Annotated in this window: 80 protein-coding genes, 1 tRNA gene and 4 pseudogenes; 41 read left to right on the plus strand and 44 right to left on the minus strand. The window is 45.4% G+C overall.

Features of this window, described 5'->3' with window-relative positions:
• Positions 1–60: 60 nt before the first annotated feature.
• On the minus strand, positions 61–1254 hold the full coding sequence (locus QUA90_RS13635; protein WP_333445997.1) for a protein kinase domain-containing protein: 1194 nt from the start codon (positions 1252–1254) through the stop codon (positions 61–63).
• 601 nt (positions 1255–1855) lie between these two features.
• Between QUA90_RS13635 and QUA90_RS13640 the strand changes: the two genes are divergently transcribed.
• The 4 genes from QUA90_RS13640 to QUA90_RS13655 all read left to right on the plus strand — a co-directional run bounded on the left by QUA90_RS13640 (position 1856) and on the right by QUA90_RS13655 (position 7828).
• Positions 1856–1928: transfer RNA gene (locus tag QUA90_RS13640), tRNA-His, on the plus strand.
• Between the two features lie 182 nt (positions 1929–2110).
• Entirely contained in the window at positions 2111–6415 is a 4305-nt protein-coding gene (locus tag QUA90_RS13645) for an AAA domain-containing protein (RefSeq protein WP_333445999.1), read from the plus strand.
• Positions 6393–7274 carry a hypothetical protein gene (locus QUA90_RS13650; RefSeq protein WP_333446001.1) on the plus strand — a complete coding sequence of 294 codons (882 nt, stop codon included), beginning with the start codon at positions 6393–6395 and terminating at the stop codon, positions 7272–7274. The genes QUA90_RS13645 and QUA90_RS13650 overlap by 23 nt, the downstream gene beginning before the upstream one ends.
• A gap of 218 nt (positions 7275–7492) precedes the next feature.
• Entirely contained in the window at positions 7493–7828 is a 336-nt protein-coding gene (locus QUA90_RS13655) for a XisI protein (protein WP_333323374.1), read from the plus strand.
• Positions 7829–8086: 258 nt separating this feature from the next.
• Here QUA90_RS13655 and QUA90_RS13660 read toward each other — a convergent pair whose 3' ends face one another.
• The 4 genes and pseudogenes from QUA90_RS13660 to QUA90_RS13675 all read right to left on the minus strand — a co-directional run bounded on the left by QUA90_RS13660 (position 8087) and on the right by QUA90_RS13675 (position 12194).
• Positions 8087–9385: an IS4 family transposase gene (locus QUA90_RS13660; protein ID WP_333446086.1), complete on the minus strand. Its 1299-nt coding sequence runs from the start codon at positions 9383–9385 to the stop codon at positions 8087–8089.
• 141 nt (positions 9386–9526) lie between these two features.
• Positions 9527–9733, minus strand: a pseudogene (locus QUA90_RS13665) (S-layer homology domain-containing protein); the annotation flags it as partial.
• Between the two features lie 285 nt (positions 9734–10018).
• The gene (locus QUA90_RS13670) at positions 10019–10768 is read right to left on the minus strand and encodes a DUF3747 domain-containing protein (protein ID WP_333446003.1); all 750 of its coding nucleotides are present in this window, start codon (positions 10766–10768) and stop codon (positions 10019–10021) included.
• A gap of 433 nt (positions 10769–11201) precedes the next feature.
• The gene (locus tag QUA90_RS13675; protein WP_333084536.1) at positions 11202–12194 is read right to left on the minus strand and encodes a ribose-phosphate pyrophosphokinase; all 993 of its coding nucleotides are present in this window, start codon (positions 12192–12194) and stop codon (positions 11202–11204) included.
• 608 nt (positions 12195–12802) lie between these two features.
• Between QUA90_RS13675 and QUA90_RS13680 the strand changes: the two genes are divergently transcribed.
• The 4 genes from QUA90_RS13680 (at position 12803) to QUA90_RS13695 (ending at position 17740) form a co-directional block, all read left to right on the plus strand.
• Positions 12803–13261, plus strand: a complete 459-nt coding sequence (locus tag QUA90_RS13680; protein WP_333282125.1) for a GatB/YqeY domain-containing protein — start codon at positions 12803–12805, stop codon at positions 13259–13261.
• 438 nt (positions 13262–13699) lie between these two features.
• Positions 13700–15400 carry a serine/threonine-protein kinase gene (locus QUA90_RS13685; protein ID WP_333446005.1) on the plus strand — a complete coding sequence of 567 codons (1701 nt, stop codon included), beginning with the start codon at positions 13700–13702 and terminating at the stop codon, positions 15398–15400.
• 60 nt (positions 15401–15460) lie between these two features.
• Positions 15461–16168 carry a dethiobiotin synthase gene (gene bioD, locus QUA90_RS13690; RefSeq protein ID WP_333323382.1) on the plus strand — a complete coding sequence of 236 codons (708 nt, stop codon included), beginning with the start codon at positions 15461–15463 and terminating at the stop codon, positions 16166–16168.
• Positions 16169–16525: 357 nt separating this feature from the next.
• Positions 16526–17740, plus strand: a complete 1215-nt coding sequence (locus QUA90_RS13695; RefSeq protein WP_333446007.1) for a M20 family metallopeptidase — start codon at positions 16526–16528, stop codon at positions 17738–17740.
• A gap of 231 nt (positions 17741–17971) precedes the next feature.
• Here QUA90_RS13695 and QUA90_RS13700 read toward each other — a convergent pair whose 3' ends face one another.
• The 3 genes from QUA90_RS13700 to QUA90_RS13710 all read right to left on the minus strand — a co-directional run bounded on the left by QUA90_RS13700 (position 17972) and on the right by QUA90_RS13710 (position 20912).
• Positions 17972–18952, minus strand: coding sequence for an aldo/keto reductase (locus QUA90_RS13700; protein ID WP_333446009.1), 981 nt, complete (start codon positions 18950–18952; stop codon positions 17972–17974).
• Positions 18953–19290: 338 nt separating this feature from the next.
• Positions 19291–20691, minus strand: a complete 1401-nt coding sequence (locus QUA90_RS13705) for a glycoside hydrolase family 10 protein (RefSeq protein WP_333446011.1) — start codon at positions 20689–20691, stop codon at positions 19291–19293.
• Positions 20682–20912, minus strand: coding sequence for a hypothetical protein (locus QUA90_RS13710; RefSeq protein WP_333446013.1), 231 nt, complete (start codon positions 20910–20912; stop codon positions 20682–20684). The genes QUA90_RS13705 and QUA90_RS13710 overlap by 10 nt, the downstream gene beginning before the upstream one ends.
• Before the next feature lie 8 nt (positions 20913–20920).
• Between QUA90_RS13710 and QUA90_RS13715 the strand changes: the two genes are divergently transcribed.
• The 3 genes from QUA90_RS13715 to QUA90_RS13725 all read left to right on the plus strand — a co-directional run bounded on the left by QUA90_RS13715 (position 20921) and on the right by QUA90_RS13725 (position 23903).
• Entirely contained in the window at positions 20921–22168 is a 1248-nt protein-coding gene (locus tag QUA90_RS13715) for an FAD-dependent oxidoreductase (protein ID WP_333446015.1), read from the plus strand.
• A gap of 126 nt (positions 22169–22294) precedes the next feature.
• Positions 22295–22954, plus strand: a complete 660-nt coding sequence (locus QUA90_RS13720; RefSeq protein WP_333446017.1) for a DUF2834 domain-containing protein — start codon at positions 22295–22297, stop codon at positions 22952–22954.
• Positions 22955–23150: 196 nt separating this feature from the next.
• Positions 23151–23903 (plus strand): gamma-glutamyl-gamma-aminobutyrate hydrolase family protein, encoded by a 753-nt coding sequence (locus QUA90_RS13725; RefSeq protein ID WP_333446019.1) that lies wholly within the window; start codon positions 23151–23153, stop codon positions 23901–23903.
• Between the two features lie 4 nt (positions 23904–23907).
• Here QUA90_RS13725 and QUA90_RS13730 read toward each other — a convergent pair whose 3' ends face one another.
• From QUA90_RS13730 to QUA90_RS13765, 8 genes and pseudogenes are all read right to left on the minus strand, one after another.
• Complete coding sequence (locus QUA90_RS13730; RefSeq protein WP_333084521.1) at positions 23908–24096, minus strand: CPXCG motif-containing cysteine-rich protein; 189 nt, start codon at positions 24094–24096, stop codon at positions 23908–23910.
• Positions 24080–24541: an SRPBCC family protein gene (locus QUA90_RS13735; RefSeq protein ID WP_333446021.1), complete on the minus strand. Its 462-nt coding sequence runs from the start codon at positions 24539–24541 to the stop codon at positions 24080–24082. Before QUA90_RS13735 ends, QUA90_RS13730 begins: the two co-directional genes overlap by 17 nt.
• 13 nt (positions 24542–24554) lie before the next feature.
• A complete protein-coding gene (locus QUA90_RS13740) occupies positions 24555–24914 on the minus strand; it encodes a transcriptional regulator (protein ID WP_333446024.1) in 360 nt (119 codons plus the stop codon).
• Positions 24915–24918: 4 nt separating this feature from the next.
• Positions 24919–25248: pseudogene (locus tag QUA90_RS13745) on the minus strand (type II toxin-antitoxin system RelE/ParE family toxin).
• 37 nt (positions 25249–25285) lie between these two features.
• Positions 25286–25396 (minus strand): annotated as a pseudogene (locus tag QUA90_RS13750) (SRPBCC family protein); the annotation flags it as partial.
• Positions 25397–25510: 114 nt separating this feature from the next.
• Entirely contained in the window at positions 25511–27148 is a 1638-nt protein-coding gene (locus QUA90_RS13755; RefSeq protein ID WP_333446025.1) for a radical SAM protein, read from the minus strand.
• A 380-nt stretch (positions 27149–27528) separates the two neighbouring features.
• Positions 27529–28044 (minus strand): signal peptidase II, encoded by a 516-nt coding sequence (lspA, locus tag QUA90_RS13760; RefSeq protein WP_333215517.1) that lies wholly within the window; start codon positions 28042–28044, stop codon positions 27529–27531.
• Between the two features lie 215 nt (positions 28045–28259).
• Positions 28260–28838 carry a biotin transporter BioY gene (locus QUA90_RS13765; RefSeq protein WP_333446027.1) on the minus strand — a complete coding sequence of 193 codons (579 nt, stop codon included), beginning with the start codon at positions 28836–28838 and terminating at the stop codon, positions 28260–28262.
• Positions 28839–29297: 459 nt separating this feature from the next.
• Here QUA90_RS13765 and pstS point away from each other — a divergent pair, with 459 nt between their 5' ends.
• The 4 genes from pstS (at position 29298) to pstB (ending at position 33656) form a co-directional block, all read left to right on the plus strand.
• On the plus strand, positions 29298–30485 hold the full coding sequence (gene pstS / locus QUA90_RS13770; protein WP_333446028.1) for a phosphate ABC transporter substrate-binding protein PstS: 1188 nt from the start codon (positions 29298–29300) through the stop codon (positions 30483–30485).
• 345 nt (positions 30486–30830) lie between these two features.
• Positions 30831–31787, plus strand: coding sequence for a phosphate ABC transporter permease subunit PstC (pstC, locus tag QUA90_RS13775; protein ID WP_333390109.1), 957 nt, complete (start codon positions 30831–30833; stop codon positions 31785–31787).
• Positions 31788–31821: 34 nt separating this feature from the next.
• The gene (pstA, locus tag QUA90_RS13780; protein WP_333084509.1) at positions 31822–32715 is read left to right on the plus strand and encodes a phosphate ABC transporter permease PstA; all 894 of its coding nucleotides are present in this window, start codon (positions 31822–31824) and stop codon (positions 32713–32715) included.
• A gap of 140 nt (positions 32716–32855) precedes the next feature.
• Positions 32856–33656, plus strand: coding sequence for a phosphate ABC transporter ATP-binding protein PstB (gene pstB / locus QUA90_RS13785; RefSeq protein WP_333084508.1), 801 nt, complete (start codon positions 32856–32858; stop codon positions 33654–33656).
• 231 nt (positions 33657–33887) lie between these two features.
• Here pstB and QUA90_RS30440 read toward each other — a convergent pair whose 3' ends face one another.
• Entirely contained in the window at positions 33888–34151 is a 264-nt protein-coding gene (locus QUA90_RS30440; protein WP_445242851.1) for an NblA/ycf18 family protein, read from the minus strand.
• 135 nt (positions 34152–34286) lie between these two features.
• Between QUA90_RS30440 and QUA90_RS13795 the strand changes: the two genes are divergently transcribed.
• The 4 genes from QUA90_RS13795 to QUA90_RS13810 all read left to right on the plus strand — a co-directional run bounded on the left by QUA90_RS13795 (position 34287) and on the right by QUA90_RS13810 (position 40455).
• Positions 34287–34883 carry a phycobiliprotein lyase gene (locus QUA90_RS13795; RefSeq protein ID WP_333446030.1) on the plus strand — a complete coding sequence of 199 codons (597 nt, stop codon included), beginning with the start codon at positions 34287–34289 and terminating at the stop codon, positions 34881–34883.
• A gap of 265 nt (positions 34884–35148) precedes the next feature.
• The gene (locus QUA90_RS13800; RefSeq protein WP_333446032.1) at positions 35149–35907 is read left to right on the plus strand and encodes a phycobilisome rod-core linker polypeptide; all 759 of its coding nucleotides are present in this window, start codon (positions 35149–35151) and stop codon (positions 35905–35907) included.
• A gap of 140 nt (positions 35908–36047) precedes the next feature.
• Positions 36048–36914 carry an NERD domain-containing protein gene (locus QUA90_RS13805; protein ID WP_333446034.1) on the plus strand — a complete coding sequence of 289 codons (867 nt, stop codon included), beginning with the start codon at positions 36048–36050 and terminating at the stop codon, positions 36912–36914.
• Between the two features lie 163 nt (positions 36915–37077).
• Positions 37078–40455: an AAA domain-containing protein gene (locus tag QUA90_RS13810; protein WP_333446036.1), complete on the plus strand. Its 3378-nt coding sequence runs from the start codon at positions 37078–37080 to the stop codon at positions 40453–40455.
• A 157-nt stretch (positions 40456–40612) separates the two neighbouring features.
• On the opposite strand, the gene QUA90_RS13815 is transcribed toward QUA90_RS13810, so the two are convergent.
• The 6 genes from QUA90_RS13815 to QUA90_RS13840 all read right to left on the minus strand — a co-directional run bounded on the left by QUA90_RS13815 (position 40613) and on the right by QUA90_RS13840 (position 45995).
• Entirely contained in the window at positions 40613–41743 is a 1131-nt protein-coding gene (locus tag QUA90_RS13815) for a formylglycine-generating enzyme family protein (RefSeq protein ID WP_333446038.1), read from the minus strand.
• Entirely contained in the window at positions 41733–42221 is a 489-nt protein-coding gene (locus QUA90_RS13820; RefSeq protein ID WP_333446040.1) for a hypothetical protein, read from the minus strand. Before QUA90_RS13820 ends, QUA90_RS13815 begins: the two co-directional genes overlap by 11 nt.
• 209 nt (positions 42222–42430) lie before the next feature.
• Entirely contained in the window at positions 42431–43396 is a 966-nt protein-coding gene (locus QUA90_RS13825; protein ID WP_333446042.1) for an RluA family pseudouridine synthase, read from the minus strand.
• Between the two features lie 195 nt (positions 43397–43591).
• Positions 43592–45043, minus strand: a complete 1452-nt coding sequence (locus QUA90_RS13830) for a RecQ family ATP-dependent DNA helicase (protein ID WP_333446044.1) — start codon at positions 45041–45043, stop codon at positions 43592–43594.
• 37 nt (positions 45044–45080) lie between these two features.
• Entirely contained in the window at positions 45081–45392 is a 312-nt protein-coding gene (locus QUA90_RS13835) for a DUF4087 domain-containing protein (protein WP_333446046.1), read from the minus strand.
• Positions 45393–45611: 219 nt separating this feature from the next.
• Positions 45612–45995: a hypothetical protein gene (locus QUA90_RS13840; protein WP_333083635.1), complete on the minus strand. Its 384-nt coding sequence runs from the start codon at positions 45993–45995 to the stop codon at positions 45612–45614.
• 31 nt (positions 45996–46026) lie between these two features.
• Between QUA90_RS13840 and QUA90_RS13845 the strand changes: the two genes are divergently transcribed.
• A complete protein-coding gene (locus QUA90_RS13845) occupies positions 46027–46206 on the plus strand; it encodes a hypothetical protein (protein WP_333446048.1) in 180 nt (59 codons plus the stop codon).
• A 266-nt stretch (positions 46207–46472) separates the two neighbouring features.
• The gene (locus QUA90_RS13850; protein ID WP_333083646.1) at positions 46473–47027 is read left to right on the plus strand and encodes a M23 family metallopeptidase; all 555 of its coding nucleotides are present in this window, start codon (positions 46473–46475) and stop codon (positions 47025–47027) included.
• A gap of 271 nt (positions 47028–47298) precedes the next feature.
• Here QUA90_RS13850 and ftsH read toward each other — a convergent pair whose 3' ends face one another.
• The gene (gene ftsH / locus QUA90_RS13855; protein WP_333083632.1) at positions 47299–49233 is read right to left on the minus strand and encodes an ATP-dependent zinc metalloprotease FtsH; all 1935 of its coding nucleotides are present in this window, start codon (positions 49231–49233) and stop codon (positions 47299–47301) included.
• A gap of 510 nt (positions 49234–49743) precedes the next feature.
• On the opposite strand from ftsH, the gene QUA90_RS13860 reads away from it, so the two are divergent.
• Positions 49744–50289, plus strand: coding sequence for an NADPH-dependent FMN reductase (locus tag QUA90_RS13860; protein ID WP_333323481.1), 546 nt, complete (start codon positions 49744–49746; stop codon positions 50287–50289).
• Between the two features lie 159 nt (positions 50290–50448).
• On the opposite strand, the gene QUA90_RS13865 is transcribed toward QUA90_RS13860, so the two are convergent.
• Positions 50449–50679 (minus strand): hypothetical protein, encoded by a 231-nt coding sequence (locus tag QUA90_RS13865; protein ID WP_333083630.1) that lies wholly within the window; start codon positions 50677–50679, stop codon positions 50449–50451.
• A 132-nt stretch (positions 50680–50811) separates the two neighbouring features.
• Here QUA90_RS13865 and psb32 point away from each other — a divergent pair, with 132 nt between their 5' ends.
• Positions 50812–51534, plus strand: a complete 723-nt coding sequence (gene psb32, locus QUA90_RS13870; protein WP_333083628.1) for a photosystem II repair protein Psb32 — start codon at positions 50812–50814, stop codon at positions 51532–51534.
• Between the two features lie 59 nt (positions 51535–51593).
• On the opposite strand, the gene QUA90_RS13875 is transcribed toward psb32, so the two are convergent.
• A complete protein-coding gene (locus QUA90_RS13875; RefSeq protein WP_333323420.1) occupies positions 51594–51977 on the minus strand; it encodes a DUF4346 domain-containing protein in 384 nt (127 codons plus the stop codon).
• Between the two features lie 332 nt (positions 51978–52309).
• Here QUA90_RS13875 and dcm point away from each other — a divergent pair, with 332 nt between their 5' ends.
• Complete coding sequence (dcm, locus tag QUA90_RS13880; RefSeq protein WP_333446050.1) at positions 52310–53362, plus strand: DNA (cytosine-5-)-methyltransferase; 1053 nt, start codon at positions 52310–52312, stop codon at positions 53360–53362.
• Positions 53363–53450: 88 nt separating this feature from the next.
• Positions 53451–53891: a DUF29 family protein gene (locus QUA90_RS13885; RefSeq protein WP_333323424.1), complete on the plus strand. Its 441-nt coding sequence runs from the start codon at positions 53451–53453 to the stop codon at positions 53889–53891.
• A 118-nt stretch (positions 53892–54009) separates the two neighbouring features.
• On the opposite strand, the gene QUA90_RS13890 is transcribed toward QUA90_RS13885, so the two are convergent.
• The 3 genes and pseudogenes from QUA90_RS13890 to QUA90_RS13900 all read right to left on the minus strand — a co-directional run bounded on the left by QUA90_RS13890 (position 54010) and on the right by QUA90_RS13900 (position 56816).
• Complete coding sequence (locus tag QUA90_RS13890) at positions 54010–55818, minus strand: aspartate kinase (RefSeq protein ID WP_333446052.1); 1809 nt, start codon at positions 55816–55818, stop codon at positions 54010–54012.
• A 29-nt stretch (positions 55819–55847) separates the two neighbouring features.
• Positions 55848–55979 (minus strand): hypothetical protein, encoded by a 132-nt coding sequence (locus tag QUA90_RS13895; RefSeq protein ID WP_333323428.1) that lies wholly within the window; start codon positions 55977–55979, stop codon positions 55848–55850.
• Between the two features lie 57 nt (positions 55980–56036).
• Positions 56037–56816 (minus strand): annotated as a pseudogene (locus tag QUA90_RS13900) (Uma2 family endonuclease).
• 111 nt (positions 56817–56927) lie between these two features.
• On the opposite strand from QUA90_RS13900, the gene QUA90_RS13905 reads away from it, so the two are divergent.
• Positions 56928–57587, plus strand: coding sequence for an HAD family hydrolase (locus QUA90_RS13905; protein ID WP_333446054.1), 660 nt, complete (start codon positions 56928–56930; stop codon positions 57585–57587).
• A gap of 406 nt (positions 57588–57993) precedes the next feature.
• Entirely contained in the window at positions 57994–61338 is a 3345-nt protein-coding gene (locus QUA90_RS13910; protein ID WP_333323432.1) for a PAS domain S-box protein, read from the plus strand.
• A 287-nt stretch (positions 61339–61625) separates the two neighbouring features.
• On the opposite strand, the gene QUA90_RS13915 is transcribed toward QUA90_RS13910, so the two are convergent.
• Positions 61626–63983, minus strand: a complete 2358-nt coding sequence (locus QUA90_RS13915) for an iron uptake porin (protein WP_333323434.1) — start codon at positions 63981–63983, stop codon at positions 61626–61628.
• 171 nt (positions 63984–64154) lie between these two features.
• Between QUA90_RS13915 and QUA90_RS13920 the strand changes: the two genes are divergently transcribed.
• Entirely contained in the window at positions 64155–64886 is a 732-nt protein-coding gene (locus tag QUA90_RS13920; RefSeq protein ID WP_333446056.1) for a sucrose-phosphate phosphatase, read from the plus strand.
• A gap of 430 nt (positions 64887–65316) precedes the next feature.
• Positions 65317–65670: a DUF6464 family protein gene (locus QUA90_RS13925; RefSeq protein WP_333323437.1), complete on the plus strand. Its 354-nt coding sequence runs from the start codon at positions 65317–65319 to the stop codon at positions 65668–65670.
• An 82-nt stretch (positions 65671–65752) separates the two neighbouring features.
• Here QUA90_RS13925 and QUA90_RS13930 read toward each other — a convergent pair whose 3' ends face one another.
• The 6 genes from QUA90_RS13930 to QUA90_RS13955 form a co-directional block, all read right to left on the minus strand.
• Entirely contained in the window at positions 65753–66103 is a 351-nt protein-coding gene (locus QUA90_RS13930) for a late competence development ComFB family protein (protein WP_333446058.1), read from the minus strand.
• Positions 66104–66177: 74 nt separating this feature from the next.
• Positions 66178–66486 carry a DUF1830 domain-containing protein gene (locus QUA90_RS13935; RefSeq protein ID WP_333323441.1) on the minus strand — a complete coding sequence of 103 codons (309 nt, stop codon included), beginning with the start codon at positions 66484–66486 and terminating at the stop codon, positions 66178–66180.
• Between the two features lie 1066 nt (positions 66487–67552).
• Positions 67553–67939: a response regulator gene (locus QUA90_RS13940; protein ID WP_333446060.1), complete on the minus strand. Its 387-nt coding sequence runs from the start codon at positions 67937–67939 to the stop codon at positions 67553–67555.
• Positions 67940–68214: 275 nt separating this feature from the next.
• Positions 68215–71685 carry a PAS domain S-box protein gene (locus QUA90_RS13945; protein ID WP_333446062.1) on the minus strand — a complete coding sequence of 1157 codons (3471 nt, stop codon included), beginning with the start codon at positions 71683–71685 and terminating at the stop codon, positions 68215–68217.
• A gap of 263 nt (positions 71686–71948) precedes the next feature.
• On the minus strand, positions 71949–73871 hold the full coding sequence (locus QUA90_RS13950; RefSeq protein ID WP_333323447.1) for a response regulator: 1923 nt from the start codon (positions 73869–73871) through the stop codon (positions 71949–71951).
• A 202-nt stretch (positions 73872–74073) separates the two neighbouring features.
• Positions 74074–75360: a chemotaxis protein gene (locus tag QUA90_RS13955; protein ID WP_333389208.1), complete on the minus strand. Its 1287-nt coding sequence runs from the start codon at positions 75358–75360 to the stop codon at positions 74074–74076.
• Positions 75361–75609: 249 nt separating this feature from the next.
• Between QUA90_RS13955 and QUA90_RS13960 the strand changes: the two genes are divergently transcribed.
• Together QUA90_RS13960 and QUA90_RS13965 are read left to right on the plus strand one after the other, a co-directional pair.
• A complete protein-coding gene (locus QUA90_RS13960; protein ID WP_333446064.1) occupies positions 75610–78159 on the plus strand; it encodes an ATP-binding protein in 2550 nt (849 codons plus the stop codon).
• A gap of 146 nt (positions 78160–78305) precedes the next feature.
• Positions 78306–79001 (plus strand): N-acetylmannosamine-6-phosphate 2-epimerase, encoded by a 696-nt coding sequence (locus tag QUA90_RS13965; protein WP_333446066.1) that lies wholly within the window; start codon positions 78306–78308, stop codon positions 78999–79001.
• A gap of 280 nt (positions 79002–79281) precedes the next feature.
• Here the strand turns inward: QUA90_RS13965 and QUA90_RS13970 are convergent, their stop codons facing one another.
• The gene (locus tag QUA90_RS13970) at positions 79282–79641 is read right to left on the minus strand and encodes a phage holin family protein (protein WP_333052282.1); all 360 of its coding nucleotides are present in this window, start codon (positions 79639–79641) and stop codon (positions 79282–79284) included.
• Between the two features lie 224 nt (positions 79642–79865).
• On the opposite strand from QUA90_RS13970, the gene mrdA reads away from it, so the two are divergent.
• The gene (gene mrdA / locus QUA90_RS13975; RefSeq protein ID WP_333446068.1) at positions 79866–81680 is read left to right on the plus strand and encodes a penicillin-binding protein 2; all 1815 of its coding nucleotides are present in this window, start codon (positions 79866–79868) and stop codon (positions 81678–81680) included.
• Between the two features lie 96 nt (positions 81681–81776).
• Here mrdA and QUA90_RS13980 read toward each other — a convergent pair whose 3' ends face one another.
• Together QUA90_RS13980 and QUA90_RS13985 are read right to left on the minus strand one after the other, a co-directional pair.
• Positions 81777–82538, minus strand: coding sequence for a Uma2 family endonuclease (locus QUA90_RS13980; protein ID WP_333389212.1), 762 nt, complete (start codon positions 82536–82538; stop codon positions 81777–81779).
• 183 nt (positions 82539–82721) lie between these two features.
• The gene (locus QUA90_RS13985; protein ID WP_333323459.1) at positions 82722–83753 is read right to left on the minus strand and encodes a hypothetical protein; all 1032 of its coding nucleotides are present in this window, start codon (positions 83751–83753) and stop codon (positions 82722–82724) included.
• Positions 83754–83856: 103 nt separating this feature from the next.
• Between QUA90_RS13985 and QUA90_RS13990 the strand changes: the two genes are divergently transcribed.
• Positions 83857–84792 (plus strand): metallophosphoesterase, encoded by a 936-nt coding sequence (locus tag QUA90_RS13990; protein ID WP_333446070.1) that lies wholly within the window; start codon positions 83857–83859, stop codon positions 84790–84792.
• Positions 84793–84819: 27 nt separating this feature from the next.
• Positions 84820–85302 carry a PD-(D/E)XK nuclease superfamily protein gene (locus tag QUA90_RS13995; RefSeq protein WP_333446072.1) on the plus strand — a complete coding sequence of 161 codons (483 nt, stop codon included), beginning with the start codon at positions 84820–84822 and terminating at the stop codon, positions 85300–85302.
• Between the two features lie 88 nt (positions 85303–85390).
• Here QUA90_RS13995 and QUA90_RS14000 read toward each other — a convergent pair whose 3' ends face one another.
• Complete coding sequence (locus QUA90_RS14000; RefSeq protein WP_333446074.1) at positions 85391–86266, minus strand: DNA adenine methylase; 876 nt, start codon at positions 86264–86266, stop codon at positions 85391–85393.
• 274 nt (positions 86267–86540) lie between these two features.
• Between QUA90_RS14000 and QUA90_RS14005 the strand changes: the two genes are divergently transcribed.
• From QUA90_RS14005 to QUA90_RS14020, 4 genes are all read left to right on the plus strand, one after another.
• Complete coding sequence (locus QUA90_RS14005) at positions 86541–86744, plus strand: DUF751 family protein (RefSeq protein ID WP_333083642.1); 204 nt, start codon at positions 86541–86543, stop codon at positions 86742–86744.
• An 89-nt stretch (positions 86745–86833) separates the two neighbouring features.
• Positions 86834–87004 carry a hypothetical protein gene (locus QUA90_RS14010; RefSeq protein WP_333446076.1) on the plus strand — a complete coding sequence of 57 codons (171 nt, stop codon included), beginning with the start codon at positions 86834–86836 and terminating at the stop codon, positions 87002–87004.
• Positions 87005–87087: 83 nt separating this feature from the next.
• A complete protein-coding gene (locus tag QUA90_RS14015; RefSeq protein WP_333083597.1) occupies positions 87088–87480 on the plus strand; it encodes a PadR family transcriptional regulator in 393 nt (130 codons plus the stop codon).
• A gap of 319 nt (positions 87481–87799) precedes the next feature.
• Positions 87800–88333, plus strand: coding sequence for a cofactor assembly of complex C subunit B (locus QUA90_RS14020; protein WP_333083596.1), 534 nt, complete (start codon positions 87800–87802; stop codon positions 88331–88333).
• 364 nt (positions 88334–88697) lie between these two features.
• Here the strand turns inward: QUA90_RS14020 and QUA90_RS14025 are convergent, their stop codons facing one another.
• Positions 88698–89021: a DUF3155 domain-containing protein gene (locus QUA90_RS14025; RefSeq protein WP_006635576.1), complete on the minus strand. Its 324-nt coding sequence runs from the start codon at positions 89019–89021 to the stop codon at positions 88698–88700.
• A 106-nt stretch (positions 89022–89127) separates the two neighbouring features.
• Complete coding sequence (locus QUA90_RS14030) at positions 89128–89295, minus strand: hypothetical protein (RefSeq protein WP_333323467.1); 168 nt, start codon at positions 89293–89295, stop codon at positions 89128–89130.
• Between the two features lie 121 nt (positions 89296–89416).
• Between QUA90_RS14030 and QUA90_RS14035 the strand changes: the two genes are divergently transcribed.
• The 3 genes from QUA90_RS14035 (at position 89417) to QUA90_RS30445 (ending at position 91982) form a co-directional block, all read left to right on the plus strand.
• The gene (locus QUA90_RS14035) at positions 89417–90802 is read left to right on the plus strand and encodes a GAF domain-containing sensor histidine kinase (protein WP_333446078.1); all 1386 of its coding nucleotides are present in this window, start codon (positions 89417–89419) and stop codon (positions 90800–90802) included.
• 28 nt (positions 90803–90830) lie between these two features.
• Positions 90831–91523 (plus strand): hypothetical protein, encoded by a 693-nt coding sequence (locus QUA90_RS14040; protein WP_333446080.1) that lies wholly within the window; start codon positions 90831–90833, stop codon positions 91521–91523.
• A 354-nt stretch (positions 91524–91877) separates the two neighbouring features.
• On the plus strand, positions 91878–91982 hold the full coding sequence (locus tag QUA90_RS30445) for a transposase (RefSeq protein WP_445242835.1): 105 nt from the start codon (positions 91878–91880) through the stop codon (positions 91980–91982).
• Positions 91983–92252: 270 nt separating this feature from the next.
• On the opposite strand, the gene QUA90_RS14050 is transcribed toward QUA90_RS30445, so the two are convergent.
• Positions 92253–93785: an ATP-binding protein gene (locus QUA90_RS14050; RefSeq protein WP_333446082.1), complete on the minus strand. Its 1533-nt coding sequence runs from the start codon at positions 93783–93785 to the stop codon at positions 92253–92255.
• A gap of 170 nt (positions 93786–93955) precedes the next feature.
• Positions 93956–94912: GAF domain-containing sensor histidine kinase (locus tag QUA90_RS14055; protein WP_333446084.1), on the minus strand; the 957-nt coding region annotated here is incomplete at its 5' end.

Consider the following 94912-nt stretch of genomic DNA (forward strand, 5'->3'; position numbering starts at 1 on the left):
GATTTTTAAACTACGACTCATAAACGCACCATAAAAGCTATCTCTCTATTATATGCAACTTCACATAAAATTGGTATGACACATCAGACCCCAAGTTTCGCGATCGGCTTCTTTCCACTTTTTGTTAGACAAAAAATCTCGCAATTTGGTATAATCAACTCCCCGTACCGAAATTAGGGTTGGCTCGATAATTGAAGTATTTAAAGTAACAGATAAGGAAAAATTTTCTGCCGAATTGGGGACGGCATTGGTCGGTGAAATTGAAGAATCAGGAGTTTGTAGCGCGCTGATATCGGTTGAGTTGTCGCTATTATTAAGAGTAGGAGCGATCATCGGCTGTTCGGGCGAAAGCAAATTTTGATGGCGAATATCTAAAGCTGCTTGGATATCGTCCAAAACTTCCGTAGCACAACAGTACCGCTGAGTAAGACGAGTTTGCAGCAATTTATCTAAAATTTCGCCTAACTCGTCGCTAATACTCGTGGCTTTAGGAAGAAACTCGCGCCACCACCAGCGCTCGTGGTTGCAGTCGTACATATCCAAGGGAGGAACTTGCGTCATTAGGCGAATGCAAGTAACACCTAAACTGTAAAGGTCGCTAGCAGGAAATACTTTGCCACGCATTTGTTCGGGAGCTACATAATCTTGACTGCCGATGAGCGTTGCTGAACGGAGTATGGCTGAATCTGTCAGCAGTTTAGCAATGCCGAAATCGATCAATACGAGTTTGTTGTCCGATTGGCGGCGGATAATATTTTCGGGTTTGATGTCGCGGTGAATGACGCGCTTGTCGTGGATAAATTGCAGCACGGGCAATAAGTCTTGCAGCAGTTGCCAAATTTGATTTTCATCGTAGACACTCTGGTCTAATTCTTGTTTAAGAGTCGATCCCTCTATAAACTCTTGAACTAAATAAATATGACCTTCTTGTTCAAATCCCGCTAATAATGTGGGGATTTGCGGGTGTTTTCCGAGCTCGTCTAAACGGAGGCCTTCTTGCCGAAATAATTCAACGGCTTTGTTGAAAATTTCGGGGTCACGGTCGTAAAAATAAAATTGCTTGACTGCACAGCGGGGTAGAGATGGGATGTCTTGATCAATTGCTAGGAAAGTTTTACCAAATCCGCCTCTACCTAAAAGTTCAATCGGGCGATATCGCTGTCTCAGCAACAGGTTAAAGCCGCAGTTTAAGCAAAATTTTGCGGTGTTGGAGTTTTGAGGATTTTGACATTCAGGGTTGACACAGTAGCTCATATTGATTTTAGATTTTATATTGCGGACAAGACTTTTTTTTAAACGAACCGCGAAGACGCGAAGCTGCGCGAAGGAAGAGGGAAGAGAGAAGAGAGAATAGGGATGGTTGATAACTGTCCCGCTTCTGGCGTTGTATTTTTCGGGCGGGCGGGACACCCCACAAGCATTTCATCTGAGATGTTGCACCATTCTCAATCAGGCTTTTAGGGGCGGGCTAGAAGAGTCCACCCTAAAATAAATTCCTTTTTTGTGGAAAAGGCATCTTGCTTGTTCTTAAAAATGGTGCCAGAGGTGAGTTTTATCAAACTGGAGTGTAAAATTTAGATGCACCTGGGCTGATAAGGCTATTTTAATGCGCTGGATCGAATCGGGACGCTGCCAAAGCTGCCGAACCCAGGCCGCACTACTGCTGGGAGTGAGATTATTGCCGATCGCTCACCCTGATCCCACAGAGCGAAAATTGTGCTAAACTCTTACTGTGCTTGGAATTTGAGGCACAATCGATCTGTCTGGTTCAGGGACGCTCAGAAATATTTCAAAATATTTTTGCCTTACCCCTAGACTTGTGCTGAGATCTGATGCTATAGTTAAAACTGATACGGCGAGCGTAGCCAAGTGGTTAAGGCAGTGGTTTGTGGTACCACCATTCGTGGGTTCAAGTCCCATCGTTCGCCCTTTTGATTCTCAACTGTTTAATTCGATCGCCCGTCACCTTTACGGTAGTTGGCGATGGTCGTAGGGTGTGCAATGCACACCTTAATTTTTATTGGGATGTAGCGGTTCTGTCGGCACAAGTTCCAATGTGCTAATCTTAAATTTAATCTAAAATCTAAAATCTAAAATCTAAAATCAAAATATGCCATCTTTAGTAACAGAAGATTGGGGATATAAATTTAGTGGCGATCGCACAATTAATAAGTTTATTCGGGATATAGAAGGAGAAGCGGCTTTAGGGAAATATTGCGATTGGGAATGCAGAGAACGTGCGGAAATTCTGATGTCGGAGATAGCTGGCAAATCCCACAATCTTTTCTACGTGCGTCGCCAAAAGGTAAATGAGAGATTTTCTGAAGAAGAAATCTGGGAATTGCTCCTTGCTACGGATGGAGATGATTTTGAATTACCTCAATTGTTGCAAAAAGCCGATCGCACTTTGCGGTTGTTAGCAACTGTACGCTGTGAAGACGGAATCGGCGGTTTAAAACTGCTGGATGCTGGTTTGGTGGCGGTTCCCAGAGGGAGGAAAGATGGGTATGCTTTGCCGGTTCAGTTGCGACTTTTGGCTAACAGTAGATCGCCAATTCCTGGAAAGTCGATCGCCCGCGTGCAACAAATGCCGTTTTGGGACGACAGACACATACCAACTACGGAACAACTAAAAGTTTGGCATACTTTTTTAAATGTGGAAAAACGCATCGCGGAAGCGCGTCAATTTTGCGTGCCTTTTCGCGGTCATAATTACGGTTCAGGCTTTAAAATCGTCACTTTTGAAATTGATCGTAATTCCGCAACTCTAGATGGCTACGATGAAAATTCCTTAGAAGTGGGCGACTTTCGCGAAAGGCTGAAAAAAGCCAGAAATGAAGAAATTATTCTGTTTGATTCGCCGCCCGGAAGCAGAAGCAGCCGCGATGGCGAGACATTGGGTAGCATCGCTGAAATTGACTTTGAACATGGTAAATTACGCATTAAGTTAGATGTTGATTTAGGCGATCGCATGGCGGGCAGCAGATATCAAATGCCCAAACAAGGATTCTTGTATTTTGAAGCGGCGGGCGATATCAGTCAGATCGAACGCAAGAAAAAAGCTTTAAAAATGCTGACAGATGGTCGCGCTCAAAATCCATATTTGACTGAGTTTTTATTCGACTCTTCTCAGGCGAGAATGCCCGAAAAACTGATTAAATTGGATCGCGAAAACTTATTAAATCGCAATGCTAATGAGGATCAACTTGCAGCCGTAGAAACCGTGCTGTCGGCGCGGGATTTAATTTTGATTCAAGGCCCGCCGGGAACGGGCAAAACGACTGTGATTGCGGAGATTTGCTATCAAATTGCCCGTCAGGGTGGCAAAACGCTCATTGCTTCGCAAGCAAATTTAGCTGTAGACAATGCTTTGAGTCGGTTAGTTCACAATCCGGCGATTCGGGCTTTGCGGAAGGGAAAAGCTCATAAGGTGCAGGAAGAAGGGCAGCCGTTTTTAGAGGAAAATGCGATCGGCACTTGGCTGCAAAATACGGCGACTGACTGCGAACAAAAGCTCTCGCAGCGCCTGACTAATGTCAAATCTTTGCGGCAGTTGGTGGCAGAATCAGAGCGATTTACCGCCTACTGTGCGGCAGAGAGAGATTTTTTTAATGAACTCAAACATCTGCACGACAGTAAAGCCAATATTGAGGAAAAGTGCAACCAGCAAGCAGCAGATTATGAACTAATTTTAACCGAAAAAAGCGATATTGAATCTCTAGTTAGTGGGCTAGGAAATTTGCTGGATGCGCCGAATGTCAACTGGGAATCTCCAGAAGTTGCCGAGTTTATGCCCCGACTAAAACCATATTCGGAAGGCAATGTTTTAGTAGAAAACTTTATGGCAAATGTTCGCATTGCCGCCAGCTATGCTACTCAAATAGGCTTCGATCGCCCTGCTTGCGGCGCGTTTGGGATTGCGGTTTGGCTGCAGGAAAATGTAGCAGCGCAAATATCGGAATTTAAGACAGCATTCGATCGCGCTGATGATATTTGTCACGCTATGTCGGCGGTTGCAGAGTCGTTGCGGGTGTCGCGGCAGATGTCTGAGGCTGTGAATCAACTCGAATTGGGCGATCGGCAAAATCAGACACATCGCCACAATCTCGAACAGAAAATCAAGAATTTGGAACTGCGAAAAGCGGAAATTGCAGCCGTTGTTGTCGCCGTTGCACAGTGGATTGAGACGGCAGATACGGGGCTCTATGAAGTCGTGAAAACTTGCTGGGAAACGGGCGCAATGCTGACGGATGATATGGTAGAATTGCCCGCAGGATTGCTGAAAATTGCCCGATCGCTCAAATTGCCGATCGTGCCACCTAAATGCAAAATCAATTTGCCCGATTTGGATCGGTTGCAAAAGGCGGTAGCCCACGAAGAAAGCGCAGGTTTTAAGGACATACAAGGGCAACAGTTCCGGTTTAGCGAGTTTTTGCATCTAAATTTGAGTCAAACGCCGATCGTGCTCTCTGCGGGCGATCGTACACAGTGGCAGCAACTAGCCAAAGACTTCGCCAGCTACTCCCAAGTCAGCCAAAGTCAGCGCAAATTTATCATCGAAAAAGCTCGCACTTTCTTAGGTAGCATTCAACAATTTTATAGTGAATCCTTGCAGCCAAACAATATCCAGGCTACCTTCGATCGCCTAGTCAAAGAATTGCTGCACAGTATCCTCGCAAATGCCCGTCAGTGCGTGGTTCCCCTGAAAACCGAAACCGAACAGCAGCTTATCAAACAGCAACAATTATTAGATAAAATCGGTCAAACCTTAAACCAGCAGCAAATATCCGCCGCTAAACTTCAGGTAGAAACAGCGCAGCAAGAGGCAAACTTAAAAATTAGCGAAGTTACTAATTTGTTGCAAGCAATTGTCCAACAGCCAAATGTACCTGAAAAGTTGCGGATTTTAACCGAACAATATCTCGCCCAAAAATCCAACATCTGGGAGCAACCGCAGCAGTTGGTCAAGCAAGTTGAGGTTTGGAAAGCCAGCACGATTCAGCTTGAAAAATCAATTGCTGACCTCGATCCTTTTGGGGTTTTAGAGACAATCAAAAACACTCTTGACGAGCATTTATCCCCGCTGCAAATTGCGGCTGCAACTTCGCAGCAGCAACTCGCCGAACTTCAAACAGAATTGAGCGAAATTACCGCTCAACTGCAACAGCAGCAACCGACAGCAGCATTACTTGTTGAAAGAAATTGGTGGGAGTCAGCATGGCAAACTATCCCGACTCAATATCAGCCAGAAGTTCCGAATACAGGATTATTCACCGTAGCTTTTTTAAACAAAATTAAGCGTTTATTCAAAACTTGGGAACGGAAATTAGAACAAGAAGAAACAGCCTTAAATCGTTCTCAAAGCTTTGTGACAGATTGGATTCAAAAACTCCGCAATCCATCAGAAAAAGACCGCAACGATTTAAAGCAAATTTATATTGACAATGCCAACGTTATCGGCATTACTTGCGTGCAGGCTGCTAGCTTCGATTTTACTAAAAACTTTCCCAGCTTTGATGCAGTCATCATTGACGAAGTTAGCAAATGCACTCCCCCAGAGTTATTAATTCCCGCTTTGAAAGGCAGAAAGTTAGTATTAGTGGGCGATCACAGGCAATTGCCGCCGATGTTTAATCAAAGTACGATCGACGATATTGCCGAAGACATCGGCTGTACCGGAGACGAACTTAGCTTTATCAAAGAATCGCTGTTCAAAGTTTTGTTTGAAAATGCCAGCGACAGCATCAAAAAAATGCTGACAACTCAGTATCGAATGCACCCACAAATCATGGGCGCAATCAATCAGTTTTACCAGCAAAAACTCAACTGTGGCATTCAGGAAGCTGACACCAAACGCGCCCACAACCTCGCAGGTAGAATCATTCAAGAAAATAATCACATTCTGTGGGTGAAAACGCCCATCGGACAAGGATTTGAAGAGGAAAAACAGGGTACTTCGCGGTTGAATGTCAAGGAGATTGATGCGATCGAGCGTTTGTGCGAACAAATGGACACAGCTTGGCAGCCCAAAGTTGCCGACGGCGAACCACCGAAAGAAATCGGAATTATCACTTTTTATGCTGCTCAATTAAATGCAATTAAAGACAGAATTGAAGGCGAAAGATTCCCTGCTTTGAGCATCCGCACTGGTACGGTTGACATATTTCAAGGCATGGAAAGACCTGTAATTATTGTCAGCACAGTGTGCAATAATGTTAGGGGCGATATTGGATTTGCGAAGGAACCGGAACGGGTGAATGTGGCATTTTCCCGCGCTCAAGAATTGCTGGTAGTTGTCGGGTGCCACGATTTATTTACCCAACAAACAGGTACAGTGGGAAAAATGTATCAGGAAGTTTCAAAAACGGTGCGTCATTGCGGAGGTTTTGTAGATGTTTCTAGCGTCCTCAACTAAACTAATAGACTCGAATTTAAGTTCCTTAGCCGAACAGATTGAGCAACAAAATCCGGGTTTGTCAGTGTTGGCGGCGCGTCAATTTCGCTTCGCAATCCGCCAAACTCCGCTGGAGGTGGCGATTAGTGAACCGCGCGAGTTTAATGTGTTGGAAGAGTTCATTTTGCGGGCGGGCGTTGAGTTTGAACCTGCGCCAACTTTGAAGGAATTGGCGGATTTGCTGGGGTTGGACGAGATTTTTGTGAAGACTACGGCGGCGACTCTGGTTAGTTTGGAAAGCTTGGAGGTGGCTGAAAATGGAAAAATTGCGATCGCCCCGCAGGGCAGAGATTTTTTCGATAAAGGTGCGGTTAGTCGATCGCAAATTCAATCAATTTACGCCATTTCCGATCCGCTGAATCAAACTCTTACCTTTAAATTTGATCCTTTAGCGACGGAATCAGTCAACTTGCCAGATTTAGCAGATTTAGTATCGCTCGATCATAAAATTACTGACCTTGCGAATTTAAGTCTAGCAGAAATCCAGCCGTTAATTCAAGATTCCGGCTTAGGAATTCACGTCCCAGAAAACGGCAAAATTGTCTCGGCTTGCGATGTCGTCGGCGACGATTTAGATATTTGGCAAACAGTTTCGATTTTTGTGTTGCTAGATGCGATCGAAAATAAAACCACTATTCAAGCCAGACAGGGAAAACAAATATTAGAAACAGCTTCAAACTTGCTAAACGAACTTGAATCGCAACAAAAACTTTTCTTGAACGACTTGTGTAAAGTAACCCCAGACATCGCACAGCAAGCATCAGAGACAATCCCCGTCCAGAAAACTCCTAAAAAGCCATCTAAGAAGAAACCCAAGTAAACGATATGATAAGCACTACACTCCTGATTACGAACTGGTTTGTATTGAAGACTTTAGTCCAAATTAACTGATATCTTGCACCCTTCTCAATTACTTGTTTAGGAACGGGCAAGATGCCCGTTCCACAAAAGTTGATTTTATTGTGAAACGGGCATCTTGCCCGTTATTGACAAGAGTACAACATATAAGTATTAACCAACAAATGAGGTAATTGTACAATGGACAAACTAGCTCAATATCGTCAATACGTTCAAATATTAATCACCCGTTATGCCGAAGAAGATGTTTCTGATCATGAAGTCGAAGTGCAACTAATTTTAGACACAGAGCGAGATCATTATCAGTGGATGAATGTCGGCTGGGAACACTTAACCCGGATTTATCAAACCTTCATTCACATTGACATCAAAGATGGAAAAATCTGGCTCCAACAAAATTTGACCGAGGAAAATCCTGCGGAGGAATTAGTTGCAATGGGAGTACCGAGAGAGGATATTATTTTGGGATTGCAACCGCCATACAAACGGCCATATACTGATTATGGTGTAGCGTAAAATGTCAAGCTAAAAAAAACAAAATACTCAGATAGCCGACTTCGCAAAAGTTGTCGGGTATCTACTTTTTACTACTGAGCCTTAACGCATTTCAGCATTCGCAAAGTAGCGGCCTCCGCGTAATTGGGTTTTGCTGAATCATTCGGAGAAAACCGATCGCCAATTTCGTTAATAGCGGCAGCAACAGAACAATCAGAAAACATTTGAGTAAAAATAGAAGCAACCCATTGGTGACAAGTTAAGGCTGTAAGTCTTTTGTCAAGAGGCTTTCGGAGAGTTCTTAAAAAAGAATTGGTCAGACCCTCGTTGCTTTTCAGGAAAAGGGGCAATAATTAACTTAACATTCGGTTTTCGCTGCTGTTTAATAATGCCTAAATCTCGATTTTGGGGGTCAGCAAAATACTTGATTGGATCTGTTGCTTTACCTTTATGATGAGCCCTAGTAAAATGATAAAGACCGCGATAAATCATTTCTAAAGAAATCTGCTCAAAAGGTAGAGCTAGTTCATCAGCTACCGCATCACCTAAATCTACTAAAACTGCATAAAATAACCAAGTTGCCCAAATCTGTAATTTAATCCCATTGATTGAACCCGTCCATAAATAGCTGAAATCTAACAGCCTTTTTACAATATTAAAAGCTTCTTCAATCCGCCAACGTCTTCGATACAAATCTGCTACTACATAAGGGGGTAATTTTTCTGGCTCTAGCACACTTGTTAAATAAGAATGCCAGGTTTTTTCTGAACGAACTTCAATCAAACGTAAGGTAATAAACGGAGTTTTCTTTGTTCCAGACCCCAAACGTATCTTACGGTCTCGCAGTCCATAACTATCGGTAAATACTTCCTCTACTTTGATGGCGGCTCCTTTCTTTATTCGGGTAATAAAGTTAACCTTTTGCTCAATTAATTTTAACCAGAAATTAAAATGATAAAAGCCTCTGTCTAATAGTAATAACGTATTTTCGCTGACTAAATTGAGGATATTCTCTTCAAGTTTTACATCAGATTCTTTCGCATTTTCGGTAAACCAAATTTCGACTGGCAATCTAGTTACTAGATCAATTACTGTACTTATTTTTCGCGCCAATTGTCCTATTTTAGCTGACTCTAAGTTTGATAATTTCCGAAACAATGCCTCTAATATTGAACTATCTATAATCCAAATCTGCTCAAATCTTGTTAATGTAAACTGAATACTTTCTGGTAAGGTTCGTTGATTTCTCCTCTGCCAATTTGTTCTTAAACGCGGTAATAAATCCTTAAATACTTGTTCAAACAGCTCAGCAGGAAAGGTCAAAAATCTTTGTGAGAGTGCTTGTTGGCTGACTTTAGTGGGATTACACCACAGAAAGCCGTCTCTCGTTAACATTCGGGTCAGCTCTCTTACCCCTGCCACATCTCGCCATAGTAAGGTTAAGACCGCAGCCATCATCAATGGCAAGTTGAGAATTCGGTCTCGAAGTTTTAGCTGACGGTAGGAATTTTCCTGATTGAGCATGGCTGGTGTCAGTAATGCTTCTAGTTGCTGGGCAATTACTTCATCCTCTATCAGTGGTCGTTGTTTCTTTTTCGCGTGGTCCCGATTGGTAGTTCTGGTCTTGGTCATGGCTGGTCATAATTGCTCAACTACTTGCCTATTCTGAGTTTCATCTATTTTTTAACCAATGTAAATACCCCCTTGACAATTTACCCATCACCTTAACTTGTCACTAATGGAAGCAACCCAATAATTCTGAGTGTATGAAAAAGTTTTAGACGGTTTTTTAGCAACTAAATCCCGGTTCATTCCCCGGGCAGAGAAACCAAATTCCGCCGCTCGACAGAGCATCGCCATCAATTCAGCGCGAGTGACGGACTGCGTAGGTTTAAAAGTTCCATCTTGATAGTAGCTAACTATCTTGTTTTTTCGCGCAAATAGAACTTTTCAGGCACTCCAGCGGAAAATATCAACATCGCTATAGGGACGGATAGAAACATTGCTAGGAAATGTGATATAGCATCTTGTACTCCTTTCCAGGATTCCAATACTAAAGATACCAATTGCTCTCTGGTAACAGCAAGTTGCAGTCGAAAGGTATTATTTTGAGAAAACCGGGATACAAACCCAAAGCCCACAGCTTCTTTAATTTCGGAAGCGTAGATATCATCGGTAGCTATCTCCGAGTTGTAGAAAAGCCAGTATTGCCTACGGTATTGGTATTTCCTGCGGTATTGGCTGCGGTATTGGTATTTCCTGCGGTATTGGCTGCGGTGATGGCTGCGGTATTGGCTGCGGTATTGGCTGCGGTATTGGTATTGGTATTGGCTGGGGTATTGCTTCGGTATTGCCTCCGGTATTGCCTCCGGTATTGCCTCCGGTATTGCCTCCGGTATTGCCAATTTCTTCCGGTGCGGATTGATTGGTAGTGAAATAAAAGTGACCTAATGTGCGGCCTTGATAAGCTCTTTTACTCAATCGCCAAGCAGGATCGAGAGTGATTTTCATGAAGTCGTTAACATCGCCGTTTGTGCGACCGATAATCACCGATTTACCTTGGTAATCTACCGGAGTTCCCATTAGAAGAACATTGCCATCAACAATTTCCAAGCTTAGGGTGTATTTTAATGCTAAATCTGTGCCTGCCATGCGAATTGAAAAGCCGTTGCTGTCTGTTGCGCGACCACAAATACCGGTGAAATCAAAACTAACTAATAAGGGATCGACTTTCACGGGATTAGAACCACTTTCGCTCCAGCATTTTCGCGTGTCAGAGACTTGTTCTAGAATTAGCAATTGGTAGCCGCCGAAAGGGCGGGGTTGGGCGATGACAATTACTCGGTCTTGGTTAATGTCGGTTTCGTCAAAAGTAAATGCTTTAGCCGAACCGATCGCCCCAAGTGTTAAAATTGCTGAACCTGCCAGTGCGGCCACTGTTCGTACAAGTGAATGTTTCATGATTTTTCCCTATTGGCTCCTTATGGTGATGAGACTTATCTAGAATATAAAAAAGTCGCCCTCTTCCAACAACAAGATAGAATTTTACCATCTCTTGTTCCGGTGGTACCAAGTGCGATCGATCGCAGATCGTCACATTGGTTCGTAGTGAAAACTCAACTCCGAGCGAATTTTATGAGGACTTGAGTCCTCCCTACAAAGTTATAAGCGTTATTTTACCGAGGAACTTGATAAGCTGTTCGACCTCTAAATTGTATTTTCCGGGCGGGCGCGACGCCCACTCCACAAGAATTTGATGGGACTTGAGAGTAAAAGTTAGATGAGACTGGGCTGATTACTTGCGGGAAACGATCGCACTCTTCACAAAAAAAACGGTGCGTTACACTCTGGTTAACGCACCCTAAAACAAACATTCAAAAACTGTCTTTGCCCTCTAGCGGAACATACTGCTAACAGAACTATCTTCGTGAATCCGCCAAATAGTTTCTCCGAGCAAATTGGCTACCGAAAGCACCGTCAACTGCTGAAAACGGTTCTCTTCAGGCACAGGAATTGTATTCGTAACAATTACCTCTTCCAAAACCCCGCTAGACAAACGCTCGATCGCCGGAGGCGAAAACACCGCATGAGTAGCACAAGCATAAACCTGCCTCGCACCCTCGCGGCGCAACAATCGGGCGCCCTCAGAAATCGTGCCCGCAGTATCGATCATGTCGTCTACCAACACAGCAGTTTTGCCCCTGACATCACCGATAAGGTTCATCACTTCTGCCACGTTGTGAGCTTGGCGGCGCTTGTCAATAATTGCCAGGGGAGCATCACCAAGCTTTTTGGCAAAAGCTCTCGCCCTAGCGACTCCGCCAACATCCGGCGAAACCACAACAATATCCGTCAATTGCTTGCTCGCCAGATAATCTAAAAGCACCGGCGAACCGTAAACGTGATCGAAAGGAATGTCAAAATAACCTTGAATCTGAGCTGAGTGCAAATCCATCGCCAAAATGCGACCGGCCCCAGCTTCCGTAATCAAATTAGCCACTAATTTTGCAGTAATCGACTCTCTTCCGGCCGTTTTGCGGTCAGCCCTAGCATATCCGTAATAGGGGATGACGGCAGTAATTTGTCTGGCCGAAGCGCGGCGACAAGCATCGATCATAATTAACAATTCCATGAGGCGATCGTTTACCGGACAGCAAGTTGGCTGAATCAAGTAAACATCGCAACCCCGAATCGATTCTTGAATTTGAACGTAGAGTTCCCCATCAGCAAACCGCTTGCGAACCATCGGCCCCAAATCGATCCCCAGATAGCGAGCCACCTCTTGGGCGAGGGGAACATTAGCAGAACCGGAGAACAGCCGCAGACGGTCATGAGCGGAAACCGGCGGCTCGGGAAGCGGAAGCGGTAAAGTAGCAGAACGGATCACAGCAGGCCTCTTGCAGGACGTTTATTCCATCGCTATCTTACCATCTGAAACTAGAAATATTCAGCCAATTTTTTAAGAGATTTAACATTCGGGGCGGCCACAAGTGTGAAGTTAGGCGAATTGAATAGGACTTGCAGAAATATGTCCGAGAAATCGGGTTTCTACCCCACATTCGGCTCCCTTAACGGTCACAATCGGTTTTTACTTATTTTTATCCACCAATAAAACTATGAATTATACTTGAATACCGTACATTAACGGATTAAAAACTTTTTAAAGGCATAATTTATTACTGTAAAGATAGAGTTTTCTGCGTAATTATGCTGTGTGACACCCCCAGGGTGTGGAATCTGTGTTCTAGCGAACTCTGTACTGGCAGAAGTACGATCGCACTTGTGTCCCTGCGTCTAAAAATTCTGGCGTGAGTCAATTTGGGGCTGAGGCTGCAAGTGCAGCCACCCCAAATTCAGTCGAAAGCCCAAGGCATCCGGGTTCAATGCGATAAAAAAGCCACCAACAGGCAATAAACTGGAAAAATACTGTAAAAAAAGTTAAGAATCGGAGCATACTCCAGATTTTTGATATCGGGCAAAGCAAGGTAGAAATCGATGAGCTTAAGAGAACGCATTGACGAAGAAATCAAAGCAGCCATGAAGTCCAAGGACAAAGTTCGCTTGGAAACAGTTCGCGGCATCAAGAAATTTATTCTCGAAAAAGAAGTCAGCCTTCGTCCCTCCGGCCAAGAGACGCTGACAGAAGCTCAAGAAATGGAAATTTTGATGCAAATAGCCAAACAGCGCCGGGATTCGATCGAACAATACCGCAAAGGTGGCCGCGAAGATTTAGTGGCACAAGAGGAGGCGGAGTTAGCAATTGTTGAAGAGTATTTGCCACCCCAGATGTCAGACGAAGAGGTGAGTCAAGTCGTTGACGAAGTGATTGCTTCGGTTGGCGCTACTTCTGCAAAAGATATGGGCAAGGTGATGGGCAAGGCAATGCAGCAGCTTAAGGGCAAAGCAGACGGTAACAGAATTCAAGACATGGTGAAAGCAAAGCTTAGTCAGTAGTCAGTAGTCAGTAGTCAGTAGTCAGTAGTCAGTAGTCAGTTGGCATTAGACAGTTGGCATTAGACAGTTGGCATTAGACATCTCCGATAAATCATCTCAAGCTTTATAGAGATGTATGGCTTAGGTCGAGGGGCGACAATTTATTAGAGCTAAGGTCAAAAAACCCGGTTTCTACGAAAAATCGTGCATTTCTCCCTTGAGATATTGACGCAGAAACCGGGTTTTTGATCGGATCTGCGGGTTGCAACCTGTGTATTTTCGTGAAAAAACCCGGTTTGTGACCATCCGGGCGTCCAAGAATGTCAAAAAAATGTAAAATACTAACTTTGGTCGGGACTGGGGACTACAGATAGTGAAGTATGCTCAAGAGCATTAAAGACCTAGCATTACTAAGTCTGTGAGCGATCGTCTATTTTTTAACAGTTTCTACTTAAACTTATGCAGCCACCTATTGCTATTGGAACTCTCCTACAAAACCGCTACCGCTTGGTGAATATTTTAGGTCAAGGAGGATTTGGCCGGACTTATTTAGTAGAAGATTTGGGACGGTTTCAAGAACGCTGCGCCCTGAAGGAATTGATTCCGGTGCAAAGCGGGCCATACGTTTTGGAAAAATCGAAGGAATTGTTTCAAAGAGAGGCGGCAATACTTTACCAAATTGGGCACCCACAAATTCCCCAGTTTCGGGCAATATTTGAAGAGAACCAGCGTTTGTTTTTAGTGCAGGATTACGTGGAAGGAATGACTTACCGCGAACTAATGCTCGATCGAACTTCAAAGGGTCGCAGCTTCACTGAAGCCGAAGTCTTGGTATTTATCCGGCAAATGCTGCCGGTACTCGCTCACATCCACGCCCGCGGCATCATCCACCGCGACATCTCCCCAGAAAATATAATTCGGCGCGAAAACGACCAAATGCCTGTGCTGATTGACTTTGGAGTGGTGAAGGAACTCGCCACCAAAGTCCAGTCTCCCGAAGGAACAGCCCACGCGACAACTGTCGGTAAAATCGGCTACGCGCCGATGGAACAGTTGCAAAGCGGGCGGGCAACAGCCAGCAGCGACCTCTACGCTTTAGCCGTAACGGCGATCGTCCTGCTGACAGGCAAAGAACCGCAGGAATTGCTCGATCAAACAACGCTGCAGTGGAATTGGCAGCAGCAAGTGCAAGTGAGCACGGGTTTGGCTTTGGTGCTGAATCGGATGTTGAGCCGGTCTCCGGGCGATCGATATCAATCTGTCAGCGAAGTCGCCCAAGCACTCGACGGCCAAACTAATCCTAAACCTAGCCAGCCCCCTGTACCGCCCGCGCCGCCAGCAGTGGTGCCGACAAACCCTTCGCTAATAGCAACGGTGGCCGTGGGCAGGCCGCCAGAGCCCGCCGCCCAGAGTTCCCACCCGCAAAAAAACCAGCCAGACCCGTTAATTGAGCCTGCTGCCGACAATTTTTGGGACAATCCCATTGCTGCGATCGGACTGCTGGCGGGCTTAGTAATCTTGACGGGCTTTGGTTCCTGGGCTTTAGTCGGCTCATTTCTCAACAATTCGCGCCCCAAACCCACTCCGACAGCGCCAGCACTCATAAATCCGACGCCGACACTAACTCCGGTACCAAACCCGCTACCTTTGCCAACCCCAAGCCCAGAACCTTTGCCAACCCCAAGCCCAGAACCTTTGCCGGAACCCAGCCCAGAACCTTTGCCGGAACCCAGCCCAGAACCTTTGCCAGAACAAAGCCCAGAACCTTTACCGGAACCGAACCCAGAACCTTTGCCGGAACCGAACCCAGAACCTTTGCCGGAACCAAGCCCAGAACCAAGCCCAGCGCCAACTCCGACACCAAAACCGACGCCAGCGCCGGCTCCAGCGCCCAAACCGACCCCCAAACCGGCGCCCGCACCAACTCCCGCACCCAAACCAACTCCCGCGCCGTCCCCAACACCCGCACCAACACCCGCACCAACACCCGCACCGTCGCCGGAACCGGCCCCAACACCCGCACCGTCGCCGCAACCGGCTCCAACTCCCGCACCAACACCGGAACCGGCCCCAACACCCGTACCGTCGCCGCAACCGGACCCGGAACCCGCGCCGTCACCGGAACCAGCACCAACACCCGCACCATCGCCAGAACTCTAAACTTCTGGCAAAATTCCCCTAGACTGAGGTTGATGCCAATTACTTGTTAGCTATTTGCCAATGAACTCGCTGCTAATTACTGGAACTGATACCGACGCGGGCAAAACTGTTTTGACCAGCGCTCTGGCTGCTTATTGGCAAATGTATTTTCCCGATCGTAGTTTGGGAATTATGAAACTCATGCAAACGGGAACGGGCGATCGCGAACTCTACACCCGTTTGTTTTCCCTCGACCAATCCCCCGAAGAACTCAATCCGGTGCACTTTGATGCGCCTCTAGCACCGCCAATTGCTGCGGAACGGGAGGGGAGACGTATCGAACTCGAAAAGGTCTGGACGGCGTGGCAAAGCCTCTCTGAGCGCAAGGATTTTGTGTTGGTGGAAGCTTTGGGAGGGCTGGGATCGCCTGTAACGCGGGAACTGACTGTGGCAGATCTTGCCAGGGATTGGCGGCTGAGGGGGGTTTTGGTAGTACCTGTGAGGTTGGGGGCGATCGGGCAAGCTGTGGCGAATGTGGCTCTCGCCAGACACACTGGTTTTAAGCTGAGAGGAATTGTGCTCAATTGCGTTAAAGCTTATTCCGAACAAGAAATTGCCGATTTAGCGCCCCCTGATTTGATCCAGTCCCTGACTCAAATACCTGTGTTGGGTATTTTGCCGCATTTAGATGACCCGACTGACCTTGCTAAATTAGCTAAAGTTGCTTCAGATTTAGATTTAGAGCAGTTACTGCCAGGGGTTAATTTAGTTGCTCAGACTTCTAAATAACCCTATTCTAAACACCTCTAAGCTGTTGTGCATTTAAATAGGGTGTGAGGATTTGGTGAAAGGGAACAGGAAACGGGAAACGGGGAACAGACAATATGTAATTTAAATGCTCGACAGCTTATTTCTCATTCTTCTCTTCCTCTGCGTAGTCTGCGGCCTCTGTGGTTCATTTAAAAAAAATCTCCTGCACAACTGGGATAGGATTGAAGAAGATTTTATTTTAACCGCAGAGAGCGCAGAGAGCGCAGAGAAAGAGAAAAGAGAGTTTCACAAATTATTCATGGTTGCTATAATTAGTGATTACCATTTATCAATTGATTAAATCTAAAACCTCATCAAAAAAAAGGAGAATAAAACATGGTTTCTACTTTACCGAATTTAACGTCTGTCGATTTATCTCAATTGCGGCTGGAGATTAGAAATTTGCAGCCTCAGCTAGTCGAATGGCGTCGCCTTTTGCACCAAAAGCCGGAGTTGAGTTTTGATGAAAATTTAACGGCGCAGTTTGTATCGCAAAAGTTGCAGGAATGGGGAATAGATCATGAAACTAATATTGCTAAAACTGGTATTGTCGCAACTATAGACAGTGGCAAACCGGGGCGGGTTTTGGCAATTCGGGCGGATATGGATGCTTTGCCGATTCAAGAGGAAAATGAGGTGGATTATCGATCGCAGCATGATGGAATTATGCACGCTTGCGGTCACGACGGCCACACTGCGATCGCCCTTGGTACTGTTTGTTATCTCGCCAAGCACAAACACAGCTTTTCGGGTAAAGTAAAATTTATCTTTCAGCCCGCCGAAGAAGGGCCGGGGGGCGCAAAACCGATGATTGAAGCGGGAGTTTTGAAGAATCCTGATGTTGATGCGATCGTCGGCTTGCATTTGTGGAACAATCTGCCTTTAGGCACTGTAGGCGTCCGCAGTGGCGCGCTGATGGCTGCTGTCGAAGTTTTTGACTGCACGATTTTTGGCAAAGGTGGACACGGCGCAATGCCACATCAGACTGTGGACTCGATCGTAGTTACAGCCCAAATTGTCAGCGCTTTGCAGGCAATCGTCGCGCGGAACATTGACCCGATCGACTCAGCGGTAGTAACTGTCGGCAACTTCCACGCAGGCCACACCCACAACGTCATTGCCGATACCGCTCAAATCGGTGGCACGGTGCGCTATTTCAACCCTGCATATCAAGGTTATTTTGCCAAGCGAATCGAGCAATTAATTGCCGGAATTTGTCAGAGTCACGGGGCAAATTACCAATTAGATTATTGTTCGCTTTATCCGCCAGTTATTAATGATTCGAGAATAGCTGAATTGGTGCGCGGCGTTGCAGAATCAGTTGTCGAAACTCCTGCAGGAATCGTTCCCGAATGTCAAACAATGGGCGGCGAGGATATGTCGTTCTTTTTGCAAGAAGTGCCAGGTTGCTATTTCTTTTTGGGTTCAGCAAATCCCGAGAAAAACTTGGCTTACCCGCACCATCACCCGCGCTTTGATTTTGATGAAACTGCGTTGGGGATGGGTGTAGAAATGTTTGTGCGGTGTGTCGAAAATTTTTGTGCGATCTAAATCAGGCTTTCAGGGGCGGGCTAGAAGCCTACCCCACAATAAAATTTAGTTTTTGTGCAACAAGCAAATTCAGGTCTTGTGGAACAGGCATCTTGCCTGTTCATGAGAATGGTACGGGCGGGCTAGGAGCAACGGCCCACAAGAAAATTTAGTTTTTGTGGAACAAGTAAATTCAGGTCTTGTGGAACAGGCATCTTGCCTGTTCATGAGAATGGTACAACATCTCAGATATTACCGAGTTTGAAAGATATTCTGCACCATTTTTTTATCTACACTTGCCGCCGCCTTATCCAACTCGGCAATCTCCCCGGAGTCTAACTCCCAGCCCAAAGCACCAATATTATCCCTCGCCTGTGTCGCAGATTTCGCCCCCGGAATCGGAATAGTTTCTTTGCAGATACACCAGTTAATTGCTACCTGCGAAACACTCTTGTTTCTGAAGGCCGCTATTTCTCGCAAACACTCCGAAAGCGATCGCATTCCCGGAAGTAGCTGCTTGCACGCCAAACCTCGGATACCTTTAGGAAGAGAGCCGTTTTCGGAATATTTACCCGTCAGCAACCCCAAGGCTAGAGGACTGTAAGCAATCAATTTTATCCCCAATTCATCGCAAACATCTTTCAACCCTAGTTCTGTCACCGGATAGGTAGAAAGTAGCGAATATTGCACTTGTAAAGTAACAATAGGAATTTGGCGATCGCTAAATCTTTGATGCACCCATTTCAGCCGTTTCGGCCCGTAATTAGACAAGCCCACTCCCTTGACCAATCCTTGATCGTAAAGGTCAGCCAAACCGTCTAAAAGAGCCCCCTCTTGCCAAGGAGCGTAATTAGCTGTAGACCAGTGCATTTGCACCAAATCTACATTTTTTCCGAGGCGCGCAGCAGAGGCTTTGCAAGCCGATATCATTGAGTGTCGCGTCAGTCTCCAAGGATAAGCAGCCAGTTTTGTCGCAATACAAATACTCTCTTTATTTGCACCTTGATATTGTTGAGAAAACTGCCCCAAAAGCTGTTCGCTTCGTCCGTTTAATTTCCCTGTTCCGTAAGAGTCGCCGGTATCGAATAAAGTGACACCGCTGCTGACGCAAAGATTGAACGCGGCTTGCAATTCCTCGTCCATACTTTCATTGTAGCCCCAGAGGAATCTGTTGCCCCACGCCCAAGTGCCGCAGCCCATTTTTGGCAGTAAAATTTTTTGCTTTGTTTGCATTTTTATTGATGGTAGTTGTTGGTAATACGGATATTTTATAGGAACATAACTCGGTATCCCCTAGCCCCCAGTAGAGCTGTTTCATTCTGCCACGGGTCGCCAGGGACTCAAGTCCCTGTCTAATAGCATAAGTCGGTTAAAACCGACTAAAATAGTAATCTCTATTTTGAAAATTAGAGTTACACATATATTCTGCGCTAACTCTCTACAAAAACAGCTTTAATAGAATTGCTACAGTCGTCTTTAGACGACTTCAGCTATGAGACAGGGGTTTAAACCCCTGTCGGACTGTCCGACTAATGGCGCACCCTACAAAATTACCAATGACTGATGACTCTTTAAATCTTGTACGTGGTTGGTGAGGGTGAAGGTGTGCTGTTTTTGGTAGGTTGCTCTGGCTTAGCTTTCGGGTCTGGTTTTGGTGGTGGCGGCGGAGGGAAAGTAGCCGCGCGTCTGGGTATTTGTAGCGCTGTTCGGAATGCAGAAGACGGGAAGAAAGCACTAAATTGAGACAGTCGATGGGCGAGGGGTTCTGGTGCATATTCCCACAAGCTTTCGTAGTAGAAGAAAGCGACGCCTAATCCGTATTCTTGGACTGCTTGCACCTGAGATTTAATTTGCTGAATCGGTACTGGGTTATTTCTCAAACCTGTCATAATCCCAACTCCGGTGGGAATTTTTTGCTGTGCTTCTTGCATCTCGGGACGGTTAATCTTGCCTACAAATGATTCTAAATTGGGACGGTAGACTTGCACGATTAGCTCGTCGGCAATATCCAAACGCACCCAAGTCAGCCAATCTTGGAGGTGATGTTTGTAAGCAAACTCGTAGTAATTAGGAGAAATTGAGAAAATTGCATGGGGTTTGACTGCTTTGACGGCTTGATTTAGCTGCGACATAAAAGCGGTAATTTTATTGGCTCGCCACTGCACCCATGCTGGATTTTGAAAATCTTTGGGCGGCGCTTTTTTGGTTTCTTTGGTATACAAAGCAATTGTGTAGTCATCGTATCCAAATTCAGACGGCAAACTCATGTGATCGTCAAATTGAATGCCGTCGGCGTTATATTGAGTGGTGATTTCTAGTACGAGTTGGGTAATGAATTGCTGGACTTCTGGATGAAAGGGGTTGAGCCAAACTACTTCGCCACCTGCACCGATTGATGTTTGGCTGCCGTCCTGTTTTTGTGTCAGCCAATCGGGATGATTTAATGCTAATTCGGATGTAGGAGGAGCCATGAAACCAAACTCAAACCAAGGAATTACTAGCAGGCCTTGGCGGTGAGCTTGAGCGATTAAATCTCCGATCATATCCTGTCCCTCTAACCCTCTGTAAACAAAGGGTTGAATATCTCTTTGCTGCGCTACATTGCTGGGATACATTGCATAGCCAGAATTCCAGACAACGGGATAGATTGTGTTAAAATTTAACCGTTTTAGTTTGCTGACAGCATCTCCTAGTTTGCGACGATCTCTGAGGATGTCTTTGTCGTTTGTCGTCATCCAAACGCCGCGAATTTCCTGGCGGGGTTGCTGGGCGATCGCCGGAATTAAGTTGTTCGTCAGCAATACTACAATGAATGACAGGGCAAACAGAAGCGGGAAAAGAGTTTTAATCGATCGCTGCCAACTGCGCGGAATGATGCGTAATGTCATAGTTTTGAATGGTGAGTTAGCTATTGAAACACACCCCGGCATAATTTGGTGATAAAATTTGCTCGCTCTACAGTCTACAGCCATTGGCGCTGAATGTGGAATCGGTTAAGCGAAATGGGTGGATTGATGTGCTCCCATCGCAACTGAGCTAAGTATAATCTCTGAGACAGAGGGTAAGTGACAGCATTCTCTCTAACTGCTGGGAAATCATTAATTACGCACTGCCAGCTATCCTTACCGGACTTTGCGGCCCAAGGAGTGGGAGTGCTGTAAAATATTGGTGCTGGAACATTTCGATCGAACATCTGTAATTGTGAAAGATTTAGTCTTAATTGGTGGCGGTCACAGTCATGCTATCGTATTAAAAATGTTCGGTATCAAACCGCTGCCGGGAGTGCGTTTGACTTTGATTAGCGACGTGCTGCACGCGCCTTATTCCGGGATGCTTCCGGGGCACGTTGCCGGGTTTTACGATTATGATCAATGTCACATCGATTTGCGATCGCTCGCTGAATTTGCCGGGTGTCAAATAGTGGTCGATCGGGCGATCGCGATCGACCTTAACAAAAATTTAGTTATTTGTCAAACTTGTCCTCCCGTTAATTTTGATGTGCTTTCGGTGGATATCGGCAGCACTCCTGCGACTTTATCTGTACCGGGTGCCGCTGAATATGCAATTGCAGCTAAACCCGTACCGGAGTTTTTAGCTAGCTGGAATCAGTTAATTTCCGAAATGCCAAATCATCCCCAAAAACCGCTGCGGATAGCGATTGTAGGTGGCGGTGCAGGCGGCGTAGAATTAGCATTAAATATGCAATCTCGATTGGGGAAGGAAGAGGGAAGAAGGAAGAGGGAAGAAGGAAGAGGGAAGAAGGAAGAGGGAAGAAGAAAGAGGGAAGAAAATTTAGAAAATTTATCATCAGAAATTCATTTGTTTCACAGTGGTGCTGAATTGATGCAGGGACACAATCAGCGGGTGCGTCGCCGCCTTCAAGAAATTCTCATCAGTCGCGGCATTCAATTGCATTTAAAGGAAAAAGTCTGTGCTGTAAAAAAGATTGAGAGGGAAACCACTCTTCAATTCCCTACCGATTACCAAATTTCCTGTAAATCAGGTTTAGAATTAGAGTGCGATCGCATTTTTTGGGTGACACAAGCATCCGCCGCCGATTGGATCAGGGAATCGGGTTTAGCAGCCGACTCAAACGGCTTTATGCAAGTCAACGATTGCCTGCAATCAGTCTCTCACTCCAACGTATTTGCGGCTGGAGATATCGCAGCGATGGTTAATTATCCCCGTCCCAAAGCAGGCGTGTTTGCCGTACGTCAGGGCAAACCGCTGTTTGAAAACTTGCAGCAGTTTTTATTGGAAAAACCGCTGAAACCCTTTGCGCCGCAAGAACAATACTTAGGCTTAATTGGTACTGGGAATAAAAGGGCTATCGCCTCTCGCGGATCTTTCATGTGGGAATCGGCGCTGCTGTGGTACTGGAAAGATTGGATCGATCGCCAATTTATGCAAAAATTTAGCAATCTGCCCAAAACCCGCAATACCAAATAGCAATACATTCAGATATTCTCCTCTCTTCCTCTGCGTCCTCTGCGTCCTCTGCGGTAAATAAAAAAAGTCTTATTCAAAAACCCTTTAAGCTTGCTATAGTAATATCAGAAGTCAGAAAAAATAACTATGTTCAGAAAAATTGGATTTTGGCTGATTTGGATTGCATTTAGCACCTACGCCTTTGTATTTGCACCACCCGACAGCCCAGAAACCATAACACTAATTACCAATCTTTCCACAGGCAAAATAGCAGACATCAACCCTTTAATTGTAGCTTTGTTCAACATCATGGGAGTCTGGCCGCTCATCTACAGTTGCGTCTTATTTGCTGACGGCAGGGGCCAGAAAATACCTGCATGGTTATTTGCCACTTTATCCTTTGGCGTCGGCGCCTTTGCCTTGCTGCCTTATTTAGCCCTGCGCGAACCGAATCCAGAATTTTCCGGTCATAAAAATATCTTTTTAAAGATATTAGACTCCCGTTTTACTGGAATTTTATTAACATTAGCTGCTGTTGGTTTAGTTGCCTTTGGCTTGACAAAAGGCGATTGGTCTGATTTTATTGCACAGTGGCAAACCAGCCGTTTTATCCACGTAATGAGTTTAGATTTTTGTATACTTTGCCTACTATTTCCTGCCTTATTAGGAGACGATAGGGCGCGCCGAGGAATGCAGAGTTCTATAGCATTTTGGGCAGTAACATTAGTACCGCTGTTCGGGCCGCTGGCTTATCTGTGTACGCGCAAACCGCTGCCGGAAACTAATACTAAAACTGTTACAAATTAGACAGCATTGCAGGGAATTTTCAGTTTAATGTAAGAATCAATCACAAGTAATCAGACAAGAAACAGGCCAGATGCCTGTTTCACAATAAATAAGTTTTATGGTGGGCTGTTGCTCCTAGCCCGCCCATGAAACACTGATTACAAATAGTGCCAAATCTGAGTATTAATGTAAAAAAATATCTCCCAGTTTCTAGCAAATGAAAAAATTTCCTATTGTTGGCATCACAACATACAACCGCTGTCCAGCAGGTGAATATCGCTTAAATGGAACTTATATTGATGCAGTTCAGGCGGCTGGTGGCATTCCGATTTTACTGCCGCCCAATCAATTAGATCCGGCTAGTATTTTTGATGCAGTAGATGGTTTGATTTTGTCCGGGGGCGGAGATATCAACCCAGAACTTTATGGCGGTTATGTCGATCACACAGTTTACTCAGTTAATGCAGAACGCGACAATTTTGAATTAAGCTTAGCAAAGCTAGCTTTGAAGGCTGACATACCTGTGTTGGGGATTTGCCGGGGAATGCAAATGTTGAACGTAGCCAGCGGCGGCAGTTTGGTGATTCACGTACCGGATGCTTACGGAGACGAGGTTAATCACGGATCGGGAATTCCGCCACGTGCGATCGAGCATACCATTGAAATTGAGCCAACCAGTCGGCTAGCAAAAATTATGGGGAAAACTTCAACAACCGTTGTTTCCTGGCATCATCAAGCAGTGAGGAAGGTAACATCCGATTGGCAAATAGTAGCGAATGCACCTGACACTTTGGTAGAAGCAATGGAACACTGCTATCACCCTTGGATGATAGCAATTCAATGGCACCCCGAAATGTCCCCCAACTGTTCATTCAACTCTCGAATTTTTCAGGCTTTCGTAGAAGCAGCAGCTTCAAGATTTATGAATTCTACCAAATCAGAATCAAAGGCAATTCCTACATTTTTATAGTCACTTATTCTTGATAGTCAGTATCTATTTCAATATCCAGGGTATCTTCATCTATTCTGACATACAGAACATTGGGGCGACAGCAAACCTGACAATCTTCGATATAAGATTGCTCCATACCACCGCTGATATCAATAAAAGTTGTACTCGGTTCGCCGCAGAAAGCACAGTAATATTCAGCCGTTGTTTGCATCTTTCTCGCACTCCCTTTTTGTGACTTCGTGGCGGTAGCAAAACATATCTGTTAACCGCATTTCCACCCACCAACCTAACAACAAATCGACAATCGGGCCGCCCGGTATCGAAAATGCGATCGCATCTGTCAATCTAGTCTTACCATTTTCTGAGGTAAACTCGTGTCGATGAGTCCAACGTGCCATCGGCCCCTCAGTTTGTTCATCAACAAACAAGCGATATTGTTCGCACTCAGTGTGAGTCGCCACCCATTTTACAGGAATCGGCCCCAATAACAGGCGAAATTCTGATACTGCACCCACATCGAGTCCCCCTTCGCGGCGAATGATTTTCACCGGTTGCCAAGGCGGAGTCAAAAGTTGCAGAATATCCGGCCTTTCGTGAAAGTTCCAGACTGTTTCAACAGTGGCATTAATCAGTGACGAATATTTAAAATTGGGCATTTTTTGAATTTTGCTAAACACTTAATTGTGCGGGAATTTCAGCATTTGCAGTATTATCCTCTGTATCATTACAAACAGCAACAGTTAGTTTCAATCCCAAAGCATTCAGCCAAGTTCCCAGATTGTAAATTGTATCGCTTCCTTGCTGGGACAGTAATTCATCCAGTTTTTTTAAGTACAATTCATATTCTTCAGGAGTCATTTTTGGTTGACCTAGAGCTTCTGCTACATTGCTGAGAGCAAGTCTGAGTAATGCTTCGTCAGGTTCTTCGCCTTCATCTAATTCAAAATGAGTTTCGAGATAGACTGCGACATAACTGGGGCTTTTTAGCCGTGCCATCAAAAAGTCATGATACGGTAAACTTTTAGGCATTTTTTTAACTCCTATAATCTGTCCAGTATTCTATTGCTTGGCGAATGTCTCGGTCTTGAGTGCTTTTATCTCCTCCGCACAGAAGAAGTATAATTGTTGTTCCTACTTGCCCAAAATAGATTCGGAAACCAGGGCCATAGTCTATCCTTAATTCAAAGACTCCATTTCCAACTGATTGACAATCTCCCAAATTCCCCAAAATAACTCGGTTAAGTCTTTTATCAATAATTGTTGAAATTTTGCTATCTCGGAGCGAATCCTACCAGTTATCAAACGGCACTTGCCCGTCTGAGGCAACATAACGCTGAATTTCCCTGGGTTGGACTTCTGCCATAATTGTATTATAGTATGTCGCTCCTCATCTTATCTTAAACCGATTGCCAAGGCGGAGTCAAAAGTTGCAGAATATCCCGCCTTTCGTGAAAGTTCCAGACTGTTTCAACGGTGGCATTAATCAGCGACGAACATTTAAAATTGGGCATTGTATCGTTGAGCTAGACAGTTAAGTGCGATCGCGTTTCAGCATTTGCAGTATTATCCTCTGTATCAGTACACACAGCAACAGCTAGTTTCAATCTTTTGCATCCGGCTATTTCCTAAGTCGTCAACTGCAAATCCTTCGTCTTAAAAAGACTCCTCGCCTCAGCCAAATGCTTCTTCAAAGTCGTCTCCGGTAGCGGCCCTTTTAAATGACTCCAAGGCAAAACCTGATCCAATTCCCACTCTTGAAAAACATAAAAATCCATCTCAGGCAACTCTCCCCGCAACTCCTTAAAAGCCCGCCGATAACTGCCCAAAGTATCGCCGTAATGTCGCACTAATTCCAACAGCCGAGACAACCGCCGATCGCCCTTTGACAACAAACCCTGAATCACAGACCAGTTATAGCTTTCCGGTCTAAATTCTAAACCTAACTTCCGCAATTCTTTATCTAAAAACTTCAGCCTCTTCTCTGCATCTTTATTCACTCCAAACCACTGAAAAGGAGTGTGAGATTTCGGGACAAAAGTGCTGCATCCCAGAGTCAACCGCAAACCGGGAGCGGCTTTTCTAATCGCCCGCATCATCTCCACCGTTTCCTCTAAATCCTCCATCTCTTCACCGGGAATTCCCGCCATCCCGTAAAGTTTAATTCCCTTTAATCCGCCAGCCTTAGCATTGATGGCAGCTTGGATAATTTCGTCATTTGTGAGTTTTTTGTTGACGATGTTGCGGAGGCGATCGCTCCCGCTTTCCACCGCAATTGTCACAGATTTGCTGTCTCTGTTTGTCAATATTTCTGCTAGCTTAACTGTCACCGTATTTGTCCTTACCGAAGAAAGACTCAGCCGCACGCCGTCGTATTTCGGATGATTCAAATGATCCAGCAACGCTTCAAATTCCGGGTGCTGAGTGACCGAAGCACCCAACAAACCCAAACGATTAGTCACAGCTAAACCGCGATCGATCGCCGGAATTAACGAATCCTCCAAACTCGCAGTTCTAAACGGCAAAGTCAGATAACTTGCCAAACAAAAACGGCACATTTCTGGACAACTCCGAACCACTTCCACCATGTAAATATTTTCCCAAGCCGCTTTTTCTGTCACTACAGTGGAAGCAGATAAAGTATTGCCGCGATAAGTCTGTTTTTCAACCATACTGGGAATTCCCGAATCGACAGGCTGAATCGATTTAATACCCTCAGTCGCATCGAGATAAGTTACTTCGTACAAACTGGGGACGTAAACTCCCGGAACTTGGGCTAAATGCCGCAATTTAGTTAATCTGTCGGCGGTACGGACTTCTTTACAAGCATCAATAAAATTGTCTATGAGGTGTTCGCCATCTCCCAGCAAAATCACATCAAAAAAATCGGCGAAAGGTTCGGGATTAGCCGTAAAAACCGGTCCACCGCCGAATACTATCGGATGATTATCAGTTCGTTTTGACGCCCAAATCGGAATTTCTAGAGATTCCAATAAATTGAGAATATTTACATAGTCTAGTTCCCAAGAAAGCGAAAATCCCAGTAACTCAGGATGTCGGGGAAGTGGTTCGCGAATATCAGTAAATAAACGACCCACTTCAATATCCGATCGCACAGCCAAAGTTGCCCACACTATCTGATAGCCGAGACTGGTAATACCCACCGTGTACTCGTTGGGAAAAGCGAAAATAGTCGGGATAGCATCAGCATCGGGGGTTGCTGGGGCAAATAGTAAGCGTTCTTGAGCAAAGGGATTAGGAGTCATCCGATTTTAGATTTTAGATTGGGGAATTTAGATTTTAGATTGGGGAATTTAGATTTTAGATTTTAGATTTGGGAATTTATCCCACGGATAAATCCGGGGCTTTGTAACCAAAGTGTTTTGAATCGCGATCGAGTTTAGCCTTAGCAGTAAAAAATATAATTATAGCTCATAAATGACCCTAACTTTAAGTTGACGCCTATACCTTCTGACAACAGACAACGGACAAATTACCGAAAGCAATTGGTGGCGAGGCCGCCGGATTCATCAGTGGATAAGCAAAAAAAAGCTCCGCACCCGATAAACCTGAGAACGGTACAGCAGGTGCGTGGGTTAATCTAAAATCTAAAATCTAAAATTGATTGACTTCTTAAAAGTTACTCTTAAATAGAATCGCGATCGTCCTGAGTTCTCGGAGTAGTCGGAGTAGGCGGTGCACTGTGAAAAGTTGCAATCAGCAAACAGATAATCCCAGCATTAATAAACACATCAGCTAGATTAAAGACCGGGAACCGAATCAGCCGAAAATCGATAAAATCTACAACATGGCCAGAAACAAATCGATCGATCCCGTTCCCCAGTGCTCCACCCAAAATCAAACCGTAGCCAGCTTGTTCCCAGCGGTTAATTCGCGGCCCGAACCAAGCCAGCACTATCAATCCCACACTAACGCCCAAAGACAGCCAGCGCAACCAAATCGCCCCGCCATTGCTGAACAGACTAAAAGCCGCACCGGTATTAACAACATAAGTGAAGTGAAACACTCCGGGTAACAGCGGCTGTGTCTGCGGAGGAACCGTCAAGTCAAAATTTTGTACCACCCAAAACTTAGTCAGGTGGTCTAAAACTAAACTGATAGCAGCAGCAATCCAGAACAAGGGATTTCTTTTAAAACGCATGGATTAAGCAATAGAAAATGGGGCATCGGGCATGGGATAATTTACTCAAATTTCGCTGGTTATTGTCAGCAGAATGCAGTGCAGCAAAGCAATCCCAGCCGCAGCGAGATGACTCTCCCGTTGGGCAATGATAGTATAACCTTATTTGACACAACTACCAATCCCCGATTACCGATTACCAATTCCCAATTCCCAATTCCCAATTCCCCAATTAATTAATAAAACATCAAGCGGCGTAAAGTAAATGACAGCACTGCGATCGCACAAACTACCGCCAATTGTCCCGGCAGGGGATAAACCGAATATTTAAGAATCTCATCAAATAAAGGTGTTTTTTTTGCCGGAGGTAGCCAGTAAGTAAAAATTAGATAAATTAAGCCGATCGCGTGAACAGTGAACAAACCACACAAACAGCTAAAAGCCATAGATTCCAGCCGCGAAGCTACCTTAAAAGCCACCCAGCCGCACACCCAAGCACCAGGCACAAAACCCAGCAAATACCCAAAACTCGCTTCTTTGAGATAGCCGAGGCCACCGCCTTGAGAAAAAACTGGCCACAAAGTTAATCCTAATGCCAAATAGGCAATTTGCGAGAGAGCCGCAGCATTTTTCCCCCCCATGCAGCCTACTAGCAATACGGCTCCAATTTGATAGGTAACACCTAAAGAGTACGCCTGAAGTCCTCGATCGTCCCACAACCCGATCGGAATTGTGACAGATGCAGGCAAAAAAGTGCCTCCTATCGTCAGGAGCAAACCAATAACAGCCCAGATTAATTCAATAGGAGCAGGCATTATAGCAGAAGGAAGAAGGAAGACCGAAGTTGCAATCGACCGTTTATTTTTGTGCACTTAAGAACGTCCTAAGCGTCAGGGCGGTTGCTATATCATCAAACAGCATTCGTCAGAATGTATTTGTCAGATGCAAGCTTCCATGCCCGCAGCTTTTAAATTCTTAATACTAGCACTACTCTCAAAATAACCACCATTGTATGGTTTTCTGGCTCTCAAGCCTCGATCTTGTGATAATTTAATGGGGAATTTTTCAGGATCGGGCGATCGACTGCTGGTTTCCGTAGATATTTCTCTGCCATATATCTTATAAGTTCACAATTGTCAAGCTCATAAATAACATTAATAATATTAATTAATATTAAATTGCGATTAAGTGTAAAGATTCTTAACCTAACCTTTACTTTTGCGCGCTATGCTGATACGGGACACCCATATAACGATCGCAGATTTTTTATACCTATGCTTTTTCGTCTCAACTTGATTAATTCAAACCGTCTGACTACTGCAATTTCCGCTATGGCGATCGCCCTCAGTGTAGCAGCTTGCGGCGGTGGCAGCACAACCACAAGCAGCAGCCCCAGCCCCGGCGACACCGCAGCATCCCCCGGCGCATCCCCCGTTGCAGCCACCGGCACAGCAGCAAACACCAAACTCGCCCTAGCCTCAGACGTAGCCCTGACGGGTGCCGGCGCGACATTCCCCGCCCCTCTGTACCAGCGTTGGTTTCAAGATTTCAACACAACCAACCCCAAATTACAGATCAATTATCAGTCAGTGGGCAGCGGCGCCGGAGTCGAACAGTTTACCAAAGGTACGGTAGACTTTGGAGCCAGCGACACCGCCATGAGTGACGAGGAAATTGCGAAGGTGTCAGCGGACAAAGGCGTGCTCTTGCTGCCGATGTCAGCTGGTAGCATCGTGCTCGGCTACAACCTGCCTGACGTACCCGAACTGAAGTTGCCAAGAGACGTTTACACAGATATCTTCTTGGGGAATATCACCAAGTGGAACGACCCCAAAATTGCTGCTGCTAACCCGGGCGCTAAACTGCCAGACCAAAATATCACAGTTGTACACCGTTCTGACGGCAGTGGTACGACAGGAGTGTTCACGAAACACCTCAGCGCCATCAGTCCAGAATGGAAAGAAAAAGTAGGGGAAGGCAAGACAGTAGAGTGGCCTTCTCCCGGTAAGATTGGTGGCAAGGGGAATGAAGGTGTCACGGCTTCTATTCAACAAACCGTTGGCGCTATAGGCTACATTGAGTACGGCTACGCCAAGAACAACAATGTCCAGTTTGCTGCCCTGGAAAATAAAGCCGGCAATTTTGTAGTGTACACCGACGCAGCGGGGGCAAAAACCCTTGAATCAGTGGTACTACCGGAGAATCTCCGGGCGTTCATTTCCGATCCGGAAGGGGCAGAAGCCTATCCTATTGTTAGCTACACTTGGATGCTCGTACCCAAAACAGTTGCTGACCCCAACAAAGCTAAAGCCATCGAGGCCATGATTGAATACGGCTTGAATGAAGGTCAAAAGGTCAGCCCTGAACTGGGCTACGTTCCTCTGCCCCAAAACGTTAAAGAAAAAGTAGCCGCGGCCGCTGACGGCATCAGCGCAGACTACAAGATTGAGGTTGCCAAATAGTAACTGTTGACTGTTGACTGTTGTCCGTTGTCAGAGGGAACAAAAGCCCTTCGGCATTGCGCGTGCGGGTAAAAATCAGCAAGAACGAAGAGAGATATTTCTGTGGGGCGGGTTTTACCAGAAATATTTGTTAAAAAGTCAGGGGATTAATCAATCCGCCCCACTTATATGTAACAATCGGTGCATCTGTGTAGGGGTGGGTTTGACCAGAAATACTTGTTGAAAAGTTAGGGGATTTATAAACCCGCCCCTCTTTGATTTTATTTATGGTCTTTCTTTCTGCTTCCTTCTAGCTTTTTCCGAAACAGGCTATTTTCGGCTACTATATATTTGGTTTTTTTTTCTATGATTTCAGATAATCACAGCGCTCAATCAGAGAGCCGAGCGCGCTCTGGGGCAGAAAAATCCTTGGACGAAGGCTTTATCTGGCTCACGCGGATTTTGGGCATAGGAGTTGGTGTAATTTTGCTGCTAATCGCGCTCACCGTTGCTTACAGGGCTTTACCTGCGATTCAACAGTACGGTTTGGGATTTCTATTTAGCAGTAGCTGGAATCCGGTTAAAGAAGAGTACGGTGCGCTGCCGATGATTTACGGGACGATCGTCAGTTCGGCGATCGCGCTCCTAATTGCAGTACCATTAGGAGTAGGGACTGCCATCTTCTTAAGTGAAGATTTTTTGCCACTGCCAGTGCGGACAGCTTTAGTTTTTTTAGTAGAACTTTTAGCCGCCATTCCCAGCGTAGTCTACGGTTTGTGGGGAATTGCTGTATTGATTCCCCTGATTACCACTCTCGGCAAGTTTCTCAACGGCACTTTCGGATGGCTGCCGATTTTTAGCACCCCGCCAGTCGGCCCGGGAATGTTACCAGCCGGAGTAATTTTGGGAATCATGACTTTGCCCATTATTACTGCTATCTCCCGCGACTCTTTGGCAAGTCTCCCCCCCGACTTGCGGCAAGCATCTCTAGGTTTAGGAGCTACTCGCTGGACAACAATTTTTAGAGTGCTCGTACCGGCGGCTTTTTCCGGCATTGTCGGCGGAATTATGCTCGGGCTCGGTCGCGCCATGGGAGAAACAATGGCTGCAACTCTGTTAATTGGCAATTCCAATCAGTTAAGTCTTTCTGTGCTAGCTCCGGCAAATACTATTGCTTCTCTGATGGCAAATCAGTTTGCGGAAGCCTCTGGGTTGCAAGTATCAGCTCTGATGTACACTGGGCTAATTCTGTTTATTATGACACTGATTGTTAATATTTTGGCAGAGTGGATTGTTTCTCAAGTAAGAGCGAAGTACAACTAGAAGTTTGCCGCCATTTCCTACATAGTTTTAGTTTATGTCAAATAGCGTCTCCGATGAGAATTCTTTGGAATCGAAAACAAGCAGTTTAAAGAAGGTTAAAAACAGCCCACAAGCGCTGTTTAGTCTGGGGATGACTGTACTCGCTGGAGCTAGTCTGGCCATTACTCTGCTGCCTTTGTTTGCAGTTCTTTCCTATGTCACCGTACAAGGTTTCAATCGCCTGAATTTAGACTTGTTTACCAAGCTGCCACCGCCGCCCGGACTATCGGGAGGGGGTATTGCTAATGCAATTCTCGGTACATTGATGACGGTGGGGATTGCTTCTTTAATTGCTGTTCCTTTTGGTGTATTGGCCGCCGTTTATTTGTCGGAATTCAGCAGTGGTCAAGTAGCTCGCTGGGTACGCTTTGCTACTAATGTCCTCAGCGGCGTTCCTTCGATTATTGCCGGGGTATTTGCCTACGGTTTGTTCGTGGTAAATATGGGAGGTTTTTCGGCAATTGCAGGCGGGGCGGCGTTGGCTGTGCTGATGTTGCCGACGATTGTGCGGACTACTGACGAAGCTCTACAAATCGTCCCGCAAGATATTAGATGGGCGTCGGTTGGTGTGGGTGCTTCTAATTATCAGACGGTGTTACAGGTGGTTTTGCCTGCGGCAATTCCGGCTATTTTAACGGGTGTGACACTGGCAATTGCTCGCGCTGCTGGAGAAACTGCTCCTTTGATTTTTACGGCGCTCAATTCGCCTTTTTGGCCGGCAGGATTTGATAAGCCAACTCCGAGTCTTTCGGTTTTGGTGTACAACTTTGCAACGGTTCCTTTTAAGGCACAGAAAGAATTGGCTTGGGCGGCATCGTTGATTTTGGTGATTATGGTTTTGCTGACGAGTATTCTTTCTCGCTGGGCTACTCGCCAAAAAGTTTATTGAAGTCATTATTTATTAGTTATTAGTTATTAGTTAGTAGTTATTAGTTAGTCGCTGGGTCAGGCTAATAACCAATAATTAACAATCAATAACCAATAATATTTTCGGCTTAATTTGTAAAATTTGAGAGGATAGTTACCTGTATGATGATGGATTTAGACCACCAAACGGAAACAGTTTTACGGACAGAAAATATCAATATTTTTTACGGCGCTTTTCACGCGGTTAAAAATGTTTCAATGGAGATTCCTAAAAATCGCATTACTGCCTTGATTGGGCCGTCGGGGTGCGGAAAAAGTACAATTCTGCGATCTTTTAACCGCCTCAACGATTTGGTTAGCGGTTTTCGTTTAGAGGGCAGAATTGATTACCACGGTCAAAATCTTTACGATCCTGATATTGATGCTGTGGCGGTGCGCCGCAAGATTGGGATGGTGTTTCAAAAGCCGAATCCTTTCCCGAAGTCGATATATGACAATATTGCTTACGGTGCGAGGGTGAACAATTATAAGGGGGATATGGATGAGCTGGTGGAAAAATCGCTCAGCCAAGCTTATTTGTGGGATGAGGTGAAGGATAAGTTGAAGCAAAGCGGTTTTTCTCTTTCGGGTGGCCAGCAGCAGCGTTTGTGTATTGCTAGGGCGATCGCGATTAATCCTGATGTAGTGTTAATGGATGAACCTTGCGCTTCTCTTGACCCGATTTCTACGATTAAGATTGAGGAGTTGATGCGGGAACTCAAGGAAAAGTATACGATCGTGATCGTTACTCACAATATGCAGCAGGCTTCTCGGGTTTCTGACCTGACTGCTTTTTTCAATGCTAAACTTTCTGACGATGGGAAGCGATTTGGCTATCTTGTGGAGTGTGACAAGACTGAGGTAATTTTCCAAAGTCCGAAGGAAGAGTCTACTTTAGATTATGTCAGCGGCCGTTTTGGTTGAGTCCCCGACAGGTTGAAACCTGTCGCTACACAAACGAAGTTTCTGTCTAAGAGACTAACAATATTTAATTTGCTGAGTCTGGTAGCGACAAAAAAAACTGCGTAAAACTTTCCTGAATTGAGAATCCCGCTTTCTTGGAGAAAGCGGGATTCTGGGTTTTATGATTAAAAGCTCGATCGTACTTTTTGCAGATACAAGCCACTGATTTTTGTGAAGAAATGCTCGAAGAGTTCACATATTCTTCATCCAATGCTTTAACAGGTTTTCTTTGACCATGTTTTGCCGCATAACTTCGAGCAAGTATTCCTGAGCTTGGTCTTGGCTTAACCTTTTGACTTCTTCGCGCAGCACTTGAAGTTTGAACTGCTGTTCCATGCTGAGGCTGGTTGTAGGCATATCCATAAATCGCTCCTCCAGTTTGCTGAGATTGATGCGAAATTGATCGGAATGACGTTTCGCAGGATTTGTTGTGTCTCCTACATTGTAAACTATCATAACATTCACTTGACAATATGTCCAAAGTACACATTTTGAAACTAATTTGTGTAGCAAAAGTACATCTAAGTGGGGGGAGCTCTATCATAAAAAGGCGTCAAGAGCGGGAAGCATAAGCCAAAGGAGATAGTTTGTATGGATGCAATGGAGTTTTTTCAAAGCAGTGCTGGGGAGTGGCGTTCTCAGCGCAGCACTCACCACCTCGCTTTCCGCCAAGCGGAGATTGGGGATTCAAATATTCAGGTAACAGCCCTGGCCGCGGATGACGCGCGAGTGGCGGAGATTTGCAAGATGCACGAAGTCGATCCGAGCCGGGCTGCTGGGGGGGCTTTTGTGACTTGGCACGGCTCGATGGCGTGGGATAAGGATGATGAGAATCACAAGGGGTCTACGGTGTTCGCGATCGTCCCCGATCCTGAAAATCCCCGGCAGGGCTTGATGTTGCGCGAACGGGGCTATGCGGAAATTGTGCCGGTGGCTGGCCGTTTTGAGATGGATGACGAGGATGGGCTGCTGCTGATTACGGAATACGAGACGATGAGTTCGATCGAGCGTTTCTGGTTTGCTAATCCGAACGTGCGGATGCGGACGAGTACCGTAAAGCGCTTTGGCGGTTTCAGCACCTCGACTTTTTGTACCGAAATTCGGGTGCAACCCGACTCGGATGCAACATCAGAAGCAGCAGCAGCTCAAGTGGCCGCCAGCGAGTTTTATTCGGCTCTGGGTTGGTAATTTGGCTGTTGGATGTTGACTGTTGACTGCTGACTGCTGACTGCTGACTGCCCACTGCCCACTGCCCACTGACAACTGCCAACTGCCAACTGCCAACTGCCCACTGACAACAGTCAACAAATGTTACAGATTGTTGCAAAAATTCAGGAAAATCAGATTTAGATTGCGGGAATCCCCTAATCTGTATGTTGGTTAGTTGTATCCGTTATGCTGGCAGCTCACGGTGTCAACTATTTCTGAAATTTGAGATAACGGAGATTTTAACGTGGCGCTTCCTTTATTAAGCTACGCCCCCAAGAGCCAAAACCAGCGCGTTGCTGGTTTTGAAGTAGGCGGCGACGAGCAGCCGAGAATTTTCACAACTGAAAATGTGCTCTCGTCTGGAGACATGGAAAATTTGATTTGGGCTGGATATCGCCAGATTTACAGCGAACACCAAATCCTCAAGAGCAACCGCCAAAAGTCTTTGGAGTCGCAACTCAAGTTCGGCCAAATTACTGTGCGGGACTTTATTCGCGGTTTGGCGACTTCTTCTCCTTTCTTGGAGCGGAATTATCAAACTAACAGCAATTACCGGTTTGTGGAAATGTGCGTGCAGCGCATTTTGGGCCGGGATGTGTACAGCGAGCGCGAAAAGATTGCTTGGTCGATCGTGGTAGCCAATAAGGGGCCTCAAGGCTTTATTGACGAGTTGGTCAATAGCGAAGAGTACCTGGATAAGTTCGGCTACGATACCGTACCTTACCAGCAGCGCCGAATTTTGCCTCAGCGAGTTGGAGGAGACACTCCTTTCAACTTGAAGACGCCCCGCTACAGCGAATACCACCGTTCGCAGCTTGGCTTCCCGCAAATCATCTGGCAGACTGGCGTGCGCCGTTTTGTTCCTCAAGAGCAGCAACCGAAGGCTGGCGATCCGTCGAACTATTTGAGTATGGCGCGCAATATGCCCATGCCTGCTACTCCGCCGCAGCGCGTGCCACTGGCTAATATCAATATCGAGACGATGGTTCCCCGTCGCCGGTAATTGATGCTGCCCTGATGCGATTATTTGTGTCGGGCCGACTGAATCGATCGGCTTTTAGGCTGAGAGAGTTTTGAGTCTTGAGTTTTGAGGTTTGAGTTTTTTGCTAAACTTGGAATCCAAAACTCGGGACTCATAATTTTTTGTCATTAGGAAGAAGGAAGTTCGGCAACGGATGTAACGGATGTAACGGATGTAACGGATGTAACGGATGTCACTCCGATGGAAGTCGGAAGGAGGAAGAAGGAAGAGGGAAGAGGGAAGAGGGAAGAGGGAAGAGGGAAGAAGGAAGAAAAATAATTCGACCTTTTCGCATTGTTAACTATAAGTGCATAGGTGCATTTATGCAGCCGCAATATAACGAAGGTGCTGGAAAATCATTGCGTCGCCATGCTAAACAGCTTCGTACCAAAGCCTTATACAGGTACGGTGCGGCAACAGGGTTGATGTTGTTGCCACTGCTGGTATACGCGGTAGCACCTTTTAATCCTTTATTTTTGGTCGCAGCTATTTTGATAGTGGCCTTAATCGCCCTTCCGTTGATTGAGGACGGGAAAACATTTTGGAAGTCGTCTCAGAGATTTGACCAAGGGGCCTGTGGTGAAGAAAAGATTCAGCAAGTTTTGGAGTCCCTAATCCAATCTGGATGGATAGCTGAGTACAATTTAAGATTGCCGGAAGTAGGCGATATCGATGTGTGGCTGCGATCGCCTAAAGGAGTTAATTTTATCCTTGATGTTAAGTCTCACTCAACCGTAGTTTTGTTGGATGGGGATGTGCTCAAGCGTCTATCTTACGGGAAATTGAGAGATTTTGAGAAAGATTTTCTGGCACAGATTGCCAAAGAAGTTACGGCTATCAAAAAAGCTAAGAAGTTAACCAAGGTCACTCCAGTAGTTGTATTTAGCGATGCCAAAGTGAGTTTTAGCAACAAAAAGAAGATTAGGGGTGCTTACGTCATGGAACTGGGCAATCTGGTGTCAGGGTTGCAAGAACTCGATCGCACCTAGAGGAGTAGATAAAAGTGGGAGAAATGAGAACAACGGCTACATCGATAGGTTGGACATCAACAAATTTGCACAGAGCAGTACCATCCCAGACTTGCACTAGCATCAAAGTGACACTTGTGCTATAAAAAACAGTTAAGGTAGAAATAATATCCTGGAGGGAATCTTGGACAATACAGCCCAGGTAGATGGAATTCTCAACGCATGGTTCGACTACATTGAGTTGGATGATTACAGTAACGCCAGGATTGAAGCAGACACAGACAATCAGAATGAGTTAATACAACATGGTATCACGCTAGTAGACGATCGTGTATTAATTCCGGAATCTATCTTTTCAAAACTGCGAGAAAAAGCTCCAAAAAAAACAGAAAGTCAACCGGACTCCGTGTGGGTTTTATCGTTTCCGCAAGTTTTTGATGTAGAAAAGGGAACACCTTATCTTTGTCCTCTGTTTAGCTTGGAAGCTACATCCATCATCAAAGGAGAATATCGAAAAGAGGGATGGAACCTAAATGACCTAAAACTAACAGAAGCAGGAAATAACTTAGCCACCTTCCTGAAACTGGATAAGGAAGAACTAGATGAGAAATTGATTACCCAAGGTGGGCTGCGCCAGTTTCTCGGAACAAGCTTTGAGCTTAAGTTTCAAACTTATGAAGAGTGGATGCAACTTGTTTCAATCCCTCGTCGCTCTGGTCGCCAGATTGAACGGCAGCCCTACTTGTTTAAGTTTACAGGAGGTAGATTTTCAGAGAATCTCAAGAAAGACCTGAAAGATATCAAGGCAGGCTCAAAAAACTGGTCGAAAGGAGATCCAGCTTATGAATATTTGTTCGGTGCGCCTCAACTTCCAGAACATGAGGTTACTTATATGGGTGCTTTCCCAACCCACGCACCAACTAATTCACAATTAATAGCACTTAAACACGCTCAAAGCGAACCAGTTACGGCTGTACAAGGCCCACCTGGTTCTGGGAAAACTACCCTCATCCTTCATCTTATCGCTCAACAAGTAGTCAACCGCGCACTCAGATTAATTGAGGATCAGCAGGATATCAATAATCTGACAGTTGTTAGTAGTACCAATAATAAAGCCGTTGACAATGTTATTGAAAAGCTGGATGAATGGTTAAAATATGAATCTTTAGAACCTAACTTTCTATATATAAAAGGAGGAAGCCAAAAAAATATTCACGAGCCGGGAGCTGCCAGAGAACAGCTACAAAAAGGAGTTGAATACATAGAAAAAAATAGCTTTGACAAAATACGTTTTGATGAGCTAAAGCAGAGAATAGAACAGATAAAACGTGAGATGTTAGCTAAGGAGTCGAATTATCAAAAAGCGCGTACCCAAAGATATTTAGATGAAGAACGGCTGCCTCATATTCTGGAAGAAATACAAACAATTCAACAAGATTTAGATGAGAAAATAGCTACTAAAAGCAACTGGCAGCGACGAGCCGCAGATTTAGCAGAATATGAACAACTACCAATAGAAGCTTATCGAAAAATAGAATTGCGCTTTAGTAAGGCGGAAAGACAGCTACCAAAAGGAAGATTATCTTGGTGGAGTCGTTTATGGCGCTGGCTAACTAGGAAAACCGAAAAACAGATTATAACCAAGGCAGTTTTAGCTTGCGAATCAGCCATTGAAAGTACATTCAATACTCCTTTTCCTGTAGGAAATCCCAAAATTAGCCGCGAATTGGTTCAAGAAGCAGGGATGGTTAGGGATCGACTAGCAGAAGCAGTGGAGCTAAAAGCTGTACAAGGAAAAGTGCAAACAATTTCTAAAGATATAGCCAACAAAGAGCAACAAAAAGATGAAGCTAATAGAGAGTTAACTTCCTTAGAAAACAGATTAGCAACTCCACTGGAAGATTTTTACGCTTCCTTTCATGAAAATTTTCATAATCAGCACCAAGAGCTATTTAAGCTATCACGGGAATTTCTGACTCAGCAGGCACTACAAGATAAGGACAATGTAAAAAAAGCTTTGAAGTCATATTTGGATTGTATTTCTCGAAATTCTCCAACCCCTCAAATGTTTCGCAGAAACCAAGATGAGTCTTTTAAAGCCATAAGTTTGATATTTCCCGTCATTACCTGTGGGTTGCTCTCAGTACGAAATATGTTACCGCGTGTCTCTATGTGTGTCGATCTCACAATCGTAGATGAAGCAGGAATGATACCGCAGCACCAAACATTCCCTTTACTGGTGCGCTCTAGCAAGGCTATTATTGTAGGCGACCCCCTTCAAATTGAGCCTATAATCCCTTTGAGTAAAGAAAGACGCAATGACTACTATCAAACAGCCTTTATCAAGAAAAAGTTAGCAGAAATTGATTATCATCGGTACAGTCCAGAACAGACAGATAAGGCGACTACCTATCATCGCGCCGCCGGAGCAACTGGAGAAGATGGCAATATAGGTAATGGGATTCGTTTGATGGAGCATTACCGCTGCCAACCTAGTATTATTGAATATTGCAATAATATTGCTAGATATGAATTAGAGGTAAAGACAATACCAAAGCCATCATTGTTGGAATACAACTTAATTGCTCACCATGTAGAGGGAAATCTTGAGGGTAAAGTAAATCAAGAAGAAGTTACGGCAATACTTGATTTAATCCCACGTCTTTTGAGTAAAGGTTACTCGATTGCAGACATTGGTGTGATTTCACCCTTTAAAGTTCATGCTGATGCTTTAAGAGATAAGTTACGTAAAAAATTTCCCGCTTTCAAGGAAAATGATATTGGGACTATTCATACTTTTCAAGGTTCACAGAAACGAGTAATCATTTTGTCTACAAAGATATGCAACTCCCAGGATAAATTTAAGTTTATCAATGAAAGATTAAATCTTCTCAATGTAGCTGTATCTAGAGCGCAAGAACTTTTTATTTTGGTTGGGAACCTTTACAGGCTAGAAAAAGCAGGAGGCTATACCTGTCAACTTGTTAAACATATTCAAAACAAGGGAATAATTTTCGATTACAAATCTCAAAGTGAAATAGAAAACCCTTATCGATCCTCTACTACCACTATAGTTGTTGATTGCGAACATTTGGATTATTTCAAGCAAGCTATTGATGAAGTTGAGCAAGAATTGATAATAGTTACTCCTTGGCTCCGAGGGAAGGAACCAAAACAATTTGCTGACAATATAATTTCAGTTTTGGAAAGAGGTGTTCAAGTGAAAGTAGTTTATGGATATCTCAATTACGATCGTGAAAGATATGCAAATAATGATGATAATGATGCTGAAGCTGAAAAAAGACTTAGAGATTTATTAGGTCTACATTTAATTCGCTCGCAGAGAAGAGGAACAAATCAAAGAATTTTATTGTGGGATAATAAGTTTGCAGTAGTAGGAAGTTGGAACTGGCTTTCTCATAGATACCGAGATTACTGTAATAAACCATCCATTAATCTAGATGCTCAAATACGCACAGAGACGAGCGTATTTCTTACTGAGCCCTCAAATATTGCATTATTAAAGGATAATATTAATGGGTTCATTCAAGAAGAGGGGTAAAATTTTAGTTATTAAGTTATTGTAATGAGTGACTTAAAGCGAAAATTTTTATACAGCACTTTCTAGGTTTATGGAGTACGGTTGCAAGGGTTTGTCAACCATTTTGGTAAGTGCTTGGGATTAAAGTGTACTTTATTCACCTGGAATCTGCTGTATTTTATGGCAAAGAGCAGACAACTCGAAAGCCAATATTTTTATTACTGCTACTGGGATTACCAAGAAAACGAGATGCCGAACGGCATATGTTGGGAGGCAACTTCCACGAACCACCGCGCAATATTCGATATTCCTCATTTCCATTAATCAGCCACATACTGCCATCAGATGGTGCTTCCTGATAGTTGTTGTGGTAATAATCAGCACACCACTCCCAGACATTACCGTGCATATCGTGTAGTCCGAAGGTATTAGCTGAAAAAATATCAACTTCGCTTGTTTCTTGACGATAAATTCCCTGGGGCTCATTCCGATAAGTTCCTTTATAAAAACCAGCTTTTGTATTTTGATCCTGTCCGCAATAGTTGGCTAGTTCTGTTGTAATGGTTGCACCAAAATGAAATGGCGTTGTTGTTTGGGCGCGACAGGCGTATTCCCATTCGGCTTCGCTTGGTAAACGATAAACCCGTTTTGTTTCCTTCGACAGTCGATCGCAAAACTCCTCAGCATGATACCAAGAAACCCGCTCAATCGGTCGATTATCCCCTTTAAAGCAGGATGGATCGGGGTCGAGGTCATGCTTGATTTTTGGAAGGGATGCGATCGCTCTCCACTGTGCCTGAGTGATAGGATACCTAGCCATAAAGAAGGGTTTTACAGTAACTAGATGTCGGGGACGTTCATCCTCGCCAGATTCAGGTTCTTCTTGGGGCGCTCCCATTGTAAATTTACTACCTGGGATGGAAACCATTTCCAGCTCAACTGCACCGCCCAAACTCTCTATGAAGTGCTGCGCCTGTTTACAGCAAGGGTTAACTTCTCTCCCCTTAGCATCCACCTTTACCACTTCAAATTCAAATGTTGAGATTACTGGGGGAGAACACAGGGGTGGGATTATTGCTGCATTTCTACTGGCAGTAGAACTTGGAGGTGGAACTCCATGAATTTTTCGACTAATTTGTTCCTGCTGATCAGGCGATGCGAACAGAAAAATATTTTGCGTGGCAATATTCTGCGTGACGAGCTGCTGAGTAATGTCCCCGACAGTCAGACTGCCAGCGACTGTAATCTGGTTCAGCAGGTTCTGCTGAGTTTCTGGGCTTGGGTCATCTCCTGGCTGATTATTTGTCACCTCGATTTTCCTGGGTTATGTCACCAACTTTCGCATCACTTCCAACTTGCCAGTCTCTGCCTAGCAACTGCTTGGCAGAGGTTTGCCCCTCTTTGATTTGTGTAATGTTTCCTAAGTCTAGCTTCCCTGTGATCCGCAGTTTATCCAAAATCACTTGCACGGCGGGAGATTGAGACTGAATTTGGTTAACCAATTCTTGTAAGCGGGCAGCAAACTCTCGATCTTCTTCCATCTGGCTTACCAATTCCGCTTCAAGTACCTGTACATTAGCCTCAGTTGGATTTGCTTCTGCCCGTGCCAGTAACCCGGCTGTACCTGTCGCTTGCAATTTAGTTTGGACAAACTCGCGCGTAGTCTGAATTACTTCTCCACTTTTTTCCCAGACAGCTTCGCCTATGTTTGCACTAACTGTATCCAAAACTTTGGGCAGTATTACCGTGGTAACTATTCCAGCAACAACCGACACTGGCTCGAACATATTTTTGTTCTCCCGTTATGGTTTGAGTAAATTTCTTTGGCAAGGCTAGATCGAGGCTTATATCAGTTTAGGGTTGCTTGTCGCAAAAGTAAAGCTTCCGATTAAGTTATAGCAGCAGACAAGCAGATGAGGAAAAAAATTGGATAAAGCCTCTTCAAGCGTCTGATGGCGACTTGTCATAACAGCTTTGGTGACTGCTATACCAATTATCAAATATTAGCCCGCAACCGCAATATTTTTAGCAGGGTGTTGAATTGATCGGGTAAAGGTGCGATCGCCTCTATTAATTCTCCGGTTACGGGATGCTGCAAAGTCAGTCGCCATGCGTGGAGGGCTTGTCCTGTTAAATTGACGCCGATAGAACGGTTGGAACTGTACATCGGGTCGCCGACAATGGGATGTTTTATTTCCGCTGTATGCACGCGAATTTGATGGGTGCGGCCTGTTTCTAATTGATAGTGCATTAAGCAATAGTTGCCGATTCTTTCTTTGATTGTCCAGTGAGTAACTGCGGGGCGACCGCCTTTTTCTACTGGTACCACTGCCATTTTTTTGCGGTCTGTGGGATGCCGGCCTATGGGTAGGTCTATTGTGCCTGTTTCGGTGTTGGGAGCGCCGTAAACTATGCCTAAATATTCGCGGCGGGCAGTTTTGGTTTTGAGTTGGGCTTGCAGGTGTTGGTGGGCTATGTCGGTTTTGGCGATCGCGATCGCACCTGTTGTATCTTTGTCTAATCTGTGCACGATTCCCGGCCGCTGAACTCCGCCTATTTCTGCTAGGGGACAGTGGGCTAAGAGGGCGTTGACTAATGTACCGTCTTGGTGTCCGGCGGCTGGGTGGACGACTAATCCGGCTGGTTTGTTGATGATAATTAGGCTGTCGTCTTCGTAGAGAATGTCGAGGGGAATTGATTCCGGCTGCAATGAAGTGGGCTGGGTTTCGGGTAAAGTGAGGTGGATGCGATCGCCCGTTTTTACTGATATTTTTTTCGAGGTGCAGGTTTCGTCGTTGACTTTGACGTTGCCTTGTGATATGAGGCTTTGGATTCGCGATCGGGATAAGTCCGGTATCTGGTTTGACAGCCAAATATCTAATCGCTGATTGACATTACTGCGATTGAATTCCTCTGTATTTTCTACTGTGTAAATCTGTGCCGCAGTGTCTGTTTCTATCATTTACTTTTTACTATTTTTTGCCAAGTGTGTAAAGCAAATATCCTCATCATAACATCTGTGAGTTAGTTCGCGATCGCACGGGTAGCGAGAAACCTGGTTTTTTCACAGCAATACTTCGTTTCTGCCCACAGACTGGGTAAAAAACCCGGTTTCTTTGGTCGGAGTGGTTAAGTCGTTTGAGTATAATCGTCTATTCTATCGACAATTGTCGCAGTGGCCGCAGCGCATTGATGTAGCTTCCTTGGCAAACCCAAAAGCTTGCAGCAAAAATTGCCACCTACACTGGCGATGTTTGAGATATTTTGCCATTTCTTCTGCTGCGGTAAAATTTAATTTTTCCGCTTTTTGCTGTGGAGATTTATTGATCGCATAATTAAAAGGATCTTGCCATGTTAATTGTCCGCTGCTGTGCAAGATTGAAAGGGCGATCGCACTTTCGGGAAATTCGCGGGAAACTGCTTCTATATCGCCTTTAACAGGCAGTTTTTTAGCTAATTGCTGAGCTTCTCGGTATTGCGATCGTAATTTATCTTGAAAAAATTGCCCTCTTTGTTTATCTTCGGGATAAAGCAAACCCGTCGGTTCGCTAATCAATGTCAGGGCGATCGCCGATTTACCGTCGCGTCCGCCTCTACCAATTTCCTGAATGTATTCCGATAATAGCAAAGGTGCTTGAAAGTGAACAACCCACCGGACATCTGGCTTGTTAATTCCCATCCCGAATGCTGAGGTACAAGTCACGAATTTAAGCTCATTGTTCAGCCAAGCTGTTTCTATTTTGCGTCGTGATTCTGGACTCAAACCTGCATGATACGCTGCTGTTTCATAACCTGCTTCTTTCAACAAATTCGCCAAATTTTCGCTATCTTTTCTGGTGCGGACATAGACTAAACCTGCTTGTTTTGGTCGAGCTTTGATAAAATTTAATAATTGCTGCTTGCGTCCTCTCGGCGTCCAGATTGTTTGCACTTGTAGGTGTAAGTTAGAACGGTAAGGACTTAACAGAAATGCTTCGGGTTTGTGCAGTTGCAAGACATTTTTGATTGTCTGCTGTGCTTCCGGGTTGGCGGTAGCGGTGAAAGCTGCGATCGCAATTTTACTGTTTGCTGGTTTAGCTTTCAACAAAGCCGGCCGCACTGTTCCCAAACGGCGGTAAGCTGGTCGAAAAGTATCACCCCATTGTACTAAACAGTGAGCTTCATCTAATATTAAACCGTTGATTTGGATGTGTGGCTGACTGATAATTTCCCAAACAGGTTTGCTGAGTAATGTTTCGGGAGACAGGTACAGCAATCTTAATTTGTTTTGTTGCAGCGACTGCATAGTTTGTCGGCGCTGCTGTGTTGGCAATTGACTGTGAAGTAGGGAAGCGGGTAAATTGCGATCGCGCAATTCTTGCACTTGATTTTCCATCAGTGCGACTAACGGCGAAACTACGAGAGTTAAACCTGTTTGTAACAAAGCTGGCAGTTGAAAGCAGATTGATTTGCCGCCACCTGTCGGCATAATTATCAGCGTGTCTTTTCCGGCTAGCAAACTGCTGACTATTTCTCCTTGGGGCGGGCGAAAGTCGTCGTATCCCCAATTTTTTTTAAATGTGGCGCGGGCTTGATTTAATGATGTTAATTCTTCGGGTTGAAAGTTCATTTGACTGAGTTAAAAAACTTGTATGGTTTCGCCACAACTAACTATTTTTTGGCAAATTCGGATCTTTTCGACAAGTCGAGAGTGGTAATTGTTCACCACCTTGTATCGTGGTAATTCTCATTCGATGTCTATCTGTCACCACATTTAAACAAGCACAGCCATATCCATAATTAACATTAGTTTTGACATATTCATCGTCGTTAAAAGGAGGAATATTGTTAATTCCTCTGGCTTGATATCCCCCTTGCACCGAGATAGTCCACTGAGCATCTTTGTCTTTGAGATACCAATTAGCAGGCGTGGGATTTATCAACCATCCGCACCTGGTTTCAGCCGCTTTCGTAGGCATAACAACTATCGAAAAAGATGAGATGATTGCAGGTATCAACCACTTTAGTTTCATAGCTTTACATCCTCATTTTTGAGCGACAATCATACAGGAATTACGCGCTTCGAGAAAACCTGGTTTTTTAGCGAATCTGCGGGTGACAACGAAATATTGTCGCAAAAACCAGGTGTCTAACTACCTGCGTGTAAGTCCTGTCCAAAATCCAAAATCCAAAATCCCCTAAGACTCCTCGCCGTCTCGGCGGCCGAGCTCGTACACGCCGCCGCCAATACAGGCGATCGTACCCATAGATACCGCCCAACCAGTACCCAGAGAAAATTCTACGCCCCAATTGCACAATCCGCCTGCAATCAAAAAGGGCACAATGCTCAACAGCGAGGCGTAAAAGGCATTTTGAGCTTCTCTGGCTTGGCGGGTTCTTTCAAACTCGGCTTCTGAGGTGTAGAGGGATCTCTCGGCAAAATTCATCCAGCGGTTCAGTTGCAGGATTACCCATTCTGTGAGGGGCGACAGGCCCCAGTATAGGGCCAAAGACCACAAGGACGCACCGGCGATCGCAGTTGCGTCTATGGCAAAACTAAAGGGAAAAATTTCAGTAAGCATTGCTTGATGTGTTATGAATTTGAGATTTTGGATGTCATCCAAAATCCCCGAACTTAACTATAGTGTCAAGCAAAAGCTCGATCGAATTCAACCGCAGCACGAATTTCAAATTTTTTTTATCACCCCTGGGCATTTACCCGGAAGCCTTGACACGGGTTTTGGATGGAGTAAGATACACGTTGTTGATAAACTGATTCGCGATCGCGGGTAGAGCTCAAAGCCAATCTTGCAGCGAATTGGCATCACTTACATCTTGCACCCTTCTGAGAAACGGGCTTTCCGGCCCGTTCCACAAAGAATGATTTTTTTGTGGGGTGGGCCGGAAAGCCCGCCCCTGAAAGCTTTATTGACAAGGGTGCAAGATGTGAGCCTAACAGACAACGCAAACTCACACACATTTAACTTTGAGCCGTGAAAAAAATCCTGCAAGACTCTAGAGGCCCGCTGACGGCAAAACGCTTTTTTCGTCTCAGACAGATGCTGCTGCTGGCACTTTCGATCGGCATTGTGTTGATCAGCCCTTATTTGCAGCAGCAGGTGGTCAAAGCTCAGTCAGGCTTACCAAGCAGAGTAGCGACGGGTAATTTGTGGCAAGAAGCTTCTTTTCCAGTCGAAAACTTTGAAACATACACTTCCCCGTTCGGCCCCCGCGGCGGGGATTTTCATTACGGTTTGGATCTGGCGGCGCCCGAAGGCAGCTATATCCGCAATTGGTGGGGCGGGCAAATTGTGGAAGTTTGGGAAGATGGCCGGTGCGGCACTGGTATGGTGGTGCGATCGGGAAATTGGGAACACATCTACTGTCACCTCAGAGGCCGAGTGCTAACGGCTAATGGAGGGCGTTATTATACCGATCGCGAAGGTACCTTGCAAATTTGGCAAGGTCAAACAGTGCCTGCGGGTGCGAGAATTGCCAGAGTTGGGATGACCGGCCGCACGAGTGGGCCTCACTTGCACTGGGGACTGAAGTACGGCGGCCGCTGGGTTGACCCGGCTTTGGTACTCCGGGAAATGTACGCGCAACAATCTTAAACAGTTGACAGTTGACAGTTGACAGTTGACAGTTGACAGTTGACAGTTATTACCAATAATAAATTGTCCGGTTAAACACTTGTCATTGCGATCGTAGAGAAGCAATCGCAGAAACATTGCGATTGCTTCGTTTCACTCCCTGCGGACATATAAGTGATTAGGCGGACATGATATAACTAATGACCACTGACCACTGACCACTGACCACTGCCAACTGCCAACTGCCAACTGCCAACTGCCAACTGCCAACTGCCAACTGCCAACTGACTCTTTACGTTGGTGCCAACTCTTTTTTGTTTACCTCGGTGTACCGCTGGACAATTTGGCGGAATTCGTCGCCGTCGATGGTTTCTTCATCCAACAGCGCTTCGACAAGTTTGTCTACCAAAGCGCGGTTTTCGCGGATAATTCGGCGAGCTTCTTCGTAGCACTCAAAGGCAATTTCTCGGACTTGCCGATCGATCTTGATTGCCATGTCTTCGGAATACTCCGATCGCGAATTCCAGTTTTGGCCCAAAAACACCTCATTGTTCGGACTTTCAAAAGCCACAGGGCCCAAATCCGACATTCCATAAAGCGTTACCATCTCCCTCGCGAGACTGCTAACTTTTCTGAGATCACTACCGGCACCGGTGTCGATTTCAGCATCGCCATAAATTTCGGCCTCCGCCGCCCGTCCCCCCAAAGCTACTTTAATTCGGTTTAACAGCAAAGCCCGACTCCTCAAACCTTCGCTGTCGAGCATTTCGTCGTCAAGCACAAAGCTAGTAAAGCCTTCGATGCCGCCGGAACGAGGAATAATCGTTACTTTTTCCACCGGGTCGGCATTTTTGAGCATGGTCGCGACTAGGGCGTGTCCGACTTCGTGGTATGCTGTCATCCACTTTTTCTTGCTATCCAGCAGCGGGTTGAGCGTAAGCCCGATCGTGATCCGGTCGATCGCGTCGTGAACTTCTAAGTTACTAATCGTGTCTTTGCGACGCCTCGCTGTGAGAATAGCTGCTTCGTTGAGCAAGTTTGCCAAGTCGGCGCCGGAAAAGCCGGGAGTGCGGCGGGCGATCGTGTCTAGGGCAACTTCTGGGTCGAGTTTTTTGTTGCGCGCGTGAACTTGCAAAATCCCCAAACGCCCTTTGTAACTGGGCAAATCTACCGTTACTTGGCGATCGAACCTGCCGGGCCGCAGCAGGGCGGTATCGAGCACGTCGGGGCGGTTAGTAGCTGCAATCACAATCACGCCACTGTTACCCTCAAAGCCGTCCATTTCTGTCAGCAACTGGTTGAGAGTTTGTTCGCGTTCGTCGTTGCCACCGCCAATACCAGCGCCGCGCTGCCTTCCTACGGCGTCTATTTCGTCGATGAAGACGATGCAGGGCGAATTTTCTTTAGCTTTGCGGAACAAGTCGCGGACGCGGGAGGCGCCAACTCCGACAAACATTTCGACAAATTCGGAACCGGAGATGCTGAAGAAGGGGACGGCTGCTTCCCCTGCGATGGCTTTTGCCAGCATTGTTTTGCCGGTTCCTGGAGGCCCGATTAACAGAACTCCTCTGGGAATTTTGGCGCCGATGGCGTTGAAGCGTTCGGGTTTTTTGAGGAAGGTTACGACTTCTTGCAGTTCTTCTTTAGCTTCTTCGATGCCTGCTACGTCGTCGAACATCACGCCGGTTTTGGCTTCCATTTGGAAACGAGCTCTGGATTTGCCGAAGTTCATGGCATTTCCTTGAGATTGGGTCGATCGGCGCAGGATTGCCATCAATACTGCCAACACTGCAAAAATCACTAGCAAGTTTACTACTAAACTGACTGCGGCGGCGTTGTCGGCTGTTTGTTTGACTTCAAAGTCAATCTTTTTGGCGCGGATTTGCGAGTACAGTTCTCGGTTGTTGTAGTCGAACAGACTAACTGATTGGGTTTGATCGCTTTTTTGATTTTTTAGCCTAACCTTGGCAGTTTTTTGAGTTTCGTCTACTTCGATTTTACTGACTTGCCCTTTTTCTATGTTGTCGATCAGTTGGCTGTAACTCATGGTGTTTGGCGCGCTGTCGGCAAACACCGGGGTCGAGAGCAATATTCCTTGAGAAATCACCAAACTGCCCAGGATGCGCCAAAGATTCCGTCCTGGAATTGATTTTTTAGGATTCTGGCTCGACTTGTCTTTGTTTACAGCTAGATGCCCCAGCCATGCGTGTTTCCAAGAATTTTTCATATTGCTTTGCCCAAGGTTGAAGACTGCCAAGATTGACCGCTTGTGGTTTGCTACGTTCATTTATTTTAACAAGATGGCGGGTGTTGGATGGGTTTATCTCTCGCGGGCATCTTAAGATGCCCCTCAAGAGGGCAGGGCTGTTTCATTCTCCCTAGGGGCAAACCCTCGTGAAGAGCCCCGATATTTGAAACATCGATTTCATCGTCCGTGGAGGGGGTAGGCACGGGGGCACTACCCCTACAAAGCGATGATTTCCCTGAGAATGAAACCGCCCTGCCTCAAGAGGGGGGTTTTGAATCCACTGCTCCTCAAGAAACCGGGTTTTTTACCTAATCTGCGGGCTGCAACGAAGTATTTTGCTCAAAAAACCCGGTTTCTGGGCCCCCTCCGTAAATCTAAAATCTAAAATCTAAAATCTAAAATCGATTGACAGTTGCCGATCGAACTTGCTATGTTAATCATACTCGTAATGAGTACGTTTTAGTCAAGCAGTTATTGTTTTTAAGTTTTATGGTAAAAATTGTCGGCATTGGTGGAAGTTTGCGGGCTGGCTCCTACAGCCAGTTAGCGTTGAAGGTGGCAGCAGAACGGGCGCAGGCCCTGGGCGCGGAAGTTGAAATATTGGATTTGCGATCGCTCAATCTGCCATTCTGCAACGGTGAGAATGATTATCTCGATTACCCGGATGTGGAAAAGCTGCAGAATGCGGTTAAGCAAGCCGACGCCTTGATTTTGGCAACGCCGGAGTATCACGGTAGCATCAGCGGTGCTCTCAAGAATGCCCTGGATTTGATGAGTTTTGAGCATTTGGACGGGAAAGTTGCGGGTGGGATTAGCGTTTTGGGAGGGCAAGTTAACAACAACGCACTCAACGATTTGCGCGTAATTTTGAGATGGGTGCACGCTTGGGTAATTCCCGAACAAATTGCGATCGGACAAGCTTGGAAAGCTTTTAGTGCGGATGGTAAATTGTTGGATGAAAAACTGTCTGAAAGGTTCGACGAATTTGCTCGGAGTTTGGTAGAAAATACGCGGAAATTGCGAGGAATTTCGTAATTTTATCTCATGACAAATGCAGTCCGGGACGCAACTGGCATAGTCTTTGGCTGCGTCAGTTCCAATAATTTCTCGATTAGAAGAGGTTTTGTCTCTAGCAGAGTACCCTACAAGCTGTAATGTTAACTGTGAACAGTCAACAGTCAACAGTCAACTGACTTAAAATGGCATATCGATCATGTCTCCGAAAGGATGGGGTACGTCGATCGGCATTCTTCCGGGTTTTGACTCATATTTGTCTATCCACTTTTTGGCCAATTCCAAAGCTTCCTCCTCAGTCTTGGCATTTTGGACGGCGACGTGGCGGTTGCCGTGGCTATCCCAAACCTCGACGTAGAAGACTTTCTGGGATTGAATAATCCAACCTTTATAAGTGTCTGCTGGTTCCATAGTTAGAATCCTAAAATAATCGGGCGGGGAGTTCCACTGGCTAGCTAATTGTAAATATTGCCCTGCATAAAATGAATTTTACGGGGGTTTCTATAGTATTTTTGGAAAAAAGTCAGTTTTACGGTTAACCTCATGACTAGACTCCTGAAGCAATTATTTAATTGGAGAAAATATCTCCAACCTTTGGCCGCGGCGATCGCGATCGTCCTAATCGCATCCCAGATGGCGGTATTGCCAGCATTGGCGACTGGCGTTTACGAAATACCGGTGTTGTCGGCGGGCGATCGAACTTGGGTGTTCGACAAAGGCGACGTGCTCAGCCGCAGCAGCGAAAGCAATATCAGCAGCGTGCTCGACAACCTGGAAAACAAAACAGGGAAACAAGTCAGGTTTGTCACCATCCACCGCTTAGACTACGGCGAAACGGCTGCCACTTTCACCGACCAACTGTTTGAACAGTGGTTTCCCGCAAAAGAAGACCAGACTAATCAAATTTTACTCGTTCTCGACACTGTTACCAACAGCGCGGCAATTCGTACCGGCGAAGGGGTGAAATCCCTGCTAACCGATGAAATTGCCCAGAGTGTGGCTGGGGAAACCGTGCAAGTGCCGCTGCGGGAAGCCAATAAATACAACGAGGCATTTACGGCTGCAAGTACGCGCATTGCAACTGTTTTGTCGGGCGAACCTGATCCGGGTCCTCCTGAAGTTGTTGACAACATTCAAGTTGAAGGCACGTTTAAAAAAGCTGAAGAAACAGATCAAGGCAATGCCACAGTTGTTGTGGTTGTGCTGTTGGTGTTGGCGACAGTGATTCCGATGGTGACTTATTTCTGGTATCAAGGTTTTTCGTGATCGGGTGCTGATAAATCCGATCGGTTGCCGTTTTGTCAAGAAATTCTGGCAGGGCTGGATTAATCTTGAACGTATTCTCGATCGCTCAACAATGCAATTTCTGCCCGTACAAATTCCCGTCCCAGATAAGCCGCGTGATCTAACATTGTCACAGGACAGGGGCGGGTTTCTTCTAGGATTTTGACGCAAAGTTCTTTGGCGGTTCGCCCGGTAAAAAGTGTGGATTGGGTGCGTTCTACTTTGCCACGGGCGGGGATGGGTTTACCAGTTTCGGGATCGACGGCGAGGCCTCGATCGTCGATGATGTTGGTGAAATGTTTGGCACAAATTAAGCTGGTTTCGCGATCGAGATAGATGATGAAGTAGCCGCCTGGATCGAGGTCGAGGTGGCGTTTGGATAGGTTGTCATCGATAGCGGTGAGGTTTTCCAAGGTTTGACTCATGGTTTGTGAAAGGAAGTAAACAATAGCTATATTTTTTTTGCTATTTCTAGTTTAGTCGGCTGCGGGACAAGTTTGGGACATTGGTTGGTTGAATGCGGGGGGAAGTTTCGGGCGATCGACATTCTATCCGATATCTGTGGGGAGACGGCCCAGGCTAAGTCCGACCCGGGCTTCTGCGACTTTTAATGATTGGTATAAGATTGAGGACTGTAGCAAGACTTGTTGAAATTGAGAGAATGAACCGCAGAGAACGCAGAGAACGCAGAGTGAAAGAAGAGAGATAAAGAAAATATGTTATCATGGGTTGAGGAATATTTGGGATTAAGTTATAGATGAGATTTATAGATTTGTTTTCGGGAATAGGAGGTTTCAGACAAGGGTTTGAAAAAATTGGCTTTAAATGTGTTTTTTCCTGCGAGATTAACAGCCAATGCCGACAAGTTTACACGGATAATTTCGGTGACGTTCCTTTTGAAGATCTCAGTAAAATTAATCCCGTCGAGTTAGAAGACTTTGATATTTTAGTCGCCGGTTTTCCGTGCCAACCTTTTAGCATCTGCGGCAAAAAGCTCGGTTTTGAAGATACTAGAGGCACGCTGTTTTTTGATATTTGTAAAATTATCAAAATCAAGCAGCCTAAAGTTATCGTTCTCGAAAATGTCAAGCACTTAATCCATCACGACAAGGGAAATACCTTAAAAGTAATTATTGCCAGTCTTGAAGATTTGGGATACAGCGTGAATTACAAAATGCTGAATGCTAAAGACTTTGGAATTCCTCAACATCGTGAAAGAATATTTATTATTGCAACTAAAGGTAAACCCTTCAATTTTTCTCGGCTTAAAACCCAGGTGACTCCAAAACTCAGGGAATTTCTAGACAAGACAGGAGATTTTGAAATATTGGACAAATCAGAGTATACTTTAATTGAGTCTCCGAGAAAGCAAGATTCGGGACTTTTGTTTGTAGGTTACAGAAATAAAGGTACTTGGAAAACTGGCGTGAGGCCAAATACAGAACATTTATCGAGAGTTCACAGACAGCCTAATCGCATTTATTCGGTAGATGGAGTGCATCCCACAATTCCTTCGCAAGAAACGTCGGGCAGGTTTTTTATCTACATTCCTGAGCAAGATATCGTGAGAAAGTTGACGCTGAAGGAATGTTACCGTCTTATGGGTTTTCCTGAAGAGTTTAAGAGTTATCCGACTGCGGGGGAAAGTTACAAGCAAATTGGGAATTCGGTTTGTGTACCGGTTGTGGAAGCAATTGCGAAAGAAATCTTAAGTCAAAATTTGTTGGATGATGAAAATAAGGAACTACAAAGATGTCGCGACTCCCGACTTCTGCAATCAGTTGGGACTCTAGTTAACACTATTACTTGAGATTAATTTTGTTATTAAACAATTTTAGCATTAACCAAGCGCTAGCTTTGAGCTATAATATAAGTCACCCAAGATAGATATAGTCGTCATGGAAGAATTACTCACCTTAAAAAGCTTACTGTTAAAAGGGGATATACCTGGGTCATTAGCTATAGTTGAAGAACTAGAAGAAATGAGCAAAAAAGACATCATTAAAACTATTCGCAGCTATGCAGTGATTTTACTATTGCATCTGATTAAACAGCAAGCTGAAAATCGCACAACTCGCTCTTGGGATATCTCGATTCGGAACTCGGTTCTAGAAATTCAGGAGGAAAATAAGCGACCGAGAGGCGCGGGATTTTACTTACCTATAGAAGAGTTACTCATTGTTTTAGAAATGGCGTATCGACAAGCTATTAATAAAGCTTCCCTAGAAGTGGAAGAAGGGCGTTATGAACCAAGAGAATTGTCGCAGTTAGTGAATCAAGAGGCACTTATTAATCAAGCAATGACTTTAATTTCACAAGAAGCTGAAGAGAATGACTAAAGTTACCCAAAGTTAGGACACGGCAATGCCGTTTCCCTACCTCACTTAATTGTAGGGAAACGGCATTGCCGTGTCCTCGATTTTTGTAAGGACACGGCAGTGCCGTTTCCCTACTTGATTAGGCGGGAACTTGGATTTTTTCTGTGCCGGCAAGCTCAAAGGCTGCGTGAATTGCTTTCAAAGCAGTTACACCTTGTTCCTCATCCACAACGCAGCTAATTTTAATCTCAGAAGTTGCAATCATTTGAATGTTGATTTGCTGGCGGGAAAGCGCTTCAAACATCTTTGCCGCTACTCCTGGATGCGCTACCATCCCGGAACCGACAACGCTAACTTTGGCGATTTGTGTATCGACTGCTACTTCGCCCCATCCAAATTCGGGGGCGGCTTTTTCGAGGGCGTTTTTAGCAGCTTCGGCGTCAATTTGTGCTACGGTAAATGCAATGTCGCGAGTTAATATGCCGTCGATATTGTGACAGCGCTGCGACTGAATGATTGTATCTACGCTGATATTTTCCTCGGCTAAAAGTCCGAACAATTTTGCTGCTACTCCGGGTCGATCGGGCAATTGGCGAATTGCTAGACGCGCTTGATTGAGATCCAACGCAACGGCGCGGACTGCGGGCGGTTTGTGGGATGATGAATGCAGCCCAATAGGGGAGTTGGCAACATCAAATGTTTTGCAGAGTTCGGCAACTGCCCGATCGCAATCTTCGGCATCGATGGCACAACTAACTTTCACCTCGGATGTAGAAATCATTTGAATGTTAATTCCCGCATCCGCTAAAGTCTTAAACATCTGCGCCGCTACCCTCGGACGACCGATCATTCCCGCACCCGCAATGCTAACTTTAGCTATTGGCCGCTCTTCTGCTTTCACTTCCGGTTCTCCCAATTCTGGGCGAGAATTCTTGCCGAGGGTGGGGATAATAGCATCTGCAACCGCAGTAGCTTGTTGCAGAGATTTTCGCGTCACTGTGAAGGCAATATCGTTAGTATTTCCTTCATGAATTGACTGGATAATTAAGTCTACATCGAGGTTTTGTTGCGCGATCGCACCAAACAACCGCGCTGCTACTCCGGGGCGATCGGGCAAACGCAGCAGCGACACCCCCGCCTGATCTAAGTCAAATTCCACCGCATCTACCGCTTTTGCGAGCTCCAAACCCTCCAAAGGACGGGGTTGCGGGGGTGGGGACACTACCCGCGTACCGGGGGCGTCACTCCAGCTAGAAAGCACTACCAGCGGCACGCCGTAATTCTTGGCAATTTCTACCGCGCGCGGGTGCAGGACTTTTGCGCCCAAACTCGCCAATTCCAGCATTTCGTCGCAAGTGATTTCGTCCATTAATTGGGCGTCGGCAACCAAGCGCGGATCTGTAGTCAGAATTCCGGGAACGTCGGTATAAATTTCGCACCTGTCGGCCCGCAGCGCTGCTGCGAGGGCTACTGCGGTTGTGTCGGAACCGCCACGGCCCAAGGTGGTAATTTCCAATTCTCCGGCATCGGCGATACCTTGGAAACCCGCAACCACAACGACTTTACCGCTTTTTAACTGACTCTCCAGCCGATTCGGGTCAATTCGCAAAATCCGGGCGCGGGTGTGGGCGGCTTCGGTGACAATGCCGACTTGGGCGCCGGTGAGGGAAATTGCGGGCTGTCCCATTTCCTGCAATGCCATGCTCAAAAGTGCGATCGAGACTTGTTCCCCAGTGGAAAGCAACATATCCATTTCCCGCTTGTTGGGATTTGGGGAAATTTCCTTGGCGAGTTTAACTAAACCGTCGGTGGTTTTGCCCATCGCTGAAAGTACGACAACGAGAGAGTTGCCGAGCTGTGCTGTTTTTACTACTCGTCTGGCTACTTCCAAAATGCGATCGACTGTGCCAACCGAGGTTCCGCCATATTTCTGAACAATTAGTGCCATAGGACTTACACAAAGCTACAAAATACTTATCAAATAATACAAGCAGCTTCTGGATTAGAAGTGGTAATTTTTAAAATTCCCATACGACAAACCGGAGAAAAGAAAAAAATATCTGCGTAAACGACAAAAAATATGTGGTAGGGGCGGGTTTTACCAGCCATTTAATTCTCTCACACCAATATTTTAATAAACCCGCCCTCTTGATTCGGATTGTAGCCTCATTCTAGCTCTTGCAAACGCGCTTCTAAAGCTTGAATTCGCTGCTCGGCTTCTATTCGCTTTTGCCGTTCTTGTTCTGCTTCTGACTGCGCTTGTTCGACTGCCAATTCCGCTTGTTCGGCTCTTTCATCGGCAGCCAGCAGCAAATTCCCCTCAGCATCCCACCAGCGCATCCAAGGCCGTTCTACGCCCTGATAACTTCCTTGCCAAATGCCTAATTCCAATCCCATTGGCTCGATTTGGTAATGTCCGCGCTGATTTTCTGACATTAACTAAAATCTATCTTCCACCAAATGATAGCATTCTATTTGGGCTTTTTTGACTTCATAAATTCCGTAAAAAACAGGTCTAATAATCCGCTTGTAAATCCAAAATTTGCCTTGTTTGGGAGTTTGATCTCTTTCTTCGCGGCCATCTCCAGAGACAAATTATAGTATGATTAACGGCGGCATTAATTCTTTCCACATCACATAGGAACGCCGCATATTTCCGTCGAGAGTTGGCGGCACGTCGAGCACGTAAAACCAATCAGGTGCTTCGGCTCCTCTTTCGGGCGGTTCCGGGGGCCGGGCCACTCGCCAGTAAATACCGGAATCTTGACCGATGCAGTATTGTCCGTCGGGATGAATTTGGTCTCAAATCGGTCGGATTGATGTTGTTAACAGGATGCTTTGAGGATGTTCTTGAAAGTTGTTCACAAAAGTACCGTCGGAGTCTGGTAATTGAGTGTGGTCTGGGAAATCTGTGGCTAGAGCTTCGGGTTTTTCGGTGACACTCATGTTGACCTCTTGAATGTTGAAAAATTATACTTATAATTGGTGAATGAGAGATTAATCATGCTATTATTTCGTGGCTAACCTCAGATTGCTCTATAGAAAATTTTAAAGAATATGAGTCAGTACAAGTTAATTATTTTTGACTTCGACGGCACTTTGGCAATTACTCACCAAGCTATTGTATTTTGCTTTACCAAAACTTTTGAAACTTTCAATATTACCCCGCCCGCTGCTGATACTATTATAGGTACGATCGGCATCAATTTACCAAATTCTTTTAAAATCCTCCATCCGGCGATCGAAGAAAGCGCAATTCCTGAATGGGTTGAAACTTACCGCTCTTATTATCGGACGGAAGGTGAAAAGCAGGTAGAGTTATTTACCGGGACAAAGCAAGTCTTGCAGTTGGCGCGTCAGTCTGGATTGAGCCTGGGAGTTTTCAGCAACAAACAGGTTACTTTTGTTAATGTATTACTAAAGAGTTTGAGAATTTACAGTTTTTTTGATTTGATATTAGGTGATAACGGACAAATAATTCCGAAACCCAATCCGACTGTTTTTCACTCGATTATTAAACCGCTGTTCCCGGAGTTGGATAACAGTCAAATTTTAATGGTTGGCGATACAGCGATTGATTTGCTGTTTGCTAAAAATGCTGGGATAGATGTTTGTTGGGCGGCTTACGGATATGGCGATCGCGCTCAGTGTCTCGCCCTAGAACCAACTTTCGCGATCGACGATATTTCACAAGTTGCTGGGTTCGTTCAAAATTAATTTTTCCTCGGTTTTTTTGAGAGAAGAGTCTGAATAATTTAACTATAAAGTATTTAATTAATTTTTTTTACTACAGCCGGATGAGTAAGTTTTTATTTAATTGAAAAAATAAATTTCCGAACTTGTAATCCGCCCAAACTCTGCCAAGCAAACCATACCAAAGATAGAGTGATCCCTGGAACAGCTATTATAAATTAACAATTATGATTCCTTTGAAGGTAGAAGGCACAAGGCAGAAGCAAATAGGAAAAAAACGAGGGAAGCCAGATTTTTTATAGGTAGGATTGACCGCCAAAATTCTGCAGGATAGCCTTTTAACTTCTGCCTTCGGAAAACAGTCAATTCTGTTAAAATCTAGGGTGTGCTGGCAGTCGGTATCTACAATAAACTCAATTTATAGAAACTCATGCAGATAGATATAAGCATTCCTTCTGAAACGCTATCGCCGACTCGTACTGGCGGCACACCGAATTTAATAGAAGAAGTATGGAGGCTGTACGATCGCGCCCTGGCAGCTACCAGCAACGGCATCGCGATCGCGGACGCTACCCGGCCGGACAGGCCTATAGTCTACTGCAACGGGGCTTTCGAGCGGATTACAGGCTACAATCGCAGCGAAATAATCGGGCAGAACTGCCGCTTCCTGCAAGGCCCCGATACCGATCGCGCTGCCGTCGATCAAATCCGCGCGGCCCTGAAAGAACAACACGACTGCAAAGTAGTTCTGAAAAACTACCGCAAAGACGGGACCCCCTTCTGGAACGAACTCACTATCTCGCCGGTGCGCGACAGCAGCGGGCTCGTTACCCACTTCATCGGCGTTCAATCTGATATCACCGATCGCTTCCAAGCAGAAGAAGCCCTCAAAGAAGCCGAGGCAAAATACCGCAGCATCTTTGAAAACGCCACCGAAGGCATATTTCAAACCGCCCCAGACGGGCGCTACCTCAGCGCCAACCCCGCACTAGCCCGAATGTACGGCTACGATTCCCCGTCAGAATTGATCGCAAAATGTTCGGCAAAAAACATTTACGCCGATCGCACCCGCCGCGCTTCATTCATGGCAGAAATCAGCAAAAACGGCTCCCTGAAAGAGTTTGAGTCCTGCGTCCGCCGCCAAGACGGCAGCACTACCTGGATCTCGGAAAACGTGCGCGAAGTCCGCGACGCAGGCGGAGAAATCCTTTACTACGAAGGAACCGTGGCCGAAATCGCCGATCGCAAGCGCGCCGAAGCAGCCCTGCGAAATCAAGAATACTGGTTGAAAACCGCAATTAACGCCGTCCCCGACGCGATCAACCTCACAGACAGCGAGGGGCGCTGGCTGATTGCCAACGACTGCGCCCTCCAACTTTTGGGCTGGGAAACCGCAGACTACCAGGGCAAAACTACTGCCGAACTCGCTGCCGCCGCCGATCCCAGAGTCAGAGACATCCTGCTAACTTGGCAGGAAACCGACGAAACCACCTGGCAAGCAGGCACTCTCACCTCCAGCCGCCAAATTGTCCCCTTGCCCACAGGCGGCAGCAATTTGTTTGAAGTGCGGAAAGTGCCGCTGTTCAACCCCGACGGTTCGCGCAAAGGTTTGGCAGTGGCGGGGCGGGACATCACCCAGGAAGTGGCAGCGGATGCAGCTTTGCGAGACAGCGAACAGCGGTTTCGGGCAATTTTTGAACGCGCTGCGATCGGCATGGTAGTGGCTACCCTCGAAGGTGTTGCGATCGCCACTAATCCGGCATTTCAAGCTATGCTGGGAAGCTCGGAAGCTCAACTGCGGGGTGTGGGCCTGGACGAATGCACGCACCCGGAAGACGTACAAGCTTCGCGGGAGTTGTGCCAACAGTTGGCCGCGGGCTCCCGCGAAGCTTACCAAATCGAGAAGCGCTACCTCCGCCAAGATGGCAGCATCAGGTGGGGACGCCTCAGCGCCTCTGTCATCGACAGCAGTCAGGGAACGCCACAGTTTCTTTTGCAAATGGTAGAGGATATTACCGATCGCAAACAAGCCGAGTCAGCTTTGTTCCAAAATGAGGCTAAGTGGCGATCGCTAATTCTCAACAGTTCCGACATCATTACTATTCTCGACGCCAGCGGTAGCATTGTTTACGAAAGCCCTTCTGTAGTAAGAGTTTTGGGCTACGAACCAGAGGAACTCGCCGGTCAAATTGCTCTCGATTTAATCCACCCTGACGACCTTCCCTCGCTGATGTCCGACGGCGAAAAAATGATCGCAAATCCAGGCGATCCGATCGCCCTAGAAGGTCGGTTCCGGCGCGCGGACGGTTCTTGGTGTTTTCTCGAAGGTGTGGGCATCAACTTGCTAGCAGACCCCGCTGTGAACGGAATTGTGATCAACTCCCGCGACATGACGGCGCGCAGGCAAGCAGAGTACCGCCTCAGCAAAATCAACGAGTGCTTTTTGGGATTCAGCACCGACGCCGCTGACAACATCCAGCGCCTGACATCCTTAGCCGGCGAGCTTTTGGGCGGAAGCTGCGCCATCTACAGCCACGTCGGTGGCGGACTGCTGCAAGCGATCGCGACTTGGCAAGCGCCGCCGGACTACCCGCTGGTCGATCGCGCCGAGGGCCACATCTGCACCGACGTATGCAGCAAAGGAAGCGATCGGGCTGTTGCCATTCTCGACTTGCAGAACACGATCTACGGCAAAATCGATCCCGCTGTCATCCGCTACCAACTGCGAAGCTATCTGGGACAAGCAGTGCGGCTGGGCGACAATTATGTGGGTGCGATGTGCGTTCTCTACACTGAGTCGATCGCGCCCACAGAAGCCGACTGCAAGTTGATCGGAATTATTGCTGGGGCGATCGGAGTTGAGGAAGAACGTGCCGCCGCCGCCTCGCGCGATCGGCAAAAATCCCAAGAATTGCAAACAGCTTTGCGCGAATTACAGCAAACTCAAATGCAGTTAGTACAAACCGAAAAAATGTCTTCCCTCGGACAAGTGCTAGCAGGAATTGCCCACGAAATTAACAACCCAGTTGGCTTTGTCGCCGGCAACCTCTGCCACGTTCGAGGCTACGTTCTAGACTTATTAGAAATCGTACAGGTGTATCAAGAAGAGTACCCAAATCCCCCAGCAAAAATTCAGCAACAAGCCGAAGATATAGACTTAGAATTTCTAGCAAAAGACCTGCCAAAATTGCTCAATTCGATGCAGACCGGATGCGAGCGAATTGTAGAAATTATTCAAACTCTCCGAAATTTCTCGCGGGCGGACGAAGCAAAAATCAAAACTGCCGACATTCATGAAGGTTTAGAAAGTACCTTGTTAATGTTGAACAGCCGACTGAAAGCCAAACCCAACTGGCAGGGCATTAAAGTGATTAAAGAATACGGAGAACTGCCGCAAATAAACTGTCATCCCGGACTGTTAAATCAGGTTTTTATGAATGTATTTGCAAATGCGATCGACGCCTTGGAAGAAAGCTGCAACCAAGCAAAAGACATCGCAAATTCTCCTATCTTTCCTACTATTACCATTCAAACTAAAACGATTGATGACACGAGCATTTTAATTCGGATTAAAGACAACGGTCAGGGCATTCCCGAAGATCATATCGTGCGTTTATTTGACCCATTTTTTACCACAAAACCCGTAGGTAAAGGCACAGGTTTAGGTTTATCAATTTCACACCAAATTGTCGTTGAAAAACACAACGGGAAATTGCAGTGTCACTCGGAACCCGGTAAAGGCACTGAATTTATCATCGAAATTCCAATTCGTTGACATCAGGACGAGGCTAATCAGGATATAGCAATCCTCGCATCATTTGTGAATTTCTTACTTCCTCTCCGCGGGTTCGGGGAGGGTTGGGGTGGGGTAAAAAATTTACGACTCATTGAGGATTGCTATATAATTATGTTCAACTCATATCAAATCCGTTAGCATCGGAATAGTAAATTCGAGTTGAATGTTGACTGTTGACGGTTGACTGTTCACGGCGTCAACCGTCAACAGTCAACATTCAACATCATGTATGAGTGTAACCGGAAATGATATCAGCCCTAACTTACTTAAAAACTAAACTGCGTCCGCAAATTGCCCACAAAAATTGTCGGGTTGTTATCGAAATTGTTGGGATTGCCGATCGCATAAAATGCCGGCACGATCGAAACATGATCGCTCAGAGGGAAATAATAAGTTGCCTCAATTTCGTACTGCGTGCCACCGTTACCCCCGCCAGAAATCAGAAATCTCCGACCGCCAGTAAAGTCAAAAGGTACTAAATATGACACCGTAAGCAAAGCTCCTTCTTTGAACAAATCGGGAAATGCAAGTCCTAACTGATAAGATTGATTTTTGATCGTGCCGTCGGGTCGGTTAGTCTTGGGAAATATATTGGTTTCGGCGTAGCCGTAACGGCCGAAAAGACCAAAACCGCCAGTGACTGACCAATCGAAATTGAAACTATAAGTATTCGCAGTCGCATTCCCCAGGCGGCCACCAAAACCGTCATCTGCCACACCGTTTAACGGCTTGCTGTTAGGAGATCCAATTAAGCCGCCGATTTGCTGGATGTTGGAACGGCTGTACAAAAAGCGCAAATTAGTCCGATTGCTCGGACTGAATGTTAATTCTGCTGTAGTCGTATTTGTCCCATCAAACAATCCTTGAGACGGATTGGAAGCGGAATTAAATACGGAAGTGGGCAAAAATTCCGTACTCTCGCCCAAGTAGCCAAAACGCAGTTTCAATGCGCGACCGATATCCCACAAAACCACAGCACCGGCACCGCGTCGGGTAGCGCTTAACAAAGGGCTGTTGTTAGAATTAAAGCTGCTCGCACCGTCTACGAAAAAGTTAAATTTATTGTTGTCAAAGTAGCGGTAAAAATTAATCCGCGGCCCCACTACTACTTGCAAGCTGTTGCTAACAGGGAACCGATAGGAAAGTTCCCGCAGGATAACTTCATTGGGATTTGCTCCGGCAGTTTGATCGAGAAAAGGAGTGCCGAATGTATTGAAAAAACCCGTTGAAGTATACTGGTTGGCTGGGGAATTGCCGTTACCTACAGCTAGCTGTGTAATCAATTCGTCTTTCCCTGTAAAGGAAGTAGTGAGAGTCAACCAAACTAACTGACTGAAAGTGATTTCTGGATCATCGTCCACTCTCTGCACAATTGGTCTGTTGGTGACAGGATCGCGTCCGGCTACTCGATCGAGCGGAGCAGCATTTCCATTTGTTGCTTCAACTCGGACTCGATCGCCCGCAAAAGCTCCAGTCAGGTTAAACCAAGCAAATCCGTTTAGTTTAGTTGTCGTGGAAAATTGGTTGGCCTCCAATTCGGCAGTGCGGGCTTCTAAAGCATCTACTCTACCGCGCAATGTAGCTAATTCTGCTGCAAATTCTTCTTGCAATCTTTGCAAAGCAAGTAAATCTTCTCGCTTGACTAAATTACCAGTAGAACCGCCAATTTGTTTGGTGATTTGATCCAAGCAAGCGTTTAATCCGGCAGCAAATTCGTAGCGAGTCATGGCTCGATTGCCTCGGAATGTGCCGTCTGGATATCCCGCAATGCAGCCGTATCTTTCTACTAGGGATTGCAAGGCTTGAAAAGCCCAATCTGTCGGCCGCACGTCGGAGAGTTGGGAAACAGAGGTGACTTGTGCTGCGTCTTCTTGTATGCTGAGGTCATCAGCGCTGCCCGTCTCGCTGCTGATGTCGTCAACTTTGCTGGCTTCAGCAACTTGTTGAGACTGAGGAGAGTTTGCAATTTCTAACTTCTGTGGGGGCAATTCGCCAATTGCCTCCGTTATTTCTGGGGTTGTTGTTGCGCGATCGACTTTTGCTGCATCTGTGTCGGGTAAAGCGCGATCAACTGTTGCTATATCTGTTTCGGGTAAAGCGCTATTTACCCAAGCTGCATCTGTTTCGGGTAAAGCACGATCGACTTTTGCTGCATCTGTTTCGGGTAAAGCACGATCGACTTTTGCTGCATCTGTGTCGGGTAAAGCGCGATCGACTGTTGCTATATCTGTTTCGGGTAAAGCGCTATTTACCCAATCTGCATCTGTTTGGGGTAAAGCGCGATCAACTTTTGCTATATCTGTTTCGGGTGAAGCGCGATCGACTGTTGCATCTGTTTCGGGTAAAGCGCTATTCACCCATGCTGCATCTGTGTCGGGTAAAGCGCGATCGACTCCTGAGTTAGCCTCTGCGGTGATCCTCGCTAACTGCGGTATCTCAATCTTACCTGCTGCCAGCGCTGCGTCTGGGGTAGCCGTAGGGACGGCACTCGCTTCTAGCGCAACTTCTGGAGTTGAGGTATCCTGAATTTGAGCTGTTGCTGCGATCGGCCCCAAAGGCACTGCCGCACCAGAAATCAAGAAAGACAGCCAAAAAGCTTTAACGGAGGTTGAATTATTCACCATACCACTCACACCATTTGTTGAAAATTAAATTTGGCCAATCTTAAACGATAAGCTTGCTTATAAATGTGTTTGGTTTAACAAATTCTTATAAATAGTTAAATTTATTTTAGGAAGCGAGCGATTCCCAATCACTAATGACTGAAGACTACTGACTCCTGACTAATTCCCCCAATGAAGTTTTTATTAGTTACAGATTTAGACAACACGCTAGTCGGAGATGACGAAGCAACTCAAGTTTTAAACCAGCGCTTGCAATCACAGCGATCGCAAATTTGTTTGGTTTACGCTACCGGGCGTTCTTATGCTTCAACTTGCGAATTAATTGCCCAAAAGCAACTGCTATCACCCGACTATTTGATCGCAGGTGTAGGTAGCGAAATTTACCAAGACGGAATCCTCGATTTAGATTGGGCGGAATATCTTTCTCAAGACTGGGATAAAATGGCGATCGCCTCTTTAGCGCAGCAGTTTTCCCAGCTCAAACCCCAATCCCTAAAAGAACAAAATCCTTGGAAAATCAGTTATTGTTTGGAACCAGGAGCAGAAAATAGCTCGACTGTCCAGGCTTTGCAGCAAAAGTTAACTGAATCGGGACTGCCAGCTCAAATCATTTTTAGCAGCAATAGTAATGTAGATATTTTACCACAAACTAGCAATAAAGGCAATGCCCTTGCTTATTTACAAAAGCGTCTACAAATTGCATCTGAGGCAACATTAGTTTGCGGTAATTCTGGCAATGATATCAGTATGTTTGACCAGGGTGTCCGGGGAGTAATCGTCGCTAATGCTCTGTCAGAACTCTTAGAATGGCATCGCGAATGCGGCACTGAAAATCATTATTTAGCAGGTTCTGTTTGCGCTTGGGGAATCATGGAAGGAATGGCATATTTTTGGGAATTTTGATTGCCAAAAATTCGGTTGAGTTTGTAGTGATCACTGAACTCCTCATACAAATCAGAAAACTGAAGTCCTCAGTACAAACGCACCCGAAGCACCCCAAGTCCTGCAAACCGTTAAAATCTGTTCAGCAATCTCAACCGCGTATCGATCGAACCTGCGAGTTGCGATAGCATCAGCGTGTACTGCTTTATCAAAGCTAATCGAACTTAACTTTAGTTAGCTCAAGCGAGTTGAAGTTTATTTCCTATCCCTGTTGGATACTCGGCTATCCCAAGATAAGTCGGCGATCCCCCGAGCGCCAAAGGTTCTATAGTTAAGTTTAGCGCCTCAACCTAAATTACTCTCTCTAGAAGAAGTTATTTTTCTAGATCAAGAAGATATAGGTTTAGTCAACTATTTGCCCCTTTAGTTCAGTTCGCGAACGCACCGCCACATGGAACAAAATACTTTACCCGTAGAGGTGATTCTCTCTCACCCCCGCCAATATTTAGGTAGCATTCGGCTGGATTGGACGCCACAACCGGGGAACTATCTAGATTTAGAGGGACAAACCTACGCTGTATTGGAACGCCACCACCGCTATCAACTCAAATCCGGCCGCTACCGACTGCAAAAAATTGCCCTGTACGTGCAGTCGGCCACACCGCCGACGGAAAGAACTTTTGTAAGTGGCATCTGGGTTATCGGAGATGCTAGCTGTCGCTTTAATGCTCGATCGGAAATTCTGCGCTGTGCTGTCAATCCCAATGGCCCGTGCAACTGCTGCGGCGATTACCAAAAGTCTTGAATCATGGAGTCAGTACACAATTCCACCTCGCCCAACCGAGAGTGCCGAGAATCTCGGCGTCTCCCTCATTTACAAAAAACTATCAAAACCCACTAGCAACCCTCGAAGCGAATTTAACTTCTTCAGGCAGGGGGTAATCTATCTTCTGATAGCTGTGCAGCACGTCGCGAATGCCAGTATGAATCAAATTTTCTATGTGCAGCAACTGCTCTGAAGAAAAGCGAACCTGAACTGTTTGGTTTGACACAGACTCGCCGGAGTCGATCGCAGTATATCTATTAGGAACTCGGCTGAGCACATAAGCAATTAAATCCTGTCGCAATCCCGAAGGCGAAAAAGCTTGTTGGTAGGGGTGCTTCGGATAAGACTCCAAGATAATTTCTACTTCCTCTGTTACTACAGCTAAGGTAATATTGACAAGATTTTTCTGCATTTTCCCTGTCCCCAAAGACTCGTTAACTAATATTTTTGTGCCCGTTCTCGATCTGGTCTGATTTCTCATGAATTTTAACCGGCTAATACCACCAATTGTTTTTCGGTCATCACCAGCTCAAACTCGGAACTTACCTCTTCTATAACCCGCAGCACGTAGCAGGGAATCTTGTCCGATAAAATAGCACTTGCCACCGTACCAGTGTGAATTTCTAAGACTGCTTCTGCAGCAGCTTCAAACATCAGTCGCTGTCCCGGAAACATCACTCTTTCAAAGTACCAATTAGGAATGTTACCAATCCGAAGCACCTGCACTAGGTTGGTAACATTTGCGTAATAGCACAGAATCTGGTTGTTACCTTTATAAGATAGCTGATCAGACATTTACAAAATCTCCACACTCTTTCAAAAACTTACTGAGACTTGGCTTTGCCTGTTAGTGGCAATTGCGAGTTGGGCTCTTGATCAAACGACCGACTTATTTTTGGGGTGTTATTCGAGAGCACGAATCACATCTTCAGTTATTAATTTTTGTAGCATTGAGTTATCCTGCCCACACTTAGAGGTCGGGAACAGAAACTCCATTTTTCCCGGTGAAAAATCCGGTTTGTTTGGTATGCAGGGCCTATATCCTGACTTATTAAGGTTGTTGTTCTGTTGCACCCGTTAATCGAAAATACCGTCACTTTCCCGAACTCTCCTGACAAGAGATTCACTCTTTAGCAGCGGAATGGTGCTGAGAGTGCGATCGACCTTCTGATCCAGAGCTTGGGGTAAACTTTATCTAGAAAATATGAGGAAATTATGAAGACCATCATTTTTTTTGATAAATATACTTTTGCCGAAGCAGAGATTACAAGAGTTAGGCAAAAACCTGGTTTTTGAGCCAAAAACTTGGCTGCATCTGTGATCCTGGGTTAAAAAACCAGGTTTCTGAGGGAAATCTGCATAAATCTTGGATTAGCAGGTTGAAACGGAGTTTTTTAGCAAAAAACTTGGCTGCATCTGTGATTCCGGGTTAAGAAAAACCGTTCTTGAGGCAAGTGTTTGTAACTTCTGGAGGAGTTATTCTGCCTGTAAATACGGTGATCGCCGATCGGCTTTGCGGGTAACAAAAAACCCCGACTCCCTGGGATCATCTCTAGAACTTCTAGGGAATCAGAGTTTAAATTAACCAATCACCGATCGATCTCAAAGCTAAATCAAAAAAATGAGGAAATTATGAACATAGCCGGAAAAACTAGGAATTTCCTGGACGCATAAACGGGGTTTCATAACCTAATTACGTAACTTTCGCAACAATCAAGAGAACGAGAAAGCGGATTTTCGATCGTCATCCGGCTTTAATGCCCCCTTGATTCTTCCGTCGGGCTGGGCCGACTTTGTTTGTCTAGTAGCGGTTTCAAATGCCGAGTTTGATATGGTATCTGCGATCGCCTTTTACCCCAGTTTACAGCAACGGTTCCCAACCCAGAATTTTCGCCACTTGCTGTGCCAAACTCAAAGGATCGAAAGGCTTGGCAATCACCCCCGCTACCCCCAAATCAGCAAATTCGCTCAAATCCATCGCCTGCACCTTAGCCGTCAGGAAAATCACCGGAATCCCCCGAGTAGCCACATTGTTTTGCAGCAAACCAAACAGAGTAAGTCCGTCCATATCCGGCATCATCACATCTAGCAGAATAGCGTCAGGAAGTTGATTTTCAGCTAACAGCAATCCTTGGCTGCCGTCGGGCGCGCTTAGTACAATCCAGCCGCCTAAATGTTCCAGACAGGCCTGAATCACGCTGCAGAGGTTTTTTTCATCATCGATGACCAGAATGCGCTTTGCTGACATAATTAAAACTCAAATTTTAAATTAATTATGGTAAACTGAAAAAAACTTAAGCACCCTGCCTCATCAACTCGGCTTCTTCACAGATAGAGCAGAAGAAAGAAGCAATAAAATTAAGAGTTTCAGCAGTTAAGAACGTTCTAATCAAGCGGTTGGTATGTTGCCACTCACCTAGTGAAACCCTGAACATAAAAATCGACATATCAGCCTCCCAAAATCATCCTAACCGCGTGCGTTTCCAGAAACTTTAGCTTTCGCGAGTTCCGATCAAAGCAATCTCAAACCTCCAAACTTTTTCCCCCCTCGCCTTCCAACGGTGCAGGCACTGTGAAATAGAAACTGCTTCCTTCTGAGACAACACTTTCGGCCCAAATTCTGCCGCCGTGCTGCTGTACGATACTGCGACAGATAGCCAAACCCAAACCCGTACCTCCTTTTTGGCGGGAGTCAGAAGCATCGACTTGTTGAAACCGTCCAAAGATAGTTTCTAGTTTATCTGCTGGAATCCCCCGCCCTCGATCTTTGACTTCAAATAAAACCCGTGAAGCGTAGCTATCCCGTAGGGAATCGCCTAAATCTTCAACCCTGACAGTTACTGTACTCCCTGGAGCGGAGAATTTAATCGCATTGCTCAACAAATTTACCAGCAGTTGAACGATTCTGTCCGGGTCAGCCCAAATTTTTGCTGCATCGGGCAAAATCGACAAATCAATGTTATTTTCAGCAGCCAAAGAAAGTACAGCTTCTGCGGACTTCCGCATCAAAACCTGGGCATCGCACCACTGCTTGACGAGGATAACTTGACTCGAATCGAGCCGTTCTAAGTCGAGAATATCGTTTACCAAACGCACTAACCGTTCGGTATCGCTCGAAGCGATTTCTAACATCTGTTTGGCAGTTTCCGGTTTACTTTTCAGTACCCCCGCCGCCAGCAAACCTAAAGAACCGCGAATGGAGGCAAGTGGCGTTCGCAGTTCGTGGCTGACAATCGAAATAAACTCATTTTTCATTTTTTCAATGGCCCGACTTTCTGTGATATCTGTGACTGTGCCGACGTGACCAATTAGTTGAGATCTGTCGGAAAAAATCGGAGCTGTTGTAAGCCGACAAAACCGAATGGTTCCGTCTCGCTGGATGTGGCGGAATTCGCAGGAAAATTCCCCATCTAGCGATTGCGATTCTGACCACTTAGACAGAATTAGTTTGAGGTCTTTGCGGTGAACAAAGCGCATCCAGCCGTTTCCTAAAGCTGCTGCCGGTGTGAAGCCACCAATTGCTTGACAGCGAGGATTTGTATAGGTACATTTCCCCTCAGTATCGATTTTGAAAATGCCCACGGGGGAACTCTCGCTCAGAGAGCGAAATAAAGCTTCGCTTTCCCGGAGTTCTTCTTGAGAGCTTTCTAGTTCTCTGGTTCGCTGCAAAACTCGCATTTCTAACCGTTCGTTGAGCTGTTGGAGGGCTGCTTCAGCAAGTTTGCGATCGCTAATATCGCGGTACACTGATACCCAGTGGGTAAACTCACCATTTTTGTCCGCTATGGGGACAATGCTCATTTCTACCCAAAATTCCGTCCCGTCTTTGCGGTAATTGATCGAGTCAACCCGCACCGACTGCCAGGTTTCCAAAGCTGTCCGAATTCGATCGATACTGGCGCGGTCTGTTTTTTGTCCTTGCAAGATGCGTGGCGTTTTGCCCACAACTTCTTCTAGCGTATAGCCGGTCATCCGCGTGAAAGCTGGGTTGACATAAATAATTCGCGGGCCCGGTTCCTCAATCGGTTCAGCTTCGGTAATTAACACGGCGTCGTTAGTGGTGGTGACTGCTGATTCCAACAGGCGCAACTGTAATTCTCTAGCTTTGCGATCGGTAATTTCTGTAACTGTCCCCACCATCCGCACTGCATCGCCTGCTTCGTTGTAAAAAAACTTACCTTTCCCCTCAATCCAGTGAATGCTGCCGTCGGGCCAAACCACGCGGTATTCGTGATAGTAATCTGATCGCTGGGCGAGCACCTGATTTATAGCATTCTCCACACCTTTTAAATCTTCTGGGTGAACGCAAGCTACAAACATTTGATAAGTTCCGGCAAAAGTCCCCGGGGCCACCCCAAATAACTCTTCGTGTTCCCTCGACCAAACAATGCGATTTTTCTGCAAGTCCCAGTCCCAAAATCCGATTTTGGTAGCGGACAAAGCTAAGCTGAGCTGCTGATTGGTTTTCCGCAACTCCATGCTAGTAATCGCCACTCGAAGTTCTCGGGCTATTTCGATTTCGCATAGCTGCCAAGGCAAAGATTTTGACCTCACAGTTTCTTGCCACAACTCAAAGGAATTGCGAGGAGAAATCCCTCGGCTGTCATCCGGTTTAAATTCTATTTGCCCGTCGGGTTTACCAGCCCAGTTGACAGTTTGAATTGCTTCGGAACGGAACCACAAAATGTAATAATTGTGCATTTCGGACAGGGCGAGTACCAGCAAACCGCTAGCAACTTCTTTGTATTTCTCGGAGGGTGGATAGAGTTTCGAGAGAGAATCTGTATGGTAAACATCATTATTTATTTGAGTTTTGAGCCAAGCAATTAAGTCTTTACTTTCTACCAAGTCCGGCGTTTGGCCGATGGTTGTTAAATCTTCATTGGCACACACAACTCCACCGGTAGCGCCCACTAATGCTAGCAATTCATCTTGGGATTTCAGTAAACCTTCGACAAAGCTGTGTGATTGAGAGATATTGGCGACAAGTTTATGGCAAATCTCTTTTAAATAAACTGCATATTCCCGGTCTTCGCTATCTTGTTTGTAGGTAATTTCTAGATTCACAAACTTGGCGAGCAGTTCGCAAGCAGTTCTTGTTTTGTAGTTGACATACTTTCCTGTTGGGTGGTGACAGGCGATCAATCCCCAAAGTTTTCGATCTTTGATTAATGTCAATGTCATGCTAGCGCCAACGTTCATATTTTTGAGATATTGAGCATGGCAAGGCGCAACTGTTCTCAACAAAGAGCAGCCCAGATCGAGGGGGCGATCGGTTAGAGGATTGCAGTGAGGAATTAGTTCTACAGGCTGACAGTTAATATCGGGAATAAACCGAATTAAATTCATGCTGAACAGGTTTCTGGCCTGGGGGGGAATATCGCCAGCCGGATAGTGCAGTCCCAATAAAGGAGCCAAACTTTCTACTTTGTCTTCGGCGACAACTTCCCCCGCACCAGTGGCATCAAATTTATAGACGATCGCTCGATCGAAACCGATCATCCTCCGCACTTCTTCAACTGCTGTCTGACACAGCACTTGCAGGTTTTGTGTTCTGTGGATTTTGTCGATCGGCTCTTGGACTAAATTATAACAATTGAAACAATCGCTCGTTTTTGGGGAAACAACCGACTCTAGTTCAACAATTAATGCTGAATTTGATTGATGTAGCGTCCCCTCAAAAAAAGACTTGCGGTCTTGACTTGTGAATGATAATCTGATACCGTTATGTTGTTGGTTGTTTTCAAATAAAGCTTTTTCAATAGCCTCAATTTCCTCAGTCTCGACAAATTCCTCTAAAAATTGCTCCAAAAGTTGTTCGGGGTAAAGCCCCATCGCCTCAAAAGTATTGTTGCTAACTTGCAAAATTTTCAACGCCGGAGATTCCAGCACCAAAAGGATGCCGTGAGGTTGAATCGAACCGGGGGCGTAAATTAGTTCGCAGTCGCTGTTATTTAGAGTGTTTGTGTCTGAGGGCAATGCCATTGCTTTCATCTGATTAATACTTCTCTAAATTAGCCTGTGTTCTTGATCAGCGGGCAAGCATCAATTAACAGCACCGCGTCGGAATCACACAATCTAATAATCCCAAGTCTTGGCTAAGGTTTCCTGATTTGTTTCGGCCACGCACTGCATATTTGCTTCTAGTTATCCCATTTTAAAAAAAAGAATACAACTGTAGGTACGTGCTCGAAACCCTTATCTCATCAGTCATTCCCTGTTCTTCAATTCTTAAATTCTTTAAATCTAAAATGGGATTAGCGCTGTGCCTGAGCCAGTCTGTTTCTGAGTTGAGTCCGCTCCAAACGATTCAGGAGGCGAGCAATTAATTCCGGTTTCACGATCGGCTTGTTCACGTAGTCGTCAGCACCTGCGACAAACATTTGGCGCACTATTTCCGATTCGGAATGAGCTGTCAAAAATAGCACGGGGAGCTTGCTCCAGCGCAAATCGTTGCGAACTGCCAAACACAGCTCGATACCGCTGTAACCGGGCATCTCCACATCTAAAATTAGCAAATCCGGACAAGTTGTTTCGAGTACCTCCCAGAACTTTTCGGGATCGTCCAATGTTGTTACTTGAAATCCCCAAGGTTGTAGAATAACTTGCAGTGCAGCCAATAGATGCACGTCATCGTCTACCACCATAACTTTAGCTTCAGCAGGGCCAGTCTGGTCGATTAATTGGGCGACTGCTTTGAGTATATCTGCTGGGGGTATAGATTTGTGTAAAAAGCCCGAAGCTCCCAAACGAGCAACTTCTATTCGATCGCTCAATTGATTGTACTCGCTAAAAACCATCACCGGAATTTCGGGCTTTTCACTGCGGAGTTCGGCTAAGAGAGAAAGTCCGTTTTCCTGAGATCTGGAAAATGTCAAATCCAGCAAAATCGCGTCGGGAGGCTGTTGAGAAATCGCATTTCTTGCCGCTTGCGGAGAGTTGGCGACTTCTATCTGGAAGCCGGAACCGGATGCTACTGTTTTCAGTCGATCGCTCCCAAAAGTATCATCATCAACAATCAGCATTCGGCGCTTTTGGGAAACCGCAGGAACCAAATCGCCTTCGGGTTCGGGCGACGGGCGATCGAATATCTGTTTTAGCTGATGCAGAAATCCCTCAATCTGCTGAGCAGTCCCCGGTTTCCAGATGTTTTCACCCTTAAACAAATGTTCGATCTGGCGCGCCACTTCCGAACCTTTCGGCAGCCCTAACGTTCCCAAAGAACCGACTAATTTGTGAGCTTGAGCCTGGGCTTCCTCGCGCAGTTCGCCCTCCAAGCTTCCCTTTTTCAGTTGAGCGATCGCGCGATCGAATATCGCCACCTTTTCTATAAAATTAGCTTTTAAATTTTCCCGCATTTGGGCAATCGCATTCAAGACTTTGAGACGGCGCTCGTCTTTGTTTAATTCCTGGCTAGACCCGCTGGATGCAGTAGATAAAGTCTCTTGAGTTTTAGCAGTTTCTGCCGTTTCCTGCCCAACTTGTTGGCTCTCAATCTCCTCCGGCAGACTTTTGAGCCGATAGCCCAATCCGTACACGGTTTCCACTAAATCTACAGTCATCCCGGCTGCTTTCAGCTTCTGCCGCAGCCCCTTGATGTGAGCGGTAACGGCTTCTTCTTGAGGAAATTCGCCGGCCGACCAAATGCGATCGAGGATAGCGCTGCGACTGAAAATGCGCCGAGGATTTCTCAGGAAAAGTTCGAGCAAATTGTACTCTTTGGGAGTCAAGTGCAGCACTTTTTCGGCATAAGTTACTTCCGTAGTGTCTGGGTTGACTTGCAGTTTTTCCCAGGTCAAATTTGTACTTGACAAAGTTGCCTTACCCCGGCGCAGCAAAGCCCGAATTCGAGCGATTAATTCTTCGAGATTAAAGGGTTTGACCACATAATCGTCTGCACCCGCCTCTAAACCTTGGACTCGATCGTTGCTGCTATCTAGCGCTGTCAGCAGTAAAATCGGCATTTGGCAGCCGGACGATCGCAATTTTCGACACAAACTAATGCCGTCGAGTTTAGGAATCAGCACATCCAAAACAATCAGGTCGTAATCGTATGCCTGCACCAAATGCAACGCTGTTTCACCGTCTGCTGCCGCATTCACATTGTAATTGTGAGAGTTCAGCGCTTGAGTCAGCAAACTGACTGTAACTGTGTCATCTTCTACCAGCAGGATTTTCATAAACGTCACCTGTCCTTCCAACTATTCTTGGAACTTTTTATCGGTTTTTGGGGCTAATTAAATAGCCTTTTTACAACTGAATTCAAAAAATCCCCACCTTCAGTATAACAAATACCATTCTTGAAATAGAATAATTGTCAATTATTATTTTGATTTTATTTGTTTTCCTCTCGAAATGTTTCATTAGATTGGGGCTGATATTTTATGGTTTTTTGTACTTCAGCGCCTGCTGAATCTTTTGAATCAAATATTGCGAGGAATCTTGATTGTTAACTAAGTCTTCCAACTCGGAGACCGCGACTTCGGTGTGTTCTATATCTCGAACTAAAGAATCAGCGGTAACACTTTTTATGACTCCCAAAGGTTCTTGGATAGCGGTCAACGAATTGAAATTCTTTTCCGCTATTAATTCTTCCAACTCTAATAGTGCCATTTCGGCGCGATCGATCTTGATAGTCACGGATTTAGCCACATTAGCACCCGCTCTTGCTGCCTCCGTGAGTTCGTGAACTCGAAGTTTAAATCGGCTAGCAATTTGCTCCATTTGAGTCCCCAATTCAAAAGTTTTACTTGCCAGTCTGCCAATTTCTAGACTCACTTTGCTCAGACCACTAGGCTGACTTCCCATTTGATTGGTAACTACAGCCACCTGTACTGCTAAATGCCTGACTTGTTCGATCGCCTCCCGGATGGTTCGGGAAGTGCGGTTAACCGTTTCTAAATCATTAGCTATTGCTTTGCCCACGCCCAAAATTTTATCTGTATTGTTGCAAATAGAATTAGCACCTTGAAAAGTAGCTTGAAATGCTTGGCGACCTTCCGAAGAAATCAGTTTCGCAATCCTTACAAATCGCTGATTCATTTGAGCGATTTCTTCAGCTTGTTTGACCAGTGCCACTTGCTGGGAACTAGGATTGGCATGGGAATTTTCTGTTTGACGTTGGTGGATTTTTAAAAGTTCATTACATTCGTGAAGCTTAGCCTGTTCTTGTTGAATTAGCGCCAAATACTTGTGTCTTTCCACTCGGTATTTTTGAATAGCTTTGTTGGCTTGTGCTAAAAGTTTTGACTGGGCAATTACCAGAGTATGAATGTTCAAAAGGCGGTGGCTATGGTCTTCCATTACCACAATAATCGGTTCATAAATTAAGTCTTTGTGCCTGTGGAAAGACGCTTGGACGGCATCGTCAATTTTCCAGTTTTCCGAAAGCAGCAAAGGCGGAATTCTAATAAAATCTAACAAGGCTCGAATCGGGTGTGACCCGTAAAGTTCTGCGCGATCGGGAAAACTCATTTGCTCTCGAAATTTGACGCGAGAAATCATGCCCAATACCTGTGATTCATGAGTAATAATGACTCCCGGCAGGTCTGGTTCTTGCTCAAATCTTTCAGCCACTACCTGTCCTAGAGTTGCAGCGCTCACTTGGAAGTCGTGACACGGCAGATGTCCGATCGTGAAATCGGGGGTGAGTTGAGTTGGATTGCTCATTTACCCGGATAGTGTTAAGTACAAGTTAACAAATTATATATTAATATTATACTGGAATAAGATTGTTTCAAGTAATAACAATGATAGGGAGAAATAAGCTCTCTGGCTCCGGGGCCTTCTATTACCTACTTTCTGACTACTGTCATCTCAAGTCTGTTGGATCGGCCGCACCTGTTGTGCCACGGGTTCCGTCCTCACAACAAGGGCATTCATATTTTGTTCTTTAAAACAACCGGGAAAATATCTAGATTGAAACCAAAAACCTTACATCGGACTTTGCCCCTAGCAACCTTTGAGGCTGCTTACCACTTGTTACAGCAAATGGCTGAACTCCCAGGGGCGATTTGGCTGACCGACGATGCGATGATCGCTGATTCTCACAATCTGGAAAATTCGTCGGAAAGGTTTGCAGCAGTGGTATCAGAGCATTTTAGCGCACTGCTGCGGGGCAATCTATTAGATGAGTTCGCAACAAACGGACACAAGCACAGCGAAAAAAATTTCCATTCGCAATTGAATGTGCAGTTGACTTTCGACCCCGGGGCGATCGCCGATTTCCTGTCTCCCCTCGCAGACAAACTCGCAGAAATAACGCCCGCACCTTCGTGGCAAATTGACATTCGCGCCCTCAAACAAGCAATTAAAAATATACAGATTAACTCGGCCGTTCTTCAAAGCGAATTCACCCTAAATTTGCTGGATATTCTCGCTGCCAATGCCAGCCCAAATAATCGCCCGCCCCTACACAGCCAAACAGAAATAGAGGGAAAATCCGCGCCCAAAGTTATAGATCCAGAAACGCTACAAAGCCAGATTGCTGAAGCCGTCAATCAATTACAAATTGCCAGTCCCTGTATTTCATTTTGTCAGCCAGTAGAAGATGCTTTGCAGCAGCAGCTCGAACAAGAGCGACTTTTGAATCAGGTCACAACTCAAATCCGCCAGAGTTTGGAATTGCCTGTAATTTTGTCAAAAGCAGTCGAGCAAGTGCGAGAGTTTTTGGAGGTCGATCGCCTGTTAATTTATCAATTTGAAAAAGTGCCAGCACCGCACAAGATCCAGTTAGCGAAAGAAAGACCTACGGCGGTTTCTGGGTCTGGCGAAATCCCAGAAAATTCCGGGTCTTACTTGTATTTAGGTCGCGTTACCTACGAAGCTTTAGCCAATGACGCTATCTCGTCTGTACTGAATTTTAGTGATGGCGCGCAATGTTTTACCAATGGAGTCATTGACCGAGAGAAATATCGCAAAGGTTTGGCTTTGTGCGTCGCGGATGTGGAAACAACTTACTCTTCGCAGCCTTGTTTTTTAGAGTTGATGCGGCGGGCCAAGGTGCGGGCAAAGTTGCTAGTGCCGATCGTAGTTCAAGATGACTTGTGGGGGCTGCTAATTGCCCACCAGTGTACTTTTCGGGAGTGGGAAGAAAGCAAAAAAACTTTTTTGCGACAAATAGCAGAACATTTGGCGATCGCCATTTACCAAGCCGAACTTTATGCACAAGTTCAGCAGCAAAAGCGCACCTCAGAACAGCGCGTAATAGAGCGCACGCGAGAACTGCGCGATGCACTGGTCGCCGCCCAGTCGGCCAGCCTCGCCAAGAGCGAATTTTTGGCAGCTATGAGTCACGAATTGCGGACTCCCCTCACCTGCGTCATCGGCATTTCCGACACGCTGTTGCGGTGGTCTTACGGCAAAGTTGGCAGCAAAGAAGTGCCGATACAAAAGCAGCGGCAGTACCTGCAAACTATCCGAGACAGCGGCGACCACTTATTAGAATTAATTAACGATATTTTAGATTTATCGCAAGTAGAAGCGGGAAAAGCAATATTAAAAATTAGTGAATTTTCACTTTCTAAATTAGCTTCTCAGAGCCTGCACGCCCTCAAAGAAAAAGCTGCGGCTAAAGGCGTGGAACTGCTGCAAGAACAGCGAATAAAACAAGAGTGCGATCGTTTCATCGCTGACCCGCGCCGCTTGAGACAAATTCTCTTCAATCTTTTAGGAAATGCGATTAAATTTACTCCCCAAGGCGGGCGAGTAATCCTGCGAGTTTGGGTGACAGAAGATAAAAATCGAACGCCGGAAGTGCGACATTCCGGTATTGCACCTGCTGGCAGCACCGCTGTTTTTCAAATCAAAGATACCGGCATTGGAATTCCCGAAGATCAGCGATCGCTGTTGTTTCAAAAATTCCAGCAGTTGGATTCTCCCTACCGCCGCGAATACGGCGGCACAGGTCTGGGATTGGCTTTAACTAAACAGTTAGTAGAGCTTCACGGCGGTGCGATCGAAGTCAACTCTAAAGTTGATGTCGGCTCTACTTTTACCGTTTTTATACCCATCCAAAGTATAACCAAAGATGAATCCACCAAATTCACATATGAAAAATCTAATTCATCTTTACCGCTGCATTATTCCTCGCGGGGCAGCCTCGTACTCGTGGAAGAAGATGAAGAAACTGCTATGCTGATTTGCGATATCCTGACAGCCGCAGGACTGCAAGTGGTGTGGATGATTGAAGGTTCTGCGGCGGTGGAGCAAATTGAACTTTTGCAGCCGAATGCTGTGATTGTCGATATGCGTTTGCCCGGTATGAATGGCTGCGAAATAATTCACCAACTGCGCCAAAAACCCGCTACTGAAAATATCAAGATTCTAGCTTTAAGCGCTAATGAAATTCCGCCAGAGCGGATATCTTTCGTGACGGCGGGAGCTAACGATTGTTTGACTAAACCGATTCATCCTGAGCAATTGCTTGACAAAATTATTTTTTTAATGGCCGGTACTGGTAATGGGTAATACAATTTTAGATTTTAGATTTTAGATTTTAGATTTTGGAATGACTCATTGGATATGGGTTGGGATCTGGTCTACAGTTACATTCTTTTTTTTGAACTGGTATAATTTGTAATTCCCAATTACCAATTCCCCATCCCCAATTCGCTATGATTAATTGTCAAATTCCTACAGGATTAATTGTTTCTTGTCAAGCACCTGCTGATTCGCCGCTGCACGATCCGATCGTAATTGTGGCAATGGCTCAAGCCGCCATCAATCGAGGTGCATCGGGCGTGCGGATTGACACTCCGGCTCACATTGCAGCGGTGCGAAAACAGATATCCGCTCCCATAATTGGGATTTGGAAGCAGCAATTGCCGGGATGCGAGATTTACATTACTCCTCGGTTTGAAGACGCGCGGGCGATCGCCGATTCTGGAGCCGATATTATCGCCGTTGACGCTACTGAGAGAAACCGTCCTCGCGGCGAAGACTTAAAGACATTAATCGCGCGAATTCACAGCGAATTGGGCAAATTAGTGATGGCGGATGTAGATACAATAGAAGCTGCGATTGCGGCAGCCGAAGCTGGTGCAGATACTGTAGCAACTACTCTTTTTGGCTACACTGCTCAGACGGAAAATTTTTCGCCGCCGGGATTTGATTTGCTTGCGGAAATGGTAGAAAAGCTTAAGGTTCCCGTTATCTGCGAAGGCGGGATATCGGGGCCGGAAATGGCTAAAAAAGCCTTGGATTTAGGAGCGATGGCTGTTGTTGTGGGGACAGATATTACTGGGATTGATCTTAAGGTGACAGCCTATAAGTCGCTGATGGGGAAGGAAGTTCGGCAACGGATTGTTTAACGGATGTAACGGATGTAACGGATTGAAGGAAGTTCGGCAACGGATTGTTTAACGGATGTAACGGATTGAAGGAAGTTCGGCAACGGATTGTTTAACGGATGTAACGGATGTAACGGATTGAAGGAAGTTCGGCAACGGATTGTTTAACGGATGTAACGGATTGAAGGAAGAAGGGAGAAGAAATATTGGGCGATAGAAATGGCTTGTAGGCACAGGAAACGCGCCTGCTAAGGGTGGGAAATATCGGGCGATTTCTATCGCCCTTTATCAGGGGAAGTTACTAAATCAGTGCGCCGTTGATAAAGCTGCTAACTACAGCCAAGGCGATCGCCCCCAGTACCGCGCTCCAAAGGCCCATCCGCAAACTAAATCCTTCCACTAACTTCGCAGCCGAGGCAAAAACAATCACGTTCATGACAAAAGCAAACGCGCCGGAAAGCAATCCCAGCGTCAGTAGGTTCGGCACGAAAAAAACTGCTTTCAGAATTGGCAAAATTAAAACATTCAACATTCCCAAAACCGCAGCGGAAATTACTGCTTTCGGTGTGCTATCAATTTCTACGCCGATCGGCAGTTGAGAAATTAGCAGCAAGCTGCTACCCGTCACGAGCCAAGCAATCAAAAAATCGATCGGTTCCACAGCGCCCCTACCTCCTTAACAGTTGAATTGTCAAAAAAACTTGATATTTAACATACATCTTATATATCTTACTTAAACAATCCGGCTGATTCGTCTGCCAATCGACAGAATTTATGTCTGTTACTAAAGAGTTAGGAGTTATAATCCCTGTAATCATCTGCCCAATCATCCGGATGGGAACCGTATCAACCTGTTAGTTGAATAAAAAGAGCAGATTAATTAATATGGCTGGCGATTTTTCTTTTAACTCTAAAGTCCGATTCGACAAAAATGGCTTGGACAATGCTTCACGGCAACGCAGCCGATCGCTCCAAGTTATGATTTTTATGCTGCTCGTCACTTCCTTGATGGCGCTACCAATATTTCGTCTAGCCGAATTGCAACTGGTACAGGGAGCCTACAACCGACAGCGGGCGGAAAATAACCGCATTCGCCCTGTTTCAGTCCCAGCGACTCGCGGTCAAATTTTAGACCGCAACGGCAAAATTTTTGCGGCCAGCCGCGTATCTCGATCGGTCTATGTGTGGCCAAAAGAGCGATCGGCCAAGGAGTGGCAAGAGATCGCCGCTACACTGGGCCCGATCGTCAAACTTCCCGCGGCCGAAATTATCAAAAAAATCGATGTAGCTGGCTACAGATCAGCCCTGCCAGTGCGAATTAGTAAAGATATCGATGTCGGTACTTTCGTCGCTTTGGGAGAACAAGCTAATACTTTGCGGGGAGTTGAAATTCGCGTAGAATCGAGCCGAGACAATCCCCACCAGCAATTAGCAGCTCACCTTTTGGGATACGTCGGCGAAGCTAGTTTAGAGCAATTAAAAGCTAATCCTGCATATCCGATGGGGATGCTCGTCGGTCAAATGGGAGTTGAAAAATTAGCCAATTCAACTTTAGAGGGCGTTTGGGGAAACCGTTTAATCGAGGTGAATGCTAAGGGCGAAGAAATCCAAGATTTAGGTGTAAAAGACCCTATTCCCGGCAAACCGGTGCAGCTAACTTTAGATTTAGATATGCAGAAAACTGCGGAAAAAGCTTTGGGCGATCGCCTGGGTGCAGTTGTGGCGATCGACGTAAAAACCGGAGCTCTTTTAACAATGGCTAGTTGGCCGACATTTGACCCCAATATTTTCACCCGCAAGGTGACTCAAACAGAATGGGATCGACTGCAAGGGCCAGAAAAACCGTTTTTAAATCGAGCAGTTCAAGGTTATCCAGTCGGTAGCACTTTTAAAATTGTCACTGCTATAGCCGGGATGGAGTCTGGCAAGTTTTCTCCTGACTCGACTTTAGGAACTTCTTCGTCAATTAACATCGGCGGAATTTCTTTTAACGAACACAGCGGCGGTTACGGCGTTATCGGTTTCCGCGATGCTTTAGCCTACAGCAGCAATACGTTTTTCTATCAAGTAGGTATGGCTGCAGGCCCCGAAGAAATGGCGAAAGCAGCTAAAAAAATGGGTATTGGCGGTACTATTAATTTAGATCTTTTGGGGTTAGAATCCGCCAATCACGGTCAAGTTCCGATACCCGCAGAGAAACAGAAAATGTATGGGGAAGATTGGTACGTTGGCGATACAGTAACGATGTCGATCGGTCAAGGTTTGGTACTTTGTACTCCCCTAGAATTGGCTGTGATGGTGTCAACTGTTGCTAATGGCGGTTATCGAGTTCAGCCGCATTTATTGGCTTCTCAAACCAACACTCCTATTACCCAAAAAGTTCCCACAGGTATTAAGCCTGCAACTTTGAATGTTGTTCGCCAGGGATTGATTGACGTGGTGAAAAAAGGTACCGGCAAACGCATGAATGATGGTACTATTCCTTTAAGTGCTGGTAAGACTGGGACGGTGGAAATGCCCGGTCATCCTGACAATTCTATGTATGTGGGTTTTGCTCCTGCTGACAAACCGGAAGTTGCGATCGCAGTTATAGTTGAAGGCGGCGGATTTGGTTCTGTATCGGCGGCACCAATTGCTCAAGAGGTATTTAGAACCTATTTTCAAAAGCAGGGTTTTAAACCTACTAATAAGCCTCTATAGTCATTAGTTAATTATTAACTGTTGACTGTTGACTGTTCTCATTTTGTCCCATAGTTCGATCGCACTATTCTTGATATCTGGGAAAAGTGCGATCGATCAAAAATTTTCCCCTACCAACCGTCTCACTTCCAAAGTCGATAAATTCATCATTGGCGCCACCTGTTCCAGATTCCTCCCAGAATTTAAGAGTTGAGTTACGAGCGATCGCAAAGCTGACTCCGCTGCCAGTCGTGCTTGTTGCTCCCCCAGTCGTCCCAGGTTCTCTTCCTTGTGAGTCTTCAAAAACTCACCCGTTTCAGGAACTCTAAACCTCAATTCTCCTGAAATTATATGCAATTCCAGTCCCAGCACTTCACTGAACAACCACAGCGTATCGAAAGCGATATTGTTGGCTGCAATCGGCTCGTACTGATTATTTATCAAACGTACTCCCTGTAAAATCGGATTCAGATAATCTCCCGACGGATCGTACTGAAAATATTCCCTAACTCCCAAAGCCCGATAAATTTCCGGTTTAATTTCTTGGTCTTTCGTCTGAGTTGTTTCCGAAGTAATTTCTAGGACAAAATCTGGAGTAATTCCCCCTTCTTCCCAAACTTTATAATTATCCCTTTTGCGGTTGGCTACTCCAAACACCACATAAACATCCGGGACCACAACTGCCTGATTGTTCCCTTCTTCATAATATATGAAAGAATTGGCTGACACATAAACATCAGAACGTTCTTGAAAGTAAAGCTTGACCGCTTCAATGCTGTAAGTAATGTAATCGCGCGTGATGTCGCTTTCAGCCATCGGCTCTCCGTCGCTGCTGGGATATTCAATTTCTAGTTGTTCGACTTGAGTTAAAATTGTCATTTTTCAATTTTCCTCAAACGTTATTAATTGAATGGTAGCATTCTGTCGGAGTTTGGAAAAGTTCGATATTTCTCAAACAAATCAACAGCCATAAGGTATGCAGGCAACACCCTACATAATTAGGTTCTGCGTCCTGGACTGTAAGGCTGGTAAGATGGTGTACAGATACAGACTATTTAAATTCTAATTAATCCCTCTGTCTAAAATAATCATTTCCGAACCAACAACCGGACTTCTAGCTATTAACTTTCCTTCCATGTTGGCAATTTCTAACTTGCTGAAATCGAGTGAGTTAGCCTCCTTCCACATCTTCTTTGCTAGTTGATTTTGCTCAACTTCGCTGAGTTTGTACCAATCTTCAGCGACTTTTACTGTCAAAATGCTGCTGGAAAAATTAGCTTGAACAGACTCAACTAAACCGCCGCCCAGTCGATTCTTAATGTCAGTAACTTGATTTTGAATCGCAGCAATCAGAGACTGTTCGGGCGTCAGCGGTGGCGGTGGGATAAGTTCTACTTGTTGGGGTTTTTCTGGAGCCACTAAATCGGGCAACTTGCTTTTGAATTTAGTAGAGATTGGCTCAGATGGTACGATCGCCTCTGGCGATTTTGGCGTTCCCGATGCCATAAAATCACCAAACGTTGGCGGCGACTGCTGCGCTGCTGGCAAAGGCACTTTTGCTACTTTCTCCGGCGGTTTTGCTGAGAAACTGTTGAAAGTTACACCGACTACAACGATAAGAGTTGCTGCTATGGCGGCGTTTAAAATTGGATCGGACAGCTTCTCGTTGGCAGATGGTGGCAGTAGCGATCGCACTAGCCGTACAATACTTTGCCAAAGTACACCAATGTTCTCTAAAAAACTCCCTTCCCTGCGTTGGGATACAGGCTTTTTATCAACTTTTACAGCAACTTTTGGCGGCACGCTGTTAACTTCCACAGCAACAGCGGGAGGAGTTACTGTTGCTGAGTCAGAAGCGGTGGGCGCGATCGGCTTTTGGGCCTGCAACGGGGGTTCTGCTGCTAATTTTTTGCCTTTTTTTCCCAAATTCCCAATCGAGGCCATCAAAGCTTTGATTGTCTGATTTTTGGGAACAGCGCTGCTGGCATTTTGAGTTTTGCTGCCAGTGGGGGCAGACTTTGCAGCCGAATCAACCTGCGGTGTCGGAGATTGAGAGGGTTCTGGAGTTGACTGGTTTAGTTGTTCTTCTGACATTTTCTCTGCTTTGGGGCGTTGCAAATATATCTAAACGCGATAAATTTTAATTGAGCCATCTCAACCTTAATTTATCATTTAACTTAGTTGTAACTGAATCAAAATGAGCATCAAACGCCGTCACTTTCTAATTTTAGGCAGTCTCAGCAGCTTAGGTTTTGCCGGAGTCTGGAAAATGTTTCAGCTTCGGACTTCCTGGGGTACAGACACCGATGCTGCTGTGGCTTCTAACGTTGAGGCAGAAAGGGCGATCGTCCCTTTGCCGGCCTCACAGCCTATTTTACGCTTTATTTCGGTGGCCGACACCGGTACCGGCGCTGAAGGTCAGTATGCTGTAGCTGAGGCGATGGCGCAATATCACCGGGAAAACCCTTTTAATGTTACTGTTCTCGCCGGCGACAATATCTACAACAACGGCGAAATTGAAAAAATTAATGCTGTTTTCGAGCGGCCTTATCAGCCCTTATTGCAGCAAGGCGTAAAATTTTATGCTTGTCTGGGAAATCACGACATCCGCACTGCTAACGGCGATCCGCAAGTTAAATATGCGGGTTTTAATATGCAAGGTCGCTACTATACTTTTCGGCGCGATCCGGTACAGTTTTTTGCTTTAGATACCAATCACAATGCGGATTGGAAAAATCAGCTTGTTTGGCTGGAAAAAGAGTTGAGTCAGAGCACGGCATCTTGGAAAGTTGTGTTCGGTCACCACCCGATTTATTCCTCTGGCGTCTACGGATCGAATCAACCTTTTATTAAGACTTTGGCGCCTTTGTTTCAAAAGTACGGCGTGCAGCTTTATATCAACGGACACGAGCACAGTTACGAACGCACTCGATCGATTAACGGTACGACTTATTTAATTTGCGGTGCCGGCGGGGGCACTCGTCCGGTGGGGCGTTCTGAGTGGACGGAGTATTCTGCTAGCCGCCTGAGTTTTGCGACGTTTGATGTCTATGAAGACCGGATGTTTGTCAGTTCTATTGGTACTGACAAGCGGGTTTTTGACCGAGGGGTGATTCAAGTGCGATCGGCTTAATTCAGATTATATTCAGGAGCCAACAAAATGAATAGGGGTTGTAGAGCCAATAAAACTGGTTTTGTTTTAGAAACAACTGTAGAAGGTACGTTGAGAGGCCACGGATATCTCGAAATATGTCCCCAGTTGCCGAAAAAGCGCAAGCTAGAGTGGCTCTTAATCTCTACTGAAAATCCCAAGCGATATGCTAAACAGGTTTATATCGGGTCTAGCATTTATGAAACTGAAATAAATGTCGATTTTTACATTGTTAATTCCGGTGGGTTTTCTCGGGGTCTAATTGTTGAGTGCAAGTGGCAAGAAGACAAAGGTTCAGTAGACGAGAAGTATCCTTACCTAAATTTAAATATTAAAAATTGTTATCGGGTTCCTACTATTGTTATAGTGGGTGGTGACGGTATGAGGCAAGGTTCGATCGACTGGTTTAAAAAACAAATTCCTGACAATCCAAATCTGTTGGCAGTTCACAAGCTCGAAGGTTTTATTACCTGGGCTAACAAATATCTATAACAGAACTTGCGGAACTTTGCCGCGTGTGAGGAAACTACGTATTGCTCCTACAAAATATGCTTAATTAGAGAGTTTGCTTAAGTAAGGTTTAAAATAAACCTATTAATAATTCTTTGATTTTTCCGCGCTTAAAACTATTAGAATTAATTCCCCTAGATGCTGAGATTTCAATGAGTTTTGGCAGAGATTTATTTGGGAAAAGTGGAGTATCGCTGTAGATTTTTTCGATAAAATCGCAGTTAGAATTAGACAGCATAACTTTCACGCCCCGTTCTGCAAGTTCTGCAAAAATATCTCTCAGTTTAATCTGTTCCGATTCTTTGAAATTATCCCGGCTGTAAGTCGTGAAGTTACTGGTGGCACTGATGGGATAATAAGGGGGGTCAAAATAAACAAAGTCTTCGCTGCTGGTAGCAAAATCCAAAATTTCATCGAATTTTCTGACTTCAATTTGAGCGGGCGCGAGTAAAGATGAGACCGATCGCAGTAAATCTGCTTGACAAATGTTAGGATTTTTGTATCGACCTATGGGAACATTAAATTCACCTTTTGAGTTTTCTCTGTAGAGGCCGTTGTAACAAGTTTTATTTAGGTAAATCAGGCGTGCTGCTTTTTCTGTATCTGTTTTGTAGGAGCGCGATCGCACCCAGTAATAATAATCTTTATTGTTCTTGGTATGTTCTAACTGATGATCCTCTAAAAGTAGAATCAGCTCCTCAACTTTATCCCTGACACAGCGATAAGCATTAATCAACTCAGGATTAATATCTGTTAAAACAGCTTGCAAACCAGGGTGCTGCTGTGCTAAGTAAAAAAATACAGCTCCGCCACCCAAAAAAGGCTCGTAGTAAGTTGTGAACTTTTCAGGAAAATAAGGTTGATATTGTCCAATCAACCGAGTTTTGCCTCCTGCCCATTTCAGAAAGGGACGTGGCAAGACGAAAGAAGGTGCGGCAGCAGACATTTATCTAGAAATAACGGCCCTATAATATTTATCACAACTAGAACTCAATAGACATACTTCAGAAGTTCTTACCGGAGGTGGCGTGGCATTAAACAGAGAGTGCTGGAGCCATCGGCGAAAAGTTTTCGTTAGAATTATATATGTCAGCCTCGCCGGCAAAAATGCCCGATCGCCCGATCGGCAGATTTAGCTCCGGCTGTGCCAAAATTGTCTAACTCGCTCACAAGTGTTACCACTCAAAGATCGTGCTGTGACACTTTACCCCACCAAGCCCATGCAAGATTTTATTAATAACGTCTCTCGCTACCCGCGCTTTTTCATTACGATATGTCTGGGAATTTTCTTTTTCCTGTTCGAGCGACTCAAACCCCTGCTCGATCGACCGACAAGTGCGATCGCCCTGATTAGTTCGATTGTAGCGACTTTTGTCTTTCTAACTTTTACACTGCGGGCTATGTTAGGCCTGAGTTCGGTTTAAAGCCAAGCTAGAACGCAAACATCAACGGCAAATTCAGTTAAAACACTAACTCCCAAAGTAACTGCCAATTCTTGCAGGCGATCGCACACTTGACAATAGTCGCTGCGATAGATTGGAAGAGGAAGTTAGTAAGCGGCGTTACGTCAGCGCTGCTCAACCAAGGCGCAGGCAAACATTACCGAAGTGCAGGACAAGCCTTTGGGGCCATCAACATTCACTGGGGAAATACTGCACCTCTGTTTCCCCGGTATCCCACTTAATCATTAGGAAGCGGCACACCCCGCCCCGCTTTCCTCTCCCGTTAACCTGACGGTATCACGAGAGTTTCCAGCGGACAAGACAGATGAAGTTTGAACATATCTATCAATTTTTTCAAGACCCCCCTCCTGTTTATCTAAACAAGGAATTAGCTGTGTGTTACATTCTCTCCGTGTTATTGCGCGGAGATTCCTACGGTACAGAACTGATTGGCCAACTAGAGAGGGAATTCCCCATCTACCGACTATCTGATACCGTTCTCTACAGCGCTCTGAAATTCCTCGAAGATGAAGCCGTAATCACCGGTTACTGGAAAAAAGTAGAAGGACGCGGCCGCCCCCGCCGGATGTATCAAATCCTCCCTGAGTGGCGTCACCAAGCTCAAGACCTCGCTCGTCTCTGGCATGAGTACATTGGTCAGGGAAACGGCTCGTCAGAGCGTCGTTCCCGCGCCTTAGAAACTGGTCACACAGGTTAGCCGAGTTGGAATCGGATGCCTAAACCCTGGAGATGCTGGCGCTACTTGCAAAGCGATTTGCCCGATTGCCTTCGCTTTGCTCGATCGCCACACAGCGATTAAAGCAGCGACACTACGTCAGGACTTACGCATTGTCACTTAAGAATTAGGGATGATGGGGAGATATGGGAATTATTGGGTGATGGAGAGCAAAACGCCTTGCATAAGAAGCTTTCTGCGAATTTTGATAAAAAAGTGTCTGCGTAAGTCCTCGATCGCTTTCTTATGTAAAGTTCTGTAAAGTAATAGTAGATAATTTCAATTACACAAACTTCTACCAATGGATACTGCTGTTCTTCCCTCTACCTTTGTGCTGACGCTGCTGTTGGCCGTAGGCTTGTTTTTCTTCATCAAGGCTTCAGTCAAAGATCGCATCGAACAAGTCAAGCTGGCTTCCGAGAGCGCCCAAGAGTCACTGTTAACCGACTTACAACAGTATTTTGCCGATAGAGCTTACCGAGTTGCAGCCGTCGATGCCCCCAACTATAAAGTCACGTTTGAGGGTTTTGTGCGGCCGAGTTGGTTTCTAGCTATTTTTCTAACTCTGCTGAGTGCAGGTGGCACTCTGTGCTTGGGACTGGTTTTGGGAATGCTAGTTCCTCAGCAGGGTCAAATTTTCCTAGCTTTGGTACTGCTGTCCCCGCTGGCGGGGGTATTTTACTGGAAAAAAGCTGGACGCTCTGAGCAAGTCTCCCTCAAACTCGAATCAGTTGCTGAGTCGGGAAGCCCAACCAAGAGCTTTGTTACTGTCAGAGCTCACCGCGATGAACTAGCAGCCATGCAAAAAGCTTTAGATTTGAAACCGATCGATTAAAAGTTTGACGCGGAACGTTTTTTGATATGCTAGATGCCGTAGTTAGACTTCGAGCTGACAAACCCATGACTCAAAAGCGGCTCTCTAGTTGATCAACCCGTGGCTGTTTTTTTGAGCCACTTGTTCGATCGACAAATTTGATCGACAAAACAGTCAAAAAAAAACCATTATCGTGAAAGTGCCAATTGTGGCGATCGCCCTTGGGCTGCGATCACGCCTGTTGCGATGGCTCCTTATACCCTAATTTCTAAGGACTTTTCGCAGAAATTTCAGTTGGCACTCTCCAGACAATGAGAACTCTCGCGCTTTTGTTAAAAAACTTAGAAAAACATTGCTGTCAATGTTTTGAGCTAAACATTTTGAGCTATGCGCGGCTGGCTGACACCACAGGAATTTTTTCTGTGGTAGCTTCCAACATCACCTTTAAGCTGGGAAACAAGAAATGGTTCTCTTCTACGTATTGGGCTCCAAATAAACCTTTTTCAGCCCAGAAGTATCTGTCAGTGGTATGCTCGTTACGCTTGACTAACAGCAAAGCTGGGGGAGCAATGCCTTCTGCATGGATGAACTTGCGAGCCGCTGTTACGGGTTTATCTTCGCCGCTCTCGATGCTATATTGAGGCACACACTCTAAAATTCTGCGTCCTTCTTGTCGGCGGCGACTCTTGCGTTTGCGTCTCCTGGCCAATTTCTTTACCTCCTCTGTGAGCAGACAGTATGAGCAGACAGGTTGTAATGATAGCTACCAAATCCGAGGCCAGTATATCCGTTCTAGCTCAAAATTTCAACTGTTTTTAATATATCGACATAATCTTAACATTCGTGCCGATCGACAAAAGTGTAGCGGTTGTGCTATGGTGGGCCGCAAGTTCCGCCAAAAGCCCAGCTTGGGGATCTGTGGAAGCTGCGCGGAGGGCGATGCGGGGCAATGTTGGTTCATGAAAGCCCCATGCCTTCAACATAGCTGCCTTCTATCAAAGGGAATAAATCTGAAATCGAGAAGTATCTCATCAGTAATCGGCCGCCGATCATTTGTAATTTACTTAAAATTCCGTTAGATATCTTAATGTGGCGCTCATGTTAATGCCAGCCAGTTCAGAATTTGTCAAACTTTGCCGTTCGCAGGTGGCTATCGCCGTTAGTTTGGGAGCGAAATTCAGCGCAGTATACCTGACACAAGAGTTGGTAGAAGGCAGCGAAGCAAAGTTGGTGCCGATCGCAGTTTACCCAGAAACCTCAGCCGAATTGGAAGAAAATCAGGGGTTGAGGTTGCAATCTTCCGAAAGCTCGACAGTGAAACCGGTACCGCGACTGCTGGCGCCGCCTGTTCGGCCTGTGGAAGAATCAACGGTAGAGGCGATCGCACCCGATCGACTTCCGGGTAAGGAGCGGAGTTCCCATCAGTGCCAAGGCCCGGAGAATTTGTGGCAGCAGCGGATGCAAATTGTGACGCCTCTGATACACGAGGGAGCTGTAATGGGACTCCTAGTCAGCGGTCGGCAAGACAGGCCTTGGAACGAGCGAGAAGAGGCTCAAATACAACAAATTGCTCGCACCTTAGCCCTAGCCTGCATTTTAGACCAGCGATCGCAGTGGATGCAGCAGGAATTGGGTTCGGCCCGACAAATCCAGGCTCAGGTTTACGACACGATGCACAATTTGCTGCACCAGTTCAAAAGTCCGCTGACAGCGTTGCGAACTTTTGGCAAGCTGTTAGCGCGGCGGCTGGTACCGGAAGACAAAAACCGCAATGTGGCTTTTAGTATTGTCCGAGAGAGCGATCGGCTACAAGAGTTGCTGGGCCAGTTCGATCGAACTGTTGACACCGGCGAAGCACATCTAAAACTGCGATCGGGCACTTCAGAAAAAGCCATGTCCAATGTGGAATCAATCCGGCATTCTCCTCTGTCGCTGTCACCTGTGGCCAATTTGGAGGAATCCTGTTTTGTTACAGAAGTCTTAAAACCGCTGTTAAATTCCGCCGAGGCGATCGCATCTGAAAGGAATCTGAAATTGGTCGCCGACCTGGAGGCGAATTTGCCACCAGTCTCAGCGAACGATCGAGCTTTGCGCGAAGTTTTGAGCAATTTAATTGACAATGCTTTGAAATATACCCCTGCCGGCCGCCAAATTTATATTAAAGTCCGGTACAAAGCAGCGGATGGCGATCGGGCAGGATACAGCCAATTGCCTGCCATAGCAGTTGCCGTCAGCGACACAGGTTCCGGCATTCCTCCCCAGGATTTAGAGCATTTATTTGAGCGGCACTACCGGGGAGAAAAAGCGCAGACAGAAATTCCGGGTACAGGATTGGGTTTGGCGATCGCCCGCGATTTAGTCCGCCAAATGCAAGGAGAAATAGAAGTATTTTCCCCAGTCAATCCTGAATGGCTGCCATCGGCGGAAACTCATTTATATTCAACCGATCGCGGCACTACATTTGTGGTTTGGCTACCAGTGAATAAGTAACGAACTCTATTGCTTAGAGACATTTTTTATGAAGCATCTACCTTTATTCGATAAAATTCCCAAGTTGTCAAATTCTTTAGAAATTTTCAAAAAACACTTTTTTCGTGTACGGTTTTTAGCTGCTTTTAACATTCTGACTTTTCTGATTTTGGGCGGGCTGAGCGTATACGCAAAACTCAACAACCAGGGAGACGGAGTTGAACGCCTGTTTAGCGACCCTTTTAATTTCTGGTTCCCTTACGAAGGAATTCTCACCGGAGTTTCCGAAGTCCTCTGGTGCACCCCAGTCGCAATTTGTGCATTTACTTTCGGAGTGCTGCGCCAAAAAGAGCCGCGGAGTAGATCGGGGATGTTCTTATTTTTTAGTGCTTTACTACTCGGAGTCTTTTTCCTAGATGACAGGTTTCGGATGACTTTGATGCTTTCTGGGTTGGGAATATCTAGCAAATTAATTTATTTCTGTTATGGTAGTGCTGTTTTTTTTTACGGAGTTAAGTTTTGGAGAGACATCAAAACCACTCCTTACCTGCCATTAGTCGTAGCATTCGTCTTGTTTGCTATCTCACGGTTTGAGGATATTTTTGAGTCTCAAAGTCTAGGAGTACACGCGATGTTAGAAGATGGCACTAAATTATTAGCTCTTCTGAATTTAGCACTGTATTTTTGGCACGTATGTCATCAAGAAATCGGGCGGCATTTACGGCATAGGGAAGAACGTTGAGCGCCCAGATTATTTTACAAAAAAAGGCGTTTATAAATTAGGGTATAACTAAGCAACGCCGGCGAGCGCATAGAACCAAAATAATTTATTTGATTTTGATATGGCATCGGAAGATTAGCCAATTTTAGATAGTGAATTAATAATCGAAGGGAATGTCTGAGCAACTTGTTACCTGATGTAGAATAACAAAAAGTTTTTCCTGTCAAACGAGCTATCAGGATGTGTTAATCTTGTATTTACGCGCTCAACAATTCAACACCGCCCTAATTGATGTATCACCGGTTTCATCAGCTTTGACTATTTTTTTACGAAACTCGATCCCATAAATTTTCATTTTTTCTGCTTCTCTACGGAATGCAGCGTACTAAATATACATGGAATATACTGTATTTTTACGGCACAGTTGGTAACGCCTCGGAAGAGATTGTTAAAAAATATATTGCAAACCAACACAATTAAGTTAGAAGAATGTGGCTAAAGCCGCAGCAAGTCCCCACCCCAGCAAAGGGGGGACTTGCTGCGGGAAAAAATTTTGTCAGAATTCCGATGAATGAGGAATTAGCAATTACCTTATTCTCATGCAACTGAAAACCGATATATAGCAATCCTAAATCATTTGTGAATTTCTTACTCCCTCCCCTTGATAAGGGGAGGGTTGGGGTGGGGTAAAAAGTTTACGACTCCTGCAAGGATTGCTATATGATCAATCAATTCAGCCAGATAAGTTTTCTAGGCATTCGCTACAGCGATCTTAGTGGCTCTACAGATAGTCGGCAGATCAATAATAAATTGCGTTCCCTGCTCTGGCGTAGAAATACACTCCAATTGACCGCAGTGTTTTTCTATCAGAATTTTTCGGCTGATGGACAATCCCATGCCTGTACCTTTTCCTATGGGTTTAGTAGTAAAAAAGGGAGTGAAAAGTTTAGCACGAACTGTTTCTGTCATGCCCACACCATTATCAGAAATTGTTACCAGGATGTGGGAAGCCGAGCTAATATTGTCATGCGAATTGCCGGGTACAACTTCAGTCCGAATCAAAATCTGGGGGTGAAAAACTGCACCATCTTCTCTACTTAGCCGCTCTTCTAAAGCATCTATAGCATTCGCTAAAAGGTTCATAAACACCTGATTGAGCTGACCGGCATAACAGTTCACAAGCGGCAATGCACCATAGTCTTTTATCACATTAATAGCAGGCCGATCAGACTTAGCCTTTAGTCGGTGCTGTAAGATCAGCAAAGTGCTATTAATGCCTTCGTGGATATCTACTGATTTAATTTCAGTTTCATCCAACCGCGAAAAATTGCGTAGAGAGTGAACAATATTGCGAATGCGTTCGATCCCTAACTGCATGGAAGAAAGCAATTTTGGTAAATCATCTATGATAAATGGCAACTCTGCATCTTCTATTTCATGGATAATTTCTGCTTCTGGTTGCGGGTAATACTTTTGGTAAAGATTCAACATATTAATGAGTTCTTTAATATAGTCGTTCGCGTGGGATAGATTGCCGTAAATAAAGTTAACCGGATTGTTGATTTCATGAGCGACACCTGCAACTAATTGACCGAGACTAGACATTTTTTCACTTTGAACTAGCTGGAGTTGTGTTTCTTGGAGTTCTTTGACAAAATGCTCTAAGGCAACAGATTTTTGGTGCTCTTTTTCTTCACTGAGACGGAGTGCTTTCTCTACTTGTTCGCGTCGCTCTATTTCAGACTGCAATTTATGACTTAGAGAAAAACTTCTCAAAGCTGTTAGCATCGTAGTGTATAGCTTTGATGTCGTTAATTCAGTTTTAGTTTTATAGTCATTAATATCGTAATTGATAATAATGCTTTTTTCAGGTACTTGTCCGGGTTGACCCGTGCGTAAAATAATTCGCACTAACTGGTTGCCTAAGACTTCGCGGACATATTTAACAAAGTTTAAGCCAGCATCATCTGTTTCCATAATTACATCAAGTAAGATGATGGCAACATCAGGATTTTCTTGGATTAGCTGTTTAGCTTCACGAGCGGAGTAAGCATTAATGAAGGTTAAAGATTTATTTTCAAAGACAAACTTCCTGAGTGAAATTTCGGTAGCGGTGTGAACTTGAGCCTCATCATCTACAACTAAAATTTTCCAGCTTTCACTCAGTTTTTCTTCTGTGGTTTCATCTGCAAACAATATCTCGTCATCCGAGTCGATTACTTCGGCAAAGTATACTGTTTCTGGAGATGGTTGAGTTAACAAATCGTCAAAATCACTTTTCATTGCTGTACACCTTTATTTTTTACTAATGTTTAGGTTTGAAGTTAGAAAACCTGTTAAGAAAAAGGCAGAAGGGAGAAGAGTTACACAGCAACCTTTTCAGTCATCCTTATTTTACTTTTAAGGAGGTAAACTTACTTAGTTATCTTGGCCAGGCAATCGGAATTGGAAATCTACATTGGTGAATCAATTTGCATGGGTAATTTAATAATAAACTTGGTTCCTCTTCCCACCTCACTGATACATTCAATTTCACCTTTTAGTTTTTGGGTGACTAAATTATAGACAATATGTAACCCTAACCCACTGCCACCTTGACCACGCTTAGTGGTAAAGAATGGCTCAAAAATTTTACTTAAGTTTTCTGGGGGAATACCTTTACCTTCATCGGCGTATTCAAACCTTAGCCGATTACCTTCTTGCTCCCAATCAAAGATTAGTTCCCCAGAAATCCCTGGTTCGTAGGCATGAATCAGAGAATTGATTAGCAAGTTTGTCACAACTTGGGACAATGCTCCTGGATAAGAATCTATAGCTATTTTGCTATCTCCCTTAATTTTAAGCGAATGTTGGCTATTTTTCAACTTTGGTTTTAATTGTAATAAAATTTCATCAAGATAAGGTCTGATCTGGAAAGTACGTCGTTCTTCGCTAGAGCGATCTACTGCTACTTGCTTAAAGCTTTGAATCAAGGCTGCCGCCCGATCTAGGTTAATTAGAAGTGCTTTACTGCTTTGACTAGCAATATCGACAAACTCTTCTAAATCCGAGCGCTTCATTTTGCCACTTTTATAAATAGATGCAAATTCTGTGGTATTTTCTGCCAAAGCTGAAGCAACAGTGACGCCCACTCCGATGGGAGTATTAATTTCATGGGCAACACCAGCAACTAATCCTCCTAGAGATGCCATTTTTTCAGATTCGACTAGCTGAGTTTGGGTGGCTTTTAAAGCCTCTAGGGTGTTCGATAATTGTTGAGTACGATCGCTCACTAATTGCTCTAAGTTTTGATTAAACTCCTGTAAATTTTTGTAAAGTTGAGCATTCTCAATAGAAATAGCAATTTGGGCAGATAAAAGTTTTAACAACTCCAGGCGATCGGTAGTAAAAGCCCCCTCAGTCAAATTATT

The sequence above is a fragment of the Microcoleus sp. D3_18_C4 genome (assembly GCF_036702355.1).
Taxonomy (GTDB): domain Bacteria; phylum Cyanobacteriota; class Cyanobacteriia; order Cyanobacteriales; family Microcoleaceae; genus Microcoleus.

What these genes read in the sequence shown, in the direction of transcription:
- QUA90_RS13635 (WP_333445997.1), bottom strand. Translation starts at nt 1,254, where the DNA reads ATGAGCTACTGTGTCAACCCTGAATGTCAAAATCCTCAAAACTCCAAC.
- QUA90_RS13645 (WP_333445999.1), top strand. Translation starts at nt 2,111, where the DNA reads ATGCCATCTTTAGTAACAGAAGATTGGGGATATAAATTTAGTGGCGAT.
- QUA90_RS13650 (WP_333446001.1), top strand. Translation starts at nt 6,393, where the DNA reads ATGTTTCTAGCGTCCTCAACTAAACTAATAGACTCGAATTTAAGTTCC.
- QUA90_RS13655 (WP_333323374.1), top strand. Translation starts at nt 7,493, where the DNA reads ATGGACAAACTAGCTCAATATCGTCAATACGTTCAAATATTAATCACC.
- QUA90_RS13670 (WP_333446003.1), bottom strand. Translation starts at nt 10,768, where the DNA reads ATGAAACATTCACTTGTACGAACAGTGGCCGCACTGGCAGGTTCAGCA.
- QUA90_RS13680 (WP_333282125.1), top strand. Translation starts at nt 12,803, where the DNA reads ATGAGCTTAAGAGAACGCATTGACGAAGAAATCAAAGCAGCCATGAAG.
- QUA90_RS13685 (WP_333446005.1), top strand. Translation starts at nt 13,700, where the DNA reads ATGCAGCCACCTATTGCTATTGGAACTCTCCTACAAAACCGCTACCGC.
- bioD (WP_333323382.1), top strand. Translation starts at nt 15,461, where the DNA reads ATGAACTCGCTGCTAATTACTGGAACTGATACCGACGCGGGCAAAACT.
- QUA90_RS13695 (WP_333446007.1), top strand. Translation starts at nt 16,526, where the DNA reads ATGGTTTCTACTTTACCGAATTTAACGTCTGTCGATTTATCTCAATTG.
- QUA90_RS13700 (WP_333446009.1), bottom strand. Translation starts at nt 18,952, where the DNA reads ATGCAAACAAAGCAAAAAATTTTACTGCCAAAAATGGGCTGCGGCACT.
- QUA90_RS13705 (WP_333446011.1), bottom strand. Translation starts at nt 20,691, where the DNA reads ATGGCTGTAGACTGTAGAGCGAGCAAATTTTATCACCAAATTATGCCG.
- QUA90_RS13710 (WP_333446013.1), bottom strand. Translation starts at nt 20,912, where the DNA reads ATGTTCGATCGAAATGTTCCAGCACCAATATTTTACAGCACTCCCACT.
- QUA90_RS13720 (WP_333446017.1), top strand. Translation starts at nt 22,295, where the DNA reads ATGTTCAGAAAAATTGGATTTTGGCTGATTTGGATTGCATTTAGCACC.
- QUA90_RS13725 (WP_333446019.1), top strand. Translation starts at nt 23,151, where the DNA reads ATGAAAAAATTTCCTATTGTTGGCATCACAACATACAACCGCTGTCCA.
- QUA90_RS13730 (WP_333084521.1), bottom strand. Translation starts at nt 24,096, where the DNA reads ATGCAAACAACGGCTGAATATTACTGTGCTTTCTGCGGCGAACCGAGT.
- QUA90_RS13735 (WP_333446021.1), bottom strand. Translation starts at nt 24,541, where the DNA reads ATGCCCAATTTTAAATATTCGTCACTGATTAATGCCACTGTTGAAACA.
- QUA90_RS13740 (WP_333446024.1), bottom strand. Translation starts at nt 24,914, where the DNA reads ATGCCTAAAAGTTTACCGTATCATGACTTTTTGATGGCACGGCTAAAA.
- QUA90_RS13755 (WP_333446025.1), bottom strand. Translation starts at nt 27,148, where the DNA reads ATGACTCCTAATCCCTTTGCTCAAGAACGCTTACTATTTGCCCCAGCA.
- lspA (WP_333215517.1), bottom strand. Translation starts at nt 28,044, where the DNA reads ATGCGTTTTAAAAGAAATCCCTTGTTCTGGATTGCTGCTGCTATCAGT.
- QUA90_RS13765 (WP_333446027.1), bottom strand. Translation starts at nt 28,838, where the DNA reads ATGCCTGCTCCTATTGAATTAATCTGGGCTGTTATTGGTTTGCTCCTG.
- pstS (WP_333446028.1), top strand. Translation starts at nt 29,298, where the DNA reads ATGCTTTTTCGTCTCAACTTGATTAATTCAAACCGTCTGACTACTGCA.
- pstC (WP_333390109.1), top strand. Translation starts at nt 30,831, where the DNA reads ATGATTTCAGATAATCACAGCGCTCAATCAGAGAGCCGAGCGCGCTCT.
- pstA (WP_333084509.1), top strand. Translation starts at nt 31,822, where the DNA reads ATGTCAAATAGCGTCTCCGATGAGAATTCTTTGGAATCGAAAACAAGC.
- pstB (WP_333084508.1), top strand. Translation starts at nt 32,856, where the DNA reads ATGATGATGGATTTAGACCACCAAACGGAAACAGTTTTACGGACAGAA.
- QUA90_RS30440 (WP_445242851.1), bottom strand. Translation starts at nt 34,151, where the DNA reads ATGATAGTTTACAATGTAGGAGACACAACAAATCCTGCGAAACGTCAT.
- QUA90_RS13795 (WP_333446030.1), top strand. Translation starts at nt 34,287, where the DNA reads ATGGATGCAATGGAGTTTTTTCAAAGCAGTGCTGGGGAGTGGCGTTCT.
- QUA90_RS13820 (WP_333446040.1), bottom strand. Translation starts at nt 42,221, where the DNA reads ATGTTCGAGCCAGTGTCGGTTGTTGCTGGAATAGTTACCACGGTAATA.
- QUA90_RS13825 (WP_333446042.1), bottom strand. Translation starts at nt 43,396, where the DNA reads ATGATAGAAACAGACACTGCGGCACAGATTTACACAGTAGAAAATACA.
- QUA90_RS13830 (WP_333446044.1), bottom strand. Translation starts at nt 45,043, where the DNA reads ATGAACTTTCAACCCGAAGAATTAACATCATTAAATCAAGCCCGCGCC.
- QUA90_RS13835 (WP_333446046.1), bottom strand. Translation starts at nt 45,392, where the DNA reads ATGCCTACGAAAGCGGCTGAAACCAGGTGCGGATGGTTGATAAATCCC.
- QUA90_RS13840 (WP_333083635.1), bottom strand. Translation starts at nt 45,995, where the DNA reads ATGCTTACTGAAATTTTTCCCTTTAGTTTTGCCATAGACGCAACTGCG.
- QUA90_RS13845 (WP_333446048.1), top strand. Translation starts at nt 46,027, where the DNA reads ATGTCATCCAAAATCCCCGAACTTAACTATAGTGTCAAGCAAAAGCTC.
- QUA90_RS13850 (WP_333083646.1), top strand. Translation starts at nt 46,473, where the DNA reads ATGCTGCTGCTGGCACTTTCGATCGGCATTGTGTTGATCAGCCCTTAT.
- ftsH (WP_333083632.1), bottom strand. Translation starts at nt 49,233, where the DNA reads ATGAAAAATTCTTGGAAACACGCATGGCTGGGGCATCTAGCTGTAAAC.
- QUA90_RS13860 (WP_333323481.1), top strand. Translation starts at nt 49,744, where the DNA reads ATGGTAAAAATTGTCGGCATTGGTGGAAGTTTGCGGGCTGGCTCCTAC.
- QUA90_RS13865 (WP_333083630.1), bottom strand. Translation starts at nt 50,679, where the DNA reads ATGGAACCAGCAGACACTTATAAAGGTTGGATTATTCAATCCCAGAAA.
- psb32 (WP_333083628.1), top strand. Translation starts at nt 50,812, where the DNA reads ATGACTAGACTCCTGAAGCAATTATTTAATTGGAGAAAATATCTCCAA.
- QUA90_RS13875 (WP_333323420.1), bottom strand. Translation starts at nt 51,977, where the DNA reads ATGAGTCAAACCTTGGAAAACCTCACCGCTATCGATGACAACCTATCC.
- dcm (WP_333446050.1), top strand. Translation starts at nt 52,310, where the DNA reads ATGAGATTTATAGATTTGTTTTCGGGAATAGGAGGTTTCAGACAAGGG.
- QUA90_RS13885 (WP_333323424.1), top strand. Translation starts at nt 53,451, where the DNA reads ATGGAAGAATTACTCACCTTAAAAAGCTTACTGTTAAAAGGGGATATA.
- QUA90_RS13890 (WP_333446052.1), bottom strand. Translation starts at nt 55,818, where the DNA reads ATGGCACTAATTGTTCAGAAATATGGCGGAACCTCGGTTGGCACAGTC.
- QUA90_RS13895 (WP_333323428.1), bottom strand. Translation starts at nt 55,979, where the DNA reads ATGGCTGGTAAAACCCGCCCCTACCACATATTTTTTGTCGTTTACGCA.
- QUA90_RS13905 (WP_333446054.1), top strand. Translation starts at nt 56,928, where the DNA reads ATGAGTCAGTACAAGTTAATTATTTTTGACTTCGACGGCACTTTGGCA.
- QUA90_RS13910 (WP_333323432.1), top strand. Translation starts at nt 57,994, where the DNA reads ATGCAGATAGATATAAGCATTCCTTCTGAAACGCTATCGCCGACTCGT.
- QUA90_RS13915 (WP_333323434.1), bottom strand. Translation starts at nt 63,983, where the DNA reads ATGGTGAATAATTCAACCTCCGTTAAAGCTTTTTGGCTGTCTTTCTTG.
- QUA90_RS13920 (WP_333446056.1), top strand. Translation starts at nt 64,155, where the DNA reads ATGAAGTTTTTATTAGTTACAGATTTAGACAACACGCTAGTCGGAGAT.
- QUA90_RS13925 (WP_333323437.1), top strand. Translation starts at nt 65,317, where the DNA reads ATGGAACAAAATACTTTACCCGTAGAGGTGATTCTCTCTCACCCCCGC.
- QUA90_RS13930 (WP_333446058.1), bottom strand. Translation starts at nt 66,103, where the DNA reads ATGCAGAAAAATCTTGTCAATATTACCTTAGCTGTAGTAACAGAGGAA.
- QUA90_RS13935 (WP_333323441.1), bottom strand. Translation starts at nt 66,486, where the DNA reads ATGTCTGATCAGCTATCTTATAAAGGTAACAACCAGATTCTGTGCTAT.
- QUA90_RS13940 (WP_333446060.1), bottom strand. Translation starts at nt 67,939, where the DNA reads ATGTCAGCAAAGCGCATTCTGGTCATCGATGATGAAAAAAACCTCTGC.
- QUA90_RS13945 (WP_333446062.1), bottom strand. Translation starts at nt 71,685, where the DNA reads ATGAAAGCAATGGCATTGCCCTCAGACACAAACACTCTAAATAACAGC.
- QUA90_RS13950 (WP_333323447.1), bottom strand. Translation starts at nt 73,871, where the DNA reads ATGAAAATCCTGCTGGTAGAAGATGACACAGTTACAGTCAGTTTGCTG.
- QUA90_RS13955 (WP_333389208.1), bottom strand. Translation starts at nt 75,360, where the DNA reads ATGAGCAATCCAACTCAACTCACCCCCGATTTCACGATCGGACATCTG.
- QUA90_RS13965 (WP_333446066.1), top strand. Translation starts at nt 78,306, where the DNA reads ATGATTAATTGTCAAATTCCTACAGGATTAATTGTTTCTTGTCAAGCA.
- mrdA (WP_333446068.1), top strand. Translation starts at nt 79,866, where the DNA reads ATGGCTGGCGATTTTTCTTTTAACTCTAAAGTCCGATTCGACAAAAAT.
- QUA90_RS13980 (WP_333389212.1), bottom strand. Translation starts at nt 82,538, where the DNA reads ATGACAATTTTAACTCAAGTCGAACAACTAGAAATTGAATATCCCAGC.
- QUA90_RS13985 (WP_333323459.1), bottom strand. Translation starts at nt 83,753, where the DNA reads ATGTCAGAAGAACAACTAAACCAGTCAACTCCAGAACCCTCTCAATCT.
- QUA90_RS13990 (WP_333446070.1), top strand. Translation starts at nt 83,857, where the DNA reads ATGAGCATCAAACGCCGTCACTTTCTAATTTTAGGCAGTCTCAGCAGC.
- QUA90_RS13995 (WP_333446072.1), top strand. Translation starts at nt 84,820, where the DNA reads ATGAATAGGGGTTGTAGAGCCAATAAAACTGGTTTTGTTTTAGAAACA.
- QUA90_RS14000 (WP_333446074.1), bottom strand. Translation starts at nt 86,266, where the DNA reads ATGTCTGCTGCCGCACCTTCTTTCGTCTTGCCACGTCCCTTTCTGAAA.
- QUA90_RS14005 (WP_333083642.1), top strand. Translation starts at nt 86,541, where the DNA reads ATGCAAGATTTTATTAATAACGTCTCTCGCTACCCGCGCTTTTTCATT.
- QUA90_RS14015 (WP_333083597.1), top strand. Translation starts at nt 87,088, where the DNA reads ATGAAGTTTGAACATATCTATCAATTTTTTCAAGACCCCCCTCCTGTT.
- QUA90_RS14020 (WP_333083596.1), top strand. Translation starts at nt 87,800, where the DNA reads ATGGATACTGCTGTTCTTCCCTCTACCTTTGTGCTGACGCTGCTGTTG.
- QUA90_RS14030 (WP_333323467.1), bottom strand. Translation starts at nt 89,295, where the DNA reads ATGTTGAAGGCATGGGGCTTTCATGAACCAACATTGCCCCGCATCGCC.
- QUA90_RS14035 (WP_333446078.1), top strand. Translation starts at nt 89,417, where the DNA reads ATGCCAGCCAGTTCAGAATTTGTCAAACTTTGCCGTTCGCAGGTGGCT.
- QUA90_RS14040 (WP_333446080.1), top strand. Translation starts at nt 90,831, where the DNA reads ATGAAGCATCTACCTTTATTCGATAAAATTCCCAAGTTGTCAAATTCT.
- QUA90_RS30445 (WP_445242835.1), top strand. Translation starts at nt 91,878, where the DNA reads ATGCAGCGTACTAAATATACATGGAATATACTGTATTTTTACGGCACA.
- QUA90_RS14050 (WP_333446082.1), bottom strand. Translation starts at nt 93,785, where the DNA reads ATGAAAAGTGATTTTGACGATTTGTTAACTCAACCATCTCCAGAAACA.